The organism is Streptomyces sp. NPDC051561 (genome assembly GCF_044454195.1).
Classification (GTDB): domain Bacteria; phylum Actinomycetota; class Actinomycetes; order Streptomycetales; family Streptomycetaceae; genus Streptomyces.
Map to the genome: position 1 here is coordinate 130,102 of NZ_JBITDM010000009.1, position 113,830 is coordinate 243,931.

The 113,830-nt window shown below is 70.5% G+C and carries 102 protein-coding genes, 5 tRNA genes and 2 pseudogenes (1 of these 109 cut by a window edge); 80 read left to right on the forward strand and 29 right to left on the reverse strand.

The annotated features are described in order from the left end of the window. Positions 1-207 precede the first annotated feature (207 nt). The 7 genes from ACIA73_RS21455 to ACIA73_RS21485 all read left to right on the forward strand — a co-directional run bounded on the left by ACIA73_RS21455 (position 208) and on the right by ACIA73_RS21485 (position 2,275). The gene (locus ACIA73_RS21455; RefSeq protein WP_399440224.1) at positions 208-882 is read left to right on the forward strand and encodes a DUF4241 domain-containing protein; all 675 of its coding nucleotides are present in this window, start codon (positions 208-210) and stop codon (positions 880-882) included. A gap of 32 nt (positions 883-914) precedes the next feature. Next, on the forward strand, positions 915-1,634 hold the full coding sequence (locus tag ACIA73_RS21460; RefSeq protein WP_399440225.1) for an HAD family hydrolase: 720 nt from the start codon (positions 915-917) through the stop codon (positions 1,632-1,634). Positions 1,635-1,724: 90 nt separating this feature from the next. Further along, positions 1,725-1,796: transfer RNA gene (locus ACIA73_RS21465), tRNA-Gln, on the forward strand. A gap of 60 nt (positions 1,797-1,856) precedes the next feature. Beyond that, positions 1,857-1,929, forward strand: a tRNA-Glu gene (locus tag ACIA73_RS21470). 63 nt (positions 1,930-1,992) lie between these two features. Then, a tRNA-Glu gene (locus ACIA73_RS21475) sits at positions 1,993-2,065 on the forward strand. A 36-nt stretch (positions 2,066-2,101) separates the two neighbouring features. After that, a tRNA-Gln gene (locus ACIA73_RS21480) sits at positions 2,102-2,173 on the forward strand. Between the two features lie 29 nt (positions 2,174-2,202). Beyond that, positions 2,203-2,275: transfer RNA gene (locus tag ACIA73_RS21485), tRNA-Glu, on the forward strand. Positions 2,276-2,503: 228 nt separating this feature from the next. Here the strand turns inward: ACIA73_RS21485 and ndgR are convergent. Continuing rightward, positions 2,504-3,223: an IclR family transcriptional regulator NdgR gene (gene ndgR, locus ACIA73_RS21490; RefSeq protein WP_399440226.1), complete on the reverse strand. Its 720-nt coding sequence runs from the start codon at positions 3,221-3,223 to the stop codon at positions 2,504-2,506. A gap of 174 nt (positions 3,224-3,397) precedes the next feature. Between ndgR and leuC the strand changes: the two genes are divergently transcribed. The 4 genes from leuC to ACIA73_RS21510 all read left to right on the forward strand — a co-directional run bounded on the left by leuC (position 3,398) and on the right by ACIA73_RS21510 (position 6,739). Next, positions 3,398-4,828 (forward strand): 3-isopropylmalate dehydratase large subunit, encoded by a 1,431-nt coding sequence (gene leuC, locus ACIA73_RS21495; protein WP_399440227.1) that lies wholly within the window; start codon positions 3,398-3,400, stop codon positions 4,826-4,828. 5 nt (positions 4,829-4,833) lie between these two features. Next, on the forward strand, positions 4,834-5,427 hold the full coding sequence (gene leuD, locus ACIA73_RS21500; RefSeq protein ID WP_399440228.1) for a 3-isopropylmalate dehydratase small subunit: 594 nt from the start codon (positions 4,834-4,836) through the stop codon (positions 5,425-5,427). A 246-nt stretch (positions 5,428-5,673) separates the two neighbouring features. Beyond that, positions 5,674-5,901, forward strand: a complete 228-nt coding sequence (locus ACIA73_RS21505; RefSeq protein ID WP_399440229.1) for a hypothetical protein — start codon at positions 5,674-5,676, stop codon at positions 5,899-5,901. 154 nt (positions 5,902-6,055) lie between these two features. Beyond that, positions 6,056-6,739 (forward strand): HU family DNA-binding protein, encoded by a 684-nt coding sequence (locus ACIA73_RS21510; protein ID WP_399440230.1) that lies wholly within the window; start codon positions 6,056-6,058, stop codon positions 6,737-6,739. Positions 6,740-6,959: 220 nt separating this feature from the next. On the opposite strand, the gene ACIA73_RS21515 is transcribed toward ACIA73_RS21510, so the two are convergent. Together ACIA73_RS21515 and cofC are read right to left on the reverse strand one after the other, a co-directional pair. Next, entirely contained in the window at positions 6,960-7,163 is a 204-nt protein-coding gene (locus ACIA73_RS21515; protein WP_399440231.1) for a hypothetical protein, read from the reverse strand. Between the two features lie 31 nt (positions 7,164-7,194). After that, positions 7,195-7,803, reverse strand: coding sequence for a 2-phospho-L-lactate guanylyltransferase (gene cofC / locus ACIA73_RS21520; RefSeq protein ID WP_399440232.1), 609 nt, complete (start codon positions 7,801-7,803; stop codon positions 7,195-7,197). Between the two features lie 275 nt (positions 7,804-8,078). Between cofC and ACIA73_RS21525 the strand changes: the two genes are divergently transcribed. From ACIA73_RS21525 to ACIA73_RS21535, 3 genes are read left to right on the forward strand one after another with little or no spacing between them, the layout of a single operon-like run. Beyond that, positions 8,079-8,930 carry a lysophospholipid acyltransferase family protein gene (locus ACIA73_RS21525; protein ID WP_399440233.1) on the forward strand — a complete coding sequence of 284 codons (852 nt, stop codon included), beginning with the start codon at positions 8,079-8,081 and terminating at the stop codon, positions 8,928-8,930. Beyond that, positions 8,927-9,925: an NAD(P)H-dependent glycerol-3-phosphate dehydrogenase gene (locus ACIA73_RS21530; RefSeq protein ID WP_399440234.1), complete on the forward strand. Its 999-nt coding sequence runs from the start codon at positions 8,927-8,929 to the stop codon at positions 9,923-9,925. Before ACIA73_RS21525 ends, ACIA73_RS21530 begins: the two co-directional genes overlap by 4 nt. Positions 9,926-9,959: 34 nt before the next feature. Further along, complete coding sequence (locus tag ACIA73_RS21535; protein ID WP_399440235.1) at positions 9,960-11,135, forward strand: D-alanine--D-alanine ligase family protein; 1,176 nt, start codon at positions 9,960-9,962, stop codon at positions 11,133-11,135. Positions 11,136-11,178: 43 nt separating this feature from the next. On the opposite strand, the gene ACIA73_RS21540 is transcribed toward ACIA73_RS21535, so the two are convergent. Both ACIA73_RS21540 and ACIA73_RS21545 read right to left on the reverse strand, forming a co-directional pair. Next, the gene (locus ACIA73_RS21540) at positions 11,179-11,676 is read right to left on the reverse strand and encodes a DUF3515 domain-containing protein (protein WP_399440236.1); all 498 of its coding nucleotides are present in this window, start codon (positions 11,674-11,676) and stop codon (positions 11,179-11,181) included. 20 nt (positions 11,677-11,696) lie between these two features. Next, entirely contained in the window at positions 11,697-11,930 is a 234-nt protein-coding gene (locus tag ACIA73_RS21545; RefSeq protein ID WP_399440237.1) for an Lrp/AsnC ligand binding domain-containing protein, read from the reverse strand. 220 nt (positions 11,931-12,150) lie between these two features. Here ACIA73_RS21545 and ACIA73_RS21550 point away from each other — a divergent pair, with 220 nt between their 5' ends. Both ACIA73_RS21550 and thiD read left to right on the forward strand, forming a co-directional pair. After that, on the forward strand, positions 12,151-13,116 hold the full coding sequence (locus tag ACIA73_RS21550; protein ID WP_399440238.1) for a thiamine-phosphate kinase: 966 nt from the start codon (positions 12,151-12,153) through the stop codon (positions 13,114-13,116). 87 nt (positions 13,117-13,203) lie between these two features. Next, the gene (gene thiD, locus ACIA73_RS21555; RefSeq protein ID WP_399440239.1) at positions 13,204-14,022 is read left to right on the forward strand and encodes a bifunctional hydroxymethylpyrimidine kinase/phosphomethylpyrimidine kinase; all 819 of its coding nucleotides are present in this window, start codon (positions 13,204-13,206) and stop codon (positions 14,020-14,022) included. Positions 14,023-14,053: 31 nt separating this feature from the next. Here the strand turns inward: thiD and ACIA73_RS21560 are convergent, their stop codons facing one another. Together ACIA73_RS21560 and ACIA73_RS21565 are read right to left on the reverse strand one after the other, a co-directional pair. Next, positions 14,054-15,292 carry an FAD-dependent monooxygenase gene (locus tag ACIA73_RS21560; RefSeq protein WP_399440240.1) on the reverse strand — a complete coding sequence of 413 codons (1,239 nt, stop codon included), beginning with the start codon at positions 15,290-15,292 and terminating at the stop codon, positions 14,054-14,056. Between the two features lie 107 nt (positions 15,293-15,399). After that, positions 15,400-17,073, reverse strand: a complete 1,674-nt coding sequence (locus ACIA73_RS21565) for a DAK2 domain-containing protein (RefSeq protein WP_399440241.1) — start codon at positions 17,071-17,073, stop codon at positions 15,400-15,402. Between the two features lie 245 nt (positions 17,074-17,318). Between ACIA73_RS21565 and rpmB the strand changes: the two genes are divergently transcribed. The 11 genes from rpmB (at position 17,319) to mutM (ending at position 29,232) form a co-directional block, all read left to right on the forward strand. Continuing rightward, positions 17,319-17,504, forward strand: a complete 186-nt coding sequence (rpmB, locus tag ACIA73_RS21570; protein ID WP_015036441.1) for a 50S ribosomal protein L28 — start codon at positions 17,319-17,321, stop codon at positions 17,502-17,504. A 136-nt stretch (positions 17,505-17,640) separates the two neighbouring features. Continuing rightward, a complete protein-coding gene (locus tag ACIA73_RS21575) occupies positions 17,641-20,676 on the forward strand; it encodes a BTAD domain-containing putative transcriptional regulator (protein WP_399440242.1) in 3,036 nt (1,011 codons plus the stop codon). 70 nt (positions 20,677-20,746) lie between these two features. Further along, entirely contained in the window at positions 20,747-22,960 is a 2,214-nt protein-coding gene (gene recG, locus ACIA73_RS21580) for an ATP-dependent DNA helicase RecG (RefSeq protein WP_399440243.1), read from the forward strand. Positions 22,961-23,064: 104 nt separating this feature from the next. After that, on the forward strand, positions 23,065-23,955 hold the full coding sequence (locus tag ACIA73_RS21585) for a hypothetical protein (protein ID WP_399440244.1): 891 nt from the start codon (positions 23,065-23,067) through the stop codon (positions 23,953-23,955). 128 nt (positions 23,956-24,083) lie between these two features. Next, positions 24,084-24,668 carry a 16S rRNA (guanine(966)-N(2))-methyltransferase RsmD gene (rsmD, locus tag ACIA73_RS21590; protein WP_399440245.1) on the forward strand — a complete coding sequence of 195 codons (585 nt, stop codon included), beginning with the start codon at positions 24,084-24,086 and terminating at the stop codon, positions 24,666-24,668. A gap of 26 nt (positions 24,669-24,694) precedes the next feature. Further along, on the forward strand, positions 24,695-25,195 hold the full coding sequence (gene coaD / locus ACIA73_RS21595; RefSeq protein WP_399440246.1) for a pantetheine-phosphate adenylyltransferase: 501 nt from the start codon (positions 24,695-24,697) through the stop codon (positions 25,193-25,195). Positions 25,196-25,285: 90 nt separating this feature from the next. Continuing rightward, on the forward strand, positions 25,286-26,416 hold the full coding sequence (locus ACIA73_RS21600) for a cell division initiation protein (RefSeq protein ID WP_399440247.1): 1,131 nt from the start codon (positions 25,286-25,288) through the stop codon (positions 26,414-26,416). Positions 26,417-26,585: 169 nt separating this feature from the next. Further along, on the forward strand, positions 26,586-27,224 hold the full coding sequence (locus tag ACIA73_RS21605; protein ID WP_399440375.1) for a YceD family protein: 639 nt from the start codon (positions 26,586-26,588) through the stop codon (positions 27,222-27,224). Positions 27,225-27,226: 2 nt separating this feature from the next. Continuing rightward, positions 27,227-27,400, forward strand: a complete 174-nt coding sequence (gene rpmF / locus ACIA73_RS21610; protein WP_003965982.1) for a 50S ribosomal protein L32 — start codon at positions 27,227-27,229, stop codon at positions 27,398-27,400. 19 nt (positions 27,401-27,419) lie between these two features. Then, complete coding sequence (rnc, locus tag ACIA73_RS21615; protein WP_399440248.1) at positions 27,420-28,244, forward strand: ribonuclease III; 825 nt, start codon at positions 27,420-27,422, stop codon at positions 28,242-28,244. 133 nt (positions 28,245-28,377) lie between these two features. Continuing rightward, the gene (mutM, locus tag ACIA73_RS21620; protein ID WP_399440249.1) at positions 28,378-29,232 is read left to right on the forward strand and encodes a bifunctional DNA-formamidopyrimidine glycosylase/DNA-(apurinic or apyrimidinic site) lyase; all 855 of its coding nucleotides are present in this window, start codon (positions 28,378-28,380) and stop codon (positions 29,230-29,232) included. A 103-nt stretch (positions 29,233-29,335) separates the two neighbouring features. Here mutM and ACIA73_RS21625 read toward each other — a convergent pair whose 3' ends face one another. After that, positions 29,336-30,268 (reverse strand): CAP domain-containing protein, encoded by a 933-nt coding sequence (locus ACIA73_RS21625; RefSeq protein ID WP_399440250.1) that lies wholly within the window; start codon positions 30,266-30,268, stop codon positions 29,336-29,338. A 132-nt stretch (positions 30,269-30,400) separates the two neighbouring features. Here ACIA73_RS21625 and ACIA73_RS21630 point away from each other — a divergent pair, with 132 nt between their 5' ends. The 4 genes from ACIA73_RS21630 (at position 30,401) to ACIA73_RS21645 (ending at position 36,864) form a co-directional block, all read left to right on the forward strand. Then, positions 30,401-30,694 (forward strand): acylphosphatase, encoded by a 294-nt coding sequence (locus ACIA73_RS21630; RefSeq protein WP_399440251.1) that lies wholly within the window; start codon positions 30,401-30,403, stop codon positions 30,692-30,694. A 390-nt stretch (positions 30,695-31,084) separates the two neighbouring features. Continuing rightward, on the forward strand, positions 31,085-31,306 hold the full coding sequence (locus ACIA73_RS21635) for a hypothetical protein (RefSeq protein ID WP_399440253.1): 222 nt from the start codon (positions 31,085-31,087) through the stop codon (positions 31,304-31,306). Between the two features lie 311 nt (positions 31,307-31,617). Continuing rightward, a complete protein-coding gene (gene smc, locus ACIA73_RS21640; RefSeq protein WP_399440254.1) occupies positions 31,618-35,199 on the forward strand; it encodes a chromosome segregation protein SMC in 3,582 nt (1,193 codons plus the stop codon). A 243-nt stretch (positions 35,200-35,442) separates the two neighbouring features. Beyond that, positions 35,443-36,864, forward strand: a complete 1,422-nt coding sequence (locus ACIA73_RS21645; RefSeq protein ID WP_399440255.1) for a sugar porter family MFS transporter — start codon at positions 35,443-35,445, stop codon at positions 36,862-36,864. A 61-nt stretch (positions 36,865-36,925) separates the two neighbouring features. On the opposite strand, the gene ACIA73_RS21650 is transcribed toward ACIA73_RS21645, so the two are convergent. After that, complete coding sequence (locus tag ACIA73_RS21650; RefSeq protein WP_399440256.1) at positions 36,926-37,894, reverse strand: LLM class flavin-dependent oxidoreductase; 969 nt, start codon at positions 37,892-37,894, stop codon at positions 36,926-36,928. A 60-nt stretch (positions 37,895-37,954) separates the two neighbouring features. Then, the gene (locus ACIA73_RS21655) at positions 37,955-39,400 is read right to left on the reverse strand and encodes a purine-cytosine permease family protein (RefSeq protein WP_399440257.1); all 1,446 of its coding nucleotides are present in this window, start codon (positions 39,398-39,400) and stop codon (positions 37,955-37,957) included. A 197-nt stretch (positions 39,401-39,597) separates the two neighbouring features. On the opposite strand from ACIA73_RS21655, the gene ftsY reads away from it, so the two are divergent. Continuing rightward, positions 39,598-40,803 (forward strand): signal recognition particle-docking protein FtsY, encoded by a 1,206-nt coding sequence (gene ftsY, locus ACIA73_RS21660; RefSeq protein ID WP_399440258.1) that lies wholly within the window; start codon positions 39,598-39,600, stop codon positions 40,801-40,803. Between the two features lie 98 nt (positions 40,804-40,901). Here the strand turns inward: ftsY and ACIA73_RS21665 are convergent, their stop codons facing one another. Then, positions 40,902-41,555 (reverse strand): bifunctional DNA primase/polymerase, encoded by a 654-nt coding sequence (locus ACIA73_RS21665; protein WP_399440259.1) that lies wholly within the window; start codon positions 41,553-41,555, stop codon positions 40,902-40,904. 586 nt (positions 41,556-42,141) lie between these two features. Here ACIA73_RS21665 and ACIA73_RS21670 point away from each other — a divergent pair. From ACIA73_RS21670 to ftsH, 6 genes are all read left to right on the forward strand, one after another. Beyond that, a complete protein-coding gene (locus ACIA73_RS21670; protein ID WP_399440260.1) occupies positions 42,142-43,617 on the forward strand; it encodes a hypothetical protein in 1,476 nt (491 codons plus the stop codon). Between the two features lie 299 nt (positions 43,618-43,916). Further along, complete coding sequence (locus ACIA73_RS21675; protein WP_399440261.1) at positions 43,917-45,290, forward strand: ammonium transporter; 1,374 nt, start codon at positions 43,917-43,919, stop codon at positions 45,288-45,290. Continuing rightward, entirely contained in the window at positions 45,287-45,625 is a 339-nt protein-coding gene (locus tag ACIA73_RS21680) for a P-II family nitrogen regulator (RefSeq protein ID WP_384344490.1), read from the forward strand. The genes ACIA73_RS21675 and ACIA73_RS21680 overlap by 4 nt, the downstream gene beginning before the upstream one ends. A 185-nt stretch (positions 45,626-45,810) precedes the next feature. Next, entirely contained in the window at positions 45,811-48,273 is a 2,463-nt protein-coding gene (locus ACIA73_RS21685; protein WP_399440262.1) for a [protein-PII] uridylyltransferase, read from the forward strand. A 145-nt stretch (positions 48,274-48,418) separates the two neighbouring features. After that, positions 48,419-49,969, forward strand: coding sequence for a signal recognition particle protein (gene ffh / locus ACIA73_RS21690; protein WP_399440263.1), 1,551 nt, complete (start codon positions 48,419-48,421; stop codon positions 49,967-49,969). Between the two features lie 93 nt (positions 49,970-50,062). After that, a complete protein-coding gene (gene ftsH / locus ACIA73_RS21695) occupies positions 50,063-51,991 on the forward strand; it encodes an ATP-dependent zinc metalloprotease FtsH (protein ID WP_399440264.1) in 1,929 nt (642 codons plus the stop codon). Positions 51,992-52,061: 70 nt separating this feature from the next. Here ftsH and ACIA73_RS21700 read toward each other — a convergent pair whose 3' ends face one another. Further along, positions 52,062-52,916, reverse strand: a complete 855-nt coding sequence (locus ACIA73_RS21700) for a class I SAM-dependent methyltransferase (protein WP_399440265.1) — start codon at positions 52,914-52,916, stop codon at positions 52,062-52,064. A gap of 539 nt (positions 52,917-53,455) precedes the next feature. Here ACIA73_RS21700 and ACIA73_RS21705 point away from each other — a divergent pair. The 17 genes and pseudogenes from ACIA73_RS21705 to ACIA73_RS21785 all read left to right on the forward strand — a co-directional run bounded on the left by ACIA73_RS21705 (position 53,456) and on the right by ACIA73_RS21785 (position 66,817). Continuing rightward, complete coding sequence (locus tag ACIA73_RS21705) at positions 53,456-54,049, forward strand: hypothetical protein (RefSeq protein WP_399440266.1); 594 nt, start codon at positions 53,456-53,458, stop codon at positions 54,047-54,049. A 206-nt stretch (positions 54,050-54,255) separates the two neighbouring features. Next, entirely contained in the window at positions 54,256-54,696 is a 441-nt protein-coding gene (gene rpsP / locus ACIA73_RS21710) for a 30S ribosomal protein S16 (RefSeq protein ID WP_399440267.1), read from the forward strand. Positions 54,697-54,698: 2 nt separating this feature from the next. Further along, positions 54,699-54,938, forward strand: a complete 240-nt coding sequence (locus ACIA73_RS21715; protein ID WP_384344508.1) for an RNA-binding protein — start codon at positions 54,699-54,701, stop codon at positions 54,936-54,938. A 95-nt stretch (positions 54,939-55,033) separates the two neighbouring features. Further along, the gene (rimM, locus tag ACIA73_RS21720) at positions 55,034-55,690 is read left to right on the forward strand and encodes a ribosome maturation factor RimM (RefSeq protein WP_399440268.1); all 657 of its coding nucleotides are present in this window, start codon (positions 55,034-55,036) and stop codon (positions 55,688-55,690) included. Beyond that, positions 55,690-56,511 carry a tRNA (guanosine(37)-N1)-methyltransferase TrmD gene (gene trmD, locus ACIA73_RS21725; RefSeq protein ID WP_399440269.1) on the forward strand — a complete coding sequence of 274 codons (822 nt, stop codon included), beginning with the start codon at positions 55,690-55,692 and terminating at the stop codon, positions 56,509-56,511. The genes rimM and trmD overlap by 1 nt, the downstream gene beginning before the upstream one ends. A gap of 130 nt (positions 56,512-56,641) precedes the next feature. After that, positions 56,642-56,992, forward strand: a complete 351-nt coding sequence (gene rplS, locus ACIA73_RS21730) for a 50S ribosomal protein L19 (RefSeq protein ID WP_389245118.1) — start codon at positions 56,642-56,644, stop codon at positions 56,990-56,992. A 44-nt stretch (positions 56,993-57,036) separates the two neighbouring features. Then, the gene (gene lepB / locus ACIA73_RS21735; protein WP_399440270.1) at positions 57,037-57,870 is read left to right on the forward strand and encodes a signal peptidase I; all 834 of its coding nucleotides are present in this window, start codon (positions 57,037-57,039) and stop codon (positions 57,868-57,870) included. After that, a pseudogene (gene lepB / locus ACIA73_RS21740) lies at positions 57,863-58,925 on the forward strand (signal peptidase I); the annotation flags it as partial. The gene lepB (ACIA73_RS21735) and the pseudogene lepB (ACIA73_RS21740), both read left to right, overlap by 8 nt. Continuing rightward, positions 58,846-59,955: a signal peptidase I gene (gene lepB, locus ACIA73_RS21745; RefSeq protein WP_399440271.1), complete on the forward strand. Its 1,110-nt coding sequence runs from the start codon at positions 58,846-58,848 to the stop codon at positions 59,953-59,955. The pseudogene lepB (ACIA73_RS21740) and the gene lepB (ACIA73_RS21745), both read left to right, overlap by 80 nt. 47 nt (positions 59,956-60,002) lie before the next feature. Next, positions 60,003-60,728: a signal peptidase I gene (gene lepB, locus ACIA73_RS21750; RefSeq protein ID WP_399440272.1), complete on the forward strand. Its 726-nt coding sequence runs from the start codon at positions 60,003-60,005 to the stop codon at positions 60,726-60,728. Positions 60,729-60,817: 89 nt separating this feature from the next. Continuing rightward, positions 60,818-61,294, forward strand: coding sequence for an NUDIX hydrolase (locus ACIA73_RS21755; RefSeq protein WP_399440376.1), 477 nt, complete (start codon positions 60,818-60,820; stop codon positions 61,292-61,294). Positions 61,295-61,349: 55 nt separating this feature from the next. After that, positions 61,350-61,658: a DUF2469 domain-containing protein gene (locus ACIA73_RS21760; protein WP_266658744.1), complete on the forward strand. Its 309-nt coding sequence runs from the start codon at positions 61,350-61,352 to the stop codon at positions 61,656-61,658. Between the two features lie 176 nt (positions 61,659-61,834). Next, on the forward strand, positions 61,835-62,227 hold the full coding sequence (locus tag ACIA73_RS21765) for a YraN family protein (protein WP_399440273.1): 393 nt from the start codon (positions 61,835-61,837) through the stop codon (positions 62,225-62,227). Continuing rightward, positions 62,227-63,870: a YifB family Mg chelatase-like AAA ATPase gene (locus ACIA73_RS21770; RefSeq protein WP_399440274.1), complete on the forward strand. Its 1,644-nt coding sequence runs from the start codon at positions 62,227-62,229 to the stop codon at positions 63,868-63,870. The genes ACIA73_RS21765 and ACIA73_RS21770 overlap by 1 nt, the downstream gene beginning before the upstream one ends. After that, complete coding sequence (dprA, locus tag ACIA73_RS21775; RefSeq protein WP_399440275.1) at positions 63,867-65,039, forward strand: DNA-processing protein DprA; 1,173 nt, start codon at positions 63,867-63,869, stop codon at positions 65,037-65,039. Before ACIA73_RS21770 ends, dprA begins: the two co-directional genes overlap by 4 nt. Positions 65,040-65,308: 269 nt before the next feature. Continuing rightward, the gene (gene whiG / locus ACIA73_RS21780) at positions 65,309-66,145 is read left to right on the forward strand and encodes an RNA polymerase sigma factor WhiG (protein ID WP_399440276.1); all 837 of its coding nucleotides are present in this window, start codon (positions 65,309-65,311) and stop codon (positions 66,143-66,145) included. Between the two features lie 111 nt (positions 66,146-66,256). After that, positions 66,257-66,817 (forward strand): TetR/AcrR family transcriptional regulator, encoded by a 561-nt coding sequence (locus ACIA73_RS21785; RefSeq protein ID WP_399440377.1) that lies wholly within the window; start codon positions 66,257-66,259, stop codon positions 66,815-66,817. On the opposite strand, the gene ACIA73_RS21790 is transcribed toward ACIA73_RS21785, so the two are convergent. Further along, a complete protein-coding gene (locus tag ACIA73_RS21790; RefSeq protein ID WP_399440277.1) occupies positions 66,768-67,487 on the reverse strand; it encodes a M23 family metallopeptidase in 720 nt (239 codons plus the stop codon). The two genes, ACIA73_RS21785 and ACIA73_RS21790, sit on opposite strands and share 50 nt — an antisense overlap. 309 nt (positions 67,488-67,796) lie before the next feature. On the opposite strand from ACIA73_RS21790, the gene rpsB reads away from it, so the two are divergent. The 10 genes and pseudogenes from rpsB to ACIA73_RS21840 all read left to right on the forward strand — a co-directional run. Further along, a complete protein-coding gene (rpsB, locus tag ACIA73_RS21795; protein WP_399440278.1) occupies positions 67,797-68,729 on the forward strand; it encodes a 30S ribosomal protein S2 in 933 nt (310 codons plus the stop codon). 178 nt (positions 68,730-68,907) lie between these two features. Beyond that, complete coding sequence (gene tsf, locus ACIA73_RS21800; RefSeq protein WP_399440279.1) at positions 68,908-69,744, forward strand: translation elongation factor Ts; 837 nt, start codon at positions 68,908-68,910, stop codon at positions 69,742-69,744. Between the two features lie 192 nt (positions 69,745-69,936). After that, on the forward strand, positions 69,937-70,704 hold the full coding sequence (gene pyrH, locus ACIA73_RS21805; RefSeq protein ID WP_399440378.1) for a UMP kinase: 768 nt from the start codon (positions 69,937-69,939) through the stop codon (positions 70,702-70,704). A gap of 94 nt (positions 70,705-70,798) precedes the next feature. Beyond that, positions 70,799-71,356 carry a ribosome recycling factor gene (gene frr / locus ACIA73_RS21810; RefSeq protein WP_399440379.1) on the forward strand — a complete coding sequence of 186 codons (558 nt, stop codon included), beginning with the start codon at positions 70,799-70,801 and terminating at the stop codon, positions 71,354-71,356. Next, the gene (locus ACIA73_RS21815) at positions 71,356-72,552 is read left to right on the forward strand and encodes a phosphatidate cytidylyltransferase (protein ID WP_399440280.1); all 1,197 of its coding nucleotides are present in this window, start codon (positions 71,356-71,358) and stop codon (positions 72,550-72,552) included. Before frr ends, ACIA73_RS21815 begins: the two co-directional genes overlap by 1 nt. A gap of 107 nt (positions 72,553-72,659) precedes the next feature. Continuing rightward, positions 72,660-73,766: a 23S rRNA (adenine(2503)-C(2))-methyltransferase RlmN gene (gene rlmN / locus ACIA73_RS21820; RefSeq protein ID WP_399440281.1), complete on the forward strand. Its 1,107-nt coding sequence runs from the start codon at positions 72,660-72,662 to the stop codon at positions 73,764-73,766. A 293-nt stretch (positions 73,767-74,059) separates the two neighbouring features. Beyond that, positions 74,060-75,124: a thiamine ABC transporter substrate binding subunit gene (locus ACIA73_RS21825; protein WP_399440380.1), complete on the forward strand. Its 1,065-nt coding sequence runs from the start codon at positions 74,060-74,062 to the stop codon at positions 75,122-75,124. A gap of 50 nt (positions 75,125-75,174) precedes the next feature. Continuing rightward, positions 75,175-76,794, forward strand: coding sequence for an ABC transporter permease (locus tag ACIA73_RS21830; RefSeq protein WP_399440381.1), 1,620 nt, complete (start codon positions 75,175-75,177; stop codon positions 76,792-76,794). A 1-nt stretch (position 76,795) separates the two neighbouring features. Then, the gene (locus ACIA73_RS21835; protein WP_399440282.1) at positions 76,796-77,830 is read left to right on the forward strand and encodes an ABC transporter ATP-binding protein; all 1,035 of its coding nucleotides are present in this window, start codon (positions 76,796-76,798) and stop codon (positions 77,828-77,830) included. 535 nt (positions 77,831-78,365) lie between these two features. Beyond that, positions 78,366-78,962 (forward strand): annotated as a pseudogene (locus tag ACIA73_RS21840) (glycosyltransferase 87 family protein); the annotation flags it as partial. Positions 78,963-79,085: 123 nt separating this feature from the next. Here the strand turns inward: ACIA73_RS21840 and ACIA73_RS21845 are convergent. The 7 genes from ACIA73_RS21845 to ACIA73_RS21875 all read right to left on the reverse strand — a co-directional run bounded on the left by ACIA73_RS21845 (position 79,086) and on the right by ACIA73_RS21875 (position 85,805). Continuing rightward, positions 79,086-80,000 carry a hypothetical protein gene (locus tag ACIA73_RS21845; RefSeq protein ID WP_399440283.1) on the reverse strand — a complete coding sequence of 305 codons (915 nt, stop codon included), beginning with the start codon at positions 79,998-80,000 and terminating at the stop codon, positions 79,086-79,088. Positions 80,001-80,089: 89 nt separating this feature from the next. Further along, positions 80,090-80,464, reverse strand: a complete 375-nt coding sequence (locus ACIA73_RS21850; RefSeq protein ID WP_399440284.1) for a VOC family protein — start codon at positions 80,462-80,464, stop codon at positions 80,090-80,092. Positions 80,465-80,497: 33 nt separating this feature from the next. Further along, the gene (locus ACIA73_RS21855; RefSeq protein ID WP_399440285.1) at positions 80,498-81,682 is read right to left on the reverse strand and encodes an LOG family protein; all 1,185 of its coding nucleotides are present in this window, start codon (positions 81,680-81,682) and stop codon (positions 80,498-80,500) included. A 90-nt stretch (positions 81,683-81,772) separates the two neighbouring features. Continuing rightward, positions 81,773-82,930: a hypothetical protein gene (locus ACIA73_RS21860; RefSeq protein WP_399440286.1), complete on the reverse strand. Its 1,158-nt coding sequence runs from the start codon at positions 82,928-82,930 to the stop codon at positions 81,773-81,775. Next, positions 82,912-83,673 carry an ABC transporter ATP-binding protein gene (locus tag ACIA73_RS21865; RefSeq protein WP_399440287.1) on the reverse strand — a complete coding sequence of 254 codons (762 nt, stop codon included), beginning with the start codon at positions 83,671-83,673 and terminating at the stop codon, positions 82,912-82,914. Before ACIA73_RS21865 ends, ACIA73_RS21860 begins: the two co-directional genes overlap by 19 nt. Positions 83,674-83,916: 243 nt before the next feature. Next, entirely contained in the window at positions 83,917-85,329 is a 1,413-nt protein-coding gene (locus tag ACIA73_RS21870; RefSeq protein WP_399440288.1) for an aspartate aminotransferase family protein, read from the reverse strand. After that, positions 85,314-85,805, reverse strand: coding sequence for an Lrp/AsnC family transcriptional regulator (locus ACIA73_RS21875; RefSeq protein ID WP_399440289.1), 492 nt, complete (start codon positions 85,803-85,805; stop codon positions 85,314-85,316). Before ACIA73_RS21875 ends, ACIA73_RS21870 begins: the two co-directional genes overlap by 16 nt. Before the next feature lie 202 nt (positions 85,806-86,007). Here ACIA73_RS21875 and ACIA73_RS21880 point away from each other — a divergent pair, with 202 nt between their 5' ends. The 3 genes from ACIA73_RS21880 (at position 86,008) to ACIA73_RS21890 (ending at position 89,408) form a co-directional block, all read left to right on the forward strand. Beyond that, positions 86,008-87,447, forward strand: a complete 1,440-nt coding sequence (locus tag ACIA73_RS21880; RefSeq protein ID WP_399440290.1) for a gamma-aminobutyraldehyde dehydrogenase — start codon at positions 86,008-86,010, stop codon at positions 87,445-87,447. A 106-nt stretch (positions 87,448-87,553) separates the two neighbouring features. Further along, positions 87,554-88,771: a spermidine/putrescine ABC transporter substrate-binding protein gene (locus tag ACIA73_RS21885; RefSeq protein WP_399440291.1), complete on the forward strand. Its 1,218-nt coding sequence runs from the start codon at positions 87,554-87,556 to the stop codon at positions 88,769-88,771. Between the two features lie 100 nt (positions 88,772-88,871). Next, a complete protein-coding gene (locus tag ACIA73_RS21890) occupies positions 88,872-89,408 on the forward strand; it encodes a hypothetical protein (RefSeq protein ID WP_399440292.1) in 537 nt (178 codons plus the stop codon). Between the two features lie 33 nt (positions 89,409-89,441). On the opposite strand, the gene ACIA73_RS21895 is transcribed toward ACIA73_RS21890, so the two are convergent. The 6 genes from ACIA73_RS21895 to ACIA73_RS21920 all read right to left on the reverse strand — a co-directional run bounded on the left by ACIA73_RS21895 (position 89,442) and on the right by ACIA73_RS21920 (position 95,518). Further along, the gene (locus ACIA73_RS21895) at positions 89,442-90,653 is read right to left on the reverse strand and encodes a serine hydrolase domain-containing protein (protein ID WP_399440293.1); all 1,212 of its coding nucleotides are present in this window, start codon (positions 90,651-90,653) and stop codon (positions 89,442-89,444) included. A 182-nt stretch (positions 90,654-90,835) separates the two neighbouring features. Further along, positions 90,836-91,495: a response regulator gene (locus tag ACIA73_RS21900; RefSeq protein WP_399440294.1), complete on the reverse strand. Its 660-nt coding sequence runs from the start codon at positions 91,493-91,495 to the stop codon at positions 90,836-90,838. Next, the gene (locus ACIA73_RS21905) at positions 91,492-92,706 is read right to left on the reverse strand and encodes a sensor histidine kinase (RefSeq protein WP_399440295.1); all 1,215 of its coding nucleotides are present in this window, start codon (positions 92,704-92,706) and stop codon (positions 91,492-91,494) included. The genes ACIA73_RS21900 and ACIA73_RS21905 overlap by 4 nt, the downstream gene beginning before the upstream one ends. A gap of 8 nt (positions 92,707-92,714) precedes the next feature. After that, positions 92,715-93,488: an SAM-dependent methyltransferase gene (locus tag ACIA73_RS21910; RefSeq protein ID WP_399440296.1), complete on the reverse strand. Its 774-nt coding sequence runs from the start codon at positions 93,486-93,488 to the stop codon at positions 92,715-92,717. A 127-nt stretch (positions 93,489-93,615) separates the two neighbouring features. After that, positions 93,616-94,392, reverse strand: a complete 777-nt coding sequence (locus ACIA73_RS21915; RefSeq protein ID WP_399440297.1) for a glycerophosphodiester phosphodiesterase — start codon at positions 94,390-94,392, stop codon at positions 93,616-93,618. Positions 94,393-94,489: 97 nt separating this feature from the next. Beyond that, complete coding sequence (locus tag ACIA73_RS21920; protein ID WP_399440298.1) at positions 94,490-95,518, reverse strand: adenosine deaminase; 1,029 nt, start codon at positions 95,516-95,518, stop codon at positions 94,490-94,492. 196 nt (positions 95,519-95,714) lie between these two features. Between ACIA73_RS21920 and ACIA73_RS21925 the strand changes: the two genes are divergently transcribed. Beyond that, positions 95,715-96,425, forward strand: coding sequence for a DUF4190 domain-containing protein (locus tag ACIA73_RS21925; protein ID WP_399440299.1), 711 nt, complete (start codon positions 95,715-95,717; stop codon positions 96,423-96,425). A gap of 20 nt (positions 96,426-96,445) precedes the next feature. Here ACIA73_RS21925 and ACIA73_RS21930 read toward each other — a convergent pair whose 3' ends face one another. Next, positions 96,446-96,997 carry an NADAR family protein gene (locus ACIA73_RS21930; RefSeq protein WP_399440300.1) on the reverse strand — a complete coding sequence of 184 codons (552 nt, stop codon included), beginning with the start codon at positions 96,995-96,997 and terminating at the stop codon, positions 96,446-96,448. A gap of 206 nt (positions 96,998-97,203) precedes the next feature. Between ACIA73_RS21930 and ACIA73_RS21935 the strand changes: the two genes are divergently transcribed. The 7 genes from ACIA73_RS21935 (at position 97,204) to ACIA73_RS21965 (ending at position 105,151) form a co-directional block, all read left to right on the forward strand. Continuing rightward, positions 97,204-98,718, forward strand: a complete 1,515-nt coding sequence (locus ACIA73_RS21935; RefSeq protein ID WP_399440301.1) for a gamma-aminobutyraldehyde dehydrogenase — start codon at positions 97,204-97,206, stop codon at positions 98,716-98,718. Positions 98,719-98,845: 127 nt separating this feature from the next. Then, positions 98,846-100,045 (forward strand): PotD/PotF family extracellular solute-binding protein, encoded by a 1,200-nt coding sequence (locus tag ACIA73_RS21940; RefSeq protein WP_399440382.1) that lies wholly within the window; start codon positions 98,846-98,848, stop codon positions 100,043-100,045. A 112-nt stretch (positions 100,046-100,157) separates the two neighbouring features. After that, positions 100,158-101,309, forward strand: a complete 1,152-nt coding sequence (locus ACIA73_RS21945; protein ID WP_399440302.1) for an ABC transporter ATP-binding protein — start codon at positions 100,158-100,160, stop codon at positions 101,307-101,309. Next, positions 101,306-102,229, forward strand: a complete 924-nt coding sequence (locus ACIA73_RS21950; RefSeq protein ID WP_399440303.1) for an ABC transporter permease — start codon at positions 101,306-101,308, stop codon at positions 102,227-102,229. The genes ACIA73_RS21945 and ACIA73_RS21950 overlap by 4 nt, the downstream gene beginning before the upstream one ends. Continuing rightward, positions 102,229-103,035 (forward strand): ABC transporter permease, encoded by an 807-nt coding sequence (locus ACIA73_RS21955; RefSeq protein ID WP_399440304.1) that lies wholly within the window; start codon positions 102,229-102,231, stop codon positions 103,033-103,035. The genes ACIA73_RS21950 and ACIA73_RS21955 overlap by 1 nt, the downstream gene beginning before the upstream one ends. A gap of 34 nt (positions 103,036-103,069) precedes the next feature. Further along, the gene (locus tag ACIA73_RS21960; RefSeq protein ID WP_399440305.1) at positions 103,070-104,488 is read left to right on the forward strand and encodes an NAD(P)/FAD-dependent oxidoreductase; all 1,419 of its coding nucleotides are present in this window, start codon (positions 103,070-103,072) and stop codon (positions 104,486-104,488) included. A gap of 207 nt (positions 104,489-104,695) precedes the next feature. After that, positions 104,696-105,151 carry a hypothetical protein gene (locus tag ACIA73_RS21965; RefSeq protein ID WP_399440306.1) on the forward strand — a complete coding sequence of 152 codons (456 nt, stop codon included), beginning with the start codon at positions 104,696-104,698 and terminating at the stop codon, positions 105,149-105,151. Here ACIA73_RS21965 and ACIA73_RS21970 read toward each other — a convergent pair. Continuing rightward, positions 105,084-105,917, reverse strand: a complete 834-nt coding sequence (locus tag ACIA73_RS21970) for a phosphatase PAP2 family protein (protein ID WP_399440383.1) — start codon at positions 105,915-105,917, stop codon at positions 105,084-105,086. The genes ACIA73_RS21965 and ACIA73_RS21970 overlap by 68 nt on opposite strands. A gap of 116 nt (positions 105,918-106,033) precedes the next feature. Further along, on the reverse strand, positions 106,034-107,365 hold the full coding sequence (gabT, locus tag ACIA73_RS21975) for a 4-aminobutyrate--2-oxoglutarate transaminase (protein ID WP_399440307.1): 1,332 nt from the start codon (positions 107,363-107,365) through the stop codon (positions 106,034-106,036). A 305-nt stretch (positions 107,366-107,670) separates the two neighbouring features. Between gabT and ACIA73_RS21980 the strand changes: the two genes are divergently transcribed. The 4 genes from ACIA73_RS21980 to ACIA73_RS21995 all read left to right on the forward strand — a co-directional run. Continuing rightward, positions 107,671-110,079, forward strand: coding sequence for an ATP/GTP-binding protein (locus ACIA73_RS21980; RefSeq protein WP_399440308.1), 2,409 nt, complete (start codon positions 107,671-107,673; stop codon positions 110,077-110,079). 250 nt (positions 110,080-110,329) lie between these two features. Then, positions 110,330-111,916, forward strand: coding sequence for a PucR family transcriptional regulator (locus tag ACIA73_RS21985; RefSeq protein WP_399440309.1), 1,587 nt, complete (start codon positions 110,330-110,332; stop codon positions 111,914-111,916). 55 nt (positions 111,917-111,971) lie between these two features. Continuing rightward, positions 111,972-112,625 carry a GntR family transcriptional regulator gene (locus ACIA73_RS21990; RefSeq protein WP_399440310.1) on the forward strand — a complete coding sequence of 218 codons (654 nt, stop codon included), beginning with the start codon at positions 111,972-111,974 and terminating at the stop codon, positions 112,623-112,625. A gap of 324 nt (positions 112,626-112,949) precedes the next feature. Next, a protein-coding gene (locus ACIA73_RS21995; protein ID WP_399440384.1) for an NCS1 family nucleobase:cation symporter-1 crosses the window boundary here: on the forward strand, positions 112,950-113,830 show its 5' portion. The gene runs 619 nt beyond the window's last position; the window shows 881 of its 1,500 coding nt (coding positions 1-881); its start codon is at positions 112,950-112,952; the stop codon falls past the right edge of the window.

Genomic DNA, 113,830 nt, shown 5'->3' on the forward strand with positions numbered 1-113,830 from the left:
CCCCCCCCCCCCCCCCCCCCCCCCCCCCCCCCCCCCCCCCCCCCCCCCCCCGCGGGGGGCCCCCCCCCCCCCCCGCGGGGGGGGGGGCCCCCCCCCCCCCCCCCCCCCCCCCCACTTCCGTACCCCCGGCCCCCGGCGGTGTCAGCGGTACGTGTGACACTGCCCGGCAGCCCACCGTCCGACGCCCACCCGGGGGACCGCACCGCCATGACCACCGCCGCACCCGACCTCGCCCAGTACTTCGTGCCCGGCCACACCTTCGACGACGACGCCCCCGGCACCAAGGGCACCCTCGCGGTGGTCCCCGGCGGCGAACTGTGGCTGCCCACCGGCCGGGTGGTCGCCTGCGACCCCTTCACCTGCCTGGGCACCGGCGAGGCCGAACCCTTCACCGCCGAGGTCGCCCCGGGCCGCTACCGCGTCGACGCCGCCGTGGCCACCCTCACCGGGGAGGGCGAGGACCCCGAGGGCCCGCCCCACCTGCGCCTGGCCGCCGCCCGCCTGATCATCTCGGACGCCCCCACCGCCACCTGGGAACCCGCCCTGACCGCCGGCCAGGACCCCGCCGACCTCGATGACGACGAGATGTTCTGCTACGGCGTCGACGCGGGCACCGGCTGCTTCTACGACGCCGCCGCCGACGAGTCCTTCCCCGACTGCCAGGGCGACGAGGGCCCCCTCTGGGACGCCTTCGACGCCGACCCGTACAACCCCGGCCCCTACACCGTCACCGCCCCCGCCACCGGCCACAACCTCATCGCCTTCACCTCCGGCTGGGGCGACGGCGCCTACCCCACCTGGCTGGGACGCGACGCGGACGGCAACATCACCTGCTTCATCACCGACTTCGGCGTCGTCCCGGACGACGAGGACGACGCCTAGAGTGCCCGCACCCCCGGCGCTAGCCTGACCCCATGCCGATCCGTGCCGTCCTCTGGGACATCGACGACACCCTCTTCGACTACACCGGCGCCGACACCACCGGCATGAGCCGCCACTTCGAGGCCGAGGGCCTGCCCGACGGGTACGACACCGCGGAGGAGGCCCTGCGCCGGTGGCGGGAGCTGACCACACTGCACTGGGGCCGGTTCGCGGCGGGGGAGTCCACCTTCGAGGAGCAGCGCAGAGACCGGATCCGCGACTTCCTGGGGGCGGAGATGGCGGACGCCGCCGCCGACGAGTGGTTCGCGCGGCACGTGACCCACTTCGAGGCCGCCTGGGCGCTCTTCCCGGACGCCGTGCCCGTGCTGGACGCGCTGGCCGGGGAGTACCGGCACGCGATCCTCTCCAACTCCAGCATCCGCAACCAGGAGCGCAAGCTCCGGACGCTCGGCGTCCGCGACCGCTTCGAGGCCGTGCTGTGCGCCGCCGAACTGGGGGTCTCCAAGCCCGCCCCCGAGGCCTTCCACGCTGCCTGCGAGGCGCTGGAACTGCTGCCGGGCGAGGTCGCGTACATCGGTGACCAACCGGACATCGACGCACGTGGGGCGGTGGAGGCCGGGCTCACCGGGATCTGGCTGGACCGGGCGGGGGCGGGCGGCCGGCCCGAGCTGGTCAGCGTCTCGGGACTCGATCAGCTGCCTGAGCTGCTGCGCGGCAATACCCGTTTTGGAGCCCCGGGAACCTTCGGGTAATGTTTCTTCTGCGCCGCCCGAGAGGGCCGAAAGGTCCGGCCGGGAAGCGCAAGCCGAACAAATACCCCCGCTCAGGGGGTTGCGTTTTGGTGGGCTATGGTGTAATTGGCAACACTACGGTTTCTGGTACCGTCATTCTAGGTTCGAGTCCTGGTAGCCCAGCTTCGCAAGAGCTGTTGAAGTACACAGATCGTTCATAGATCAAGATGCAGCTCTGCTAGGGCCCCCGTTGTGTAGCGGCCTAGCACGCCGCCCTCTCAAGGCGGTAGCGCCGGTTCGAATCCGGTCGGGGGTACAGATCCTTTCTTTCCGACACCTTCAGGTCGCTCCTGGATGTATTGATGCAAGGATCGCTAGGGCCCCCGTTGTGTAGCGGCCTAGCACGCCGCCCTCTCAAGGCGGTAGCGCCGGTTCGAATCCGGTCGGGGGTACTGGTAGGAACCAATTCAAAATGGTCTCAACCACCATGGGCTATGGTGTAATTGGCAACACTACGGTTTCTGGTACCGTCATTCTAGGTTCGAGTCCTGGTAGCCCAGCGCAGTTCACCTGCACGAATAAAGAGCTGGCCCCCGTTGTGTAGCGGCCTAGCACGCCGCCCTCTCAAGGCGGTAGCGCCGGTTCGAATCCGGTCGGGGGTACGTAAGGAAAAGCCCTCCGCATCACTGATGCGGAGGGCTTTTCCGTGTTTGCGGTACGGGGAGGAAGGCGCGGCCCGCAGGGTAGTTGGCGGGGCCGACTTCCGTACCGGGAAAAGGGGTTGGCGTACCCGGAAATGCCGGACGGCCGAACGTGCGCAGGGTGTGCGGGAGTTCGGCCGTCGAGTTGGCGGGGCGGGGCCCAAGCGACGTAATGGGGAAGTCGGTTGGTCAGCCGCCCGAGCGGCGCAGGGACTCCGAGAGGCGGGCGGCGGAGTCGATGACCGCCTGGGCGTGCATCCGGCCCGGGTGGCGGGTCAGGCGCTCGATGGGTCCGGAGACCGAGACGGCGGCGACCACCCGGTTGGAAGGTCCGCGCACGGGGGCGGAGACCGAGGCGACTCCCGGCTCGCGCTCGCCGATCGACTGGGCCCAGCCCCGGCGGCGTACCCCGGAAAGGGCCGTGGCGGTGAAGCGGGCGCCCTGGAGTCCGCGGTGCAGGCGCTCCGGCTCCTCCCAGGCCATCAGGATCTGGGCGGAGGAGCCGGCCTTCATGGTGAGGGTGGAGCCGACCGGGACGGTGTCCCGCAGTCCGGACAGCCGTTCCGCGGCGGCGACGCAGATGCGCATGTCGCCCTGGCGGCGGTAGAGCTGGGCGCTCTCGCCGGTCACATCGCGGAGATGGGTCAGTACCGGTCCCGCCGTGGCGAGCAGGCGGTCCTCGCCGGCCGCCGCGGAGAGTTCGGAGAGGCGGGGGCCGAGAATGAAACGGCCCTGCATGTCCCGCGCCACCAGCCGGTGGTGTTCCAGTGCCACGGCCAGCCGGTGGGCCGTGGGTCGTGCCAGTCCCGTCGCCGCGACCAACCCCGCGAGGGTGGCCGGGCCGGACTCCAGGGCGCTCAGCACGAGCGCCGCCTTGTCGAGAACGCCGACGCCGCTAGAGTTGTCCATGCGTCGATACTCGCGTCTCACTCTGTGAAACGCAAGTTCAATTTTCCAACGAACTTGTCACGCTGTACCGGCGGCCGTACAACGGCCCGCGGTCACCGCCCCGTACGGGGGTCCGGGCGGGGTGAACCGACATCTCTAGTTGAGCCGGCAAAGCCGCCGGCCGGAGGGAAAGCGATGGGTAGGACACTCGCGGAGAAGGTCTGGGACGACCATGTCGTCCGGCGTGCTGAAGGGGAGCCCGACCTCCTCTTCATCGACCTTCACCTGCTGCACGAGGTCACCAGCCCGCAGGCCTTCGACGGCCTCCGCAAGAACGGCCGCGCGGTACGGCGCCTCGATCTCACCATCGCCACCGAGGACCACAACACCCCGACCCTCGACATCGACAAGCCCATCGCGGACCCGGTGTCCCGCATCCAGCTGGAGACGCTGCGCAAGAACTGCGCCGACTTCGGGGTGCGCCTGCACCCGCTGGGCGACGTGGAGCAGGGCGTCGTCCACGTGGTGGGACCGCAGCTGGGCCTGACCCAGCCCGGCACCACGGTGGTCTGCGGCGACTCGCACACCTCCACCCACGGCGCCTTCGGCGCGCTGGCGTTCGGCATCGGCACCTCCCAGGTGGAGCACGTGCTGGCCACCCAGACGCTCCCGATGGCCCGCCCCAGGACCATGGCCATCACGGTCGAGGGTGAACTGCCCGACACGGTCACCGCCAAGGACCTGATCCTCGCCATCATCGCGAAGATCGGCACCGGTGGCGGACAGGGCTACGTCCTCGAATACCGCGGTCCCGCCATCGAGAAGCTCTCGATGGAAGCCCGCATGACCATCTGCAACATGTCCATCGAGGCGGGCGCCCGCGCGGGCATGATCGCCCCGGACGCCATCACCTTCGACTACCTCAAGGGCCGCGACCACGCGCCCGAGGGTGCCGACTGGGACGCGGCGGTCGAGTACTGGCAGACGCTGAAGTCGGACGACGACGCGGTCTTCGACGCGGAGGTCCTCATCGACGCCGCCTCGCTGGCCCCGTTCGTCACCTGGGGCACCAACCCGGGCCAGGGCGCACCGCTTTCCGGATACGTCCCCGATCCTGCTTCGTACGAAGACGCCTCGGAGCGGTACGCCGCCGAAAAGGCCCTGGAGTACATGGGGTTGACCGCCGGGCAGGCGCTGCGGGACATCAAGGTGGACACCGTCTTCGTGGGTTCGTGCACCAATGGCCGTATCGAGGACCTGCGTGCCGCCGCCGCGATCGTCGGGGGCCGTTCGGTGGCCGACGGCGTGCGGATGCTGGTCGTTCCCGGTTCGGTGCGCGTCGCCCTCCAGGCCATCGAGGAGGGTCTGGACAAGGTGTTCACCGCCGCCGGCGCCGAATGGCGGCACGCGGGCTGCTCGATGTGCCTGGGCATGAACCCCGACCAGCTCGCCCCCGGTGAGCGCTCCGCCTCCACCTCCAACCGCAACTTCGAGGGCAGGCAGGGCAAGGGCGGCCGTACCCACCTGGTGTCGCCGCAGGTCGCCGCAGCGACCGCGGTACTGGGCCACCTGGCCTCGCCCGCCGACCTGTCCGACGCAGACGCAACCGCCCTCGTGGAGGCCTGAGAACCATGGAAGCTTTCACCGCGCACACCGGCCGGGCCGTCCCGCTGCGCCGCAGCAACGTCGACACCGACCAGATCATCCCCGCGCACTGGCTGAAGAAGGTCACCCGCGACGGCTTCGAGGACGGACTCTTCGAGGCCTGGCGCAAGGACCCCGAGTTCGTGCTCAACAAGCCCGAGCGCGAGGGTGCCTCGGTGCTGGTCGCCGGACCCGACTTCGGCACCGGTTCGTCCCGTGAGCACGCCGTCTGGGCCCTGCAGAACTACGGTTTCAAGACAGTTGTGTCCTCCCGTTTCGCGGACATCTTCCGGGGCAACTCGCTCAAGAACGGTCTGCTCACGGTCGTCCTGCCGCAGGAGACCGTGGACCGGCTGTGGGAGCTGGTGGAGAACGACCCGAAGGCCGAAATCACCGTTGATCTCCAGGACCGCCAGGTGCGGGCCGAGGGCATCGCCGCTGACTTCGAGTTGGACGAGAACGCCCGCTGGCGTCTGCTCAACGGCCTCGACGACATCAGCATCACGCTCCAGAACGAGGACGCGATCACTACGTACGAATCAAGCCGCCCGGCACACAAGCCGAGTACCCTCCGGGCCTGATCGTCGCCGAGGAGCCCGTTCACCGTCGCTCCGTAGCCCGTTCGGCCTGAGATTCACGCCTCACTTTCGGCGCCCCCCGCCATTCGTGGCAGGGGGCGCCGAACTGTGTTCCGGGTCTCAACTGCGCTTGTGAGTGCGGGAGTTGGGAAGTGGGGTTGGTGTGACTGAGGGGGCTGATGGAGCCTGGAATTCCGCTAGTTGCCCCCGGCGGAGGCGACAACTCGCCCCAGATGGCACAATCGGTGCATGGAACGTGACAGCCAACTCCAGCTCCACGAGGCAGTCGCGGCCCAACTGAAAGAAGCACACACAAGGGTGCGTGCACTGCAAGTCCCGGAGGGCGTACGGATGGCGCTGTCCCGGAAGCTGCTGGTCATCACGGCTGCGGCAAAACACGATCTCGCCGGTGCGGCCAGACGTCTCAACAGGTTGATGAAGGACCTCGACGAGGGCCGATTCCCTGAAGACGTCTAGGGCTTCGGAACTCCATCAAGGACTCCCACAAGGCCTACTTCGTTGCGGCACTAGGGTGATTAGCCCGTTTCGTGTTTGATTTGCGGTATATATCTGCCTAACGTGCGAAAAAGCCTGGACATTTCGTCCGGGCAATGTCTCCGAAGGGGAAGACGTGAACAAGGCGCAGCTCGTAGAAACGATTGCCGACAAGGTCGGCGGCCGTCAGCAGGCCGCAGAGGCTGTCGACGCGGTACTGGACGCGATCGTCCGCGCAGTCGTCGCCGGCGACCGCGTCTCGGTCACCGGTTTCGGCTCGTTCGAGAAGGTCGACCGTCCGGCCCGCTACGCCCGCAACCCGCAGACGGGTGAGCGCGTTCGGGTCAAGAAGACCTCGGTGCCGCGCTTCCGTGCGGGTCAGGGCTTCAAGGACCTGGTCGCGGGCTCGAAGAAGCTCCCGAAGAACGACGTCGCCGTGAAGAAGGCGCCGAAGGGCAGCCTCTCGGGCGGTTCTTCCACCCGTACGACCGCCAAGGCCGCGGCCAAGAAGGCCACCGCCAAGAAGGCGACCGCCACCAAGAAGGCCACGGCGGCGAAGAAGACCACGACGGCCGCCAAGAAGACCACGGCGACGGCGAAGAAGACCACGGCGACGGCCACGGCGAAGAAGACCACCGCCAAGAAGGCCACCGCCACCGCGAAGAAGGCGACTCCGGCCAAGAAGACCGCCACCACGGTCAAGAAGGCCGTGGCCAAGAAGACCGCGCCGGCGAAGAAGGCCACCGCCAAGAAGGCGCCCGCCAAGAAGACCACGGCGCGCAAGACCACCGCGAAGAAGACCACCGCCAAGAAGAAGTAACGCTCCCACTGGCAGTGGAGTAGTCACACGCCGGGCCGGGCTCCCTCCGGGGAGCCCGGCCCGCGGTGTGTGCGGCGCGCGGCCGCACGCCGAGCGCCCCTTGGGGGTTCTCCCACCCGGCACGGGCGGGAGAACCCCCAAGGGGCGCTCAGTGGCGTTCCCGGAGGTCGGAGGCGTTTCCCCGGAAGGCTCAGCGGTCTCCGGAAGCCCGGTGGGGCGCTCAGAAGGTCTGGAGGGTCACCAGGGTGATCGTCCGGCCCTCGCCCTCGCCGGAGGTCTCGATGCGCACCCGCTGGCCGGGGCGGAGCAGCCGCAGCGCGCCCGCGTCGAAGGCCGCCGCGTCGAAGGGCACCGGGGTGCCGTCGTCGAGCAGCACACTGCCGCTGCGGGTCTCGGAGTCGTATGTGTACGCGGTCGCCTGCATGGCCGCAGCGTACCCAGTGCCGGCCGCCGCCCTAGGACTGCGTCTGCCGTACGAAGGCCGGGCACAGCGCCTCGGTGTGGGGGCCCACTCCCAGTGCGAACGCGGCGTGCAGATCGTCACCCGTATCCACGTCCTGGCGCACGGAATCCACCAATTCGAGCAGGAGTTCCTCGGCGCCCGAAATGATGTGCCGGATACGGGAGGGTCCCCCGAACGAGGGCCGGAATTCCACTTCTGGCGCAGCGGAAAGGAATGTAGTTCCGATTCCTGCCGCATCGGGGAGAAATGCGCGCGGAAATTCGGATGCGTGGATCAGTACCCGCTCCAATTCCTCGGTGCGCAGTGCGGGCAGGTCCGCGTTCAGAGCGGCGACGGCGGCGCCCGGCCGCAGTGCGCGCACCGAGCGCGCCCCGTGTGCCAGCGCCGCGTTGAGGCCGGCCGCGGGGGAGTCGGGAACGATCCGCGCCCCCAACTCGGCCAGGGCGGCGCCCGCCGCGGCGTCGTCCGTGACGACCACCACATCCCGGACCTCCCGGGCGGCCAGCGCGGCGGCCACCGTGTCCTGCGCGAACGCCAGGGCGAGGCCCGGCCGGAGCGCGTCCCCGGCCGCGGGCGCGAGCCTGCTTTTCGCCCGTGCCAAGGGCTTCAGGGGGACGACCAGGGACCAGCGAGGGGTCCGGGGCGGGTTCGTGGCGGGCCTCCGTCCGGGCGGGATGAGTGAGCTCCGTACCGTGATCGGCAACGGAACGGGGCCCATTGTCGCCCGGAGCAGCGGAATCCAGGAGGCCCCCTCCCCAGGCCGGGGCGTACGGTGTTCTCGACAGACGAGGGACCCGGGGCGACACTTGTCCGCCTGACCGGGCGCACAGGTGCACACGGGGTGCAGTGGCCAGGGTCCTAGAGGAAGGTGTCCGAGTGTCCCGCCGCAGAATCGGCTTCTGGTACCGCCTGGCCGCGGTCATCGCCAAACCCCCGCTGCTGCTTCTGTTCAAGCGGGACTGGCGCGGAATGGAGCACATTCCGGCGGACGGCGGATTCATCACCGCCGTGAACCACAACTCGTACCTGGACCCGCTGTCCTACTCGCACTTCCAGTACAACACCGGCCGGGTGCCGCGACTGCTCGCCAAGGCGGGTCTGTTCAAGACCCCGTTCGTCGGCATGATGCTGCGCGGTACGGGCCAGATCCCGGTCTACCGCGAGACGACGGACGCGATGACCGCCTTCCGCGCCGCCATCAACGCCGTCGAGCGCGGTGAGTGCGTCGCGTTCTACCCGGAGGGCACCCTCACCCGGGACCCCGCCATGTGGCCGATGGCCGGCAAGACCGGTGCCGCACGGGTCGCGCTGCACACCAGGGCTCCGGTCATCCCGGTGGCCCAGTGGGGCGCCAACCTGGCCATGCCGCCGTACGCCAAGGGCAGGAAGACGCACTTCTTCCCGCGCAAGACGCTCATCGTGCAGGCGGGCCCGCCGGTCGACCTGGAGCGGTTCTACGACAAGGAACCGACCCCGGACGTGCTGCGCGAGGCGACCGAGACGATCATGGCGGCGATCACCGAACTCCTCGCGGAGGTACGGCAGGAGCCGGCCCCCGCCGAGGTCTACGACCACCGCAAGGCGCGGGCCGAGCAGCGGCGCAGGGCCGCCGCTGCCAAGGCGCGTGCCGAGGAACTGACCAGTACGCGGCCCGAGCCGACCGGGGCGAACGACCCGGCGCGCAACGGCAGCTCGGAGAACGGCACAGCGGGGGAGAGCGCAAAGTGACGAAGGTAGCCGTCTTCGGCAATGGCTCCTGGGGCACCGCCTTCGGCATGGTGCTCGCCGACGCGGGCTGCGAGGTCGCCCTGTGGGGCCGCAACGCCTCCCGCGCGGACGTCATCAATGCCACCCGTACCAACCCCGAATACCTCCCGGGAGTCGAACTCCCCGCGGGAATCACCGCCACCGCGGACGCCGGGCAGGCAGCCGCGGGCGCGGACTTCGCGGTGCTGTGCATCCCCTCGCAGACCCTGCGCGAGAACCTCACCGGCTGGAAGGACCTGCTGCCCGCCGACTCGGTCATCGTCTCCCTGATGAAGGGCGTCGAACTCGGCACCGCCAAGCGGATGAGCGAGGTCATCGCCGAGGTCGCCAAGGTCTCCGAGGAGCGGGTCGCGGTACTCAGCGGGCCCAACCTCTCCAAGGAGATCGCCGCCAGGCACCCCGCCGCCGCGGTCGTCGCCTGCCCCGACGAGGACGCCGCCGTACGGTTCCAGGCGGCCTGCCACACCCCGTACTTCCGCCCCTACACCACCACCGACGTGGTCGGCGTGGAGCTGGGCGGCGCGGTCAAGAACGTCATCGCGCTGGCCGTCGGCATCACCAACGGCATGGGCATGGGCGACAACACCAAGGCCTCGCTGATCACCCGCGGCCTCGCCGAGACCACCAGGCTCGGTCTGGCGATGGGCGCCGACGCGCACACCTTCGCGGGCCTGGCGGGCATGGGCGACCTGGTCGCCACCTGCTCGTCCCCGCTGTCGCGCAACAACACCTTCGGCACCAACCTGGGCCGCGGCATGACCCTCCAGGAGGCCGTCGCCGCCACCAAGCAGACCGCCGAGGGAGTCAAGTCCTGCGAGTCCGTACTGGATCTGGCGACCCGGCACGGCGTCGAGATGCCGATCACCGAGACGGTGGTGAGCATCGTCCACGAGGGCAAGCCGCCGCTGGTCGCGGTGAAGGAGCTCATGTCGCGCAGCGCCAAGCCCGAGCGCTGATTCCGGCCGGTACAGCGGGTACCCTCAAGCCGATATGAGCAGCGACAACCTCCCCCAGAGCCATGACCAGGACCCGCGCCCTGACCAGGAGCCCCGCAAGCCGCGCGTGGCTGTCGTCTTCGGCGGACGTAGCTCCGAGCACGGCATTTCGATCGTCACGGCCGGCGCCATCATGCAGGCGATCGACCGTGAGAAGTACGACGTGCTGCCGATCGGCATCACCACGGACGGGCGTTGGGTGCTGACCGCCGACGCGCCGGACCGCATGGCGATCTCCGGCCGCGAGATGCCGGACATGGACAAGCTCACGGAGTCCGCGGCGGGCAGCGTCGTGCTGTCGGCCGACCCCGCCAGCCGCGAGGTCGTCTACAGCGAGCCCGGCTCGGTGCCCAAGGCGCTCGGCGAGGTCGACGTCGTCTTCCCGATGCTGCACGGTCCGTACGGCGAGGACGGCACCCTACAGGGCCTGCTGGAACTCTCCGGTGTCCCGTACGTCGGCTCGGGCGTCCTCGCCTCGGCCGTCGGCCAGGACAAGGAGTACATGAAGCGGGTCTTCACCTCCTTCGGCCTGCCGGTCGGTCCCTACGAGGTGATCCGCCCGCGCGAATGGGCCGCCGACCCCTCCGCCGCCCGAGGGCGCATCGTGGACTTCGCCGGCGAGCACGGCTGGCCGCTCTTCGTGAAGCCCGCCCGCGGGGGCTCGTCCATGGGCATCACCAAGGTGAACGACCTCTCCGGGCTCGACGAGGCGATCGAGGAGGCCCAGCGCCACGACCCCAAGGTGCTGGTCGAGTCCCTGCTCACCGGGCGCGAGATCGAGTGCGGAGTGCTGGAGTTCGAGGACGGTCCGCGCGCCAGCGTGCCCGCCGAGATCCCGCCGGTCTCCGCCCACGACTTCTACGACTTCGAGGCCAAGTACATCGACTCGGCGGCCGGGATCGTGCCCGCGCCGCTGACCGACGCGCAGACGGCGGAGCTCCAGCGCCTCGCGGTCGAGGCCTTCGACGCGGCGTCCTGCGAGGGCCTGGTCCGGGCGGACTTCTTCCTCCAGGACAACGGCGAGTTCGTGATCAACGAGATCAACACGATGCCGGGCTTCACACCGATCTCGATGTACCCGCGGATGTGGCAGGAGAGCGGCGTGCCGTACGCGGAGCTGGTGGACCGGCTGATCCAGGCGGCGCTGCGGCGGCCGACCGGGCTGCGCTAGGCGCCGGGGTTACGGGGGCGGGGGCGGCCCTGCCCCCGGCCGCTCAGAACTTCGGATCGTCCAGGGACTTGGGGACCGTCCTGGCGATGGGCTTCGCGAAGTCGACCAGGATGCCCGCGTCCGCCTTGTACGAGGCGGGGACCAGGAGTTCCACGTAGGCCTCGCGGTACGCCGAGATGAAGCGCATGCCGTCCTCGCCCCGGTCGTCCACCACCCACCAAACCCCGTTGACCTCCACACCGTTGGCCTTCGGGTCGCCCACCTTCTCGGGCCGGTCGATCCCGCAGCGCAGTACGATCGCCGGGTCGCCCCAGCCCGCGGTGAACGGGGACCTGGCCGGCAGGTCGCGTCGTGCGACGTCGTCCATGACCTTCTCCGGGAGCTCCTTGTGGAGCGCCTTGCAGTACCCCGCGATCGCCGCCGGCGGCGTGGGAACCGCTGATGCGGCAGTGACGTCGGTGGATGAACAGGCGACGGCCGCCGACAGCAGAAGCGCTGCGGCGGCCGGTATCCGCAAGGGCCGGTGGTTCAAAGAAGTCACCGGATCAGGGTAGACGGGGGTTACAGGTGGACGACCGGGCAGGTCAGCGTGCGGGTGATGCCGTCCACCTGCTGGATCTTGGCGACCACCATGCGACCGAGTTCGTCCACGGTGTCCGACTGGGCGCGAACGATGACGTCGTAAGGTCCGGTGACGTCCTCGGCCTGGATGACTCCCGCTATTTTGCCGATCAGGTCGGCGACGGTCGAAGCCTTGCCGACCTCGGTCTGGATGAGGATGTATGCCTGTACCACGGAACCTCCAAGGCGGCCACGAGGATCATGTGGGGTGGGGGAAAGAGACGCCACCGTACCGCGTCGTCGCGGGCGGTGGGGAGACTTGCGCGGCCGGTGACGCAGGGGCCCGGGCACGTCGGAAGTCCTACGGCAAAGAGAAGTTGACGTACGTGTTGACGGTACCTACAGCAGGGTCGGCTCGCGACCGCAAGCGCACTGGGGCAGAAGGGGCACACATATGAAGGGCACCGTGGGAGAGCTGGGGGAGTTCGGCCTCATCGAGAAGCTGACCTCCCGGCTCACCTCCACCCCGGCCGTACGGCTCGGGCCCGGCGACGACGCCGCGGTCGTGGCCGCACCCGACCGGAGGGTCGTCGCCAGTACGGACATCCTCCTGGAGGGGCGGCACTTCCGGCGCGACTGGTCGACGGCGTACGACGTGGGCCGCAAGGCCGCCGCGCAGAACCTCGCCGACATCGCCGCCATGGGCGCCGTACCGACGGCCCTGCTGCTCGGCCTGGTGGTGCCCGCCGAGCTCCCGGCGACCTGGCCGATCGAGCTGATGGACGGGCTGCGGGACGAGTGCCAGGTCGCGGGGGCCGCGGTGGTGGGCGGGGACGTCGTACGGGGCGACACCATCACCGTCGCGATCACCGCGCTCGGTGACCTGCGCAACCACGACCCGGTGGTGCGCTCCGGCGCACAGCCCGGCGACGTGGTCGCGGTCACCGGATGGCTGGGCTGGTCGGCGGCCGGGCACGCGGTGCTCTCCCGCGGCTTCCGCTCGCCGCGCGCCTTCGTGGAGGCGCACCGCAGGCCGGAGCCGCCGTACCACGCGGGCCCCGCGGCGGCCGGGCTCGGCGCCACCGCCATGACCGATGTGAGCGACGGTCTTGTCGCCGACCTCGGGCACATCGCCGAGGCCAGCAAGGTCCGCATCGACCTGCGCTCGGGGCTCATCGACATCCCGACCCAGATGTCGGACATCGGGCAGGCCGTCGGTGTGGACCCCTTGCAGTGGGTGCTCACCGGGGGAGAGGACCACGCGATCGTGGCGACCTTCCCGCCGGACGTGAAGCTGCCCGCCCGCTGGAAGGTGATCGGCGAGGTGCTCAACCCCTCCGCGCTGCCGCAGGTGACGGTCGACGGGGCGCCGTGGACCAGCAAGGGCGGCTGGGACCACTTCGGCGACATCGAGGGCTGAGAGCCCGCGTGCGGACACCGGCTCCGGAGCCGGCTGCCTCCGGACGTCTCCCCGGGACGTCTCCCCGGGCGCGTTACATTCGCTGGTATGCGTATACCTCCTGGCGTGCTCCCCTGTGTCCTCACCGTCGCCGGATCCGATTCCGGCGGCGGTGCGGGCATTCAGGCCGACCTGAAGACGATGCTGGCGCTCGGTGTGCACGGGATGAGCGTGGTCACCGCCGTCACCGCGCAGAACTCCCTCGGCGTGCAGGGGGTTTGGGACCTTCCGGTGGAGGCGGTGCGGGCGCAGTACCGCAGCGTCGTCGACGACATCGGCGTACAGGCCGTGAAGACCGGGATGCTGTCGTCGGCCGAACTGGTCGAGGAGGTCGCCGAGTTGCTGCTCGCGACGGACGCCCCGGTGGTCGTCGACCCGGTGGGCGTCTCCAAGCACGGTGACTCGCTGCTCGCCACCTCCGCGCTGGACTCGGTACGCAAGTGCCTGCTGCCCGCCGCCACCGTGGCCACCCCCAACCTGGACGAGGTGGCCCAACTCACCGGCGTACGCGTCGAGTCGGAGACCGATATGCGCCGCGCGGCGGACGCACTCCTGGCCTGCGGCCCGCGCTGGGTGCTCGTCAAGGGCGGCCACCTGCCCGGCGACGCCGTCGACCTGCTCACCGACGGAACCGACGACCACTGGCTGCGCGCCCCCCGCCACGACAACCGGCACACCCACGGCACCGGCTGCACGCTCGCCTCCGCCATCGCGTCCGGACTGGCCAAGGGACTCGACGTACCGCAGGCCGTGCACGCGGCGAAGGAGTACGTCACCGAGGCGATCGCGGCCGGATTCTCGCTCGGCGCGGGCATCGGCCCGGTGGACCACGGGTGGCGGCTGCGGGGGCCGCAGGGGGAGGAGTGAGGGTCCCGCTGAGCCCGGCCGCGGCGGGTGCTCAACGCGGATAGTCCTTCAGCTCGATGGCGGTGGCCGCCTTCTCGGTCAGCCGCTTGAAGAAGCCGCCCAGCAGCCGCGAGCTGAGCATCCGGTACGCGCGGTCCCGCCGGCGGATCTTCCCTTCGGTGGCCGGGGCGAAGAACGGGCCCGCGTTGCCGGCGATCTTCTGGCAGCCCTTCACGAAGTCCCCGACCTCCGCCTCGTACGCCGCGAACGCCGTGCGGTGGTCGCCGCGCGCCACGGCCAGCTCACCGGCCAGGACGTACGCGGCGACGATCGCCGCACTCGTGCCCATGCCGCCCATGGTCGCGCCGTACCCGGCGTCACCGAGCAGCACCACCCGGCCCTGCGAGAGCCGGTCGACGTGGATCTGCGCGATGGCGTCGAAGTACAGGTCGTCGGTGTCCTCCAGGGCGTCGAGCAGCGCGGGGGTGTCCCAGCCCAGACCGGCGTACCGCTCGCGCAGGATCTTCTTCTGGTCCTGCTGCCGGGGGTCGTGCCGGTCGTAGCCGAGCTGTTCCCCGGAGGCGAAGACCAGCAGTGCGCCCGCCCTGTCCGGGTCGCCGTCGTAGTTGCTGACGCACGCCGCGCGGTTCGGCTCGCAGTAGAGGCGGCCGGTGCGGTCGAGCGCGAGATGGTTGGGCACGTCGAACCCGGCGACGTAGAAACCGAGGTATCGCAGGAACCGCGACTCGTCGCCGAAGACCAGCCGACGGGTGTGCGAGTGCAGGCCGTCGGCGCCGACGATCAGGTCGAAGCGGGCGGGCGGGGCGTGGTCGAAGGTGACGTCCACCTGGTGCGGGGAGTCGGTGAGGGTGGCGATCGAGTCGCCGAAGAGGTACGTGACGTTCGGGAGGCCCCGGGTGCGTTCGTACATGATCGCGGACAGCTCGCCGCGGAGGATCTCCACATCGCCGCTCATCAGCGAAGCCGGGAGGGTGACGCGGGCGCTGCCGTCGGCGTTGACCACGGTCTGGACACCCATGTGGGTCTGACGTGCGTGGACCTCGTCCCAGATGCCCATGTCCCGCAGGACCCGGCGGTGCACGGGCCCCCGGAAGTCGACGGCGAAGCCGCCTGCGCGCAGGGCCGGCGCCTTCTCGACGACGGTGACCTGGGCGCCGTAGCGGGCGAGCTGGAGGGCCAGGGCGGGCCCGGCGATACTCGCTCCGGAGATGAGGACGCGCAGGTGGGAGAGGGTGTGGGCGGTCTCGGTGCGGTGCGTCGGGTGAGTCATGCGAGGAGCTTGGCGGCGGAGGCTTACCGTGCGCTGACAGTGGACTGACCGGGGATGCCGCCTGCCGCCTGCCGCCTGTCGCCCGCCGCCGGTCGGCGGCGATGGTGTTACTCGATGCCGATCAGCAGGGGGGCCGACTGGCGGCCGCCGCCGTAGACCACCGTGTCGACCGCCAGATGCTTGTTGCGGACGTGGGACTCCAGGGCGTCGGCAAGGCCCTCGGGGGAGTCCTCGCCGAGGACCAGGGTGACCAGTTCGCCGCCCGCCGAGAGCATCCGGTCGAGGACCGTGCGGGCGGTGGCGGCCACATCCGTGCCGATGACGGCGACATCGCCGTCGATCAGGCCGAGTACGTCACCGGCCTGACAGATGCCCGCCATGGTCCACGACTGCCGTTCCGCGACGGCCAGTTCGGCGTAGCGGGTGGCACCGGCCGCCGAGGTCATGGCGACCACGTCCTCGTCGAAGCGCCGGTCGGGCTCGTGCACGGCGAGGGCGGCGATGCCCTGGACGGCGGCCCGGGTGGGGATCAGGGCGACCCGGACGCCCTCCGTGCGGACCTGCTGGGCGGCGGCCGCGGCCGTGTGCCGCAGGTCGGCGTCGTTGGGGAGCAGGACCACCTCGCGGGCGTGCGCCCGGCGGATCGCGTCGACCAGCTCGCCGCTCGCGGGCGGCTCCCCGGGCCGGGCCAGCACGGTCGTCGCCCCCGCCTCCGTACACAGGTTCATCAGGCCCTCGCCCGGGACCACCGCGACCACGGCCCGCTGCGCACGCTCACGCGGCGGGGCGACGCGGTCGGCGCCGAAGTGGGTGATGCGGATGCGGTACGGGCGGCCGGCCTCGACCCCCGCCTCCACGGCTGCGCCCGCGTCGTCGACATGGACGTGGACGTTCCACAGTCCGTCGCCGCCCACCACCACGAGGGAGTCACCGAGCCCGTCGAGCCGCGTCCGCAGCCGGTCCACCGCCGCGTCGTCCGCCTCCAGGAGGTAGATCACCTCGAAGGCCGGGCCGCCCTCGTCCGCGTGGTCGGCCGAGCAGTCGTCCACGAGGATGCCGTGCGGCGCGTGGGAACGTACCGCCACCGCCTCCCCCGTCAGGGCCTCCACCAGCGCACCGAGCACCGTCACCAGGCCACGCCCGCCCGCGTCGACCACCCCGGCCCTGCCCAGCGCGTCAAGCTGCCCGGTGGTCTCGGTGAGGGCCTTGCGGGCGCCGTCGTACGCGGCCTGCGCGACGGCAGCGGCCGTCGTACCGGCAGTCGCGGCATCGGCAGCCGTCGTCGTACCGGCAGCCGCAGTAGCGGAGGCGGCGTCGGCGGCCGCCGTCGCCACCGTCAGGACCGTGCCCTCCACGGGGTGCGCGACCGCGCGGTAGGCGGAGGTCGCGGCCGTGCGCAGGGCCCGCCGCAGATCCTCGCCGTCCGCGCTCTCGCGCTGGGACAGCTCTTCGGACATACCGCGCAGGAGCTGGGAGAGGATCGTGCCGGAGTTGCCCCTGGCCCCTATCAGCGCCCCGTGGGCCATCGCCCGTACCGCGTCCGAGAGCAGCGGAGCGGAGGCTGTGGGCCCGGTCACCGTCTCGTGGGCCGCGAAGACGGCTTCCAGGGCCTGGGCCGCGGACTCCACGGTCAGGAAGAGATTGGTGCCGGTGTCCCCGTCCGCGACCGGATACACATTGATCGCGTCGATCTCCTCGCGTTCCGCGCCCAGTGCCTCCAGGGCCAGCGAGCACCAGGTGCGGACCGCGACGGCATCGAGATCGCCGGGGGACTGCGGCACCGGGGCCTCCTCCTTGAGCAGCGGGAACGCTTCGCAGACTAGCTCTTGGGGGGAAGCCACCGGGAGAAGGGGCCGGGGCGAGGGTCCCCCGACCCGTGGTAGTTTCGTTGTACGAGAGCAGTCGTTGTATGCTGCTCCGGTTGCCCGATGAAAATCGGGACATTCCCCCGGCTACGCCACAAGATCTTCGGATCCTCGGCACGCCGGAATTCACTGTAAGTGCATCTGAAGTCTTTGGAGTGACCGTGGCTGCCAACTGCGACGTCTGCGGCAAGGGGCCGGGCTTCGGCAACAACATTTCGCACTCGCACCGCCGTACCCCGCGTCGTTGGAACCCCAACATCCAGCGCGTGCGTGCAGTGGTCGGGCGGACGCCGAAGCGGCTGAATGTCTGCACCTCGTGCATCAAGGCCGGCAAGGTCTCGCGCTGACGTCTAGATAGCGCGGCCACCTAGCTGGTTGCTTGAAGAACCGGTCCACCCTCGGGTGGGCCGGTTTTTTCTTGTCCTTCTGCGAAGGTTGGCCAAGGTGTCGTCGCGGGCGGGCAACGGGCCGCAGAATCGGCGGGTGCGCTTCGGACTGCTGGGCCCCATGGAGATACGTACCGACGACGGCACGGCACTCGACCCCGGCGGGGAACGCCCGCGCGCGCTGCTCGCGCTGCTGGCCCTGAGCGCCGGCCGGCCGGTTTCCGCCGGGCGGCTGAAGGAGGAGCTGTACGGCGACGGGATGCCGGCCGGGGCGGCGAACGCCCTCCAGTCCCAGGTGTCCCGGCTGCGCAGGCGGCTGGGCCCCGGCGGGGTGCGGATCGACGCGCTGCCCGCCGGATACCGGCTGGACGTCGAGCCGGGTTCGGTGGACGCGCACCGGTTCGCGGAGCTGGCCGGGGAGGGGCGGCGGGCGCTGCGGGCGGGCCACTGGGCGCGGGCCCGGGAGCTGCTGCGGGAGGGGCTCGGGCTGTGGCGGGGGGAGGCGCTCGCCGATCTGGGCCGGCTGCCGTTCGCACGGGTCGAGGCGGAGCGGCTGGCGGGGGTGCGGCTGGACGCGCGGGAGGATCTGGCGCAGGCACGGCTGGGGCTCGGGGAGGGAGCGGCCCTGGTCGGGGAGCTGCGCGAACTGCTCCGCGCGCATCCGGTCAGGGAGCGGCTGTACGGGCTGCTGATGCGGGCTCTGCGGGCGGCCGGGCGGCCCGCGGAGGCGCTGGCGGTGTACGGGGACGCCCGCCGGGTGCTCGCGGCGGAACTGGGCGCCGACCCTTCGCCGGAGCTGGCCGCCCTTCATCTCGAACTGCTGAGTCCGGAACGCGCGGTGGCTCCGCGTCCGGTTCCCGCCGCCCTCACCGGTCTGATCGGGCGGACGCGGGAGCTCGCGGACCTTGGGGAACTGCTCGGCGGCGCCCGGCTGGTGACCCTCACCGGACCGGGCGGCGCGGGCAAGACCCGGCTCGGGGAGGCGGCGGCGTCCCGGTGGGCGGGCGAGGTCTGCTACGTCGAGCTGGCGCCTGTGACGGACGCGGCGGACCTGTCCTACGCGGTACTGGCGGCGCTCGGGGTACGGGAGAGCGGGTTCCAGGAACGGACGGGGGCCACCGAGCGGCTGCTGTCCGCGCTGGCCGCGTACCGGGGGCGCCGGCTGCTGCTCCTGCTGGACAACTGCGAACACCTGGTGGACGCCGCCGCCCGGCTGGCCGGACAGCTCCTCGCCGGGTGCGCGGACCTGCGGATCCTGGCGACCAGCAGGGAGGGGCTCGGCATCACCGGGGAACGGCTGGTCGCGGTGGAGCCGCTCGATGCCGCGGCGGCGGTCCGCCTCTTCCTGGACCGGGCGGCGGCGGTACGACCCGGCCTCGTGCTGGATCCGGCGCGCGTGGAGCACATCTGTGCCGCCCTGGACGGGCTGCCGCTCGCCCTCGAACTGGCGGCGGCCCGGCTGCGTACCCTCACCGCCGAGGAGATCGCGGACCGGCTGGACGACCGGCTGCTGCCCACGGGCTCCGACGACCGTTTCCGGCTGCTGTCGCGCGGCGACCGTACGAAGGCGGCCAGACACCGCACCCTGCGCGCGGTGGTGGAGTGGAGCTGGGAACTGCTGGACGAGGCGGAACGGGAACTGGCGCGGAGGCTGACCGTGTTCGCCGGGGGTGCGACGCCGGAGGCGGTGGAGCGGGTGTGCGGGGTCCTGGACGCGCAGGACGTGCTCGCCTCGCTGGTGGAGAAGTCCCTCGTACGGGTGGTGGACGGGCGGTACCGGATGCTGGAGACGATCCGGGCCTTCTGCGCGGAGCAACTGGGCAACGAGGAGGCGGAGTTCAGGGCGGCGTTCGCGGCGTACTTCCTGGAGCTGGCCGAGAGCGCCGAGCCGCTGCTGCGGGGCCCCGGCCAGCTCCGGTGGCTGGACCGGCTCGACACCGAGCACGCCAATCTGCTGGCGGCGGTACGGGGCGGTGGGGCGTCCGTCTCGCTGCGGCTGCTGGCCTGTCTGACCTGGTACGGGCTGGTGCGGGGGAGGGCCGGGGAACTGGCGGTGGTGGCAAGGCAGTTGCTGGCCGTGCTGGGGGAGGAACCGCCGGCGGGGCTCGTCGAGGAGTACACGCTGTGTCTGCTGGCGGCGGCCGGGAACCGGGACGGGGACGGTGCCTGGGAGCACCTGGCCGCCCGCGCCGACGCCCTCATGCACGACCTGGCAGCGCGGCTGCGCAAGCCGCACGCCCTGGTGCTCTGGTCGCTGGTGTGCGGGCCCCGCACGGACCCCGGGACCACCGCGCTGACCGAGGCCGCATACCTGGGCAGGGACCCGTGGGCGGTCGCACTGCTGCGGATGGGCCGGGGCTTCCAGGAGCTCTTCGCGGGGCGGCCCGGCCCCGCGGAGGAGGCGTTCGAGGCGGCGCTCACCTCCTTCCGGGAGGCCGGGGACCGGTGGGGCACCGCCACCGCCCTCGACTCCCTGGCCACCTTCGCGCACTGGCGCGGGGACAGTGCGCGGGCGCTCGCCCTGCTCGACGAGGCACTCGCCGCGGTGCGGGAACTCGGGGCGCCGGAGGAGACCGCGGACATGCTGCTGCGGCGGGGCACGGTCCTGCTGCACTCGGGCCAACAGGCCGAGGCGGTCGCCCTGTTCACCAGGTCGGCGGAGCTGGCCAGGGACATCGGCGTACCGGACAGGACCACGGGTCCGCTGCGTGCCCTCGGTGACGCGGCCCGTCTCGCCGGGGACACCTCGCGCGCCCGCGCGCACTACGAGGCGGCCCTCGAAGGGTGCACCGCGACCTGGTTCAGCAACGGCGAGGCACTGCGGGTCCTCCTCGGACTCGGGCGCACGGCGGGGGGCGAGGGAGACCCGGTGGCGGCGGCGGAGTGGTTCGACCGGGCGGCGGCGCTGGCCGAGGACCAGCCCGGCCGTCCGGTGCGCGCGGAGATCGCGGAGGCCCGCGCACAGGTGGCGGCGCCGGAGCGGGCGGCGGAACTGCTGGGGGAGGCGGAGCGGCTGCGGGGGACGGCGGTGCGCGGTGACCTGGATGTCGTACGGGCGCGGCGGGCGGCCCGGGCGGGCCTCTCCGAGGAGGCGTACGAGGCGGCGTACGCACGCGGAGCGCAGCCGCGCTGACCCTGGGAGGCACTCCCGAAAAGGCCGGGAACGCGACGTAACGGCCGGACTGTCAGACCCATGGTGTCCAATGGATCTCGTGCCCTCGCTCGACGAACCACTCAAGAAGACACTCGGCGGCACCACCGCGAAGGTGATGGCCGAGCACCTCGACCTGCACACGGTCGGAGACCTGCTGCACCACTACCCCCGCCGCTACGCCGAGCGCGGTGAGCTCACCCAGCTCGCCGACCTCCCGCTCGACGAGCACGCCACCGTGGTCGCCCAGGTCGCCGACGCCCGCGTCCTGCGGTTCAACAACGGCAAGGGCCAACGCCTCGAAGTCACTCTCACCGACGGCAGCGGACGCCTTCAGCTGGTCTTCTTCGGCAAGTCCCTCTACCACCACCAGAAGGAACTGCTGCCCGGCCGCAAGGGCATGTTCTCCGGCAAGGTCGGCGTCTTCCGCAACATCCGCCAGCTCTCCCACCCGGCCTACGAAATGCTCGGCAAGGACGCGGGCGAGGACGCCGTCGCGGCCTGGGCCAACCAGCTCATCCCGCTCTACCCGGCCTGCGCCCAGATGGAGAGCTGGAAGATCGCCAAGACGGTCGACCTGGTGCTGGCCTCGATGGACGCCACCCAGTGGTCGGAGATCGTCGACCCGCTCCCCGACGCCCTGCGCGAGGGCCGCGGCCTGGTTCCGCTCCCCGAAGCCTTCCGGAAGATCCACCGCCCGCGCACCAAGGCGGAGATCGCCGACGCCCGCGACCGCCTCAAGTGGGACGAGGCCTTCGTCCTCCAAGTCGCCCTGGCCCGCCGTCGCTTCGCCGAGACACAGCTCCCGGCGGTCGCCCGCAGACCGTCCCCCGACGGCCTCCTCGACGCCTTCGACGCCACACTCCCCTTCACCCTCACCGACGGCCAGCAGAAGGTCTCCAAGGAGATCTTCGACGACCTCGCCACGGAGCACCCGATGCACCGGCTGCTCCAGGGCGAGGTCGGCAGCGGGAAGACCATGGTGGCCCTGCGTGCCATGCTCGCCGTCGTCGACGCGGGCGGGCAGGGGGCCATGCTGGCGCCCACCGAGGTGCTCGCCCAGCAGCACCACCGGTCGATCACCGAGATGATGGGCGAGCTGGCCGAGGGGGGCATGCTCGGCGGGTCCTCGCTCGGGACCAAGGTGGTGCTGCTCACCGGGTCGATGGGGATGCCCGCACGGCGGCAGGCGCTGCTCGACCTGGTCACCGGCGAGGCCGGACTCGTCATCGGCACGCACGCGCTGATCGAGGACAAGGTGCAGTTCCACGATCTGGGGCTGGTCGTGGTCGACGAGCAGCACCGGTTCGGCGTGGAGCAGCGCGATGCCCTGCGCTCCAAGGGCAAGCAGCCCCCGCACCTCCTCGTCATGACGGCGACGCCCATTCCCCGTACCGTCGCCATGACCGTCTTCGGTGACCTGGAGACCTCCGTACTGGACCAACTCCCGGCCGGACGCTCGCCGATCGCCACCCATGTCGTCCCCGCCAAGGACAAGCCCCACTTCCTGGCCCGCGCCTGGGAACGCGTACGGGAGGAAGTCGAGAACGGGCATCAGGCGTACGTCGTCTGCCCCCGCATCGGCGACGGCGAGGACGAACCGAAGAAGAAGTCCAAGAAGGCCGCCGAGGAGGCGGAGGATCCGGAGAAGCGGCCGCCGCTCGCCGTCCTGGAGATCGCCGACCAGCTCCGCACCGGACCACTGTCCGGGCTGCGCGTCGAGGTGCTGCACGGGCGGATGCAGCCCGATGACAAGGACGACGTGATGCGCCGCTTCTCCGCCGGGGAGGTGGACGTCCTGGTCGCCACCACCGTGATCGAGGTCGGCGTCAACGTCCCCAACGCCACCGCCATGGTGATCATGGACGCCGACCGCTTCGGCGTCTCCCAGCTCCACCAGCTGCGCGGCCGGGTCGGCCGCGGCTCAGCCCCCGGCCTGTGCCTGCTGGTCAGCGAGATGCACGAGGCGAGCCCCGCGCGGGCCCGGCTCGCCGCGGTCGCGGCGACGCTGGACGGCTTCGAGCTCTCCCGTATCGACCTCGAACAGCGCCGTGAGGGCGATGTCCTCGGCCAGGCCCAGTCCGGCGTCCGCTCCTCGCTCCGCGTCCTCGCCGTCATCGAGGACGAGGAGGTCATCGCGGCCGCCAGGGAGGAGGCGGTGAAGATCGTCGCCGCCGACCCCGAACTGGAGCGGCTCCCGGAGCTGCGGACGGCGCTGGACGCGCTGCTGGACAAGGACCGGGAGGAGTACCTGGACAAGGGCTGATTGCGTCTCGCTTGCCCCAACTGCCCTGTATCGGAAAGGAGTTGACGTGGCTTCTGGGGGTGTTCAGGATCGCCGCGACATCTCCGGATTCTTTGAGGGGCACGATGGACAACGACATCAATCGACGCAGCGGCAGACGCACCTTCGGTCGTGTCGCAGCCGCCCTCGGCGCGGCTCTGGCGCTCATCGTCGGCCCGGTGGTCACGGCCGGTACGGCACAGGCCCAGCCGGTCGCATCCGGCACGTTCAGCCTGGCGGGGGAGGAGGGCGAATACATCACCCAGGGCAAGTCGTACGCCTACTCGACCGGCGGCAAGGACGACTTCAGGGTGTCCAGCGACGAGGGGCGGCGTTCCGTCAACCTCTGGGTGCGACTGGCCGACGGCAGTGACTGGAGCGTCCTGCTGGAAGGGGCCGAGGAGCTGAAGGCGGGCAAGTACGTCGCCGGCCTGGAGGGCAAGCCGCACCTGGATCTGTACGGGACGGGGCGTGCGTGCGACACCGCAGGCTCCTTCGAGATTGCCGAGATCTCCTTCGGTCCCCACGGCTACGTGGAGAAGCTCGACGCCACCTTCGAGCAGCGCTGCAACGGCAACGGTCCCGCCGCCCGGGGTGAGATCCACCTGACCAATCCGCCGCCGCCCGCAGAACTCGCCGTCGGCCTCGCCGTGTCCCGGCAGGGCACCGCGAGCCCTCTCTCCGGCCGCGCCACCGTGCACGGCGAGGTCACCTGCAACGCCCCGGTCGAGGTGGGCGTCGGAGGCGATCTGACACAGGTCAAGGACAAGATCATCATCAGGGGCTCGTACGCGGCGACCGTGCGCTGCGTCCCCGGATCCCCGGTTCCCTGGACGGCCACCGCGACGCCGACCGGGACCACGCCGTTCCAGAGGGGCCGAGTCGAAGCCGTCACCCGGGCCTGGGCCGACGACCCGGTCTACGGCGTGACGGTATCGGTGGAAGGCACCGACGTGGTCCGCCTCGTCAAGGGCTGACCCCCACCCGCCTCACCGGCCCCGGCCGCGCCCGCCCGCGCGGCCGGGGCCGACGCCTGCCGGTGGGGCGGTGAGCTGAGAGACTGGTCCCACCAGCCACTCAGTGCACCGACCAAGGACCTCACCAGATGACCCGCGTGATCGCAGGCACCGCCGGCGGACGACGCCTGGCCGTGCCGCCGGGCAACGGCACCCGCCCCACCTCCGACCGGGCGCGGGAGGGACTGTTCTCCACCTGGGAGGCGCTGCTCGGCACCCTGGAGGGGGTCAGGATCGCCGACCTGTACGCGGGTTCCGGGGCCGTCGGCCTCGAAGCGCTGTCGCGGGGCGGGGCGCACGCGCTGCTCGTCGAGGCGGACGCGAAGGCGGTGCGGACCATCCGGGACAACGTACGCACCCTGGGCCTGCCCGGTGCCGACGTACGGGCAGGCAAAGCGGAGCAGGTCGTGACAACTCCGGCGCCCGCGGAACCGTACGACATCGTCTTCCTGGACCCCCCGTACGCCGTCACCGACGACGATCTTCGGGAGATTCTCCTCACACTCCACGCCCAGGGCTGGCTCGCACAGGACGCACTGGCCACCGTGGAACGCAGCACCAGGGGCGGAGAATTCAACTGGCCCAAGGGATTCGAGCCGCTGCGGGCCCGTCGCTACGGCGAGGGAACGCTTTGGTACGGTCGCGCCGCCTCGTCGTGCGAAGACGCACGATGACCGGACCGGAGAGCGAGGGAGCGCAGATGCGCCGAGCAGTCTGTCCCGGGTCGTTCGACCCCATCACCAACGGGCATCTCGACATCATCGGCCGGGCGTCCAGGCTGTACGACGTGGTGCACGTCGCGGTGATGATCAACCAGTCGAAGCAGGGGCTGTTCACGGTCGAGGAGCGGATGGAACTGATCCGCACCGCCACCGCCGACTACGGGAACATCGTGGTGGAGTCCCACCACGGCCTGCTCGTGGACTTCTGCAAGGACCGCGACATCCCCGCGATCGTCAAGGGCCTGCGCGCGGTCAGCGACTTCGACTACGAGTTGCAGATGGCCCAGATGAACAACGGTCTCTCGGGCATCGAGACCCTTTTCATACCGACCAACCCCACCTACAGCTTCCTCTCCTCCAGCCTGGTCAAGGAGGTCGCGGCCTGGGGCGGCGACGTCGCGCACCTGCTGCCGGGGCATGTGCACGAGGCACTGACCGCCCGCCTCGCGGAGAAGAAGTCCGGGACCCAGGCCAACTGACGTTCCCTCACCCGGTGTCGGGCGGGAGCCGACTGCCCGTACAGTCGTCCCGTCCGTCTCCAACCCGGCCGAGAGAGTGGCGAGCACACGGTGGACGTGCAGAAGAAGCTCGATGAGATCGTCGAGGCGATCGGCAGCGCCCGGTCCATGCCCATGTCGGCCTCGTGCGTGGTCAACCGCGCCGACCTGCTGGACATGCTGGAAGAGGTGCGCCAGGCCCTGCCCGGTTCCCTCGCCCAGGCGCAGGAGCTGATCGGCGGCCGCGAGCAGATGGTCGAGCAGGCCCGTCAGGAGGCGACGCGGATCATCGAGTCCGCCCAGGCCCACCGCGGCGACCTGATCTCCGACACCGAGGTCGCCCGCCGCTCCCAGGCGGAGGCCGACCGCATCCTCGGCGAGGCCCGCGCGGAGGCCGACGAGGTCCGGGCCGAGGCCGACGAGTACGTCGACTCCAAGCTCGCCAACTTCGAGGTCGTCCTCACCAAGACCATCGGCTCGGTGGGCCGCGGACGCGAGAAGCTGCTCGGCCGGGGCCCCGGTCTCGACGAGCAGGGTTACGCGGACGAGGACGCTCCGGAGTACAGCGCGGACCCCTCCACCCTGCTGCACCGCGCCGACGAGTACGTCGACACCAAGCTGGGCGCCTTCGAGGCGGTCCTCGCCAAGACCCTGGAAGCGGTCGGCAAGGGGAGGCTGAAGCTGCACGGCCGGATCGCCTCCGACGACCTCGGCGCACACATGGCCGAGCAGGACGGCCTGGACCATTCCCAGCTGCGCGGCAGCGACGCCGACTTCCTCTCCGGGCTCGCGGAACCGCAGCCCGCGCCCCCCGAGGCGGCCCCCGACCGGCCCTCCATCCCGGCCCAGCAGCCGTACGACCCGTACAGCGGGACGTACAACCAGCCTCAGCAGCCCCAAGCGCCCCAGGGTCAGCCGCAGGACGCCGCCTACGCGGCCACGTACCAGCAGGACCCGTACGGCTACCAGCAGCAGGACCCCTACGCGGTCTCCTACCCGCAGCAGGGCCAGCACGGTCATGGTCAGCAACATGACCAGCAGTACGACCAGCAGTACGACCAGTACGGCCAACCCGTGCAGCAGCACCAGCAGCCGCAGGCCCACCAGCCGCAGCAGGCGCAGGGTGCCCTCGACGAGACCAGCATGTTCGACACGAGCATGATCAATCTCGACCAGCTGCGGGAGTACGAACAGGGTCGTTAGCCCGGATTGGGCTGTGAGCGAAGCGTCAAGTATCCTGGCTGTTCGTCGCGGACCACGTCTGCGATTTCGGCTGCCCGATCGCCCTGGGAACCCGGGGAACCCCTTCGGGACCTCTTCGTGCGACGCCACGGCAGCCCTTCTCCACAGCAATCCGAAAGCAGGAAATCCCCTGAGTACGCACCTCGACCACCGCAACCCCCTCGTGTTCGACACACACGAGCTGGGCCGGCGTCCCGGTGCGCTCCAGCGGCTGACCCGCTCTGCGGATGCCCCCAAGGACTTCGGTGTCGAAGGGGTCATCGGAGTACCGGAAGGTGCACCGCTGGAGATCAGGCTCCGCCTCGAATCCGTCATGGAAGGGGTGCTTGTCACAGGCACCGTCCGTGCAACGGGCGTGGGGGAGTGCGTAAGGTGTCTGGAGCCGGTGCGACTTGACGTCAAGGCGGACTTCCAGGAGATGTTCTCGTACCCTGACGCCGACGACCGGGGCCGTGCAAAAGCGGAACCGGGCGACGACGCCGAGGACGACGAGGACACGCTTTTTCTTGAGGACGGCTTGTTCGACCTCGAACCGGTGCTGCGTGACGCGGTAGTGCTCGCACTGCCGATGCAGCCGGTGTGCCGGGAAGACTGTGCAGGACTGTGCTCGCAGTGCGGGATCAGCCTGAACGAGGACCCGGACCACCACCATGACGCCGTCGACATTCGTTGGGCGGCACTGCAGGGACTCGTCGAGACCGGCCAGGTCGACGAGAAGGACAACGTGAACGACGCTGAATCTGGCGTCGACGAGAAGCAGGAGAAGTAGCCGTGGCTGTTCCGAAGCGGAAGATGTCGCGCAGCAACACGCGCCACCGCCGGTCGCAGTGGAAGGCTGCGGTCCCCACCCTGGTGTCGTGCGAGCGCTGCCAGGAGCCGAAGCTCCAGCACATTGCGTGCCCGAGCTGCGGCACGTACAACAAGCGCCAGGTCCTCGAGGTCTGAGCGGCTGGTGAGAGGCACCATGTCTGAGTCACACAAGACGGACAATGCCTCGTCCCACACGCTTCTGGAAGGGCGGCTCGGGTATCACCTCGAGTCCGCCCTTCTGGTGCGTGCACTGACCCATCGTTCGTTCGCGTACGAGAACGGCGGTCTGCCCACCAACGAGCGTCTCGAATTCCTCGGGGATTCGGTGCTCGGCCTGGTGGTCACGGACACGCTGTACCGGACCCACCCCGACCTCCCGGAAGGCCAGTTGGCCAAGCTCCGGGCCGCGGTGGTCAACTCTCGTGCACTGGCGGAGGTGGGCCGCGGCCTCGAACTCGGCTCCTTCATCCGGCTCGGCCGGGGCGAAGAGGGCACGGGAGGCCGGGACAAGGCATCCATCCTCGCCGACACCCTTGAAGCGGTGATCGGTGCGGTCTATCTCGACCAAGGTCTTGAGGCCGCGTCCGAGCTGGTGCACAGGCTCTTCGATCCACTGATCGAGAAGTCGTCCAGCCTCGGCGCCGGTCTGGACTGGAAGACCAGTCTCCAGGAGCTCACCGCGGCCGAGGGGCTCGGTGTTCCCGAGTACCTGGTCACGGAGACGGGCCCGGACCACGAGAAGACCTTCACTGCTGCCGCCCGCGTCGGTGGTGTCTCGTACGGCACCGGCACCGGCCGCAGCAAGAAGGAAGCGGAACAGCAGGCGGCGGAGTCCGCGTGGCGCGCGATCAGCGCGGCCGCGGAGGAGCGGGAAGGGGCGGCGAAGGCCGGCGTGGAAGCTCCGCTCGCTCCGGATGCCGAACCCACGGACGCTCCGGCGTCCGAGACCGGCGACAGCACGTCGTCGCCGGTCGCCTGACCCGCTTGCACAAGGCGTAGCCGTCCGGCCCCGCCACCACCCGTGAGGGCGGTGGCGGGGCCGGACGTATATCCGAACGCTCTGTATGCCCGAACACTCTGTATGCCCGAACGCTTTGGGGAGGACCGTTAAGTTGCCCGAGCTGCCTGAAGTGGAAGTGGTACGCCGCGGACTGGAGCGGTGGGTGACGGGGCGGACCGTCGCCGAGGTCGAGGTGCTGCACCCGCGTGCGGTGCGCCGGCACCTCGCGGGCGGCCCGGACTTCGCCGCCCGGCTGAAGGGGCATCGCGTCGGGGCGGCGATGCGGCGCGGCAAGTACCTGTGGCTGCCGCTGGAGGACGCCCCGCTGGCGGTGCTCGGCCACCTCGGCATGAGCGGACAACTCCTCGTCCAGCCCGAGAAAGCCTCCGACGAGAAGCACCTGCGCGTCCGGCTGCGCTTCGCCGACGTCCTGGGTACGGAGCTGCGCTTCGTCGACCAGCGCACCTTCGGCGGCCTCTCGCTGCACGAGACCACCGCCGACGGGCTGCCGGACGTCATCGGGCACATCGCCCGCGACCCCCTCGACGCAGCCTTCGACGACACGGCCTTCCACACGGCGCTGCGGCTCCGTCGCACGACCATCAAGCGGGCCCTGCTCGACCAGTCGCTGATCAGCGGCGTCGGCAACATCTACGCGGACGAGGCGCTGTGGCGTGCGCGGCTGCACTACGAGCGGCCCACGGCGACGATGACCAGGCCGCGCTCGGCGGAACTCCTGGGCCATGTCCGGGACGTGATGAACGCGGCGCTCGCGGTCGGCGGCACCAGTTTCGACAGCCTCTACGTCAATGTGAACGGCGAGTCCGGATACTTCGACCGGTCACTGGACGCGTACGGACGCGAGGGGGAGCCCTGCGGGCGGTGCGGGACAGCGATGCGGCGGCGGGCGTGGATGAACAGGTCGAGCTACTTCTGCCCGAAGTGCCAGAGGGCGCCCAGGGTGTAGGGGCACGGGGCGGAGCCACGGTGAGCACGGGGCGGTGCCACGGTGCGGAGAGTGCGGGCGGGGGAGTGCGGGAGGCACGCCCCCGCACCGCCCACCGCGTAGGTCAGAAGCCGAAGTCCTGGGTCCACCAGGGGCCGCCCTCGGCCATGTGCACACCCACGCCCAGGGTGGTGTAGTCGCAGTTCAGGATGTTGGCGCGGTGCCCTTCGCTCTTCATCCAGGCTTCCATGACGGCCGCCGCGTCGGCCTGGCCGCGGGCGATGTTCTCGCCGCCCAGGTCCTTGATGCCGACCTTGGCCGCGCGGTCCCACGGGGTGGCGCCGTCCGGGTCCGTGTGGTCGAAGAAGCCACGGGCGGCCATGTCGCTGCTGAAGTTGGCGGCGAGGGTGGCCAGGCCGGTGTCCGGGCGGACCGGGCTGCAGCCGGCCTTCGCGCGTTCCTGGTTGACCAGGGTGAGCACCTGGGCGGCCGCGTCGTTCGCCGAGGCGGGTGCCCGGCGTTCCGTCTGACGGGGGGCCGGGGCAGCCGCGGGCGCTTCCGTGGTGCGCTTCGGGGCGGGTGCCTTCGGGGCTGCCGAGGGCGCCTTCTTCGCGTGGTCGACCGTTGGCTTCTGCGAATCGTCCGCGGACTTCTTCGGCGTATCGGCCGGGGCCGACTTCTCGGCGGAACTCTGCGAGGGGGTCTTGGCGGGGCCCTGGGCGCGCTCGCCCCCGCGAGCGGAGGCGGAGGCGGAAGCACGGTCGGAGGGGGAGGCCGACGTACCGCCCTGTGCCTTCAGGTCCACCGCGCCGCCGGCGGTCACCCGGTCCCCGGTGCTGTTGCCGTTGGTGCCGAAGCCGAGGCTCTCACCGCCGGGGAGGATTCCGGAAGCAACGGCCACGGCGCCGAAGGCCACGGCCGCGGAGACTCCGAGCAGGCCCGTGCGCACGGGCGCGGACCGCTTCTTCCGGCGGCCACCGCCCTGGTTCCCGCCTGCCGGAGCGTCCGCGAAATCTTCCGCGGCGGACCCGGCGGCAGTGCGTCGATGGCGTCCCATCTGCTGTGCCTTCCTCAAACTCGACGGTCAATGTGTTCACCCATAAGGATGAGGCTCATTGGGTCGGGACTGTACGGCATGACGGGTGGGGGCGAAGTGTCTCGTGAGCAATTGGCCGGTTAGCGTGCAGTCATGAACGAAGATGTACGGCCGGACGCCCGGCTCACCGCTTGGGTACGCGGCCGGGTACAAGGAGTGGGCTTTCGCTGGTTCACCAGGGCAAACGCTTTGCAGATCGGCGACCTCACCGGCTTTGCCCTCAATCTCGACGACGGCCGGGTACAGATCGTCGCCGAGGGCCCGCGTGAGAATTGCCACCGCCTTCTTGAATGGCTGCACTCCGACGACACTCCCGGCCGGGTCGACGGCGTCACTGAGATATGGGGCACACCCCGCGGCGGCTACACCGGCTTCGCGATCCGCTGAGCCGGCCGGCCCGCTCACCGGCGGCGGGCCTGCCGGAGGTTGCCGCAGGCACCTGCGTACGGCAGAAATGCCCTGGTGGTTGCCAGAAACGGGTTGTCGTGGAAGGCTGCCGGTACGAGGATGATCTCCACGCCTCCACGCCTCCAGGGCCCCGCAGGTTGAGCGAAGCCGGTGTTTGCACGGCTGTACGCCCCCGGGATGCCCGTGGATACGGGCTGTGATCGTGTTGACCGTCAAACATTTTGGTGAGACTCTGGAATCCCCGCGCACCTTAGCTGTTTGGCAGCGAGAACCGCAGTGAATCAACAACACTGCCAAGCACCGCGGGTGCGATTCCCTCACGACCCACACCGCTCTCGGTCGGTCACTCAGTGTGGAGGACCACTCATCATGGCAAAGGCGCTTCTCGGTTACGTCGGCGGCTCCGACCCGCGACTCCTCGCCGAGATGCGACGGCTTCAGCAGCGCGTTCAGGATCTGGAATCCGAGCTCAACCGGGTCCAGAACGAGAACGACTCGCTCACCGCCGTCGCTCAGCACCGCGGAGACTCTTCGACCTTCGACGAGGACTTCGATATCGACGTCCCGCAGGCGGAGCCCGCACTCACCTGATCCCGCAACCGCTCTCCGTACTGCTTACCCGCGTACCGCGCAGGTCGTCATCTGCGCAGGCAGCGGCAGTGGACCGGTTTAGTATCCGGCAGGGAATCCACAGCGGCTCTTCCCTGCCGTGCACCAAAGTGCAGCTGGATCTGCAAGGGACGCTTCGGCGTCCCTTCTTTCTTTTCTCACCCCCGCTATTTCCTAAGTTCTGATGTGCCCTGCACATTCATGGGTGAAACCGCGCGGGGAAAAGCCGTGAAAGGCAGTACGGCCGTGGCTGGGCCGTGGTCCGCGGCGCCGGGCCGGTAAAGTCCGGCTGCGTGCATCTCAAGGCCATGACCCTTCGCGGTTTCAAATCCTTCGCCTCCGCCACGACGCTCCGCTTCGAGCCGGGCATCACCTGTGTCGTGGGGCCCAACGGGTCGGGCAAGTCCAATGTGGTGGACGCGCTCTCCTGGGTCATGGGCGAGCAGGGCGCCAAGTCGCTGCGCGGCGGCAAGATGGAGGACGTCATCTTCGCCGGCACCACCGGGCGGCCCCCGCTGGGCCGCGCCGAGGTCTCGCTGACGATCGACAACTCCGACGGGGCGCTGCCCATCGAGTACGCCGAGGTAACCCTCACGCGGATCATGTTCCGCAACGGCGGCAGCGAGTACCAGATCAACGGTGACACCTGCCGGCTGCTCGACATCCAGGAGCTGCTCTCCGACTCCGGCATCGGCCGCGAGATGCATGTCATCGTCGGGCAGGGCCAGCTCGACTCCGTACTGCACGCGGACCCGATGGGCCGCCGTGCCTTCATCGAGGAGGCGGCGGGCGTCCTCAAGCACCGCAAGCGCAAGGAGAAGGCGCTGCGGAAGCTGGAGTCGATGAAGGCGAACCTGGCGCGGGTGGAGGACCTCACAGGTGAGCTCCGCCGCCAGCTCAAGCCGTTGGGGCGGCAGGCGGCGGTGGCCAGGCGGGCCGCCGTCATCCAGGCCGATCTGCGCGACGTGAAGCTGCGGCTGCTCGCGGACGATCTGGTCACCATGCAGCGGGCGCTCGGCGCGGAGATCGCCGACGAGGCCGCGCTGAAGACGCGCAAGGAGTCCGCGGAGAGTGCGCTCGGGGCGGCCCAGCAGCGTGAGGCGGAGCTGGAGGAGGAAGTGCGGCGGCTGGCGCCGAGGCTTCAGCGGGCGCAGCAGAGCTGGTACGAGCTGTCGCAGTTCGCCGAGCGGGTACGGGGGACGATCTCGCTCGCGGACGCCCGGGTGACCAGCGCCAACGCGGCGCCCGAGGAGGAGCGGCGGGGGCGCGATCCCGAGGACATGGAGCGCGAGGCCGCTCGTGTCCGGGAGCAGGAGGCCGAGCTGGAGGCGGCGCTGGAGGCCGCGCGGCACGCGCTGGAGGACACCGTCGGGCACCGGGGCGAGCTGGAGCGGGAACTGGCCGCCGAGGAGCGCCGGCTGAAGGACCTCGCCCGTGCCATCGCCGACCGCAGGGAGGGGCTCGCCCGGCTGAACGGGCAGGTCAACGCGGCTCGCAGCAGGGCCGGTTCGGCCAGGGCGGAGATCGACCGGCTGGCCGAGGCGCGCGACGGTGCGCAGGAACGTGCCGCCACCGCCCAGGCCGAGTACGAGCAGCTCAGGGCCGAGGTGGACGGGCTGGACGCGGGCGACGAGGAGCTCTCCGTACGGCACGAGGACGCGAAGCGTGAACTGGTCGATGCGGACAGGGAGTTGTCCGCCGTACGAGAGGAGCTGACCGCGGCCGAGCGCAAGCGGGCCGCCACCTCCGCGCGTCGGGAGGCCCTGGCCCTGGGACTCCGGCGCAAGGACGGCACCGGCGCACTGCTCGGGGCGGGCGACCGGCTGACCGGACTGCTCGGGCCCGCGGCGGAACTGCTGACGGTGACGGCGGGGTACGAGGTCCAGGTCGCGGCGGCGCTGGGGGCGGCGGCGGACGCGGTCGCGGTCGGCGCCCCGGCCGCGGCGGCCGAGGCGATCCGGCTGCTGCGCAAGCAGGACGCGGGACGGGCGGCGTTGCTCGTGGCGGGGGAGGACGCCGGGGCTCCCGCACTGCCGCCCGCCCTCGCTCCGGCCGTCCCCGTCAGGCCCGCCCCCGCCCCGTACGCCGTCGACTTCGTACGCGGCCCGGATGAACTCATGCCCGCCGTGCGGCAGTTGCTGCGGGGCGTCGTGGTCGTGGGGACGCTGGAGGATGCCGAGGACCTGGTCCACGCGCATCCCGGGCTGACCGCGGTCACCGCCGAGGGGGATCTGCTGGGGGCGTACTTCGCGCAGGGGGGTTCGGCGGGGGCGCCGAGCCTGCTGGAGGTGCAGGCGTCGGTGGACGAGGCGGATGTGCAGCTGGCCGAGCTGGAGGTGCGGTGCGAGGAGCTGGCAGGGGCGCAGCGCGGGGCGGGGGAGCGGAAGCGTCAATGTGCCCTGACCGTCGAGGAGTTGGGGGAGCGGCGGCGGGCCGTGGACCGGGAGCGGTCGGGGGTGGCGCAGCAGTTGGGGCGGCTGGCCGGGCAGGCGCGCGGGGCGGCCGGGGAGGCCGAGCGGTCGGCAGCCGCCGCGGCCAAGGCGCAGGAGGCGCTGGAGCGGGCGACGGAGGAGGCCGAGGAGCTGGCGGAGCGGCTGGTGGTCGCCGAGGAGGCTCCCGTGGAGGAGGAACCGGACACCTCGGTGCGGGACCGGCTCGCGGCGGACGGGGCGAATGCCCGGCAGACCGAGATGGAGGCCAGGCTGCAGGCCCGTACCCACGAGGAGCGTGTCAAGGCGCTTGCGGGCAGGGCGGATTCCCTCGACCGGGGCGCCAGGGCGGAGCGCGAAGCACGCGCGCGGGCCGACCAGCGACGTCAGCGGATGCGGTACGAGGCCCAGGTCGCCGCGGCCGTCGCGGCCGGCGCCAGGCAGTTGCTCGCGCACGCCGAGATCTCGCTCGGCCGGGCCGACGAGGAGCGGACGGTGGCCGAGGCCGCCAAGGCCGGGCGGGAGCGCGAACTGGTCACCGAGCGGGGCCGGGGCAGGGAACTCAAGCAAGAACTCGACAAGCTGACCGATTCGGTTCACCGGGGCGAGGTACTAGGAGCAGAGAAGCGGCTGCGGATCGAGCAGCTGGAGACCAGGGCCCTGGAGGAGTTGGGTGTGGAACCGGCCTCGCTGGTGACCGAGTACGGGCCCGAGCAGCCCGTGCCGCCGTCGCCCGCCGCGGAGGGGGAGACCCTGCCCGAGGACCCGGAGCACGCCCGCAATCTGCCCCGGCCTTTCGTCCGCGCCGAGCAGGAGAAGCGGCTCAGGGCGGCCGAACGGGCGTATCAGCAGCTCGGAAAGGTGAACCCGCTGGCGCTGGAGGAATTCGCGGCGCTGGAGGAGCGGCACCAGTTCCTCTCGGAGCAGCTGGAGGACCTCAAGCGGACCAGGGCCGACCTGATGCAGGTGATCAAGGAGGTGGATGAGCGTGTGGAGCAGGTGTTCACCGAGGCGTACCGGGACACGGCGCGGGAGTTCGAGGGGGTGTTCTCCCGGCTGTTCCCCGGGGGCGAGGGGCGGCTGATCCTCACCGACCCGGACAACATGCTGACGACCGGGGTCGATGTCGAGGCGCGCCCGCCGGGCAAGAAGGTCAAGCGGCTCTCGCTGCTCTCGGGTGGTGAGCGCTCTCTCACCGCGGTGGCGCTGCTGGTGTCGATCTTCAAGGCGCGGCCGAGCCCGTTCTACGTGATGGACGAGGTCGAGGCGGCGCTCGACGACACCAACCTCCAGCGGCTGATTCGGATCATGAAGGAACTCCAGGAGAGTTCCCAGCTGATCGTGATCACCCACCAGAAGCGCACGATGGAGGTGGCGGACGCCCTCTACGGCGTCTCGATGCAGGGTGACGGCGTCTCCAAGGTCATCAGCCAGCGGCTTCGTTAACTCCTTCAACTCTTCAAGATGTGAAGGAGTCGTCACGGTTATTTGCGTCCGAACCCTGCAATGGCCTCACAAGGACCCCGGGTCAACCTTCAAAAGTTGAAGGCATACGATCGCCCCCGTTCCAGTTGACTTCGGAGCGGCCTCAAGTGGTGGGTGACGTGGAGTTGTGCCCCACTTGAAGTCACCTGAAGGCCTGCCCCCCCACGGACATGCCCGGCAACGCGGCCGGGTCCAGGAGTTCACGTGACCAGCACAGCGCAGACGCCATCGGCGTCCGGACGGGATGCCGCCCCGGAGCATCTCGGCCATGTCATCTTCATTACGGCCGCGGCCGCGATGGGCGGCTTCCTCTTCGGCTACGACAGCTCGGTGATCAACGGGGCCACCAAGGCCATCGGTGACAAGTACGACATCGGCTCCGGCGCCCTCGGCCAGGTCATCGCCGTCGCCCTGATCGGCTGCGCCATCGGCGCGGCCACCGCCGGACGGCTCGCCGACCGCATCGGCCGCATCCGCGTGATGCAGATCGCCGCCGTGCTGTTCACCATCAGCGCCGTCGGGTCCGCGCTGCCGTTCGCGCTGTGGGACCTCACGATGTGGCGCTTCCTGGGCGGCATCGCGATCGGCATGGCCTCGGTGATCGGCCCGGCCTACATCGCGGAGGTCGCCCCGCCGGCGTACCGAGGCAGGCTCGGTTCCTTCCAGCAGGGCGCCATCGTCCTCGGTATCGCGATCTCCCAGCTCGTCAACTGGGGCATCCTCAACTGGGCCGACGGCGACGACCGCCACAAGATCGTCGGCGGCATGGAGGCCTGGCAGGTCATGCTCGGCGTAATGGTCATTCCCGCCGTGATCTACGGCCTGCTGTCGTTCGTCATCCCCGAGTCGCCGCGCTTCCTGATTTCGGTCGGCAAGACCGAGAAGGCCAAGAAGATCCTGGAAGAGGTCGAGGGCGACAAGATCGACCTGGACGCCAGGGTCGAAGAGATCAAGCACGGCATGCGCAGCGAGCACAAGTCCACCTTCAAGGACCTGCTCGGCAGCAGGTTCGGCTTCCTGCCGATCGTCTGGATCGGCATCGGCCTCTCGGTCTTCCAGCAGCTGGTCGGCATCAACGTCGCCTTCTACTACTCGGCGACGCTGTGGCAGTCGGTGGGCATCGACCCGAGCCAGTCGTTCTTCTACTCGTTCACCACGTCGATCATCAACATCATCGGCACCGTGATCGCGATGATCTTCGTCGACCGGATCGGCCGCAAGCCGCTCGCCCTGATCGGCTCCGTCGGTATGACCATCGCGCTGGCCTTCGAGGCCTGGGCCTTCTCCGCCGACATGGTGAACGGCAAGCTCCCCGACACCCAGGGCATGGTCGCCCTGATCGCCGCCCATGTCTTCGTGCTCTTCTTCGCACTGTCGTGGGGTGTCGTCGTCTGGGTCTTCCTCGGCGAGATGTTCCCGAACCGGATCCGCGCCGCCGCCCTCGGTGTGGCCGCCGCCGCCCAGTGGATCGCCAACTGGGCCATCACGGCCAGCTTCCCGAGCCTGTCGAGCTGGAACCTCTCCGGGACGTACGTCATCTACACGGTCTTTGCCGCGCTCTCGATCCCCTTCGTGCTCAAGTTCGTGAAGGAGACCAAGGGCAAGAAGCTGGAGGAGATGGGCTGAGAGCCCGTGCCGCGACACCGGCGCTGACTCCCGTCGCCACATCCGAAGGTGCTGCCCCGGCTCATGTGAGCCGGGGCAGCACCTCTTCCGCGTACAGACGCAGACTCTCGCGCCCCTCCTCCACCGGCATCCCGCCGCACAGCGGATGCAGTACGAGGCTGTCGGTGTCCAGTGCCGCGCACTGCTCCGGCGTCAGGATCCGGTAGACCCCCTCGGCGCGCAGCTCCTCGACCGTGCCCGCCGCCGAGCGGACCGCCGAGCGGATGTCCTTCGACTGCCAGGAGGCGTAGGTGCGGGCCTCGTGCAGGAAGTGCTTTCCGTACGTCGCCCAGGCCCGGTCCGGGTCCTCGCTGAGGTGCAGCAGCGGGGTCACGGCGCCCGGCATCATGCAGAAGCCCGACGTACCGTGCCGCGCGCACTCCTCCTCGTAATAGCGCTGGAGTTCCGGCAGATGGGCGCTCGGGAAGAACGGCAGGCCGAGCCGTGCCGCACGCCGGGCCGCCGCCTTCGAGCTGCCGCCGACCAGCAGCATCGGATGGGGCTGGGTGTACGGGCGCGGGGTGACCCGGACGGTGCGGCCCCGGAAGGTGAAGGGCTCACCGGACCAGGCCTTCAGCAGGGTCTCCAGCAGCTCGTCCTGGAGTTTGCCGCGCCTGCCCCACTCGGCGCCCAACTGCTCGTACTCCTCCGGCCGGTACCCGATTCCCGCCACCGTGACCAGCCGTCCGCCGCTCAGCAGGTCCAGGACGGCGATGTCCTCGGCGAGGCGCAGCGGGTCGTACAACGGGCCGATGATCGCGGAGACGGTGACCGCGATGCGCTTCGTCGCGCCGAAGACGGCGCCCGCGAAGGCGAACGGGGAGGGCAGCCAGCCGTTGTCGGCGCCGTGGTGTTCCTCGGTCTGGACGGTGTCGACGCCGTGTTCGTCGGCGTACGCGGCCATCTCCAGGGCGGCGCGGTAGCGGGCGCTCAGTGAGGTGGGGGTCGCGTCGGGATCGACCAGATTGAAGCGGACAACCGAGTAGGCCATGACGAGAAATCCCCCTCCGCCGATGTGGGTTGGCGAAGGGGGACCGTAGCTGACGAAGCGTCAGATTGACAGGCTTCCGGCCTCGGTGGCGTCGCTCTTCGGGGCCTTGGCCCGCGGCAGCACCGCATACAGCACACCGGCGACCACGATCGTGACGACCCAGCCGAGGCCGTTGGCGCCGAGCCAGGTGGTGGCCAGCGGGCCGGTGAACCACTCGACCTTGGTGAAGAGCAGGCCGACGACCAGGGCGACGCCCCAGGCCACCATGGCGGACCAGGCGAATCCGCCGCTGTACCAGTAGGCGCTGGTGCGGGTGGTGTCCATCAGCGCCTCACCGTCGTAACTCTTCCGCTTGAGCATGTCGACGCCGAAGACGCCGATCCAGGCCGAGAAGGCCACCGCGAGCAGCGTCAGGAAGGAGATGAACGAGCCGATGAAGCTGGTCGCGACCACCATCAGCAGGAAGCCGAAGATCAGGCTGATGACCGCGTTCACACTGACGGCCCAGGCGCGCGGAACCTTGATGCCGAGGGTCTGCGCGGTGAAGCCGGCCGAGTACATCGACATCGAGTTGATCAGCAGCATGCCGATCAGGGCGATCACCAGGTACGGAACCGAGATCCACATCGGCAGCAGCTCACCGATGAAGGAGACCGGGTCCTGGGCGCTCGCCAGGTTCGGGGTGGAGACCGCCATCACGGCGCCCATCAGCACCATCGGGAGGACGACGATGCCCGCGCCGCCGATGGAGGCGCCGACCATGCCCTTGTTCGAGGCGTTGCGGGGCAGGTAGCGGGTGAAGTCCGGGCCCGAGGGGACCCAGCTGATGCCACCGGCGGCGATGGTGCCGACGCCCGCGATCAGCATCGCGGTGGACCCCGCGGGCTTGGCGAAGACGGCCGACCAGTCGGTGTTGGCGATCAGATAGACCAGGACGAGCACGGAGAAGACGCCGAACAGGTACGTCGACCACTTCTGGCAGACCTTCAGCGCGTTGATGCCCATTCCCGAGACGGCGAAGGTGCACGCCACGAAGAGCAGCAGGGTCACGATCACCAGCGTGGTGTTGCTCTTCACGCCGAAGAGCAGATCCAGCACGGTCAGCACGGCGTACGCGCCGGTGACCGCGTTGATCGTCTCCCAGCCCCAGCGGGCCACCCAGATCAGCGCGCCGGGGAAGAGGTTGCCGCGCTGGCCGAAGACCGCGCGGGAGAGCGCCATGCCGGGCGAGCCGCCGCGCTTTCCGGCGATCGAGATCAGCCCGACCATGCCGTAGCTGACGATCGGGGCCAGGAAGGCGACCAGCAGCACCTGCCAGAAGTTCAGCCCGTTGAAGACGACCAGGCCGGCGCCCATGGTGAGCAGCAGCACACTGATGTTGGCGGCCACCCAGGTGGGGAACAGCTCGCGGACGTGGCCGCCGCGCTCGCTGTCCGGGACGGGTTCGAGGCCTCGGGTCTCGACCGTGCTCTCGGGGACGGCGGGGGTTTCTGCGGTGGTGCTCATGGGTGGGGGTTCCATGCCTCTCGCTCGGTACGCGGCACTGCGGACCGGTGGGGGAGTGATCGTGAGGACTCTACGCGCGTTGATACAGGCTCGGCCATCGTACTTTGACCCGACTGCGCACCTTGATACCGGTACGTCACTTGGAGGAACACCCAATTGAGGCCGGAGGAACGTCCGTGGCCGATACTGGTCGGGTTATGGACATCCTCATCCTTGCTGTACTCATCGCCCTGGTCGCGGTCGGCGCGATCAGCGGGCTCGTGGTCAGCAGCCGCAAGAAGAAGCAGCTGCCGCCCTCGGCACCGCCGAGCACACCGACCATCACTGCCCCGCCCGCCGAACCTCAGGTCGGCGAGGACGCCGCTCCGCCGAAGGACGAAGCGCGCCGCACGATTGAAGAGGTGGACCTGCCGGGGGCGACCGAAGCCCCGGTCGTCGTCGAACCGCCCGTCGAGGAGCCTCCCGCCCTCGACGTACCCGAGCCCACCGCAGGCCGTCTGGTACGGCTGCGCGCCCGGCTCGCCCGCTCCCAGAACTCGCTCGGCAAGGGTCTGCTCACGCTGCTCTCGCGCGACAACCTCGACGAGGACACCTGGGAGGAGATCGAGGACACCCTCCTCACCGCCGACGTCGGCGTCGCCCCCACCCAGGAACTCGTCGAGCGTCTGCGCGAGCGCGTCCGCGTGCTCGGCACCCGTACCCCCGACGATTTGCGCACCCTGCTCCGCGAGGAGCTGCTCAACCTGCTCGGCACGGACTTCGACCGCGCCGTGAAGACCGAGTCCGGCGTCGACACCCCCGCCGTCGTGATGGTCGTCGGCGTCAACGGCACCGGCAAGACCACCACCACCGGCAAGCTCGCCCGGGTCCTGGTGGCCGACGGCCGCTCGGTGGTGCTCGGCGCGGCCGACACCTTCCGTGCCGCCGCCGCCGACCAGCTCCAGACCTGGGGCGAGAGGGTGGGCGCCCGTACCGTACGGGGCCCGGAGGGCGGCGACCCCGCCTCCATCGCCTTCGACGCGGTCAAGGAGGGCATCGCCGAGGGCGCGGACGTCGTACTCATCGACACCGCCGGCCGGCTGCACACCAAGACCGGGCTGATGGACGAGCTCGGCAAGGTCAAGCGCGTCGTGGAGAAGCACGGCCCGCTCGACGAGGTGCTGCTGGTGCTCGACGCCACCACCGGTCAGAACGGTCTGGTCCAGGCCCGGGTGTTCGCCGAGGTGGTGGACATCACCGGCATCGTCCTGACCAAGCTCGACGGCACCGCCAAGGGCGGCATCGTGATCGCCGTACAGCGCGAACTGGGTGTACCGGTCAAGCTGGTGGGCCTCGGGGAAGGCGCGGACGACCTCGCTCCGTTCGAGCCCGAGGCGTTCGTGGACGCGCTGATCGGAGACTGAACCTCCGATTCCGGGAGCGTCGACACTCCCGTACGAAGAAGGGCCCCCACCGCATGGTGCACATGCGGTGGGGGCCCTCGGCTTTGTGCGGGCGGCCTTCAGGCCAGATGACGGTGACAGATGTACGCCAGTGTGCCCAGCAGCAGCCGGGCCTGCGGGGGCCTGCTCGCGGTGTCCAGGGACGGCGGACGCAGCCAGCGGACCTGGCCCTGGCCCGCGTGGTCGGAGGGCGGGGCGGGGACGTACGACCCCGGCCCCAGACAGCGCAGATCCAGTTCCGCGTCGTCCCAGCCCATCCGGTACAGCAGCTCGGGCAGCGCGGCGGCGGCGCCCGGAGCGACGAAGAACAGTGCCCGGCCGTCCGGCGTCGCCACCACCGGTCCCAGCGGGATGCCCATCCGCTCCAGCCGCACCAGGGCGCGGCGCCCGGCCGCCTCCGCCACGTCCAGCACGTCGAAGGACCCGCCCACCGGCAGCATCACCGACGCACCCGGGAACTGCCCCCAGGCCGCCGTGACCTCGTCCAGCGTCGCCCCCGCCGCCACCACCGGAGCGAAGTCGAAGGGGTGGGCGCCGGGGGAGGGGCACGTGGCGTCGCCGCAGGAGCAGACGCCCGCGACCGCCCTCGCTCCCGGGACCACGTCCCAGCCCCACAGCCCGGTGTACTCCGCCACCGCTGTGCCCTCCGACGTGCGGCCGCGCCGCCGCGTGCCGGACCGCATGTCCCGGATGCCGCCGATCGTGAAGCCCATGCCCCCTCCAACGGGTCGAACTCTCCGGTGGTTACGACACGGAGTGGTGTGGTGACCCTCTGTCGCACTCCGCCCTTGGGTGTCGCCACCGAATCCGGCTCCGGCGGCGTATCGGGACACCGGGGGTGGTGCGGGGTGCTGCGCGCGCTCCGGCGTGCGTCGCTCCGCCTGCTCCTGATCGTCCTGTGTCAAGTGAATCGCGCCTGGCCTTAAGGGAGTTCACTCGGAGGGGTGGCGAATGGTGGCGTTTCTGTAAGTGCCCTCGCCGGAGGGGTGATCGTAGGATTACTTTCGGTGCATGAGCTCAGGAGTGCGCACGTTCATGGGTATGCCGGAGGCAAGCCGGATTCCCGTTCGAGGGGGCGCATCCGGCGGACAGAAGGCCTCAACTCACGGCATTCTGTAAGGGGTTCACGCGGAGAGTTTCCCGGGTGGATCCGGATCGGCCGACCCTTCGGTCGATCCTGTAGGAGAGTTCCCGGAGCGTGGTGTGCGGCCCGCTCCCGGGGGCAGTGGTGCGGACGCCAGGCAAAGACGCCGAAGCGGACGGTGCGGACGGCGGCGACGACGGAATGGGGGCGTTCCTGTGGGCGGCAGCAGCGGCAGTGAAGGACACGCTGGAAAGCGCCCGAACGAACAGCTCGGTTCGTGGTTCGCGCGCAGCGGCTGGTCGAAGGGCGAACTGGCGCGCCAGGTCAACCGCCGGGCCCGGCAGATGGGCGCCCACCACATCAGCACCGACACCTCGCGGGTACGCCGCTGGCTGGACGGCGAGAATCCGCGCGAGCCCATTCCGCGCATCCTCTCCGAGCTGTTCTCCGAGCGGTTCGGCGCGGTGGTCGCCATCGAGGACCTCGGACTGCGCGCCGCCCACCGCTCGCCCTCGGTCTCCGGCGTCGACCTCCCGTGGGCAGGACCGCAGACGGTCTCGCTGCTGAGCGAGTTCTCCCGCAGCGACCTGATGCTGGCCCGCCGCGGCTTCCTCGGCTCCGCACTCGCGCTGTCCGCCGGGCCCACCCTCATCGAGCCGATGCAGCGCTGGCTGGTCCCCTCCCCGGCGAACGACCCGGCCCCCCAGGAGTCCGCCGCCGCCTCCCGCCGCCCCTCCCGGCTGTCCGAGCCGGAGCTGCAACTCCTCGAATCCACCACCATGATGTTCCGCCAGTGGGACGCCCAGTGCGGTGGCGGACTGCGCCGCAAGGCGGTCGTCGGCCAGCTCCACGAGGTCACCGACCTCCTCCAGGAACCGCAGCCCGGCCCGACCTCCAAGCGCCTCTTCCGCTGCGCCGCCGAACTCGCCGAGCTGGCGGGCTGGATGAGTTACGACATCGGGCTCCAGCCCACCGCCCAGAAGTACTTCGTGCTCGCTCTGCACGCCGCCAAGGAGGCGGGCGACAAGCCGCTGGGCTCGTACATCCTCTCCAGCATGAGCCGCCAGATGATCCACCTCGGCCGGCCCGACGACGCCCTCGAACTGGTCCATCTCGCGCAGTACGGCAGCCGCGACTGCGCCACCTCCCGCACCCAGTCCATGCTGTATGCGATGGAGGCCCGCGCCTACGCCAACATGGGCCAGCCCAGCAAGTGCAAGCGGGCCGTCCGGATGGCCGAGGACACCTTCACCGACGCCGGACTCGACGACGAGATGGACCCGGACTGGATCCGCTTCTTCTCCGAGGCCGAACTCAACGGCGAGAACTCGCACTCCTACCGCGACCTCGCCTACGTGGCCGGCCGCAGCCCGACGTACGCCTCGCTCGCCGAGCCGGTCATGGACCGCGCCGTACAGCTCTTCGAGAAGGACTCCGAGCACCAGCGGTCGTACGCGCTGAACCTGATCGGCATGGCCACCGTGCACCTGCTCAAGCGGGAGCCCGAGCGGGCCGTCGACTTCTCCCAGCAGGCCCTCTCCATCGCTGGGAAGGTCCGCTCCGAGCGGGTCAACAACCGGATCCGCAAGACGGTCGAGGGCGCGGTCCGCGAGTTCGGCGACGTGGCCGAAGTCATCGACCTCACCGACCAGTTGGGTTCCCAACTGCCCGAGGCGGCGGAAGCCGTGTAGGGCCTTTCATCCCCGGCCGCGACAGCAACCCCGAGAAGCCCGATTCGGCTCCCCCGCCGCCAGGTCATCCGGGAAGCTGTCGCGGTCGGTTCCTTTCCCGCCCGTACCCCTGTCCGTATGTTCGCGGTGCCGCCCGTTCGGGTGCTCCCGTTGATCCGGCAGTTCATGTCCGTGTAACACGTGCGCCGTCATCGTCACTGCGGCGAAACATCGAGCGGCATCTTCGGAAACCGTGCTCCGCCAATCTCAGGGCCCATAACCAGCCACCCCGCACTGGCCCCCGAGACGAGGAGACGCCGATGCCTCCAGGCATCCCGACAGACGCCGTGACAAGCGGCCTGACACTGGCGGCGGAAGCCCCCACGCTGTCCGCCGCGAACACCGGCTTCATGCTCATCTGTTCCGCCCTGGTGATGCTGATGACTCCGGGTCTGGCCTTCTTCTACGGAGGCATGGTCAGGGTCAAGTCCACCCTCAACATGCTGATGATGAGCTTCATCAGCCTCGGGATCGTCACGATCCTCTGGGTGCTCTTCGGCTTCAGTCTCGCCTTCGGTGACGACATCGGCTCGGTCATCGGCTGGAGCTCGGACTTCGTGGGGCTGAGCGGCATCGGCATCACCGAGCTGTGGGACGGCTACACGATCCCGGTGTACGTCTTCGCGGTCTTCCAGCTGATGTTCGCGGTGCTCACGCCGGCGCTGATCAGCGGGGCGCTCGCGGACCGGGTGAAGTTCACCGCCTGGGCGCTGTTCATCACGCTGTGGGTGGTCGTCGTCTACTTCCCGGTCGCGCACTGGGTGTGGGGCGCGGGCGGCTGGCTCTTCGAGCTGGGCGTCATCGACTTCGCGGGCGGTACGGCGGTGCACATCAACGCGGGCGCCGCCGCCCTCGGTGTGATTCTGGTGATCGGCAAGCGGGTCGGCTTCAAGAAGGACCCGATGCGTCCGCACAGCCTGCCGCTGGTGATGCTCGGCGCCGGACTGCTGTGGTTCGGGTGGTTCGGGTTCAACGCCGGATCCTGGCTGGGCAATGACGACGGGGTCGGGGCCGTCATGTTCGTCAACACGCAGGTGGCTACCGCCGCGGCGATGCTGGCCTGGCTGGCGTACGAGAAGATCCGGCACGGCGCCTTCACGACGCTGGGTGCGGCTTCGGGCGCGGTGGCGGGGCTGGTCGCGATCACCCCGTCGGGTGGGTCGAGCTCGCCGCTCGGTGCCATCGCGATCGGTGCCATCGCAGGTGTGGTGTGCGCGATGGCGGTGGGGCTCAAGTTCAAGCTGGGGTACGACGACTCGCTGGACGTGATCGGTGTTCACCTGGTGGGTGGTGTGATCGGGTCGCTGCTGGTCGGGTTCTTCGCCACCGGTGGGGTGCAGTCCGAGGCGAAGGGGCTGTTCTACGGGGGAGGGTTCGAGCAGTTGGGGAAGCAGGCCATCGGGGTCTTCTCGGTGCTCCTCTACTCCTTGCTGGTTTCCGCCCTGCTGGCCTTCGTCATCGACAAGGTGATGGGGATGCGGGTCGAGGAGGATGTCGAGGTCTCCGGCATCGACCAGACCGAACACGCCGAAACGGCATACGACTTCACGGGTGCGGGGGGTGGGGCCGCGGCCCGCACCCAGGTGCCCGCCCCTGCTGCCACGGCAGCCGCGAGCAAGAAGGTGGACGCATGAAGCTGATCACGGCGGTAGTCAAGCCGCACCGGCTGGACGAGATCAAGGAAGCACTGCAGGCCTTCGGGGTGCAGGGACTGACGGTGACCGAGGCGAGCGGGTACGGGCGCCAGCGCGGACACACGGAGGTGTACCGCGGGGCGGAGTACACGGTCGACCTCGTACCGAAGATCCGGATCGAGGTGCTGGTCGAGGACGGCGACGCGGAGCAGCTGATCGAGGTCGTGGTGAAGGCGGCCCGCACCGGGAAGATCGGCGACGGAAAGGTGTGGAGCGTGCCGGTGGAGACGGCGGTGAGGGTGAGGACCGGGGAGAGGGGACCGGACGCGCTGTAGCGGGGGCGGGGGTGCTCGGGTGGTTGGGGCTACGTCCCTCCGCCCGGGGCGGCCTGGGGTGCTCCGGGCATCGGGGCCGCGTCCCTCCACCCCTGGCAGCCCCCGCCCCCGGGGGGGGCGGGTAAGGGTGCGGGCCCCGGGTGCATCGGACATCAGCTCTGTCGGGACAGCAAGGGAGTTACTGGGTGACGAGCAAGGATCAGACGGACGAGCCCCCGGCCCGCCCGGGGCCCAGTACCTACGCCGCCGCCCGGCTGCACCTTCTGCACCAGGAGTCGCAGTCCGGGTCGCCCCGCCGTTCCGCCCTCGCGAAACTCACCGATGAGTGGGTGGGCGGGCTCTTCGGAACGGCCGCCAGGGAGACGGGGGTCAGGGGCGCCGCCCTGGTCGCCGTGGGCGGGTACGGGCGGGCGGAGCTGTCCCCGCGGAGCGACCTTGACCTGCTGCTGGTGCACGACGGGACGGCTTCCGACAAGGCGGTCGCCGCCCTGGCGGACCGCATCTGGTACCCCGTGTGGGACCTCGGTCTCGACCTCGATCACTCCGTCCGCACCCCCGCCGAAGCCCGCAAGGTCGCGGGCGAGGACCTGAAGGTGCAGCTCGGTCTGCTCGATGCCCGCCACCTCGTCGGCGACCTCGGCCTCACCACCGCCCTGCGCGCCACCGTCCTCGCCGACTGGCGCAACCAGGCCCCCAAGCGCCTGCCCGAACTGCGCGAGCTGTGCCTCGACCGGGCCGAGCGGTCAGGGGAGTTGCAGTACCTCCTGGAGCCGGACCTGAAGGAGGCGCGGGGCGGGCTCAGGGACGCCACCGCACTGCGTGCCGTCGCCGCCTCCTGGATCGCCGACGCGCCCCGGGAGGGCCTCGCCGAAGCCCGTCGCACCCTGCTCGACGTACGCGACGCACTGCACCTGGCGACCGGGCGGGCCACCGACCGCCTCGCGCTCCAGGAGCAGGACCAGGTGGCGGCGGCGCTCGGCGTGCTGGACGCGGACGTGCTGCTGCGGCAGGTGTACGAGGCCGCACGGACCATCTCGTACGCGAGTGAGGTGACCTGGCGGGAGGTCGGCCGGGTGGTGAAGGCCCGTTCGGTACGGCCACGGCTGAAGGCGCTGCTCGGCGGGCGGCCCGCACCCGAGCGGACCCCGCTCGCCGACGGTGTGGTCGAGCAGGACGGTGAGGCGGTGCTGGCGCGCAGCGCACGGCCGGAACGGGATGCGGTGCTTCCGTTGCGGGCCGCGGCCGCCGCCGCGCAGGCCGGGCTGCCGGTCAATCTGCATGTTGTACGTCAACTGGCGAGGAACACACCGCAGTTGACGGTGCCGTGGCCCGCCGAGGCGCGTGAGGAGCTGGTCACGCTGCTCGGAGCCGGGGAGTCGGCGATCGCGGTGTGGGAGGCGCTGGAGGCGGAGGGTCTGGTCACCCGGCTGCTGCCGGACTGGGAGCGGGTGCGGTGCCGGCCGCAGCGCAACCCCGTGCACACCTGGACCGTCGACCGGCACCTGCTGGAGACGGCGGTACGGGCGGCCGGGATGACCCGCCGGGTGAGCCGCCCGGACCTGCTGCTGGTGGCCGCGTTGCTGCACGACATCGGGAAGGGCTGGCCGGGGGACCACTCGGTCGCGGGGGAGACCATCGCGCGCGACATGGCGGCCCGGATCGGCTTCGGGGCGGCCGATGTGGCGGTCGTCGCCACCCTCGTACGACAGCATCTGCTGCTCGTGGAGACGGCGACCCGGCGGGACCTGGACGACCCGGCGACGGTCGGGGCGGTGGCGGAGGCGGTCGGTTCGGTGGCGACGCTGGAGCTGCTGCACGCGCTGACCGAGGCGGACGCGCTGGCGACCGGACCCGCCGCCTGGTCGGCATGGCGGGCGTCGCTGGTGGCGGAGCTGGTGCAGCGGGTGGCGGCGGTACTGGCCGGGGACCCGCTGCCGGACCCGGAACCGGCGGCGCTGACGGCGGAGCAGGAACGGCTGGTGGTGGAGGCACACCGGACGGGCGGCCCGGTGCTGGCGCTGCGGGCGCGCGAGGAGGGGGAGGAGGAGGTCACCGGTGGTGAGGGGCCGCTCGGGGCGGAGCTGCGGATCTCGGTGCCGGACCAGCCGGGGGTGCTGCCCGCGGTGGCCGGGGTGCTGGCGATGCACCGGCTGACGGTGCGGACGGCGGAGCTGCGGGAAGTGGATGTCCCCGTTCCGCAGGACGGGCCCGGCTCCGTACTCCTGCTGACCTGGCGGGTGGCGGCCGCGTACGGCTCACTGCCCGGGGCGAGCAGGCTGCGGGCGGATCTCGTACGTGCGCTGGAGGGCAGCCTGGACATCCCGGCCCGGCTGGCCGAGCGCGAGAAGGCGTACGCCACCGGACCTGCCCGCCGCAGGTCCCCCGCCCCGCCGCCCCGGGTGACGGTGGCCCCGGCGGCGTCCCGGCTGGCAACGGTGCTGGAGGTGCGCGCCCAGGACGCCCCGGGGCTGCTGCACCGGATCGGGCGGGCGCTGGACGAGGCGGGGGTACGGGTGCGCAGCGCGCATGTGTCGACGCTCGGGGCCAGCGCGGTGGACGCCTTCTATGTGACGGGAGTGGACGGGGTGCCGCTCCCGGCGACGGATGCGGCGGGGGTGGCGAAAGCGGTGGAGGGTGCGCTGGGGTAGCCGGCTGAGGGGTGCGGTCGTTCCCGACGCTCCCCGCCTGCGCGGGGACTGACGGTAATCCGGCGGGCGGGGACTGACGTTTTGCCGGGCCGGATACTCTTGGGGGCCAAGGACTCCGCCCCCAACCCGAGGATCTGCGACCACAGTGTTCGATACCCTCTCCGATCGCCTTTCCGCGACTTTCAAGAATCTCCGGGGCAAGGGCCGCTTGTCCGAGGCGGACATCGACGCCACCGCCCGCGAGATCCGTATTGCGCTGCTGGAAGCCGACGTCGCGCTGCCCGTCGTCCGCGCCTTCATCAAGAACGTCAAGGAGCGTGCCGCAGGGGCCGAGGTCTCCAAGGCCCTCAACCCTGCCCAGCAGGTTCTCAAGATTGTCAACGAGGAACTCGTCACGATCCTCGGCGGCGAGACCCGGCGTCTGCGCTTCGCCAAGTCCGGCCCGACCGTGATCATGCTCGCGGGTCTCCAGGGTGCCGGTAAGACGACCCTCGCCGGCAAGCTCGGTCTCTGGCTGAAGGGGCAGGGCCACTCCCCGCTCCTGGTGGCCTGTGACCTCCAGCGCCCCAACGCCGTCAACCAGCTGAGCGTCGTCGCCGAGCGCGCCGGCGTCGCGGTCTACGCGCCCGAGCCGGGCAACGGCGTCGGCGACCCGGTCCAGGTCGCCAAGGACTCCATCGAGTACGCGAAGACCAAGCAGTTCGACGTGGTCGTGGTCGACACCGCCGGACGCCTCGGCATCGACCAGGAGCTGATGCAGCAGGCCGCGGACATCCGCGACGCCGTCAGCCCGGACGAGATCCTCTTCGTCGTCGACGCGATGATCGGTCAGGACGCGGTCAACACGGCCGAGGCCTTCCGGGACGGCGTGGGCTTCGACGGTGTGGTGCTCTCGAAGCTGGACGGTGACGCCCGTGGTGGTGCGGCGCTGTCGATCGCGCACGTCACCGGCCGTCAGGTCATGTTCGCGTCCAACGGTGAGAAGCTCGACGAGTTCGACACCTTCCACCCGGACCGGATGGCCTCGCGCATCCTCGACATGGGTGACCTGCTCACCCTGATCGAGCAGGCGGAGAAGACCTTCAGCCAGGAAGAGGCCGCCAAAATGGCCTCCAAGCTGGCGTCCTCCAAGGGCAAGGACTTCACCCTGGACGACTTCCTGGCCCAGATGGAGCAGGTCAGGAAGATGGGTTCGATCTCCAAGCTGCTCGGCATGCTGCCGGGCATGGGGCAGATCAAGGACCAGATCAACAACATCGACGAGAAGGAAGTCGACCGCGTCGGCGCCATCATCAAGTCGATGACCCCCGCCGAGCGCGCCGAGCCGACCCTCATCAACGGCTCGCGTCGTGCCCGTATCGCCAAGGGCTCCGGTGTCGAGGTCAGCGCCGTGAAGGGCCTGGTCGAGCGGTTCTTCGAGGCCCGCAAGATGATGTCGAAGATGGCCCAGGGCGGCGGAATGCCCGGCATGCCGGGGATGCCCGGGATGGGCGGCGGCCCCGGCAAGCAGAAGAAGCAGATCAAGCAGGCCAAGGGCAAGCGCAAGAGCGGCAACCCGATGAAGCGCAAGGCCGAGGAGCAGGCGGCTGCCGAGCGCCGCGAGCAGGCCGCGCAGGGCGGCGGCGCGTTCGGTCTTCCCGCAGGTCAGGACGGCAAGGACTTCGAGCTGCCGGACGAGTTCAAGAAGCTGCTGTAGTCGTCGGCGGGGGCTTCCCCGCCGGATTTACGTCGCCGTGGGCACCCTCCCTCCGAGGGTGCCCACGGTGTTTTTGTGTCGTAACGTCCGAATATGAGCAACCCCGTGCCGCCGCGCCAGACCCCTGACCAGCCGTGGCGTTCGGAAGGTGCGCCGCCACCGCCGCCCGAGAAGAAGAAGATGCCCGGAGGGTGGGGCCGGCTGGCGCTGACCGCCCTGCTGGTTTACCTGCTGACCAATATCGTGCTCGGCTTCTTCAACGAGGGCGGCGAGCCGACGGTCGCGTACACCGAGTTCAGCAAGCAGGTCACCTCGGGGAATGTCTCCAAGATCTATTCCAAGGGCGACGCGATCCAGGGCGAGCTGAAGAAGGAACAGCCCGTTCCGGACGGCAAGAAGGACGCGAAGTACACCAAATTCATCACCCAGCGTCCGGCCTTCGCCGACGACAAGCTGTGGGACGAGCTCACCAAGGACGGTGTCACCGTCACCGCGACGCCGGTCGTCGAGGAGCGCAGCTTCCTCTCCAACCTGCTGATCTCGCTGGCCCCGATGCTGCTGCTGGTCGCGCTCTGGGTGGTCATCGCGCGGCGGATGAGCGGTGGCATGGGCGGCGGTGGCATGGGCGGGCTCGGCCGCAAGGCGCCGCCGAAGCCGGTCGAGCTGGTCGAGGGCAAGCGGACCACGTTCGAGGACGTGGCGGGCATCGACGAGGTGGAGGGCGAGCTGTCGGAGGTCGTCGACTTCCTCAAGAACCCGGACGCCTACCGGAAGCTGGGTGCCCGGATGCCCGGCGGGGTGCTCCTCGCGGGCCCGCCCGGCACCGGTAAGACCCTGCTCGCACGGGCGGTTGCCGGGGAGGCGGGGGTTCCGTTCTTCTCCGCGTCCGCCTCGGAGTTCATCGAGATGATCGTGGGCGTGGGTGCCGGACGGGTCCGCGAGCTGTTCGCGGAGGCCCGCAAGGTCGCCCCGGCGATCATCTTCATCGACGAGATCGACACCATCGGCCGGGCCCGCGGCGGCGGCTCGGGCATGGGCGGCCACGACGAGCGCGAGCAGACGCTCAACCAGATCCTCACCGAGATGGACGGCTTCTCCGGCTCCGAGGGCGTGGTCGTCATCGCCGCCACCAACCGCGTCGACGTCCTGGACCCGGCGCTCACCCGGCCCGGCCGCTTCGACCGGGTGGTGACGGTGAGCCCGCCGGACCGGGGCGGCCGCGAAGCCATCCTGAAGATCCACACCCGGTCCATCCCGCTCGCCGAGGGGGTCGACCTCGCCCAGGTCGCCCGCACGACCCCGGGCATGACCGGCGCGGACCTCGCCAACCTGGCCAACGAGGCGGCCCTGCTGGCGGTCAAGCGCAAGCAGGACGCGGTGACCCAGTCGGATCTGTCCGACGCCCTGGAGAAGGTCCAGCTCGGCGCGGAGCGACCGCTGATCATGCCGGAGGAGGAGCGCCGCAGGACGGCGTACCACGAAAGCGGTCACGCCCTGCTCGGCATGCTCCAGCCGGGCGCCGACCCGGTCCGCAAGATCACCATCGTGCCGCGCGGCCGTGCGCTCGGCGTCACCCTGTCGACGCCGGACGCCGACAAGTACGCGTACACCGAGGAGTACCTCCGCGGCAGGATCATCGGCGCACTCGGCGGGATGGCCGCCGAGCAGGTCGTCTTCCAGGTGATTACGACGGGTGCCGAGAACGACCTGGAGCAGGTCACCAACCTGGCCAGGGGAATGGTCGGCCGCTGGGGGATGAGCGAGCGGGTCGGCCGTCTCACCGCCATCCCGTCCGATGCGCAGCAGGCGTACGGTCTGTCCGCCGCGCCCGCCACCCTGGACGCGGTCGACAGCGAGATGCGCCGGATCGTCGACGAGTGCTACGCCGACGCCCTCCGCCTCCTGGAGGAGAACCGCCCCAAGCTGGACGCCCTGTCCGAGGCGCTGCTGGCCAACGAGACGCTGGAGGAGGCGGCGGCGTACGAGGCGGCGGGGATCACCCGGCTCCGCAAGGAGGGGTGATCCCGCCGTTCCCGTCTCCCCGCCGACGCGGCCGGCGGGCAGGCCTACGGCTCGCGGGCAGGCCTACGGCTCAAGGCTTACGGGCGATCAGATACCGGAACACATTCGGCATCCACACCGTCCCGTCCTGGCGCAGATACGGATGCAACGCCTCCACCAGCTCCTTCTCCACCTGCGCCAGGTCCGTGGCCCGTACCGCCGCGTCGAAGAGCCCGGTCGAGAGCAGGCCCCGTACCGCACTGTCCATGTCGCCGTACCCGAACGGGCAGGCCACCCGCCCCGAGCCGTCCGGCTTGAGACCGGCCCTGGCGGCCACGTCCTCCAGGTCGTCCCGCAGCGCGGGCCGCCAGCCGCCGGAGGTGCGCAGGGTGTCGGTCAGCCGGGCCGCCACCCGCAGCACCGCCGACGTGGCGCAGCGCTCGGGCGGGCCCCAGCCGGTCAGGACGACCGGGCTGCCGCGCCGTACCAGCGGAACGGCCTCCTCCAGGGCGGGGGTCAGACCGTCGGTGTCCCCGGCCGCGCAGCCGATCGGCGCGAAGGCGGTCACCAGGTTGTACGGAGTGCCCGGCGCCTCGGCGCTCTCGGCCGGGCCGCCGCAGACCACGGCCGCCGCGCTGTCGTCGGACTCCGGAGCCCCGTCGCCCCCGAGCCGGGTCCTGGCAAGTGCGATCCGCGCGGGATCGGTGTCGACTCCGGCGACCCTCGCGCCCCGGGAAGCCGCGACGAACAGTGCGAGCCCCGCACCGCAGTCGAGGCCGAGCAGCCGGGTGGCAGGGCCTACCTCAAGCCGCTCGTACACCGCTTCGTAGAGCGGAACCAGCATCCGTTCCTGGATCTCGGCCCAGTCACGCGCGCGTGCGAGCGCGCGCGTGCCCGGAGGTGCCGAGGCCGCGCTCGGGTGGTGCTGGACGAGCGTTGGTGTCATCGAAAGCGCCCCAATCCGCCAAGAGGTCGGTCGTGCCCTTGAATTGGCAACCCCCGTGATGTGCGCGTCGCCGCTCCCCCCATATGTCAGGGAACTGCGCATCCGTGCCCAAGTCCAGGGGGCAACAGGGCAATTGCGGGTGTACTCCGCGAGTGCGCCCCCTCATCGCGCCCGGGGTGCGCCGCACCGGGGTGAACCGCCGTACGGCGTCTGCTCCACGCGCCCCGCACGCCGCCGGGCCGCCCCGGGCGCCCGTCACAGGTGGGGGACCCACGCCCCCGTAACGGCACGGCGGACAGAGGTGCCGGGTGCGGCACAGGGGCCCCGGGTGCCGGCTGCCGCCACGGCGGGGCCGGTCCGGGTACGGGTGGGGACGTATGCGGGAGTACGCCCACGGTCGGTGCGGGCGGCGCCCGGAGTGGACGAATCGGGGCAGCGGCCCTCGTCGGGACGCATCAGCGGGAACTGACTGGTACGTGCAAATTATTTGGGATGCCCCGGAATAGGAACACGGGGGCCCTCCGGCTCGTTGTCACGTCGTGAGCACGACACCACCTGTCCTCGCCGCAGAACTGGCGCAGGCGTGGGCCGACATCCAGCGGTACCACCCCGAGCTGCCCGATCTAGCCGCGCCAGAGTCCCTGATCGGAGAGTCCTCGTCCGCCTGCGGCGTGGCTCTCTCCTTCGAACGACTGCTGCATGAGGCAGTCCACGGCATCGCCGCAGCCCGCGGCGTCCGTGACACCTCGCGCGCGGGTCGCTACCACAACCGCAGATTCCTCGCGATCGCCGAGGAGCTGGGTCTCGACCACCCCGAAGAACCGCACCCCAGCAGCGGATTCTCGCTGGTCGCCCTCAATCCCGAGGCGAAACGGCGCTACCGCCCCACCATCGAGCGGCTGACCCGTGCCCTCAAGGCGCACACGGTCGCCACCGCCGCCGATACCAAGCGGTCCTTCCGCGGCCCCGCCGCCCGGCACGGGTCGTCCGGGGGAGGAGTGCGGGTCAAGGCCGTCTGCGACTGCGGGCGCAATGTGCGCGTGGTCCCCTCGGTGCTGGCCCAGGCCCCGATCGTGTGCGGCGGCTGCGGCAAGCCGTTCCGCATCCCCGAAGTGGTGGCAGCGGCGGGCTGAGCCGGCAGGGCCGCGGCCCCGTCCGGTCGCCGCCGGACGGGGGACATCGCGTCGCAGGTGTGTGGCACAATGGGCAGCTGTACTCGACAGCCGCACAGGACCCCTCTCTCCTCCGGCTGACGCGTCCATCGGGCACTCCGAGTACCGCAACCCCACGTGGCATCCCGTTGTGCCCAACCACGTCAATTCCAGGAGAGAACACTCCAGTGCTCAAGATCAAGCTGAAGCGCCTCGGTAAGATCCGTTCGCCTCACTACCGCATCGTCGTCGCCGATGCCCGTGTGCGCCGTGACGGTCGTGCCCTCGAAGAGATCGGCCTGTACCACCCGGTGCAGAACCCGTCGCGCATCGAGGTCAACGCCGAGCGTGCGCAGTACTGGCTGTCCGTCGGCGCCCAGCCGACCGACGCCGTCCTCGCCATCCTGAAGCTCACCGGTGACTGGCAGGCCCACAAGGGTCTCCCGGCCCCCGCGCCGCTGCTCCAGCCGGCGACCAAGGAAGACAAGCGCGCTTCCTTCGACGCTTTCGCCAAGGCCCTTGAGGGTGGCGACGCCAAGGGCGAGGCCATCACCCCGAAGGCGAAGAAGGCCGACAAGAAGACGGAAGAGGCTCCGGCCGAAGCCGCCGCTGAGTCGACCGAGGCCTGAGCATGCTCGAGGAGGCTCTTGAGCACCTCGTGAAGGGCATCGTGGACAACCCCGACGACGTGCAGGTCGCCTCGCGCACCCTGCGTCGCGGACGTGTCCTTGAGGTCCGGGTGCACCCCGACGACCTCGGCAAGGTGATCGGCCGCAACGGCCGTACCGCCCGCGCCCTGCGTACCGTCGTGGGGGCCATCGGTGGCCGTGGAATCCGCGTCGACCTCGTCGACGTGGACGCCGCCCACTGAGCCTTAGGCAGTAGAGCATTACCGGCAGGGGCCGGGGAGGGCTTCGGCCCGCCCCGGCCCCTTGTCATTTTCGTTCCCGAACAGGAGAAACCAGAGTGCAGCTGGTAGTCGCGCGGATCGGCCGCGCCCACGGAATCAAGGGCGAGGTCACCGTCGAGGTGCGCACGGACGAGCCCGAGCTGCGGCTCGGTCCCGGCGCCGTACTGACCACGGACCCCGCGGGGGTGGGCCCGCTGACCGTCGAGACCGGCCGGGTGCACAGCGGCCGGCTGCTGCTGCGCTTCGTCGGCTACAAGGACCGCACGGCGGCCGAGTCCCTGCGCAACACCCTGCTGATCTCCGACGTGGACCCCGAGGAGCGTCCGGAAGACCCCGAGGAGTTCTACGACCACCAGCTGATCGACCTGGACGTGGTCCTCGCCGACGGCACCGAGATCGGCCGGATCACCGAGATCACCCACCTGCCCTCGCAGGACCTGTTCATCGTGGAGCGCCCCGACGGCAGCGAGGTGATGATCCCCTTCGTGGAGGAGATCGTCCTCTCGATCGACCTGACCGAGCAGCGCGCGGTCATCGACCCGCCGCCCGGCCTGATCGACGAGAGCGAGGCCGTCGTCGCCTCCACCAGGGACGACGACGCGGACGCCGGCGAGGCATCCGGCTCCGGCGACGCGGGCTCCGAAGCGGCCTCGGACTCCGAAGCGGCCTCCGGCTCCAAAGCGGCCTCCGGCTCCGAAGAGGACGCGAAGTAATGCGGCTCGACGTCGTCACGATCTTCCCCGAGTACCTGGAGCCGCTGAACGTCTCCCTGGTCGGCAAGGCCCGCCACCGCGGCGTCCTCGACGTCCAGGTGCACGACCTCCGCGACTGGACGTACGACCGCCACAACACCGTCGACGACACCCCCTACGGCGGCGGCCCCGGCATGGTCATGAAGACCGACCCCTGGGGAGAGTGCCTCGACCAGGCGCTCGCCGACGGTTACGAGGCAGGGGCCCGCGGCCCCGCCATGGTCGTCCCCACCCCCAGCGGCCGCCCCTTCACCCAGGAACTCGCGGTCGAGCTCTCCGAGCGGCCCTGGCTGGTCTTCACGCCCGCCCGCTACGAGGGCATCGACCGCCGGGTGATGGACGAGTACGCGACCCGGATGCCGGTCTACGAGGTCTCCATCGGGGACTACGTGCTGGCCGGCGGCGAGGCGGCCGTCCTGGTCATCACCGAGGCCGTCGCCCGCCTGCTGCCCGGTGTGCTCGGCAACGCCGAGTCCCACCAGGACGACTCCTTCGCCCCCGGCGCCATGGCCAACCTCCTCGAAGGCCCCGTCTACACCAAGCCCCCCGAGTGGCGCGGGCGCACCATCCCCGACGTACTCCTCAGCGGGCACCACGGGAAGATCGCCCGCTGGCGGCGGGACGAGGCGCTGCGCCGCACGACCGCCAACCGGCCCGACCTGATCGAGCGCACCGACCCCGCCGCCTTCGACAAGAAGGACCGGGAAATGCTCTCCATCCTGGGCTGGCGGCCGGGCCCCGACGGCCGATTTGGGCCGAGCCCCGAGGCCGTGGAAGAATAGGTCGCTGTTGTCCGTCCACGTGCGCCCCTGCCACAGGGGGAACGACGCACCCCCGGACGTGATCAGCAAAATCATCTCTCTCCGATATGCCGCTGATGACCTGTGGCATCAGCGAAGAAAGCAGACACACATGTCTCACCTGCTCGACGCCGTCGACGCTGCCTCCATCCGCAGCGACGTCCCGGCCTTCCGCCCCGGTGACACCGTCAACGTGCACGTGCGCGTCATCGAAGGCAACCGCTCCCGTGTGCAGCAGTTCAAGGGTGTAGTCATCCGTCGCCAGGGTGCGGGCGTCCGCGAGACCTTCACGGTCCGCAAGGTCTCCTTCTCCGTCGGCGTCGAGCGCACCTTCCCGGTGAACTCCCCGATCTTCGAGAAGATCGAGGTCGTGACCCGCGGTGACGTCCGTCGCGCGAAGCTGTACTACCTCCGTGAGCTGCGCGGCAAGGCCGCCAAGATCAAGGAGAAGCGCGACAACTGATCGCGCCTCTGGTGCCCGGTACCGGCCGGATAGGCTCGGCTCCGATGGACACCGAAGCAGCACCACACCCGGAGCGCGACCGCTCGCCCGCCCCCTCGCAGGGGCCGGCGCGGCGGTCGCGCTCCGCGCGTTTTCCGGGGCGTCCCGCAGGTGCGCTGCCGGGGTCCCGCAGCCCTTCGGGACCGGGCCCCGTGCGGTCCTCGGACCTGGTACGCCGGCGTGGTCACCGCCCCCTGCTGCTCGCCGTCGCCTGCGTCGCCTTCCTGCTGGTGCTCAGCAGCTTCGTGATGCAGCCCTTCCTGATCCCCAGCACCTCGATGCAGCCCACCCTCCAGGTCGGCGACCGGATCCTGGTGAACAAGCTGGCGTACCGTTTCGGCGCCGAGCCCGCACGCGGTGATGTGGTGGTCTTCGACGGCCGGGGTTCTTTCGTACGGGAGGAACCCGAGGTCAACCCCCTGGCGGGCGCGCTGCGTTGGGGCGGTGCGGCGCTCGGCCTCACCGAACCCGCCGAGACGGACTTCGTGAAGCGGGTGGTGGGCGTGGGCGGCGACCGGGTGGTCTGCTGCGACAAGCGGGGGAGGCTCCGGGTGAACGGGACGAGCGTCGAGGAGCCCTATCTGTACCCGGGCAACCCCCCGTCCCGGGTGCCCTTCGACATCGTCGTACCCGCCGGGACGCTGTGGATGATGGGCGACCACCGCTCCCGCTCCAGCGACTCCCGTGACCATCTGGGCAGCCCCGGCGGGGGCATGGTGCCGTTGGACCGGGTGATCGGCAGGGCCGACCGGATCGGCTGGCCGTTCGGGCGGTGGGGTGCCGTGGAGCCCTCGGACGCCTTCGCGGACGTGCGACAGCCGGCCGCGTCCCATGGGTAGCCGCGGTCGCGACCGTGCGCGGACGACGCCGGAGGAGACCCCGCTGCCGACCGGCAGCAGGCCCACCGTGCCCGCCGGGCCGAGGCCGGGCCCCGGGCGGGCCGAGCGGCGCAAGCTGGCCCGCCGGGTCAAGCGGCGGCGGCGCAGATCGGCGATCAAGGAGATACCCGTCCTCATAGTCGTGGCGCTGCTGATCGCGCTCGTACTGAAGACGTTCCTGGTGCAGGCCTTCGTGATCCCGTCGGGCTCGATGGAGCAGACGATCCGGATCGGCGACCGGGTGCTGGTCGACAAGCTGACCCCGTGGTTCGGGTCGCGGCCGGAGCGCGGCGAGGTCGTCGTCTTCAAGGACCCGGGCGGCTGGCTGGAGCAGGAGAAGAAGCCCGCGGAGCCGGACCCGGTGGGGGTCAAGCAGGTCAAGGAGGGGCTGACCTGGATCGGACTGCTGCCGTCCGCGGACGAGCAGGACCTGATCAAGCGGGTGATCGCGGTCGGCGGGGACACCGTGAAGTGCTGCGACAAAAATGGTCAGGTAACCGTCAACGGCGTACCCCTCAGTGAACCCTTTGTGTTTCCGAACGACCGGCCCTCCAAGATTCCCTTCGAGGTGAAGGTGCCCGACGGGCGGCTCTTCGTGATGGGGGACCACCGGTCGAATTCTGCCGATTCCCGGTACCACCTGGACGGGAAGTATCAGGGAACGGTCGCGGAGGACGGTGTGGTCGGCCGGGCCGTCGTCATCGGCTGGCCGATCGGGCACTGGCGCAAGCTGGAGGTCCCCGAGACCTTCGCCCGGATTCCCGAGCCGCGTGCCAAGGCGGCCGCTGCGGGACAACCGCCGGATAGGGTGGCGTCCCAGGATCGATGAGGTCCTACTCCCGAGCCCAGGGGAACTCCCGCTCGTTATGGGAGTGGTGGGCCTGTGCCTTGTCGGGCGCGGGCGGCGGCACGGAGTGAGGAGTGGACGTGGGGGATGTGGCGGTCGGAGCCCGGTCCGGGCACGACGGATCCGAGGACGAACCCGAGCGCCGGCGGCGGACGGAGGCGTCCCCGGCCGGTGCCACGGACGCGGCTCCCGCGGACTCGGCCACCGGGAGCACCGCTCCCCGGGGCGCGGCTCCCACGGGCGCGGCCCCTGCGGGCCCGGCTCCCGGGGGCCCGGCTCCCGCAGGTACGGCGACGGGGCAGACGAACGGTGAATCGGTGAGTGACACGCACAACGGCCCGCCGGACGGCTCGGGGCACAGCGGCGGCAACGGTCGCGGAGGCGACGGCGACGGCGCCCACGACGACGAGGCCCCCCGGGCGGAGCGCAAGCAGCGGTCCTTCTGGAAGGAACTGCCGCTGCTGATCGGTATCGCGCTGCTCCTCGCGCTGCTGATCAAGACCTTCCTGGTACAGGCGTTCTCGATTCCCTCGGAATCGATGCAGGAGACCCTCCAGCGGGGTGACCGGGTGCTGGTCGACAAACTGACCCCTTGGTTCGGCGCCGAGCCGGAGCGCGGCGAGGTCGTCGTCTTCCACGACCCGGGCGGCTGGCTGAACGACACGGCGGTGGCCGAGCCCAACGCCGTGCAGAAGGTGCTCAGCTTCATCGGCCTGATGCCGTCCGCCGAGGACAAGGACCTGATCAAGCGGGTCATCGCGGTCGGCGGCGACACCGTGGAGTGCAAGGCCGGCGGTTCGGTCCACGTCAACGGCCATGCGCTGGACGACAAGTCGTACATCTCGCCGCAGGGTTCCCCGTGCGACGACAAGCCCTTCGGCCCGCTCAAGGTCCCGGCCAACAAGCTCTGGGTCATGGGCGACAACCGGAAGAACTCCCTCGACTCCCGCTACCACCAGGAGATCGCGGGCGGCGGCATGGTCGACACCGAGGAGGTCGTCGGGCGGGCCGTCGTGGTGGCCTGGCCGATCAGCCGCTGGTCGACGCTGCCGGTACCGGACACCTTCGACCAGCCGGGTCTGGCGAGCGCCACCGCGGCCGCGGCATCCGTCGCTCCCGGTGCGCTCGGTGTGGCCGGTGCGATTCCGCTGGTGCTTTGGCGCCGCAGGAGGCTGACCAGCGGGCGTACCGACGGGTAGGGTGCCGTCCCAGATCGTTGATCTCCGAAAGCAGGGGGAGCGCTGGGATGGGCCAAGCAGGACGCAGGGAAACGGACGGCCGCGGCCGCCTCGGCAGTGTGCTGTCGGGGCTGGCCGTGGCCGTCGGCTGTGTGCTCTTCCTCGGCGGATTCGCCTGGGGAGCGGTGGTGTACAAGCCGTACACGGTGCCCTCGGACTCGATGACCCCGTCGATCAACACCGGGGACCGGGTGCTCGCCGAGCGAATATCGGGCGACGAGGTGCGCCGCGGGGACGTGGTGGTCTTCACCGACAGGACCTGGGCCGCGATGCCGATGGTCAAGCGGGTGGTGGGCGTCGGCGGCGACAAGGTCGTCTGCTGCGACAAGCAGAGCCGGCTGGCGGTCAACGGGCAGCCCCTGGACGAGCCCTATGTGAGCTCCAAGGAGGGCACCGCCTCCCAGCCCTTCAGCGCCACCGTGCCCGAGGGTGAACTCTTCCTGCTCGGTGACGAGCGCCGTACGTCGGTGGACTCGCGGGGGCATCTGATGGACTCCACCAAGGGCACGGTCCCGGTGACCGAGGTCGCGGCCAGGGTGGACGCCGTCGCCTGGCCCGTGGGAGGCGTGCTGGAACGGCCGCGGGCCTTTGCCTCGCTGCCCGGCGGAGTGTCGGAGCCGGGGCCGGTGAAATTGCTGGTGACGGCGGTCGTGGCGGGTGTGGTGCTGATCTTCGGCGGGGCCGCCTACGGGCCGCTGTCGAAGCTGGGCGGGCGACGGAAGGTACGGGTGTGACGGCGGTGGAGAACGCGACGGGGAACACCACGGGTGGCGCGCCGGGTAGCGCGACGGGTGACGCATCGGACAGCGCGTCCGAGAAGCAGCTGCGGAAGGTCGCGCGGGTCATCCTGCTCGACCCGCAGGACCGGGTACTGCTGATGCACGGCTTCGAGCCCGCGGACCCGGACCGCAGGTGGTGGTTCACGCCCGGCGGCGGCCTGGAGGGCGACGAGACCTGGGCCGAGGCGGCACTGCGCGAACTCGCCGAGGAGACCGGGATCACCGACGTGACTCTCGGGCCGGTTCTCTGGCAGCGGATTTGCTCCTTCGAGTTCGACGGGCGGCGCTGGGACCAGGACGAATGGTTTTATTTGGCGCGTACGAAGCAGACCGAGACGGTGCTGACCGGGCTCACCGAGCTGGAGCAGCGCAGCGTCGCAGGACTGCGGTGGTGGTCTTCCCCCGCACTTTCGCGGACGCGTGAGACGGTGTACCCGACCAGGCTCGCCGAGTTGCTGCGCACGCTGCTCGACGAGGGTCCCCCGAGTACGCCGATCGTCCTGGCCCCGGAAACCGAATAGGGGCGTACGGGGCTGGCGCACAATAGGGGGACGCACGGCTGAAGGGGAACATGCCATGAGCGCCGAGGACCTCGAAAAGTACGAGACCGAGATGGAGCTGAAGCTCTACCGGGAGTACCGCGATGTCGTCGGTCTGTTCAAATATGTGATCGAGACCGAACGGCGCTTCTACCTCACCAACGACTACGAGATGCAGGTGCACTCGGTCCAGGGCGAGGTGTTTTTCGAAGTATCGATGGCGGACGCGTGGGTCTGGGACATGTACCGGCCCGCCAGGTTCGTCAAGCAGGTACGGGTGCTCACGTTCAAGGACGTGAACGTGGAGGAGCTCAACAAGAGCGACCTGGAGCTGCCGGGGAGCTGAGCCCTCGTGGGAAACGAAAGCTCTTGGGGAGAAGGCAGCCCTCGTGGGAGACGAGAGTCCTTGTGGGGGCCGAGTGCTTCCTGAGGGTGGCCAGGTTTTCCACAATGGCGAGGTTTTCCCCATGATCCAATAGCTTGCGGAGATTGCGTCACATTCGGTTCCGGAGGTGGAACCGAATGAACGCGATCAAGGACGCAACGAAGAGGGCCCGCAATACCCCTGGCGCTCTCGGCCGGTACGGCGAGGATCTGGCCGCCCGCTGGCTGACCGAAGTGGGGATGTCCGTTCTGGAGCGCAACTGGCGCTGCCGGGCGGGCGAGATCGACATCGTGGCCCGCGACGGCGACGCGCTCGTCGTCTGCGAGGTCAAGACCAGACGCACCAGCCCCTTCCAGCACCCGATGGCAGCCGTCCCGCCGCGCAAGGCCGAGCGGCTGCGTGCCCTGGCCGAGATCTGGCTGCACGAGCACGGCGGGCCCCCTCCGGGCGGCGCCCGGATCGACCTGGTGGGCGTCACCCTTCCCCGCCGGGGCTCCCCGGCCGTGGAGCACGCGCGGGGGGTGGCCTGATGGGATTCGCGCGTACGTGCTCGGTGGCGCTGGTCGGCGTCGAGGGTGTGGTCGTCGAGGTGCAGGCCGACCTGGAACCGGGTCTGGCGGCATTCGCCCTGGTGGGGCTGCCCGACAAGAGCCTGTTCGAGAGCAAGGACCGGGTGCGGGCGGCGGTGGTCAACTCCGGTGTCGCCTGGCCGCAGAAGAAGCTGACGGTGGGGCTGAGTCCGGCCTCGGTGCCCAAGAGCGGCAGTGGGTTCGATCTGGCGATCGCGGTGGCCGTGCTGGCGGCGGCCGAGCGGATCAATCCGCAGGAGATCGCCGATCTGGTGATGGTGGGAGAGCTGGGGCTGGACGGGCGGGTCAGACCGGTGCGGGGCATCCTGCCCGCCGTGCTGGCCGCGTCCGAGGCCGGGTACCGGCAGGTGGTGGTGCCCGAACAGTGCGCGGCGGAGGCCTCGTTGGTGCCGGGCATCTCGGTACTGGGGGTACGCAGCCTGCGTCAGCTGGTCGCCGTGCTGGCCGGCGAGGAGGTGCCCGAGGAGGAACCGGCGGAGGAGGGGCGGCCCGACGCGATGCTCGCGGGGCTCACCGTGCCCGGCGCGGGGGTGGGCACCGGGTTGGCGCCCGGCTTCGGGGAGGCGGGGCCGGACCTGGCTGATGTGGGCGGGCAGGAGGTGGCCAGGTTCGCCCTGGAGGTGGCGGCCGCGGGCTGCCATCATCTGCTGCTGCACGGTCCGCCGGGTGCGGGCAAGACGATGCTTGCCGAGCGGCTGCCGGGACTGCTGCCGCCGCTCACCCGGCGGGAGTCCCTGGAAGTGTCGGCGGTGCACTCGGTGGCCGGAATCCTGCCGCCGGGGCAGCCGCTGGTCACCAGTGCGCCGTACTGCGCACCGCACCACTCCGCGACGATGCAATCCCTCATCGGGGGCGGCAACGGGCTGCCGAGGCCGGGGGCGGTCTCGCTGGCGCACCGGGGGATTCTCTTTCTCGACGAGGCGCCCGAATTCGCCGGGAAGGCGCTCGACTCGCTGCGGCAGCCACTGGAGTCCGGACATGTAGTGGTGGCGCGCAGCGCCGGGGTGGTGCGGCTGCCGGCCCGCTTTCTGATGGTGCTGGCTGCCAACCCCTGCCCGTGCGGCAGGTACGGCGGGGCCGAGGTGGCGTGCGAGTGCGGTGCGGCGACGGTCCGGCGCTATCAGGCACGGTTGTCGGGGCCGCTGATCGACCGGGTCGACCTGAAGGTCGGGGTGGAGGCGGTGCAGCGCTCGGACCTGGCCGGGCTGCAAGGACCGCCGGAGACCACCGCGGAGGTCGCCGTCCGGGTGCGGGCCGCCAGGGAGCGGGCCGCCGCGCGGCTGGCGGGAACGCCGTGGAGCCACAACAGCGAGGTGCCGGGACACGAACTGCGAACCCGCTGGCAGGCGGCGCCCGGGGCGTTGCACGCCGCCGAGCGGGACATGGACCGGGGAATGCTGACCGCCCGCGGTTTCGACCGGGTGCTCCGGGTCGCCTGGACCGTGGCCGACCTCGCAGGACACGGACAGCCCGACGAACGGGACCTGGAGGTCGCTCTCCAGCTGCGGACGGGGGTCGACCGGGGTGCGATCAGGGCGCGGGTGAAGGGGGAGGACGTTCTGGTGGGCGGGGGTACGGGATGAGCGCGGCGGCGGTGGGCGCGGAGGAGCGGTGGGCCAGGGCCGCGCTCACGGGGATCGTCGAGCCCGGTGACGAGACGACTGGCCGCTGGTTGCGGGAGCACGGCCCCGTGGAGCTGTTGCGGCGGCTGACCGCGACCGCACCGGGGGCGGGGGAGGCCCTGTCCGGGGCCGGCGAGAAGCGGCTCGCGGGGTGCCGGAACCGGGCGGACGGCGTCGACGTGGGGCGGTATCTGGAGGCGGCGGCAGCCGTGGGAGGCCGGCTGGTCTGCCCGGGGGACGAGGAGTGGCCCAGTCAGTTGGACGACCTCGGGGACGCGCGGCCGGTCGGGCTCTGGGTGCGGGGGCGGCCGAATCTGCGGATGTGGGCGCTGCGGTCCGTCGCCGTGGTCGGGGCCCGCGCCTGCACGCCGTACGGGGCGCACATGGCGGCGGCCCTCGGTGCGGGCCTCGCGGAGCGGGGCTGGGTGGTGGCGTCGGGGGCCGCCTACGGGGTCGACGGGGCGGCGCACCGGGGGGTGCTGGCCGCGGGCGGGGCGACCGTCGCCGTACTGGCCTGCGGGATCGACGTCGTCTACCCGCGCGGACATGCGGAGTTGATCGGCCGGATCGCCGAACAGGGTCTGCTGGTGGCGGAGTTGCCGCCCGGAAGCCATCCGACGCCCAGCCGGTTCGTGCTGCGCAACCGCGTCATCGCCGCCCTCACCCGGGGCACCGTCGTGGTGGAGGCCGAGTACCGCAGCGGCTCGCTCGTCACCGCACGCAGTGCCCAACGGCTCGGACGGTTCACCATGGGGGTGCCGGGACCGGTCACCAGCGGACTCTCCGCCGGGGTCCACGAACTGCTGCGCGGTGAGGGCGTACTGGTCACCGACGCCGCCGAAGTCGTCGAACTGGTGGGGGAGATCGGCGACCTGGCACCGGCCAGACGAGGACCCGTACTCCCCAAGGACCTGCTCGACCCCGTCACCGTCCGCGTACTGGAGGCGCTGCCCGCCCGTGCGGCGGCCGACACGCGGAGCGTCGCGCGCGAGGCCGGGACCACGGGTGACGAGGCGCTCGCCAGGCTGTACGAACTGCACTCCCTGGGGTTCGTCGAACGGCGCGGCGACAACTGGCAGTTGGCGTCAAGCGCGGTACGCGCCGCGCACACCCGGCGAGGCGGTGCTTGACCAGCGGCTCCCGAGTGAAAAGGTAAAGAAGATGACCCTTGAATCGTGCAGCGAATCCCGTCCGGAGCAGCCGTGCGCGACGGCGGCGCCGGCGCGGGGGCGCGGCCCGGAGCCGTCAACCGGACGGTCCGGTCCCATATCCTTCGCGCATTGCGACGCTCCAGTCACGCTACGCTCGCTAGGCTTTCGCCCCGCTCAGGCATCAAGCACGGCACCCAGCACGGCATCAAGTCCCCCTCACATCACAGCAGAACGGCTCAAGGCAACGCATGCCCCAGCACACCTCCGGGTCTGACCGCGCGGCAGCTCCCCCCGCCGCCCGCGGTCCCGTACGGCCCCCGGCGCCCTCGTCCGTGGACGAGCTGTGGCGGTCGTACAAGACCACGGGCGACGAGCGGCTGCGGGAGCAGCTGATCCTGCACTACTCGCCGCTGGTGAAGTACGTCGCGGGCCGGGTCAGCGTGGGGCTGCCCTCCAACGTCGAGCAGGCCGACTTCGTGTCCTCCGGGGTGTTCGGGCTGATCGACGCCATCGAGAAGTTCGACATCGAGCGCTCCATCAAGTTCGAGACGTACGCCATCACCCGCATCCGCGGCGCGATGATCGACGAACTGCGGGCCCTGGACTGGATTCCGAGGTCGGTGCGGACCAAGGCCAAGGCCGTCGAGCGGGCCTACGCCACGCTTGAGGCGCAGCTGCGCCGCACCCCCTCGGAGGGCGAGGTCGCCGCCGAGATGGGTATCGCGGTGGAGGAACTCCACGCCGTCTTCAGCCAGTTGTCGCTCGCCAACGTGGTCGCACTGGAGGAGCTGCTGCACGCGGGGGGCGAGGGCGGCGACCGGCTGAGCCTGATGGAGACGCTGGAGGACACCAGCGCCGACAACCCGGTCGAGGTCGCCGAGGACCGCGAGCTGCGCCGGCTGCTCGCCCGGTCGATCAATACACTGCCCGACCGGGAGAAGACCGTGATCACTCTCTACTACTACGAGGGTCTGACCCTGGCCGAGATCGGCAATGTGCTCGGCGTCACGGAAAGCCGGGTCAGCCAGATCCACACCAAGTCGGTACTGCAGCTCAGGGCCAAGCTCGCCGACGTCGGACGCTGAGGTGCCGGGCGCTCCGGGGAGGCGCTGAATCGTCCCTTCCGGGTGTACCCGTCGTCATCGTCGACCGGCATCCGTAGAGTGGAACCCGTGCCAAGGATTCGAGCGGCCTCCGTGGCCGAGCACCGGACGATGCAACGCAGCGCACTGCTGGACGCTGCCCGCTCCCTGCTGTCCGAAGGCGGTACGGAGGCATTGACCTTCCCCGCCCTCGCCGAGCGCACGGGCCTGGCCCGTTCCTCGGTCTACGAGTACTTCCGCTCCCGGGGGGCGGTCGTCGAGGAGCTGTGCGCCGTCGACTTCCCGGTCTGGGCCGGGGAGGTCGAGGCGGCGATGGCCGCGGCGGACACCGCCGAGGGCAAGGTCGAGGCGTACGTACGACAGCAGCTGACGCTGGTCGGGGACCGGCGCCACCGCGCCGTGGTCGCGATCTCCGCCAGTGAGCTGGACGCCGGGGCGCGCGAGAAGATCCGTGCGGCGCACGGGGGGCTGGTCACGATGATCGGCGACGCGCTGCGGGACCTGGGGCACGAGCAGCCGCGGCTGGTGGCGATGATGCTGCAGGGCGTGGTGGACGCGGCGGTGCGGCGTACCGAACTGGGCGGGGCCGCTGAGGAGCCGGAGGTCATCGTCGAGACCGCGGTGTCGATGGCTCTGCACGGGGTGCGGGGCTGAGAGGTCGCCCCGGCGGGTGCCCGGGTGCGGGTTGTGTGCACCTGCGGCGCAGCAGGTGTGCCACGGCGGCGAAGCCCGTCAGGGGTCCGTGAGGTGTGAGTGCGGCCGCCCCCGTTACTCGTGGCGCACCCTGTTTCGGGGCGGACGCGGGTGGTGGGACCCCGAACACCGGAAGGAGCCTGGGCGGGCTCCGGTGCAGCAGGCCGGGGGGCAGGAGGGACAGCGGGTTCAGGTAGGTCTCGTGCCGGAGCAGTCCCCAGTGCAGACAGCCGGAGGCCGGGCAGTGGTACGTCCCCGGCTCCAGTACCGCCACCACCTGACCCGCCACGACATCGGCGTCCTTCGCGACCAGTGCTCGTACCGGCTCGTAGGTCGTGCGCAGCGGCGGATCCCCGGTGCCGGACAACGTGATGGAGAGCACTCCCCGTCCGGCCACCCGGCCGGCGAACGAGACCCGGCCCGCAGCCGCGGCGCGGACCTCCTGGCCGGCCACGGCAGCGAGGTCCACGCCCCGGTGTCCGGCCGTGTACGGGGACGGTGGCGGCTCCCAACCCCGTACGACAGCGGGACGTTGGCCCACCGGCCAGAAACGGTCCGCAGGTCCGTCGGCCGCGGCGGCGGAGCCTGCCGGGAACATCCACAACACCATCGCGCTCACCAGTCGGTACATGGCGAAAACGGTCCCGCAACGGACCGGATCGTGGGGATCATGGACCGTTTCTGTGGACGGCCAAACGGTTGTGGACAACGCCGTCACCCGGCACTGTGCCGGTCCCGTACACTTCTTGTGGCGATCCGGGTCACCGGGTCGACTTCGCACGTCCCGCCACCACCCACTCTTCAGCGGTCAGTGGCAGCGCTGCTCGGTCCTCGGAGTTTCTGACCTCACGGTCCAGACCTCATGGGCACAGCGCGTGGGACGTCAGGCGCCACCGCCGTCCGGCGGAAGCGATAACCGAGTATCTCAAGGAGTACGGCCATGGCCGTCGTCACGATGCGGGAGCTGCTGGAAAGCGGCGTCCACTTCGGTCACCAGACCCGTCGTTGGAACCCGAAGATGAAGCGCTTCATCTTCACGGAGCGCAACGGCATCTACATCATCGACCTCCTGCAGTCGCTGTCGTACATCGACCGCGCCTACGAGTTCGTGAAGGAGACCGTCGCCCACGGCGGTTCCATCATGTTCGTCGGTACGAAGAAGCAGGCCCAGGAGGCCATTGCCGAGCAGGCGACCCGCGTGGGCATGCCCTACGTGAACCAGCGCTGGCTCGGCGGCATGCTGACCAACTTCTCCACCGTCTACAAGCGCCTCCAGCGCCTGAAGGAGCTGGAGCTCATCGACTTCGAGGACGTGGCCGCGTCGGGCCTCACCAAGAAGGAGCTCCTGGTTCTCTCGCGCGAGAAGGCCAAGCTGGAGAAGACCCTCGGCGGTATCCGCGAGATGTCGAAGGTTCCTTCCGCGGTGTGGATCGTCGACACCAAGAAGGAGCACATCGCCGTCGGTGAGGCGCGCAAGCTGCGCATCCCGGTCGTCGCGATCCTCGACACCAACTGCGACCCCGACGAGGTCGACTACAAGATCCCCGGCAACGACGACGCGATCCGCTCCGTCACGCTGCTCACCCGTGTGATCGCCGACGCCGTCGCCGAGGGCCTCATCGCCCGTTCCGGTGCCGCCAAGGGCGACTCCAAGCCGGGCGACAAGGCCGCCGGCGAGCCCCTCGCCGAGTGGGAGCGCGACCTGCTTGAGGGCGACAAGAAGGCTGACGAGGCTCCGGCCGCCGACGCCGACGCCCCCGCCGCCGAGGCTGCTCCGGCCGCCGAGGCCGAGGTTGCCGCTCCGGCCGCCGACGCCGAGGCTGCTCCGGCCGAGGCCGCTGCCGAGGCTCCGGCCGAGGACGAGAAGGCCTGAACCAGCCTTCACGGCTGACTGACGGCGGGGGAGGGGCGCCCAGCGCGCCCCGCCCCCGCCGTTCACCCGTAGATCGCGTCGATCCGGACCGCCCGTGAACCGGGCAGCCCGTTGATCACGTCGATCGGACGGATCACGACTCGTAGATCACGACTTCCGAGAAGAGATTCACAGACTCATGGCGAACTACACCGCCGCTGACGTCAAGAAGCTCCGCGAGCTCACCGGCGCCGGCATGATGGACTGCAAGAAGGCGCTCGACGAGGCCGACGGCAGCGTCGACAAGGCCGTCGAAGCCCTCCGTATCAAGGGCCAGAAGGGCGTCGCCAAGCGCGAGGGCCGTTCGGCCGAGAACGGCGCCGTCGTCTCCCTGATCGCCGACGACAACACCTCCGGTGTCATCGTCGAGCTCAAGTGCGAGACGGACTTCGTCGCCAAGGGCGACAAGTTCCAGGCTGCCGCCAACGAGCTGGCCGCGCACGTCGCCGCCACCAAGCCGGCCGACATCGCCACCCTGCTCGCCTCCGAGATCAAGCCCGGCCAGACCGTGCAGGCGTTCGTCGACGAGGCCAACGCCAACCTCGGCGAGAAGATCGTCCTGGAGCGCTTCGCCCAGTACGAGGGTGCCTACGTCTCCGCGTACATGCACCGCACCATGCCCGACCTGCCCCCGCAGATCGGTGTTCTGGTCGAGCTGGACAAGGCCGACGCCGATCTGGCGCGTGGCATCGCCCAGCACATCGCCGCCTTCGCGCCGAAGTACCTCACCAAGGAGGACGTTCCGGCCGAGGTCGTCGAGACCGAGCGCCGCGTCGCCGAGGAGACCACGCGCGCCGAGGGCAAGCCCGAGGCCGCCCTCCCGAAGATCGTCGAGGGTCGCGTCAACGGCTTCTTCAAGGAGGCCACCCTTCTTGGCCAGCCGTACGCGCTGGACAACAAGAAGTCCGTCCAGAAGGTCCTGGACGAGGCCGGTGTCACCCTGAAGCGCTTCTCGCGCATCAAGGTCGGCATCTGAGTCCGTACGCCGACTTCGTCGACGTAACGCGAACATCGCCAGACCCGGCTAGGGTCTGATGCAGTCGCACCGCGCCCGCGCGGTGCGGCCGCAGATCTGACGAGGAGGCCATTGCCGCAGAGGGAACCGCAAAGTTCCACCGGCAATGGCCTTCTTCGTATGTGCACGAGGAGAACCCCCATGGATCAGGGCATGAATCAGGGCGCGGACGCCAAGCAGTCCAACGACAACGGCAAGAAGACCGGCCGCTTCATGCTGAAGCTGTCCGGCGAGGCATTCGCCGGCGGCGGTGCGCTGGGCGTCGACCCCGACGTCGTGCACGCCATCGCGCGGGAGATCGCGGCGGTCGTACGCGACGGCGCGGAGATCGCTGTCGTCATCGGCGGCGGCAACTTCTTCCGCGGCGCGGAGCTCCAGCAGCGCGGCATGGACCGGGCCCGCTCCGACTACATGGGCATGCTCGGCACCGTCATGAACTGCCTCGCCCTCCAGGACTTCCTGGAGAAGGAGGGCATCGACTCCCGCGTCCAGACCGCCATCACCATGGGCCAGGTCGCGGAGCCGTACATCCCGCTGCGCGCCGTACGGCACCTGGAGAAGGGCCGCGTCGTCATCTTCGGCGCGGGCATGGGCATGCCGTACTTCTCGACCGACACCACGGCCGCCCAGCGTGCCCTGGAGATCGACGCGGAAGCCCTGCTCATGGGCAAGAACGGGGTCGACGGGGTGTACGACTCCGACCCCAAGAAGAACCCCGCGGCGGTGAAGTTCGACGCGCTGGAGTACAGCGAGGTGATCTCCCGCGACCTCAAGGTCGCGGACGCCACCGCCGTCACGCTCTGCCGCGACAACGACCTGCCGATTCTGGTCTTCGAGCTGCTGGCCGAGGGCAATATCGCCCGTGCGGTCAAGGGTGAGAAGATCGGCACGCTCGTCAACGCGCAGGGCACCCGCGCCTGACCCCTTGCCCCGGGGATGGACAATGTCCTGCCGGTCGGACACCGTGCAGGAGAAGACGCACGCAGCAGCAGTTCAAGACATGCAGGAGTACGTGGTGATTGAAGAGATCCTCCTCGAGGCCGAGGAGAAAATGGAGAAGGCCGTCGTGGTCGCCAAAGAGGACTTCGCCGCGATCCGCACCGGCCGTGCGCACCCGGCGATGTTCAACAAGATCGTGGCGGACTACTACGGCGCCCTGACGCCGATCAACCAGCTGGCCTCGTTCTCGGTGCCCGAGCCGCGGATGGCCGTGGTGACCCCCTTCGATGCGAGCGCGCTGCGCAACATCGAGCAGGCGATCCGCGACTCCGACCTCGGCGTCAACCCGAGCAACGACGGCCGCATCATCCGAGTGACGTTCCCCCAGCTGACGGAGGAGCGCCGCAAGGACTACATCAAGGTCGCGCGCAACAAGGCCGAAGACTCCCGGATCTCCATCCGCGCCGTGCGCCGCAAGGCCAAGGACACCCTTGACAAGCTGGTCAAGGACAAGGAGGCCGGCGAGGACGAGGTCCGCCGTGCGGAGAAGGAGCTCGACGACACCACCACGAAGTACGTGGCGCAGGTGGACGAGCTGCTGAAGCACAAGGAAGCCGAGCTGCTCGAGGTCTGATGAACGACTCTTCCTGGGGGGCCCAGCCGAGGGCGGCCTACGCCGGCGGCTGGCCGGCCCCCGACCAGGGGCCTCCTCCGGCGGGTCCTGCGTACGATGCGCATGACGCCCAGCAGACTCGGCCCATGCCCATCGTGCCCCCGGAGCCAGGTCCGCCGTCAGGCCCGCCGTCAGGTCCCGCCCCAGGTTCGCCGTCAGGTCTCGAGGCGGGCTCCCTGTCGGGCCCCTTGCCAGGCAGAGACGCCGACGACCGAGACGACCGGACGCGGGGGACTGCCGCCGCTGGTTTCACAGCGGCGAGTGGTCCCCTGTTCCGCGACGAGATGCCGCAGGAGCCCATGTCCACCCCGTCGTCCCCGGCACCCAAGCCCCCGGAGAAGAAGCGCGCGGGCCGCGACCTGCGCGCCGCCATAGGGGTTGGTCTCGGGCTCGGTGCGGTCATCGTGGCCTCCCTGTTCATCTGGCCGCCCGCGTTCATCGGCGTGATAGCGGTCGCCGTGGTCGTCGGGCTCTGGGAACTGACCTCCCGCCTGGAGGAACGCAAGGGCATCAAGGCTCCGCTGGTACCGCTCGCGGTCGGCGGCGCGGCGATGGTCGTCGCCGGTTACGTACGCGGGCCCGAGGGCGCCTGGGTCGCCATGGCGCTCACCGCGCTGGCGGTGCTGGTCTGGCGGATGACCGAACCCCCGGAGGGCTATCTCAAGGACGTCACCGCGGGTGTCTTCGCCGCGTTCTACGTCCCCTTCCTGGCCACCTTCGTCGCGATGATGCTCACCGCCGACGACGGACCGCAGCGGGTACTCACCTTCCTGTTGCTCACCGTGGTCAGCGACACCGGGGCGTACGCCGTCGGGTGGCGCTTCGGCAAGCACAAGCTCGCCCCCCGCATCAGCCCCGGCAAGACCCGCGAGGGCCTGCTCGGCGCGATCGCCTTCGCGATGGTGGCGGGCGTGCTGTGCATGACGCTGCTGGTCGACGGCGGTACGTGGTGGCAGGGCGTCCTCCTCGGCCTCGCGGTCGCTGCCAGCGCGACCCTCGGTGACCTCGGCGAATCCATGATCAAGCGCGACCTCGGCATCAAGGACATGGGCACCCTGCTGCCGGGCCACGGCGGCATCATGGACCGTCTGGACTCACTGCTGCCGACGGCGCCGGTGGTCTGGCTGATGCTGGTGATCTTCGTGGGAACCGCGTGAGAACGAGTCTGCCGCAGGGCATCTGACCTGCTGAGTTGTTGCACAAGGGGCCTGCTGTCCACCGGACGGCAGGCCCCTTGTCGTACATCTGAGACACTGGTATGACCATGCCTGTACCCGGAGAACTCACTTTCGTCGCGCCCCGCGGAGCCAAGAAGCCGCCGCGGCACCTTGCCGACCTCACGCCCGCCGAGCGCAAGGACGCCGTGGCCGAGATCGGTGAGAAGCCGTTCCGTGCCAAGCAGCTGTCGCAGCACTACTTCGCGCGCTATGCCCATGACCCCGCGGAGTGGACGGACATCCCGGCCGGTTCGCGGGAGAAGCTGCGGGATGCGCTGCTGCCCGAGCTGATGACGGTCGTACGTCACCTGTCGACCGACCAGGAGACCACACGCAAGACGCTGTGGAAGATGCACGACGGGACGCTCGTCGAGTCGGTGCTGATGCGCTACCCGGACCGGGTGACGATGTGTATCTCGTCGCAGGCCGGATGCGGGATGAACTGCCCGTTCTGCGCGACCGGGCAGGCCGGGCTCGACCGGAATCTGTCGACCGCGGAGATCGTGCACCAGATCGTCGACGGCATGCGCGCACTGCGCGACGGTGAGGTGCCGGGCGGTCCGGCGCGGCTGTCCAACATCGTCTTCATGGGTATGGGCGAGCCGCTCGCCAACTACAACCGGGTGGTCGGCGCGATCCGCCGGCTGACCGACCCGGAGCCGGACGGGCTGGGGCTTTCGCAGCGGGGCATCACGGTCTCCACCGTGGGGCTGGTCCCGGCGATGCTGCGGTTCGCGGACGAGGGCTTCAAGTGCCGGCTCGCGGTGTCGCTGCACGCGCCGGACGACGAGCTGCGCGACACCCTGGTGCCGGTGAACACGCGGTGGAACGTCCGCGAGGTGCTGGACGCGGCGTGGGAGTACGCCGAGAAATCCGGCCGCCGGATCTCCATCGAGTACGCGCTGATCAGGGACATCAACGACCAGGCGTGGCGCGGTGACCGGCTCGGCCGGCTGCTGAAGAACAAGCGGGTGCACGTCAACCTGATCCCGCTGAACCCGACGCCGGGTTCGAAGTGGACCGCCTCGCGGCCCGAGGACGAGAAGGCGTTCGTCCAGGCGATCGCGGCGCACGGGGTGCCGGTGACCGTCCGGGACACCCGTGGTCAGGAGATCGACGGGGCCTGCGGCCAGCTGGCGGCCTCCGAGAAGTAGCACACCGAGGCCTGGTTGTACGCTGGGCCGCACATTTGCATATTCCGACAGGGGAGCGCCACAGCGCTGAGAGTGCGGTCCTGACCGCAGACCCTCTGAACCTGCCCACGGAGTCTGGGGTTTCCCCAGGAGGAACACAGAATTCTGGGTAGGAAGTTCGGTCGTAACTCAAGCTGTTGCGCCCTGCCCGCACGCCGGTCCGCCGGTGTGCGGGCAGGGCCGCGTCTCTTCCTGGTCATGCCCAGGAGGAATTCGTAGTGAGCACCACCATCAAGAGGTACGCCGCCATATCCATGGCCGCGGCCCTCGGCGTCACCACCCTCGCCGCCTGTGGCGGCAAGTCGCCCGGGGACAAGAAGGCGGACGGTCCCGCGTCCAAGACCGTCACCCTGGTCAGCCACGACTCGTTCGCCGTGTCGGACTCCGTGCTGAAGGAGTTCACCAAGCAGACCGGCTACACCGTCAAGGTGCTGAACAGCGGAGACGCCGGTTCCGCGCTCAACCAGGAGATCCTGACCAAGGGATCCCCGCGCGGGGATGTCTTCTTCGGGGTCGACAACACCCTGCTGTCGCGGGCGCTCGACAACGGGATCTTCACGTCGTACGAGGCCAAGGGGCTCGACAACGTCCCGGCCGACCTTCAGCTGGACAAGGGTGAGCACCGGGTGACGCCCGTCGACACCGGCGACATCTGCGTCAACTACGACAAGAAGTACTTCGCCGACAAGAAGCTCGCACCGCCGAAGACCCTGGACGACCTGACCAAGCCGGCGTACAAGAACCTGCTGGTCACCGAGAACGCGGCGACCTCGTCCCCGGGTCTCGGTTTCCTGCTCGCGACCGCCGGAAAGTACGGCGACGACGGCTGGCAGGGCTACTGGCAGAAGCTGAAGGACAACGGCGCCAAGGTCGTCGACGGCTGGGAGCAGGCCTACAACGACGAGTTCTCCGGTTCGGCGGGCGGGAAGAAGGCCAACGCGGACCGGCCGCTGGTCGTCTCGTACGCCTCCAGCCCGCCGGTGGAGGTGCAGTTCGCCGAGCCGAGGCCGGCCGAGGCGCCCACCGGTGTCCTGACCGACACCTGCTTCCGGCAGATCGAGTTCGCCGGGCTGCTCGACGGGGCGAAGAACGAGGCCGGCGCCAAGGCGCTGCTCGACTTCCTGATCGGGAAGCAGTTCCAGGAGGACCTGCCGCTGAAGATGTTCGTCAACCCGGCGGTCAAGGGCACCAAGCTGCCCGAGGTGTACGAGAAGTTCGGTGCCAAGGTGGCGGCGCCGGTGACCGTGGACCCGAAGAAGATCTCCGAGAACCGCGAGAAGTGGGTCAAGGAGTGGTCTTCGCTGGTGGTGAAGAAGTAGCGGTGTCACAGATGCCGAGGGTGCGACAGGGGGCGGTACGGCTCGGTCTGATGACCGTGCCGGTCGTCTTCTTCGCGCTCTTCTTCGCCTGGCCGGTGGTCGCGATCGTCGGCCGCGGGCTGAAGACCGCCGACGGCTGGCAGTGGGGGCGGGTCGGGGAGGTCCTCGGGGAACCGGACATCCTCGACGTCCTGTGGTTCACCACCTGGCAGGCGCTCGCCTCCACCGCGCTGACCCTGCTGCTGGCGCTCCCGGCGGCCTATGTCTTCGCCCGGCTGGACTTTCCGGGGAAGCAGTTGCTACGGGCGGTGGTGACCGTTCCGTTCGTGCTGCCGACGGTGGTCGTGGGCACGGCGTTCCTGGCGATGCTGGGGCGCGGCGGTCTGCTCGACGAGCTGTGGGGCGTACGGCTGGACACCACGGTCTGGGCGATTCTGCTCGCGCACGTCTTCTTCAACTACGCGGTGGTGGTACGGACCGTGGGCGGGCTGTGGTCGCAGCTGGACCCCCGGCAGGAGGAGGCCGCCCGGGTCCTGGGCGCCGGACGGTTCGGGGCCTGGCGGCGGGTGACGCTGCCCGCGCTGGCCCCGGCGGTGGCGGCGGCCGCGCTGATGGTCTTCCTGTTCACCTTCACCTCCTTCGGGGTGGTGCAGATCCTCGGCGGGCCCGGCTACTCCACCCTGGAGGTGGAGATCTACCGGCAGACCGCCCAGTTCCTGGACCTGCCGACGGCGGCGGTGCTGACGCTGGTGCAGTTCGCGGCGGTCGGCGCGATCCTCGCCGTCCACGCCTGGACCGTACGGCGCAGGGAGAGCGCACTGAAGCTGGTCGACCCGGCGCAGACGGCACGCCGTCCCGGGGGGCCGGGGCAGTGGGCGCTGCTCGGCGGTGTGCTGCTGACCGTCGTGGTGCTGATCCTGGTGCCGCTCGGGGTGCTGATCGAGCGGTCGCTGGACGGTCCGGACGGGTACGGGTTCGGGTACTACCGGGCGCTCCAGTCGGCCGGGGAGAGCGGCGGCACCTTCCTGGTACCGCCGCTGGAAGCGGTCTGGAACTCCTTGCAGTACGCCGTGGTGGCGACCGCCATCGCGCTGCTGGTCGGCGCTCTGGCGGCGGCCGCGCTCACCCGGCGGGCCGGACGCCTGGTGCGGGGCTTCGACGCCCTGCTGATGCTGCCGCTCGGAGTGTCGGCGGTGACGGTCGGCTTCGGTTTCCTGATCACGCTCAACCAGCCGCCGCTGGACCTGCGGACCTCCTGGATCCTCGTACCACTGGCGCAGGCGCTGGTGGGGGTGCCCTTCGTGGTACGGACGATGCTGCCGGTGCTGCGGGCGGTGGACGGGCGGCTGCGGGAGGCGGCGGCCGTGCTCGGGGCGTCGCCGCTGCGGGCCTGGCGGGAGGTCGATCTGCCGTTGGTGCGGCGGGCGTTGCTGGTCGCGGCCGGGTTCGCCTTCGCCGTGTCGCTCGGCGAGTTCGGGGCGACCGTCTTCATCGCGCGGCCCGACAACCCGACGCTGCCGGTGGCGGTGGCCAGGCTGCTCGGGCGGGCCGGGGACCTCAACTACGGGCAGGCGATGGCCCTGAGCACGATTCTGATGGTGGTGTGCGCGGTGTCGCTGCTGGTGCTTGAGCGCGTGCGCCCCGACCGATCCGTATCCGGGGAGTTCTGAGATGACCGGCCAGCTGTTGCGGGTGGAAGGCGCGACCGTACGGTTCGGGGCGCGGGCGGCGCTCGACGCGGTGGACCTGGCGGTCGCCGCACACGAGATCGTCTGCGTACTCGGGCCGAGCGGGAGCGGAAAGTCGACGCTGCTCAGGGTGGTCGCCGGGCTCCAGGGCCTGGACGGCGGACGGGTCCTGCTCGACGGCGGGGACCAGGCGGGGGTGCCGGTGCACCGGCGGGGGGTGGGCCTGATGTTCCAGGACCACCAGCTCTTCCCGCAGCACGACGTCGGCGGCAATGTCGCCTTCGGGCTGCGGATGCACGGCCGGAGCAGGACCGAACAGGCGTACCGGGTTGAGGAGTTGCTGGACCTCGTCGGGCTGCCCGGCGCCCGCCGCCGCGCCGTCGCCCACCTCTCCGGCGGTGAACAGCAGCGCGTCGCACTCGCCCGGGCGCTGGCCCCCAGCCCCAGGATCCTCATGCTGGACGAGCCCCTCGGCCAGCTCGACCGGGGTCTGCGGGAGCGCCTCGTGGTGGAACTGCGTCAGCTCTTCGGCCGGTTGGGCACCACCGTCCTGGCCGTCACCCACGACCAGGGCGAAGCCTTCGCGCTCGCCGACCGCGTCGTCGTCATGAACGAGGGCCGGATCGCCCAGGCCGGGAGCCCCCTCGACGTCTGGCAGCGCCCCGCCTCCGAGTTCGTCGCCCGCTTCCTCGGCTTCGACAACGTGGTCCCGGCCACCGTGAGCGGCGAGGCCGCCGAGACCGTCTGGGGCAGGATCCCGGTGCCGGCCGGCTCGCCCCAGGGGCAATCCGGGCTGCTGGTACGCCCGGCGGGCGTGCGCCTGGTGCCGGTCGTGAACGGCCTGCCCTGCACGGTGTTCGCCCGCACCTTCCGTGGCCACCACGTCGCCGTGCAGCTGCGGCCGAAGGGCGGCGGCCCGCAGCTGGAGGCGGAGGTCGCGCTGCGGGACGCACCGCCGGAGGGCGCCGAGGTGGGGGTGGCCTTCGCGGCGGACGAGGTCGTGCTGCTGCCCGGGTAGGGTCACCTGCCCCCTTGGCCAGTGGTATTCGTGCCCGAGTAGTGCTACCTGTCGCCCCACGGGGTGACACGGGAGTTGGCTCTCCGGTGTGACGCCCCGGGGGTGAGCCCTCGCCCAACGTGGCGGCATGACCAGGACAACGGGAGTTCGAGACAGTCAGCATGCGCTGCGGATGCGGGAGTTGGCGGCGCATGCCGGCCGTGGAGGGCGCGGCTGGGCGGCCTGTGCCGTCGCCTCGCTCGTCTTCGGCCTGGTCTCCTCGCTCGGCCCGCACCGGATGTGGGGCCTCACGGCGGCGCTCGGATACGGGGCCGCCGCATGGGTCGCGGCACGGCCGGCCGCGCCGCGGGTACGGCCGCTGACGGTCGCGGTCGTGGGATCCGTGCTGGTTCCGCTCGTCTCCCTGGTGCTGCTGGGACAGGGGCAGTTGGAGGTACGGGTGGTGGAGCGCTCGGCGGAGCTGCTGACCGCCGTCGGCAGCCCGTACGTCGCCGACCCGGCCGTGGTGGCCGACTTCAACCCGTATCTGCCGGGCATGGCGCTCTTCGGGCTGCCGCATGTGCTGTTCGGGGACGGGCTGCCCGGGGACGCCCGGTGGTGGATGGCCGCCGGGTTCACCGGGGCACTGGTGGCGGCACTGGGGCGGCGGGCTGCCGGGTGGGTCGTGGCGTGCCCGCTGGTGGCGATGCCGCTGGTGGTGGGCGGGATCGATCTGCCGGTGGTGGGGCTGATGTGCCTCGGTCTGGTGCTCGCCGGGCGGGGGCGGGCCGGGGCGGCGGGGCTGGTCCTTGGACTCGCCGCCGCGCTCAAGTGGACCGCGTGGCCCGCGCTGCCGGTGGCGGTGGCGCTGCTCGCGGTGTGTGCGGGGCGGTGGGCGGCCGTGCGGTGCGGGGGAGTGGCGCTGGCGGCCGGGGTGGCGGTGGTGGTGCCGGTCGCGGTGCTGGATCCGGCCGGGTTCCTCCGTAACGCGGTCGCCTTCCCGCTCGGACTCACCGAGGTGGAGTCCCCGGCCGCCAGCCCCCTGCCGGGGTGGCTGCTCGCCCAGTACGTCCCGGGGGGAGCGGTGATCGCGACCGTGCTGCTGGCCGTGAGTGCGCTGCTGGTCGCCGGATCGCTGCTGGTACGGCCGCCACGCACGCTGCGCGCGGCGGCCGTACGGCTGGCGTACGCGCTGGCTCTCGCCATGGCCCTCATGCCGGCCAGCAGGTTCGGGTACGTCGTCTACCCGCTCGTCCTCCTGGCGGTCGGGTCGCCGCTAGCGCGACGTACCCACCAGATCCCCGGTGACCGCGGCCTCTTCCTCCCCGTGCTTGCCGAACCAGGCGACCGCGACCGCGCCCGCCACCGCCAGCACGAACCCGATGATCGCCACCCAGGCGAAGCCGGGCCGCGAGGCGTCGCCCAGCCAGACCACGCCGATCATGCCCGGCAGCACGGTCTCGCCCACCACCAGCGCGGCGGTGGCCCCGTTGACCGAGCCGATCTGCAACGCCACCGTGTGCAGGTACATGCCCCCGATACCGGCGACCAGGATCGCGTACAGCGCGGGGTCGGTGAGCAGGGTGACCAGGTCGAACGGGTCGACCCCGTCAAGGATGCGGACACCCACGCCCAGCGCGCCGAAGCCGAGACCGGACAGCAGACCCGCCAGGATCGCAGCGCCCGCGCCCATCAGCCGGACCGCCACCGTGCCACCGACCATCAGCAGCACGGAGATCGCGAGCAGCCACCAGTGGGTCGCCATCTCGGTGTGGCCGGTGCCCTCGTGGCCCGCCGCCGTCGCGAGCAGCACCAGTGAGCCGCAGACGACCGCGATCGACGTCCACTCCTTGCGGGACAGCCTGATGCCGAGCATCTTCACGCTGAGCACGGCCGTGATCACCAGGTTGGCGCTGATCACGGTCTGCGACAGGAACAGCGGAAGCATCCGCGCGGCCAGTGCGCCGAGGCCGAAGCCGATGAAGTCCAGGATGGTTCCGACGATGAACTCCCAGGTCATCGCCGCTTTGGCGGTGGACTGGAGGCTGGGGCCACCGTGCTGGGTGACCTCGCCGGTGGACGCCTTGGCCGCCTCCCGGCGGGCGGACTTCCGCGATCCGACGGCTTGCAGGACCGAGCCTGTGCCGTAGCAGATCGAGGCCGCGATGGCGGTGATGAGGCCGATGAGCACCAAAAGCTCCGTTCACGGTTTGTCTGTCATTCTCCGACTACCAGACGTCGGATCGGCCGTGAGCGTTGCTTCGGTACGTCCGTAAGTGTTCAGTTTTCGAGTTCGGCCGCGCTGCGCTCCACGCAGAACTCGTTGCCCTCCGGGTCGGCGAGGGTCACCCAGCCCCGGCCGTCCGGTTTGCGGTGGTCCTCGACCAGGGTGGCGCCGAGGGCCAGCACCCGGTCGACCTCCTCGTCCCGGGTGCGGTCCTGGGGCTGGAGGTCGAAGTGCAGCCGGTTCTTGACCGCCTTGGTCTCCGGGACCTGGACGAAGAGGACCCCGAGGCCGGCGGTGGGTACCAGGGCCTCGGGGTCGCCCGGAGCGTCGTCGTCGGTCACCGCGGAGCCGAGTACCTCCGCCCAGAAGGTCGCGAGCTTGTAGGCGTCGGCGCAGTCGATGGTCATATGGCGTACGAGAGAAGACATGCGCGCCAGTGTGCGGGTCCGGGGAGCCGGGGGCTAGTGGATTTCGGGGCCCGCGCCGGGAGTTGAGGTCCTCCCCGTCCCCGTGGCCCTGGCGGAGGCGCGCAGGCGCTCCAGTGCGGCCGGTGCTTCCTCGACCGTGTCGACGAGGGCGATACGGCTCTCCATGGCGCGGCCCTTGGCGAGGGACCGCAACAGCGGCCAGGCCGGGAGGCGTTCGGTCCAGTGGGTACGGTCCACCAGCACCATCGGGGTCGGTTCGCCGCGCGACTCGTAGTAGTTCGGGGTCGCGTTGTCGAAGATCTCCTGGACGGTGCCCGCCGCGCCGGGAAGGAAGACCACACCGGCGGTGCAGCGGGCCAGCAGTCCGTCCTCGCGGGTGGCGTTGGCGAAGTACTTGGCGATGTGCGAGGCGAAGGCGTTCGGCGGCTCGTGGCCGTAGAACCAGGTGGGGATGCCGACCGAGTCGCCGCCGGCGGGCCAGCGCTCGCGCACGGAGAAGGCGGCGTTCGCCCAGTCCGTGATGGACGGGGTGAAGGAGGGGGCCTTGGCGAGTACGTCGAGGGCCTCGGCCAGCACGGTGTCCTGGTGCGGGGCGCTGTACGCGCCGAGGTTCGCGGCCTCCATGGCGCCCGGGCCGCCGCCGGTGGCGACGGTGAGACCGGAGCGGGCGAGGGTGCGGCCGAGGTGAGCGGCGCCGGCGTAGGCGTCGGTGCCGCGGGCCATCGCGTGGCCCCCCATGACGCCCACCACGGGGGCGTCCAGGAGGTGTTCGTCGAGGGCGTCGGAGATGGCGTCGTCGTGCACCGAGCGGAGCATGGAGGCGAATATGTCGCCGTCGTTCTTGGTGCGTTGGAACCAGGTGTAGGCGAGGGCGTCGGGGGTGGCCTCGTAGCCGTCGGCGCGGAGGTGCTCGAAGAGGTGGTCCGGGGAGTAGAGGAGTCCTCGGTACGGGTCGAAGGGGAGGTTGGGGACCGGGGGGAAGACGAGGGCGCCGTCGGTGCGGACCTTGGTGGTGGCTTCTTCGGTCATGGGGCAGCCGAGGAAGACGGTTTCGCGGGTGTCGGTGGTGAGGAGGGCGTGGGTGCGGGTGGTCAGGTCGAGGGATTGGACGCGGTAGCCGGAGAGGGCGCCCTGGGTGGTGACTTGGTCGAATTGGGCGAGGGTTTCGATTTCGCGGGGCGGGGTTTGGGTGGGGGTGGGGTCTGGGTGTTGGGGCACGGGGTCATGGTAGGGGGATGGGGGTACGTCGCCGGGGTGGGCCGGGGGCGGGTGGGTGTCACTCCGTCGGGAGCGAGGGGGGACGTCGTGTCAGGGGGACAGGGGTGTGGCGGCCAGCGTGGCTACTGTCCAGGTCAGGGGGGTGAAGAGGGCGGCCAGGGCCAGGGCGCGGGTGGCGGCGGCGGTGCGGAGGGTTTGTGCGGGGGCGCCCTGGTGGCGGAGGGCCTGGGTGAGGGGGGCGCGGGACTGGCGGGATTCCAGGGCGGCGGTGAGGAGGGTGGCGCTGGTGCAGGCGAGCACGAGGGCGGCACCGAGGCCGGTGAGGGGGCCGAAGGAAGGGGCGGCGGGGGTGGCCGGCGAGTAGGGCGAGTAGAGGGTGGTGGCGGCGAGGAGGCCGGAGGCGGTGGCGCAGAGGATGCCCAGGGGGCGGCCGATGCGGCCGGCCTCGGCCTGGAGGGTGCGGCCCGCCAGCAGACGTACCGCACCGGGACGTACCGCCTGGAGCAGGAACCCGCACAGATGCACCAGGCCGGGACCGGCCAGCGCCAGCCCCGCCGCGGTGAGCAGCCAGCCTGCCAGTACCCCGGCCGGAGCGATCTCCGGGTGGCCCGGCAGCGGCAGGCCGCGCCCGGCGCCCCGGCTCGCGTAGGTCTCGACGGCGAGGCCGACGGCGGTCAGCGCGACCCCCCAGGGGAGCCCGGCGGGAGGCGCGGGGGCGGTGGTGCCGGGAGCCTTGGGGGTACGGGGGCGCAGGGCGAACGCGCTCGCGGCGGCCCCCGTGACCGGGACCAGGGCGAGCAGCATCGTGACGGCGGCCAGCGGCAACGGCCGGTCGGCGGCGAGGAGTTCGGCCGCCCGGCCGTCGAAGGGGAGGCCGGTGAGATCGCCGCGGAGGTGGAGGAAGACCAGGAGGGCGACCATGCTGCCGAGGGTGCAGGACAGGGTGGTCGACGCGGCGGCCGTGGCGGCCAGCCGGGCCGGGCCGAGGCCCACCGCCGACAGCCCGGGACGGGGCCGGGTGCTGGGATCGGTCCTGGCCACCGCCACCGCGAACTGCACGGTCGCGGCGAGCGGCACCAGGCACCACAGAAGGCGCAGCAGCGCGGGGACGGGGTGGGCGGGGTGCCCGATGGCGTACCCGAGGGTGCACAGCAGCAGGAAACCCACCCCGGCCGCGGCCGCCGCGACCAGCAGTCGGCGCAGCAGGACCAGGGGGTGGGCGCCCCGGGCTAGACGGAGAGCGAGCACGCGGCCCGGCCTTCCGCACCCGAGGTGTCCGAAGTCCCCTTGACCTGGACCGAGTTGACGCGGCGGCCGTCGACCAGCGTCACCGCACGGTCGGCCAGTGTCGCGATCTCGGGGTCGTGGGTGGCGAGGACGACCGTGATGCCGTGCGAGCGGGCCGCCGTGGTGAGGGTGCGCAGGACCTGGGCGCCGTCGCTCCGGTGCAGTACGGCGGTGGGCTCGTCGGCGAACAGGACCGTGGGGTGGGTGGCCAGCGCGCGGGCGATGGCGATGCGCTGGCGCTGCGACTGGAGAAGTGCGGCCGGGCGCTTGCGGGCGACGGCGCCGATGTCGAGACGCTCCAGCCACTCCATGGCGGTGCTCTTCGCCTCGCGGTGGCCGTGGCCGCGCAGGAGGAGGGGGAGCGCGGTGTTCTCCCAGGCGGTCAGCTCGGGGACGAGTGCGGGCTCCGGGTCGATCCAGGCGAACCGGTCCCGGCGCAGCCGCTCACGGGCGAGCGCGCCCATCGCGTGCACGGGGACGCTGTTGAACCACACCTCACCCTGTTCCGGGACGAGTTGACCGTTCAGGCAGGCGAGCAGGGTCGTCTTTCCGCTGCCTCGCGGGCCGGTCACGGCCAGGATCTCGCTCTCGCGGATACCGAGCGAGACGCCGGTGAGGGCGGGGGAGCCGCTGTGGGAGTGGTGCAGGGAACGGGCCCAGAGGACGTCGTTGTCCGGCGGGGCAGTGTCCGGCGGGACCGCCATGGCGTACACCTCTGTTCAGATCAGATTTCCCGTCCCCCTTGCGGGGGAACGAAAGACGGAGCCGATCGGTCACTGCGCACGGTAGGGATTCTCGGCGCGGTGAGAGGTGTGGCGCGGCAAACGAACGGCCCGGAGGCCTCCCGTTCTCACTGGAACGGGCGCATCCGGGCCGTACGAGCAGATCAACCCACAGGGGATCGAGCCGTTGGCGGACCGTCCTGCGCAGAGGCCGGCCCACCGAGGTCAGAGCTTGGTCCAGGCCTCCGTGAGGACCGCCCGCAGGATGCCCTCGATCTCGTCGAAGGTCTCCTGGGTGGAGATCAGCGGCGGGGCCAGCTGGACGACCGGGTCGCCACGGTCGTCGGCGCGGCAGTACAGGCCGTTCTCGTAGAGCGCCTTGGAGAGGAAGCCGTAGAGCACGCGCTCCGTCTCCTCGTCGGTGAAGGTCTCCTTGGTGGCCTTGTCCTTCACCAGCTCGATGCCGTAGAAGAAGCCGTTGCCGCGGACGTCGCCGACGATCGGCAGGTCGTGCAGCTTGCGGAGGGTCTGGTAGAACGCGTCCTCGTTGTCGAGCACGTGCTGGTTGAGGCCCTCACGCTCGAAGATGTCGAGGTTGGCGAGGCCGACCGCCGCGGAGACCGGGTGGCCACCGAAGGTGTAGCCGTGCAGGAAGGTGTTGTCGCCCTCGTAGAACGGCTCGGCGATCTTGTCGGAGATGATGCAGGCGCCGATCGGGGAGTAGCCCGAGGTCATGCCCTTGGCGCAGGTGATCATGTCCGGGACGTAACCGAACTTGTCGCAGGCGAACATCGTGCCGAGGCGGCCGAAGGCGCAGATGACCTCGTCGGAGACCAGCAGCACGTCGTACTTGTCGCAGATCTCGCGGACCCGCTGGAAGTAGCCGGGCGGCGGCGGGAAGCAGCCGCCGGCGTTCTGTACCGGCTCCAGGAAGACGGCGGCGACGGTCTCCGGGCCCTCGAACTGGATCTCCTGCTCGATCTGGTCGGCGGCCCAGCGGCCGAAGGCCTCCGGGTCGTCGCCGTGGATCGGGGCGCGGTAGATGTTGGTGTTCGGGACCTTGTGCGCGCCGGGGACGAGCGGCTCGAACGGGGCCTTGAGGGCCGGGAGTCCGGTGATCGACAGGGCGCCCTGCGGGGTGCCGTGGTAGGCGACCGCACGTGAGATGACCTTGTACTTGGTGTGCTGGCCGCGCAGCTTCCAGTACTGCTTGGCCAGCTTCCACGCGGTCTCGACGGCCTCGCCGCCACCCGTCGTGAAGAAGACCTTGTTGAGGTCGCCCGGCGCGTAGTGCGCGAGCCGCTCGGCCAGTTCGACGGCCTTGGGGTGGGCGTAGGACCAGACCGGGAAGAAGGCCAGTTCCTGGGCCTGCTTGTACGCGGTCTCGGCGAGCTCGTGACGGCCGTGGCCGGCGTTCACCACGAACAGGCCGGAGAGACCGTCGAGGTAGCGCTTGCCCTTGTCGTCGAAGATGTACGTTCCCTCGCCGCGCACGATGGTCGGCACGGGGGCGTTCTCGTACGACGACATGCGGGTGAAGTGCATCCACAGGTGGTCGTACGCGCTCTTCGAGAGGTCCTTGCCCGCAGGGCTGCTGGTGGCGTTGCTGGTGGCACTCACGGCTATCGGGTTCCCCACATATAGGTCTGCTTCTTGAGCTTGAGGTAAACGAAGCTCTCGGTGGAGCGCACTCCGGGAAGGGTCCGGATGCGTTTGTTGATCATCTCCAGGAGGTGGTCGTCGTCCTCGCAGACGATCTCCGCGAGCAGGTCGAAGGAGCCCGCCGTGACGACGACGTACTCCACTTCGTCCATGGCGGTGAGCGCGTCCGCGACCGGATCGAGGTCGCCCTCCACATTGATGCCGACCATCGCCTGACGCCGGAAGCCCACGGTGAGCGGGTCCGTGACGGCGACGATCTGCATGACGCCCTGATCGAGCAGCTTCTGTACCCGCTGGCGCACGGCGGCTTCGGAGAGGCCGACCGCCTTGCCTATGGCGGCGTACGGACGGCGTCCGTCCTCCTGGAGCTGCTGAATGATCGCCAGGGAGACGGAGTCGATCGCCGGGGAGCTTCCGCTGCCGGGCCTGGGTTCTGCGCTACGACTGACCACGAAGCCACTGTGCATGAGGTCTCGCCCGTCCCGCAAGTGGAAACCGATGAATTTCGTCGTCGGGAGGTCCAGATTTGACTGAATCCGAAGTTGTCGACGGGGAGGTATGTCGAATGCGTGGCCCGTCTGGCTAGGGTGGTGTCTCACCTGCCGGACATCGAAGCTGCCGGACATCCGAAGACATCGAAGAGGGAGAGTCGCCGTGACCACCGAGCTGCGCCGTCTGCGCAACTACATCGCCGGGGAGTTCCGGGACGCCGCCGACGGCCGGACCACCGAAGTGATCAACCCGGTGACGGGCGAGGCGTACGCGACCGCGCCGCTCTCCGGCCAGGAGGACGTGGACGCCGCGATGAAGGCTGCCGCCAAGGCGTTCCCCGCCTGGCGCGACCTCGTCCCCGCCGAGCGGCAGAAGGCGCTGCTGAAGATCGCGGACGCCTTCGAGGAGCGCGCCGAGGAGCTGATCGCCGCCGAGTCGGAGAACTGCGGCAAGCCGCTCGGCATCACCCGCACCGAGGAAATCCCGCCCATGGTCGACCAGATCCGCTTCTTCGCGGGTGCGGCCCGGATGCTGGAGGGCCGCAGCGCGGGCGAGTACATGGAGGGCCTGACCTCCCTCGTCCGCCGCGAGCCGGTCGGCGTCTGCGCGCAGGTCGCACCGTGGAACTACCCGATGATGATGGCCGTGTGGAAGTTCGCCCCGGCGCTCGCCGCGGGCAACACCGTCGTGCTGAAGCCGTCGGACACCACCCCCGCCTCGACGGTCCTGATGGCCGAGATCATCGGCGGGATCGTGCCCGAGGGCGTCTTCAACGTCGTCTGCGGCGACCGGGACACCGGCCGCGCGATGGTCGAGCACAAGATCCCCACGATGGCGTCCATCACCGGTTCCGTACGGGCCGGCATGCAGGTCGCCGAGTCGGCGGCCAAGGACCTCAAGCGGGTCCACCTGGAGCTGGGCGGCAAGGCACCGGTCGTGGTCTTCGAGGACACCGACATCGCCAAGGCCGTCGAGGACATCTCGGTGGCGGGCTTCTTCAACGCCGGCCAGGACTGCACGGCGGCCACCCGGGTCCTCGTGCAGGAGTCGATCCACGACGAGTTCGTGACCGCGCTCGCCAAGGCCGCGGCGGACACCAAGACCGGTCTGCCGGACGACGAGGACGTGCTCTACGGCCCGCTGAACAACGCCAACCAGCTGAAGCAGGTCTCCGGCTTCATCGACCGGCTCCCGGCCCACGCCAAGGTCGAGGCCGGTGGCCAACGGGTCGGCGACAAGGGTTACTTCTACGCCCCGACCGTCGTCTCCGGCCTCAAGCAGGACGACGAGATCATCCAGAACGAGGTCTTCGGGCCGGTCATCACCGTCCAGTCCTTCACGGACGAGGCGCAGGCTCTGGAGTGGGCCAACGGCGTCGAGTACGCGCTGGCCTCCAGCGTCTGGACCAAGGACCACGCGCGCGCCATGCGCATGTCCAAGAACCTCGACTTCGGCTGCGTGTGGATCAACACCCACATTCCGCTGGTCGCCGAGATGCCGCACGGCGGCTTCAAGCAGTCCGGCTACGGCAAGGACCTGTCGGGCTACGGCTTCGAGGACTACACCCGCATCAAGCACGTGATGACGTCCATCGAGGGCTGATCCGCGGCTGAGCGCCGGCCGCTCGACGGCTGGGACGGCTTGTGGGGCGGGCGGTAGACGAACTGTCTATTGCCCGCCCCTCGCACCTCGGGGAATGGTGAGCAACATGGGTGATCTTGGTCGCGTTCCGCGCCGTCTTTCGCGTTCTGTCTCGCGTCGTACGCTCCTTCGCGGAGCCGGATACGGAGTCGCTTCGACGGGTGCGCTCGCCGCGCTCACCGGCTGCGGTGTCCCGCCGGCCTACGTCAAGCCGGCCGACCGTACCGGCGAGGACTCCTCCGACCGGGAGAAGAACCTGACGTTCGCCAACTGGCCGCTCTACATCGACACCGATGAAGAGGACAAGTCCAAGCGGCCGACCCTGGTGGAGTTCCAGAAGCGCACCGGGATCTCCGTCCGGTACACCGAGGAGATCAACGACAACGACGAGTTCTTCGGCAAGGTCAGCCCGGCGCTGATGAACCACCAGGAGACCGGTCGCGACCTGATCGTCATCAGCGACTGGATGGCCGCCCGTTTCGTACGGCTCGGCTGGGTGCAGGAGATGGACCGGGCCAAGCAGCCCAACGTCGCCAAGTACCTGGACCCGCAGCTGCGCACTCCCGCCTTCGACAACGGCCGTCTGCACACCGTGCCCTGGCAGTCCGGGATCACCGGCATCGCGTACAACCGCAAGAAGCTCGGCCGCGAGATCAAGCACACCGCGGATCTGTGGCGCCCCGAACTCAAGGGCAAGGTCACCCTCTTCTCCGGTCTCGACGAGAGCTTCTCGCTGCTGATGCAGGGGCTCGGCGCGGACGTCACCCAGTGGACCGCCGACGACTTCCACGCGATGTGCGACCAGGTCGAGAAGCTGGTCAGGGCCAAGCACATCCGTCGCTTCACCGGCAACGACTACGTCAAGGACCTGGCCTCGGGCGATGTGCTGGCCTGCCAGGCGTACTCCGGTGACGTGATCCAGCTCCAGGCGGACAACCCGGACATCGAGTTCGTGGTGCCCCAGGAGGGTGCGGAACTCTGGGCCGAGTCGCTGATGATCCCCAACCTCGCCCAGCACAAGCGCAACGCCGAGAAGCTGATCGACTACTACTACGACCCCGAGGTCGCCGCCGAGCTGGCCACCTGGGTCAACTACGTCTGCCCGGTCCCGGCCGCCCGCGACATCATCGCCTCCTCCAAGGACGAGGAGGTCGCCGAACTGGCCGAGGACCCGCTGATCTTCCCCGACGGCGACGTCCGCAAGCGGCTCGCCATCGCGCGGGACATCACGGCGGAGGAGCGGCTGGAGTTCGCGAAGACGTGGAACGGGATCGTGGGGCTCTAAGGTTCCGGCGCGCAGGCACCCCGATCCTCTCGCACGCCCCCGCTGTGAAGGTCGGCGGGGGCATGTGAAGGCCGCGTAAAGGCAGTCGTACGCTGCGGACATGAACGAGCCCGCCGCCCATCTGAGGCGCATCCGCGTGTGGTTGATCTTCTTCATCGTGTGCCTGGTGCTCAGCGGACTGACCGCCTTCCCCCTGGTCACCGAGCTCAACTGGCTTACGGATGCCATGAGGTCGTCGCCGCTCCCCGAGCTGATGCCGGGCCTGATGGAGTGGATCGAACGCTGCCGCGACGGGCTGGCCGCCACCGAGGCCAAGTACCCCTTCATCCTGTACGGGACGGACTGGCTGGCCTTCGCGCATCTGGTGATCGCGGTCGCGTTCTACGGCCCCTACCGCGACCCGGTCCGCAACATCTGGGTGATCGAGTTCGGCATGATCGCCTGCGCCGGGATCATCCCGCTCGCGCTGATCTGCGGGCCGATCCGGGGCATTCCCTTCGGGTGGTCGCTGATCGACATGGCCTTCGGGGTGTTCGGCGTGATTCCGCTGGCGATCGTCCGGCGGAAGATCAAGCGGCTGGAGGCGCTGACGGCACCGGTCACGGTGGCGGGGTCGGCGCTCGCCTCTCTCCAGTAGGCGGGGGGGGCGGGTGGCCCGCCGGGGTGGCCGTCAGCGGCTGAAGGCGGCGCGGAGGATGCGCTCGGCGGTCGGGTTCATGCCCTTGCCCTTGGCATCCGTCGAGTTGACCGAGTGCACGAGGGTGCGTGAGAGGTCGCGGGTGCCGGCGATGACCGCGTTGTAGCCCCAGCGGCCGCCCGTCTTCAGCCAGAGGATCCGGCCGTTCCCCGCGTCGAAGCGCTGGAGGCCGACGCTCATGTTGGCGCCCGCGATGTCGGGGACCGTGAACATCTCCTCCAGCAGCGGGCCGCGCACCACCTGCCCGCGGAACAGTGCCTTGAGGAACTTCTCCAGGTCGGCGGTGGTGGAGACGAGGTCGCCCGCCGCCCAGCCGTCCGTGGTGCCCCACACGCTCACGTCGCGCAGTTCCGTCGAGCCGTCGGGCGTGGGGAAGACCTGGTAGCCGTGGTTGTGCGGACCCTTGATGCGGGGGCTGGTGCCCGGGAAGTACGTATCGTGCAGAGCGAGCGGGCGCAGGATGCGGCGGGCGACGGCTTCTTCGTACGAAGTGCCCGACACCTTCTCGACGAGGAGACCGGCGATCGTGTAGCCGATGTTGGTGTAGCGCTGCACCGTGCCGGGCTCCGTGCTGTCCTTCTCCTTCGCCGGAGAGGTCGCGGAAGCGATCATTCCGCGCGCGGTGTGGAGGTCGAAGCGGTGCTCGTACCACTCGGTCACGTTCTTGCCCGGGAAGTCGGGGGAGGGGATTCCGTGCGTGTGGTTGAGGAGCTGGCGGACCGTCACCTTGTCGTACGAGGCGGGGATCTCGGCCGGGAGGTAGGAGCGGGCGGGGCGGTCCAGGTCGACCTTGCCCTCGGCGGCCAGGCGCAGGACGGTCGCCGCGGTGAAGACCTTGGTGACCGAGCCGGCCCGGAAGCGGGCGTTCGGGTCGGCGGGACGGTGGGTGGTGAGGTCGTGGACGCCGGAACTGCCTCGCCAGTCCGCGCCGTTGCCGCCCACCCGTACGAGAGCGGCTGTGGTGTCCGCGTTCGGGAGTCCGGCGAGCGCGTCGCGGAGGGCCTTGGTGTCGGGGCCGGGACGCAGGGCCGTGGTGCCGGGGCCGGGAGTGTGCTGCGAGGCTGTTGCCGGGGTCTTGGCGAGGGCCGGTCCTGCGGCGATCGGGCCCGCCGCGATGCCGAGGACCAGAGCTGCGGCGAGGGCGGTGCGGGTGCGGGTGCCGTGGGGGTTGCTGAGGCGGTTCATGGCGGGGCCTTCCGGGTGGGGATTCCCCGTGGGGAGTCCGTAACTGCTGTGTGACTCCATCCTGTTGATCCCGCGGGGGATACGGATCGCCGGTGAGGGGGGTCCTGAGGTGCGGGTTCGCTCCCCCGGGCGGGGGAGGCGGCCAGTCCTGGATCCCCTGCCCGGGGGAGGCCGCCGACGGGTCAGCCCCCGCCCGTGGGGGCGATCAGCCCCGTCTCGTACGCGCGGATCACCGCCTGGATACGGTCGCGCAGCCCCAGCTTCGACAGCACATTGCCGACGTGCGTCTTCACGGTGTGCTCGCTGACGGTCAGCGCTTTCGCGATCTCCGCGTTGGAGAGGCCGCGCGCCAGATGGAGGAGGGTCTCGCGTTCGCGGGCCGTCAGGACGTCGAGCCCGTCGGAGGGCGGGGCGGCCGCGGGCCGGGAAGTGAACTCGGCGATCAGGCGGCGCGCCACCGACGGCGCGACCAGCGATTCCCCGGCCGCCACCACCCGTACCGCGTGCACCAGATCGTCCCGGCGTACGTCCTTGAGCAGGAAGCCACTGGCCCCCGCGTGCAGCGCGTCGTAGACGTAACTGTCGGAGTCGAAGGTCGTCAGCATCACGGTGCGGGTGGGGCCGGAGGCGGTGATGGTGCGGCAGGCCTCGATGCCGTCCATCAGCGGCATCCGGATGTCGAGCAGTGCGACCTCCGGTGCCAGCCGCCGTACCGCGTCGACGGCCGCCGCGCCGTCGCCCGCCTCCGCGACCACCTCGATGTCCGGCTGTGCGTCCAGGATCATCGCGAAGCCGCTGCGGACCAGCTCCTGGTCGTCCGCCACCACCACCCGGATGCTCAACCCGCCACCTCCGCGCGGAGGGTCGCGCTGACGGTGAAGCCGGTGCCGTCCGGGCCGGGGCCCGCCGTCGCGGAGCCGCCGTGGGCCGCCGCGCGTTCCTGGATGCCGAGCAGGCCGTGGCCTGCCGTGCGGGCCGCCGGATCGGGGCGGCCGCGACCGTCGTCGGTGACACTGAGGGTCAACTGGCACTCCTGGTAGTCGAGTTGAACACGGGCGTGCTGGGCGTCGGCGTGCTTGACGACGTTCGTCAGCGCTTCCTGCACGATGCGGTACGCCGTCGCGCCGAGCGCGGGGGAGAGGACGCGCGTGCGGCCGGTGATCTCGTACGTCACACAGAGGCCGCTGCGCTCCACCCGCTCCACCAGCAAGGGGAGTTCGCCCACACCGGGCTGGGGTGCGCGCGGCGCGAGCGGGTCGCCGGGGACGTCCCGCAGGACGCCCAGCATCTGCCGCAGCTGAGTCATCGCGTCCCGTCCCGCCGACGAGATCGCGTCGAACGCCGCTTCCGCCCGCTCGGGAGCGACCCTGACCGCCACAGGACCGGCCTCCGCCTGTACGACCATGATGCTCACCGCGTGCGAGAGGATGTCGTGCATCTCCCGCGCGATCCTGGCCCGTTCGCGGGCCGCCGCCTGCTCGGCCTCGATCCGGTTCGCCCGCTCCAGCTCGGCGGCGCGCTCCTCCACGGCCCGGGTGTACGCCTGCCGGGTGTGGGTCAGGCGGCCGAAGGCGTACGACGCACTGAAGACGACCAGTGTGAACGTCAGCTCCCGCAGCCAGTCGTCCCGCCCGCGCAGCACCACCGAGACGGTGGCGATCACCAGTGTCATCGACCCCGCGAGCTGCCTGGTGCGGGCGGGCGAGAGTGCCGCGACCGAGTACAGGGCGACCATGCTGGTGTACGGCAGCGACTGCCCGGGGCCGTCGACGGCGGCCCCGTACAGGCCCTGCGTGCACATCACCGCCACCAGCACCGCAAGCGGTGCGCGGCGCCGCCACACCAGCGGCACCACGGTCAGCGTGGTCAGGGCGTACGCGGCGAGCGTCGCCGGTTCCTGGCCCGGCGGCCTGGGGATCAACCACGGGATACTGCACGCCAGTTGGACCAGCAGGGCGACGCCTGTGTCGGCGGCCCAGGGGTGCGCGAGCAGGGCGCGCAGCCGGAGTGCGAGCACGGTGCGCAGCCGGTGTGCGAGCGGGCTGCTCGGCATCGGTCCGCTCATCCGCGCTTGACGGCCACCGCGCCGAACTGCGCCACCGAGGGGCCCTCGCCGCGCCACCGCGCGCAGGACACGATGCCCGGCTCCAGGATCTCCAGGCCGTCGAGGAACGAGGCGAACTCGGCGCCGGTACGGGCGGTGATCGGCGGGGTCGCGTTCTCGTTCCAGAACGCCATCGCGGCCTCGTTGCCCTCGCCGCCCAGCTCCAGGGTGGGGTGGGTGATCGCGAGGTGGCTGCCCGCCGGGAGGGCGTCCATGAGGGTGCGTACGATCGACCGGGCCTCGGCCGTGTCGGCGACGAAGTTGAGGATGCCCAGCAGCATCAACGCCACCGGCCGGTCCAGGTCCAGGGTCCGCCCCGCCTCCTTGAGGATGGCGTCGGGGTCGTGGGCGTCCGCGTCTATGTAGGCGGTAAGGCCCTCGGGGGTGCCGGTCAGCAGGGCGCGGGCGTGGGCCAGCACGACCGGGTCGTTGTCGACGTACACGATCCGGGCGTCGGGGGCGATGCGCTGGGCGACCTGGTGCGTGTTCTCGGCGGTGGGCAGCCCGGTGCCGACGTCCAGGAACTGGCGCAGGCCCGCCTCGCCCGCCAGGTAGGACACCGAGCGGCCGAGGAACTGCCGGTCGGCACGCGCCACTTCACCGATGCTCGGATAGAAGGACGTGACCGTGTCGCCCACCGCCGTGTCCACGGGGTAGTGGTCCTTGCCGCCGAGCCAGTAGTTCCAGACGCGGGCGTTGTGGGCGACGTCGGTGCGGATGGCTTCAGGCATGGGGATTCTCTCTCCTCCAGGACGGGGGCGCGCGGGGTGCGGAGTGCGCCGGGCCATCATGCCGGACGGGCAACTGGTGGGAGAGGGGAGGGGGTTGGGGCGAGCGGGCTCTCAGCGCCCGCATCCCCTATGCCGCCCGGTACCTGGCCACCTCCGCCGCCAGTGCGTCGAGGCGGTTGGTGGTGACGGCGTCGACGCCCGCGGCCAGCACCCGGCGGATGCTCCGGCGGGTGTCGGGGGTCCAGGCGGCGACGAGCAGGCCGTCGCGGTGCACGCGGTCCACCAGCTCCCCGTCGACGAGACCGAAACGGTAGTTGAGCCAGCGCGGGGTGATCGACTCCAGCAGCACCGGCCGGGGCGGTGCCACCGACTGCCAGCTCAGCGCGATCTCGGCGTGCGGGTCGGCCGCCCGTACCCGCAGCATCGCGGTCGGATTGCCGCAGTAGTACGTCCGCTCGCTCGCCCCGGCCTCGTGCACCACCCCGACCACCTTGCGCACCATCGCGTCCCGGGCGCCGTCCGGCAGGTCGATCAGCAGCCGGCGGCCGCCCACCGCGAGGAGCGCCTCCCGCAGCGACGGCACCCCGCTCCCGGGCGCGGAGCTCCCGGCCGTCCCGGTCAGCCCGTCCAGCTCGGCCTTCGTGAGGTCGGCCAGCCAGCGGTCGTGGCCCCAGAGCCGCTCCAGCGTCTCGTCGTGGAGGAGGACGGGGACGCCGTCGCGGGTCAGCCGCACGTCGACCTCGACCGCGTCGGCGCCGTGCTCCAGCGCCGAGCGGATCGAGTCGAGCGTGTTCTCCCGGAAGCGGTAGAGGTCTCCGCGGTGGGCCACGGCGAGGACGGCGGCAGCGGTACGGGGGCGGGTGCCGGTACCGGCGTGGGTACGGATGCTGCTGTCGGTGCTCATGGGGTCATTGTTGGGGAGTGGCGGGCGCCCCGCTCGGGTTCCCGGAGCCTGTGTCCGGTCGGGCCCGGGGTGGGGACACGGGTGGGGACACCGGCCCTCAGTGCTCGGAGAGCCACTTCTCCGTGTAGGCGTCGATCTCGGAGGCCAGTGCGGCCTTGCCCGCCGGGTCGAGGAAGGAGGCCTCCACGGCGTTCTTCGCGAGGGCCGCCAGGCCCCGCTCGTCCAGGTCGAGGAGGCGGGCCGCGACCACGTACTCGTTGTTGAGGTCGGTGCCGAACATCGGCGGGTCGTCGCTGTTGATGGTGACGACGCAGCCCGCGGCGACCATCTCCTTGATCGGGTGCTCGTCGAGGTGCGCGACCGCGCGGGTGGCGATGTTGGAGGTCGGGCAGACCTCCAGCGGGATGCGGTGCTCGGCCAGGTGTGCCAGCAGCTTCGGGTCCTGGGTGGCGCTGGTGCCGTGGCCGATGCGCTCGGCGCGCAGGTCGGTCAGGGCGGACCAGATGGTCTCCGGGCCGGTGGTCTCGCCCGCGTGCGGGACGGAGTGCAGGCCGACCGCGATGGCCCGGTCGAAGTACGGCTTGAACTGCGGGCGCGGTACGCCGATCTCGGGGCCGCCGAGGCCGAAGGAGACCAGGCCCTCGGGGCGGTGCTCGACGGCCAGCCGTACCGTCTCCTCCGCCGACTCCAGCCCTGCCTCGCCGGGGATGTCGAAGCACCAGCGCAGTACGACGCCCAGCTCGGCCTCGGCGGCCTTGCGGGCGTCCTCGATGGCGTCCATGAACGCCTGCGGGTCGATGCCGCGGCGGGTCGAGCTGTACGGAGTGATGGTCAGCTCCGCGTACCGGATGTTCTGCCGGGCCATGTCGCGGGCCACCTCGAAGGTCAGCAGGCGGACGTCCTCGGGGGTGCGGATGAGGTCGACCACCGACAGGTACACGTCGATGAAGTGCGCGAAGTCGGTGAAGGTGAAGAAGTCGACGAGCTTGTGCGAGTCGGCGGGCACCTTGGAGTCGGGGTGCCTGGCGGCGAGTTCGGCGACGATGCGCGGGGAGGCGGATCCGACGTGGTGCACATGCAGTTCTGCCTTGGGCAGGCCCGCGACGAAGGGGCGCAGGTCGGTCATCGGATCCTCCTGGTGCGGCCGGTACGGGGGTGTACCGGGGGTTGTTCTGCGGTGGAGCACGCATGGGGCCCCGGTGCGGGTACGCACGCGCGGGTGCGCGTGGGTCTCCGGGGCGGCCCGGGATCATCGTAGGCGGCGCGCTGGGCCATGTGGGGGACGCCGTAGCATGACGGGGAATCGCAATGGGGGAGGGTCCATGTCGGACAACACACCAGAGACTTCCGGGCCACAGCCCTCGGAGCCGCAGCCGCAGCCGCAGCCTTACGGGCCGTCGTCCCCGGCACCGCAGTCCCCGGGCGGGCAGCCCGCCGGGGCGCCGGACCCCTGGGCGCCGCCGGCGGACTCCGGGAACCGGGTGCCGCTGAGCAAGCCCGCGCCCGCGCCGCAGGACGCGCCGCCGACCGCGAGCCCGGTGCACGACCAGCCGACGGTGACGTCGATGCCGGGGGCACCGGCCGCCCCTGGCACGTACGGGTATCCGACCGCGGGGACGCCGGGGGAGTACGGGTATCCGCCGGCCTATCCGGGTGGGGCCACGGTGCCCGGGGTGCCGGGAGCGCCGGGTCCTTCGCCGTACGACGCCGGATACGCGGGCTACCCCGGCTACCCGGGTTACGCCGGGGCGAACGGCTGGACCGGCCAGATGGCGCCGCAGAACGGCATGGGCATCGCGGCGATGGTGCTGGGCATCCTCTCCATCTGCCTGTTCTGCCTGTACGGAGTGCTGAGCATCATCCTCGGCGCGCTGGGCCTGATCTTCGGCATCATCGGCCGCAAGAAGGCGGAGCGGGGCGAGGCCAACAACGGCGGTATGGCGCTGGCCGGCATCATCACCGGATCGATCGGTCTGGCCATCGGGTTCGTCATCATCGGATTCATCGTCTGGGCGGTGGCCACCAACCGCTAGGCCGGGGCGGGGCGGACTCCTCAGCCCCCCGCCGCCAGCCTCCCCCTCGCCTCCATCAGCGCGAACCCCAGCAGATTCAGCCCCCGCCACTGCGCCGGGTCCTCGGCGCGGGGGTCGTCCGCCGTCAGGCCGATGCCCCATATGCGGTCCATGGGGCTCGCCTCGACGAGCACCCGGGAGCCGGTGCCCAGCAGATACGCGCCCAGGTCCGCGTGCCGGCCGAACTTGTGGACGTTGCCCTCCACCACGATCCCGTACCGCTCCCGCTCCCAGACGGCACCGTCGAAGCCCCGGACCAGTCGGCCCGCCTTCTTCGCCTCGGCGGGCGAGGACGCGTCGAGGGCCGCCCGCTCCGCCTGCGGGTCGCCGAACAGCACCGCCTTGCGCGCCATCATCCAGTGCTCCGCCGTCGCGTAACGCACCCCGTCCACGGTGAACGGGGACTCCCACCACTGGCTGAAAATGCTCGGACCGAGCGATCCGTCCGGTCGCGGTCGGTGACCCCAGAAGTGCAGGAACTTGACCCGCTCCCCCTGCTTGACCTGCGCTGCAAGCTCTTCGATCTTCCCCATGCATGCGAGTCTGGCATCCGCCACTGACACTCCGTACGGTATTTCGACGCCGACTCGACACACGGTCGACCGAATCCGTCGCGTAACCAAAAGGCAACAACGGAATCACTTGTTGGTGGCTTCCTGCTCTGTCAGGATCGGCAATCAAATCAAGCTGGAGCTACGCCGACCCCCGTATGACGGGGTGAGCGGCGGAGGAGAGCGTCATGGGCAACCGCTTCCAGGTGCAGGACCGTTTCGAAGGCGGCGCACAGTACATCGGCGGGCAGTTGCGGCCCGGTACCTCGGGTCGCAGTCACACGGTCGTCAACCCCGCCACGGGCGAGGGGATCTACACCTACGAGCTGGCCGGAAGAGACGACGTCGACGCCGCGGTCGCCGCGGCCAAGGCGGCGTTCCCCGGCTGGTCGGGGGCCACCCCCGGCGAGCGGTCCGACGTCATGCACCGCTTCGCCGCGGTCCTCGCCGAGCAGGCGGACGACTTCGCGTACGCCGAGTCGCTCCAGTGCGGCAAGCCGATCAAGCTCTCCAAGGAGTTCGACGTACCGGGAACGGTCGACAACGTCGCCTTCTTCGCGGGCGCCGCCCGTCATCTGGAGGGCAAGTCGGCGGGGGAGTACGACGGTGACCACACCTCGTACATCCGCCGCGAGGCGATCGGTGTCGTCGGCTCGATCGCACCCTGGAACTACCCGCTCCAGATGGCCGCCTGGAAGGTTCTTCCGGCCATCGCGGCGGGCAACACCATCGTGCTGAAGCCTGCCGAGCTGACCCCGCTGACCTCGATCATGTTCGCCCAGGCGGCCAAGGAGGCCGGTCTGCCGGACGGCGTCGTCAATGTCGTCACCGGCGCGGGCAAGGATGCGGGCGAGCACCTCGTCGGCCACCCCGATGTCGCCATGACCTCCTTCACCGGCTCCACCCCGGTCGGCAAGCGGGTCGCCGAGATCGCCACCTCGACGGTCAAGCGGCTCCACCTCGAACTGGGCGGCAAGGCCCCGTTCCTGGTCTTCGACGACGCCGACCTGGAGGCCGCCGTCCACGGCGCGGTAGCCGGCTCTCTCATCAACACCGGTCAGGACTGCACCGCCGCCACCCGCGCCTACGTCCAGCGTCCGCTGTACGACGCCTTCGTGAGCGGCGTCGCCGCCCTCATGGAGTCCGTCCGGCTCGGCGACCCGTTCGCGGAGTCGACCGACCTCGGCCCGCTCATCAGCTTCGCCCAGCGCGACCGCGTCGCCGCCCTCGTCGACCGCGCCCGTGCCTACGCGCGCATCGTCACCGGCGGCGAAGCCCCGCAGGGCGACCTCAAGGACGGCGCCTACTACCGTCCGACCCTGATCGCCGACGCTCCCCAGGACAGCGAGATCGTCCAGGACGAGATCTTCGGTCCGGTGCTCGTGGTGCTCCCCTTCGACAGCGACGAAGAGGGCATCGCGCTCGCCAACGACACCCCGTACGGTCTGGCCGCCTCGGCCTGGACCCGGGACGTGTTCCGCGCCAACCGCGCCACCCGCGAGATCAAGGCGGGCTGTGTGTGGGTCAACGACCACATCCCGATCCTCAGCGAAATGCCGCACGGCGGATACAAGGCCAGCGGCTTCGGCAAGGACATGTCGGCGTACTCCTTCGAGGAGTACACGCAGGTCAAGCACGTCATGTTCGACAACACCGCGGTGGCCCGCAAGGACTGGCACCGCACGATCTTCGGGGACCGATAAAGAGTCCGCTCGACCAGCGGCAACCCACCCGAAAGGGCACTTGCGCATGGAGCAGTTCCAGTACGGGAGTCTCTCCGCCGACTCCGCCACGAACCGTGTGGCGGCCACCGGCGCGGTGGAGAGTGCCATGCGGCGCAGCATCACGAGCGGCCGGGGTGCTCTCACCCGCCGTTCGCTGATGCGCGCCGCCGGCGGCGGCGCCCTCGCCCTCGGTGGCATCGGCGCACTGAGCGCCTGCGGCATTCCGGCCGCCGGCAAGGACAAGCAGGCAGCGGTCTCGGACGACTTCTCGGCCAAGGAGAAGCAGGTCGTCTTCTCCAACTGGACCGAATACATGGACGTCGGGGAGAACGACAAGGGCTATCCGACCCTGGAGGCCTTCACCCAACGCACCGGGATATCCGTCAAGTACACGGCGGACATCAACGACAACAACGAGTTCTTCGGCAAGATCCAGCAGCAGCTGCACAACGGCCAGCCCATCGGCCGCGACCTCATCTGCGTCACCGACTGGATGGCCGCCCGGCTGATCCGGCTCGGCTGGGTGCAGAAGCTCGACCCCACGCGGCTGCCGCACGCGTACGCCAATCTCAGTGCCCAGTTCCGCAGCCCCGTCTGGGACCCGGGCCACGCCTACTCGTACCCCTGGACCGGTATTTCCACGGTCATCGCGTACAACGAGAAGGCCACCGGTGGCCGCAAGGTCGACTCGATCTCGCAACTGCTCGACGACCCCGCGCTCAAGGGCAAGGTCGGCTTCCTCTCCGAGATGCGCGACACCATCGGGATGACGCTGCTCGACATGGGCAAGGACCCGGCCAAGTTCAGCGACGACGACTACGACGCGGCGATCGCCCGGCTGCAGAAGGGCGTCGACACCAAACAGATCCGCCGCTTCACCGGCAACGACTACACCGCCGACCTCGAAAAGGGTGACCTGGCGGCCTGTGTCGCCTGGGCCGGCGACGTCGTACAGCTCTCGGCGGACAACCCGTCCGTCAAGTTCGCGATTCCCAAGGCCGGTTACGTCTCGTCCACGGACAACCTGCTGGTCCCGGCGAAGGCCCGGCACAAGACCAACGCCGAGAAGCTGATCGACTACTACTACGAGCCCGGTCCTGCCGCCCAGCTCGCCGCGTACATCAACTACGTCTGCCCGGTCGACGGTGTCCGCGAGGAGCTCACCAGGATCGACCCGGAGTTGGCCTCTTCCAAGCTGATCCTCCCGGACCGGGCGATGGCCGCCCAGGCACATCCCTTCCGGCCGCTCAGCGAGGCCGAGGAGAAGGCGTACGAAGAGAAGTTCGCCAAGCTCATCGGCGCGTGACGCGTGCCGTAATACGTGCCTTGGCACGGGTGGCCGGGCCACCCCCGCACCCTCTGCCGAGCCACCCCCCGCACCCTTGACGCACCCCGACTCCCCCCTGGGACCGCAACCCATGACTCAGAAGACCGAAGGCGGCGACGTCCGCCTCGCCGGGATCAGCAAGACCTACGGCTCGTTCACGGCCGTGCACCCGCTCGACCTGACCGTCCCGCAGGGCTCCTTCTTCGCCCTGCTCGGCGCGTCCGGCTGCGGCAAGACGACGACCCTGCGGATGATCGCCGGTCTGGAGGACCCCTCCACCGGCACCGTCTCGCTCGGCGACAGGGACGTCACGCACCTGCCGCCGTACAAGCGCCCGGTGAACACCGTCTTCCAGAGCTACGCGCTCTTCCCGCACCTGGACATCACCGAGAACGTCGCCTTCGGGCTGCGCCGACGCGGCATCAAGTCGGTGCACAAGCAGGTCGACGACATGCTGGAACTGGTCCAGCTCGGCCAGTTCGCCAAGCGCAAGCCGCACCAGCTCTCCGGTGGCCAGCAGCAGCGCGTCGCCGTCGCCCGCGCCCTGATCAACCACCCGCAGGTGCTGCTCCTCGACGAGCCGCTGGGTGCCCTGGACCTCAAGCTGCGCCGCCAGATGCAGCTGGAGCTCAAGCGCATCCAGACCGAGGTCGGCATCACCTTCGTGCACGTCACCCACGACCAGGAGGAGGCCATGACCATGGCCGACCAGGTCGCGGTGATGAACGGCGGCCGGGTCGAACAGCTCGGCGCCCCCGCCGACCTCTACGAGAACCCGAAGACCACCTTCGTCGCCAACTTCCTCGGCACCTCGAACCTGATCCAGGCCCAGATCGCCGCATCGGCCTCCGGCATCGTCACGGTGACCTGCGGAGACTCCAAGCTGAAGCTCCCCGCGAGCCGATGCCGGGCCCAGGCCGCGGCCGGCGACAAGCTCCTGGTCGGCGTACGCCCGGAGAAGGTGTCGATCGCGCACGCGGACGACGCCGCTTCGGTCCCGGAGAGCCGCAACCGGATCACCGGCCGCATCCTCGCCTCCAGCTTCATCGGCGTCTCCACCCAGTTCGTCGTCAACAGCCCGTCCTGCGCGGACTTCGAGGTGTACGTCCAGAACATCGAGCGGGACGCCCGGCTCACCCCCGGCACCGAGGTCGTCCTGCACTGGAACCCGGAGCACACCTTCGGCCTCGACGCCGACCAGGCCATCGACGCGGGCGTGCAGTCGGTGGAGGACGCCTCGTGACCGTCTCCGAAGCACCCGTCACAGCGGCCGTGGACCCCCCGGTCCACAAGCCGTCCACCCGCAAGCGGCTGATCCCGTACTGGCTGCTGCTGCCCGGCATCCTGTGGCTGCTCGTCTTCTTCGCGCTGCCGCTGGTCTACCAGGCCTCCACCTCGGTCCAGCAGGGTTCGCTGGAGGCCGGTTTCAAGGTCACCTGGCACTTCCAGACGTACTGGGACGCCCTGTCGGAGTACTGGCCGCAGTTCGTCCGCTCGCTGCTGTACGCAGGTACCGCGACCGTGCTCTGTCTGCTGCTGGGCTACCCGCTGGCGTACCTCATCGCCTTCAAGGCGGGGCGCTGGCGCAACCTGATCCTGGTGCTGGTGATCGCCCCCTTCTTCACCAGCTTCCTGATCCGCACGCTGGCCTGGAAGACGATCCTGGCGGACGGCGGCCCGGTCGTCGACGTCCTCAACACCCTGCACATCCTGGATGTGACCAGCTGGCTCGGCTGGACCGAGGGCGGCCGGCTGCTGGCCACCCCGCTCGCGGTGGTCTGCGGTCTGACGTACAACTTCCTGCCCTTCATGATCCTGCCGCTCTACACCTCGCTGGAGCGGATCGACGGGCGGCTGCACGAAGCGGCCAAGGACCTCTACGCCTCTCCGGCGACGACGTTCCGGAAGGTGACGTTCCCGCTGTCCATGCCGGGTGTCGTCTCCGGCACGCTGCTGACCTTCATCCCGGCGGCCGGTGACTACGTCAACGCCGAACTGCTGGGCTCGACCGACACCAAGATGGTCGGCTCGGTCATCCAGTCGCAGTTCCTGCGGGTGCTCGACTATCCGACGGCCGCCGCGCTGTCCTTCATCCTGATGGCGATCGTGCTGGTCATGGTCACCGTCTACATGCGCAAGTCCGGGACGGAGGACCTCGTCTGATGGCCGCCCTCAAGTGGATCCGGCGCAACCTGGTCGTCATCGCGGGCCTGCTGACGCTCGCGTACATGATCCTGCCGAACATCGTCGTGATGGTGTTCTCGTTCAACAAGCCCAACGGGCGCTTCAACTACGCCTGGCAGCAGTTCTCGCTGGACGCCTGGAAGGACCCGTGCGGCGTCGCCGACCTGTGCGGTTCGCTCTCCCTCTCGCTCCAGCTGGCCGCCTGGGCGACCCTCGGTGCGACCGTGCTCGGCACGATGATCGCCTTCGCGCTGGTCCGCTACCGCTTCCGGGCGCGTGGTGCGATCAACTCGCTGATCTTCCTGCCGATGGCGATGCCCGAGGTCGTCATGGCCGCCTCGCTGCTGACGCTCTTCCTCAACATGGGCGCCCCGCTCGGTTTCTGGACCGTGCTGATCGCGCACATCATGTTCTGCCTCAGCTTCGTCGTCACCGCCGTCAAGGCACGAGTGATGTCGATGGACCCGAGGCTGGAGGAAGCGGCCCGCGATCTCTACGCCGGTCCGGTCCAAACTTTCGTACGGGTGACCCTGCCGATCGCCGCTCCCGGCATCGCGGCCGGCGCACTGCTCGCCTTCTCGCTGTCGTTCGACGACTTCATCATCACGAACTTCAACGCGGGCTCGACGGTCACCTTCCCGATGTTCGTATGGGGCTCCGCGCAGCGCGGCACACCCGTACAAATCAACGTCATTGGTACAGCTATGTTCGTCATCGCCGTGCTGATGGTCCTCGGCGGCCAGCTCATCGCGAGCCGCCGCAAGAACAGCGCATCACCCAAGTAGTTCCCCCTGGCGGGAACTGAAGGAGTTGGAAACCATGGCCCCGGTAGCCATGCGTAGTGCCGCACAATCCCTTTCCGGCGCGAAGCCGCTGTCGTTCTGGCTGGACGACCCGGACCGCCCCGCCCCCGAGCCGTCCCTCACCGGGGACGAGCGCTGCGACCTGCTGGTGATCGGCGGCGGTTACAGCGGTCTGTGGACCGCGCTGATCGCCAAGGAACGCGACCCGCAGCGCGACGTCGTGCTCATCGAGGCGAGCGAGGTGGGCTGGGCCGCCTCCGGGCGCAACGGCGGCTTCTGCGCCGCGTCCCTCACCCACGGCCTGGGCAACGGCATCGCCCGCTGGCCCGGCGAGATCGACAAGCTGGAGGAGCTGGGCGAGCGCAACCTCGACGCCATCGAGGAAGCGGTCGCGAAGTACGGCATCGACTGTGCCTTCGAGCGCACCGGTGAGATCGACGTCGCCACCGAGCCGCACCAGCTCGAAGAGCTTCAGGAGATGTACGAGGAGGCCAGGAAGCTGGGCCTCACCGAACACGTGGAGATGCTCGACGCGGACGCCATGCGCGCCGAGGTCGACTCGCCGACCTTCCTGGGCGGCATGTGGGACAAGCGCGGCGTGGCCATGCTGAATCCGGCGCGTCTCGCGTGGGGCCTCAAGCGGGCGTGCCTGGACCTCGGTGTCCGTATCTACGAGAACACCAAGGGCACCGAGCTCGCCTCGGACGCCAACGGGACCGCCGTACGCACCTCGTACGGCCGGATCTTCGCCCGTCGGGTCGCCCTGGGCACAAACGTTTTTCCGTCGCTGGTGAAGCGGCTCCGCCCCTTCACGGTGCCGGTCTACGACTACGCCCTGATGACCGAGCCGCTCAACGAGGAGCAGCTCGCCGCGATCGGCTGGAAGAACCGGGCCGGTCTCGGCGACAGCGCCAACCAGTTCCACTACTTCCGCATCTCCGCGGACAACCGCATCCTCTGGGGCGGCTACGACGCGGTCTACCACTACGGCGGCAAGCTGAGCGCCGAACTGGACCACCGCCCGGAGACGTACCTCAAGCTGGCCGAGCACTTCTTCACCTGCTTCCCGCAGCTGGAGGGCCTGCGCTTCACGCACGCCTGGGGCGGTGCGATCGACACCTGCACCCGCTTCTCCGCCTTCTTCGGCACGGCCCATGCGGGCAAGGTCGCCTACGCGGCCGGCTACACCGGTCTCGGCGTCGGCGCGACCCGCTTCGGCGCGGAGGTCATGCTCGATCTCCTCGACGGGAAGAAGACCGAGCGGACCGAGCTGGAGATGGTGCGCAGCAAGCCGCTCCCGTTCCCGCCGGAGCCGGTCGCCTGGGCGGGCATCGAGATCACCAAGCGCTCGATGGCCCGCGCCGACGACAACGGTGGCAGGCGCAACATCTGGCTGAAGGCGATGGACAAGCTGGGCCTGGGCTTCGACAGCTGATCCCCCGGTACGCGCGGAGCCGATTCCCGGTACGTGTGGTGAGTGCGCCCCTGGTGAAGCCGGGGGCGCACAACCGCGATCACCGTGTGACGCACCTCACTACCAATAAGTAGCCAAACCCGCGTCATGATCGCGCCCGGCCTCCCTCTCTCCTGTGTACGCATTGTCCGTGCACAGGGAAACAGGGAACGAAGGAGGCCGAGCGCGATGGTTGGCTCGGAAGCGAAGACCGCGGTGGAGTGGCTGGTCTCGGTGGCCCCGGACCCCGACGCGTGCCGTTGGGAGTGGGAGCGCAACCCACTGGGCGTCGCCCTGCTCCCGGCCGGCCGCCGGTGGGACGTACTGATCCTGCCGGGTGAACTCGGTTATCCCACCCTTGACGTCCTGGCCCGACTGGTCGACCGTCCCGGGCCGGTCCTCACCGACTTCGGCGACTCCCGGATGGGCTTCTTCGTCCCCGCGGGCACGGCCGCCCGATGGCTGGGCACGGGAGTACGGGGTGCGGGACACGGCACCTGGATCGTCGTCCCCTACCCGGGGCGGGCCACCACCGGCGGCGTCCGCTGGCTGGTCGCCCCGGACGGCCGCGGCACCCTCACGGACCCGACTCTCCTGGAGCTCGCGATGCACGAGGCGGCGAGCCGGATGGCGTACGGCGACTGAGCCACCACGCGGGCGCGAGCAGCAGCACCGCGAGACACCAGCTGCCGACCACGTCCAACGGCCAGTGATAGCCCCGCAGCACGAGCCCGATGCCGGTCGCCACGCCGAGCCCCAGCGCGACGGGCACCGGCCATCGGCGGCGTACCCACACCGAGAGCAGCAGCGCGGCCCCGCAGTAGGCGACGGCAGCCGTCGCCCCGTGCCCGGACGGGAAGTACCCACTGTCCGAGGGATCGAGCGGCGCGGGCCGTCCGGTCCAGGTCTTCAGGGGTACGACGACGGCCGGGACCAGCGCCATGGCGAGCGCGACGGCGAGCGCGAGCAGCCGGTGGCCACGCCACAGGGCGCAGCCGACCGCCACCGCGAGCACCGGCAGCGCGACCTGCATGTTGCCCAGGTCGGCCAGGAACTCGGTGAGCCGGCGCGGCCCGTGGCCGACGACGGCACGGCTCAGCCGTTCATCGGCGTACGCCAGCGGGCCCTCTGTCACCACCTGCCAGGTGATCAGCGCGAACAGCAGGGCGCTGAGGGTGACGGTGAGCAGGAATGCCGACTGCCCCGGAGCAGGGGGGGTGGCTCCGGGGCAGTCGGTCGGACCGGAGGGACGGACGCCCCGGGGGGTGTGGGGCGTCTCGCCGTCCGATCGGTGAGGAGAACCGGAGCCAGAAGCTCCGGAGGTGTGCGCGAAGGCACGACCAGGTCGAAGCCGGGAAAGCGTCGTCCTGGTCTCGCTCGCAGTCACCTGCGGGCGGGGTGTTTCTCTCATCTGCCAGGAACCGTACGGCAGGAAGAAGGGGACCGACAGCGGGAGTGCGATCCCGCCATTGGCCCCCCACACGTTCTTCACAGAGGCAGTTTGCCCCAGGTGTCCGGCTGTCGCGCTCAGACGCCCGCGAACGCCGTCTCGATGATGTCCAGGCCCTCGTTGAGGAGGTCCTCACCGATCACCAGCGGCGGCAGGAAGCGCAGCACATTGCCGTAGGTGCCGCAGGTCAGGACCAGCAGGCCCTCCTGGTGGCAGGCCTTGGCGAGCGCGGAGGTGGTCTCCGGGTCGGGGTCCTTGGTGCCCGGCTTGACCAGCTCGACGGCGATCATGGCGCCACGGCCGCGGATGTCGCCCACGATCTCGTACTTGGCGGCGATCTCCGCGAGGCGGCCCTTCATGACCTCCTCGATGCGCTTGGCCTTCCCGTTGAGGTCCAGCTCCTTCATCGTCTCGATGGCGCCCAGGGCGGCGGCGCAGGCGACCGGGTTTCCGCCGTAGGTGCCGCCGAGGCCGCCGGAGTGCGGGGCGTCCATGATCTCGGCGCGGCCCGTGACGGCGGCGAGCGGCAGACCGCCCGCGATGCCCTTGGCGGTGGTGATCAGGTCGGGGACGACGTTCTCGTCCTCGCAGGCGAACCACTGGCCGGTGCGGCAGAAGCCGGACTGGATCTCGTCCGCGACGAAGACGATCCCGTTGTCCTTGGCGAACTGGCTGATCGCGGGCAGGAAGCCCTTGGCCGGCTCGATGAAGCCGCCCTCGCCGAGGATCGGCTCGATGATGATCGCGGCGACGTTCTCCGCGCCGACCTGCTTGTTGATCATGTCGATGGCCTGGGCGGACGCCTCGGCGCCGGCGTTGTCCTCACCGGTCGGCCAGCGGTAGCCGTAGGCGACCGGGACGCGGTAGATCTCCGGGGCGAACGGACCGAAACCGTGCTTGTACGGCATGTTCTTGGCGGTCATGCCCATGGTGAGGTTGGTACGGCCGTGGTAGCCGTGGTCAAAGACGACGACGGCCTGGCGCTTGGTGTACGCACGGGCGATCTTCACGGCGTTCTCGACTGCCTCGGCGCCCGAGTTGAACAGCGCGGACTTCTTGGCGTGGTCGCCCGGGGTCAGCTCGGCGAGCTGCTCGCAGACCTCGACGTAACCCTCGTACGGCGTGACCATGAAACAGGTGTGGGTGAAGTCCTGGAGCTGGGCGGTCGCCCGGCGGACCACGGCTTCGGCGGAGGAGCCGACCGAGGTCACCGCGATGCCCGAGCCGAAGTCGATCAGACGGTTGCCGTCGACGTCCTCGACGATGCCGCCACCGGCGCGGGTGGTGAACACGGGAAGGACGGAACCCACCCCACCGGCCACCGTGGCCGTGCGGCGGGCCTGAAGCTCCTGCGACTTCGGGCCGGGGATGGCGGTGACGACGCGGCGCTCCTGCGGAACTGCGCTCATGAGGGGCTCCTCGGGGTGGGGTGCTGGCTCGCGCCAGTGGGGGTTCTGCCTTGGGGGGTTCTGCCTCGCACCAAGGGTGCAAAAGGTTGCTTCGGCTACTTCGCAGGCTAGGGGCGCGGCGGTCGCGCGGGCATGTTCCGTCTCGGAGAAGTACGGGGGGTGTGTTGTCCGGTACGGACATAGCGGGCCCGGAGTGCGGGGTACGCCGAACGAGCGGGCGGGGCGACTAGGTTGGGCCTTGGCAGCGGTCCTTCGGGCCCCGCCAGGGATGTGTACGGCTGGTTCGTGGGGACGAGGGGCAGCAGATGAACACCGGTGACAGGCACGACGGCGCGCACACCACCCGTGCGGGTGCGGTGCCGAGGCCTGCCGGGCCGCCGCCCGGCCGGCTTCCGCCGGTGCCCGCCGCGCCCCCCTCGGCCGCCCCGTCCGTCCCGGCCTCCTCGTCCCGGCCGCTGTCCCCGCTGGAGGACTGGCTGACCACCGCGCGGCCGGACGCGGGCCCCGGGATCTGGCGGCTGGGCCACGTGCCGCGTCCCGACCGGCCGGTGGAGGAGGAGGTCAGCGACCGGTCGCTGATCTCGGGGGCGGTGATCACGGTGCTGTCCTGGATGCTGCTGTGGTCGCTGTGGCGCAATGGGTACGTCCCTTACCAGTACGTTCCGCTGAAGCTCTTCACCCCGGAGGCGTGGTGGACCTACGGGGTGTACGGCGGGCCCCGGACGACCGAGGCCGTCAGTGCGGCGTGGGTCTACAACGGGATCGTCTGCGCCGCTCTGCTGTACTGGTTCGGCCAGATCGGCAACTGGGCCGAGTTCACCCGCCGCTTCGTCCGCCGCCGCGAGCAGCCGCTGCGGGCACTGATCGCCCTCGCCGTCGCCGCCCTGGTCCAGCTCCTGGTCTGGACCCGGGTGCTGCCCTTCGCCGACTCGGTGCTCTCGCTGCTGCCGCTGTCCTGGTTCGAGGTCCGCGACGGCAACGTCACCACGCTCCTCGTCGTCAGTTACGGCACCACCGCGGTGATCGCCCTCGGCCTGCTCTGGCCCTTCGCGAAGATGGGCGGCTGGGGCGCGCTCCTGCACGGCTTCCGCGGCAGGGCCCCCGCCCCCGCACCCACCGCCCCCGCCCACCCCGACTCCGACCCCGCCCGCTGGCCCGAGCTGCGCGCCGCCGGCCTCGGCGAGGTGGCGGACCGGCTCACCGCCGAGGTGCGGGGCGGGCGGATGGGCGACGTGGACCTGGTGCGGATCAGGAACGCCTGGCAGGCCGTCGGCCAGGACCCCGAGCGCCGCACCCTCTTCGCCGCCACCGTCCTGCGCGACGGCGCCGCCTCCTTCACCCACCCTTCCGGCGCCCGCGACCTGCCCCACCGCACCGCCACCCACGACCTGCTCGCCTCCCAGGTGCGGATCGGCAGTTACGTCGACGGCGACCCCAATCCGTACCGGCACGGCGGCGCGGGCACCGCCCTCGAACCGGACGTCCTGGGCACCTCGCTGCTGGCCGTCGGCCCGCCGGGTGCGGGCAAGACCCGGCGGCTGACCGCCCCCGTCGTGGAGTCCCTCGCCCTCCAGGCACTGGCCGGCAAGTGCAGCACGCTCGCCGTCTGCGCCGCCGGAGCGCCCCTGGCCGACGACGCGGCGTACGACGTGGTGGTCAGGATCGGCGACCCCGCCTCGGTCCACGACCTCGACCTCTACGGCGGAACCGGGAGCGCCGGCGACGCCGAGGCAGCCTCCGCGATCCTCGCCGAGGGCCTGGTCGGCGACCTCGACACGGTCGACACCGGGCGGGCCGCGACCGCGCTCGCCCAGCTCATCGGCCCCTACCACGCGGTGCACGGGCACTTCCCCGCCGTACCCGAGCTGTACGAACTGCTGCGCGGCGACCCGGCCACCCTGCAGAGCCTCGCCGACCGGCTCACCGCGGCCGGAGAGACCGCGATGGAACGCGACCTCACCGCCCGGATGCGGCAGATGGGTACCGCCGCCGACCCCTGCCCGCCGCTCGCCGACCGGCTCGCCCTGCTCGACCGGCCCGCCTTCGCCGACTTCTTCGACACCGGCGCCAGTGCCCGTCCCTTCTCGCTGCGCGCCCTCCAGCACCACCCGATGCGGGTCCGCATCGAACTGCCCGAGCGGGGGCACGCGGAGGCGTCCCGGCTGCTGGCCCGGCTGATCCTGGCCCAGTTCCTCGGCGCGGTGACTTCCCGTGCGGACCGGTCCCTCTTCAGCTGCCTGGTGCTCGACGACGCGACGGCGACGCTGACCGCCGAGACGGTACGGGGCATCGGACGGCTGCGTTCCGCCAATGCCGGGGTGGTGCTGAGCCTGCGTACCGTCGACGACGTACCCGAGGCCCTGCACATCCCGCTGCTCGGCGCGGTCGGCTGCCACATGGCGTTCTCCGGGGTCACCACCTGGGACGGCAGGCGCTTCACCGAGGCATGGGGGACGGAGTGGGTGGAGACCAAGGAGGTCGCCCAGCACACCGTCTTCGCCAACCAGCCGCTGACCCGGGCCCTGCACGCGCTGCGCAAGCTGGTCACCGGCAAGTCGGTGGTGACCAGCGCGGTCACCATCAAGAAGGTGGAGCGGGCCCGCTGGTCGGCGTCCGAGCTGGCCCGGGAGGTACCGGCCGGGCACGCGGTGCTGTCGCTGACGACGGTGCGCGGGGAGCACGCGCCGCCGCTGCTGGTGGACCTGCGGGACTGACGGGGCGGACGGGGCCGACGGAGCGGACGGGGCCGGCGGGACTGACGGGACCGACCGGCGGACAGGGCCGGCGGTGCTGAGGCGGCGGCCGGGCGCGGTGCCGTGTGCGGTGCCGTGTGCGGCCCGAGTGACCTTGGTGATACCGGGCATACGTACGTCCTGGCAGAATCGGGGGTGTCGTTCGTACGGGACGGCGCATTTCCATGTCTGCTCCGCCTGATCCGTCCTCTGTCTAAGGTCGCGCCCCCTGATGCCGCCCACGCTCGCCTCCCTCGTCCACCACACCGCGCTCAAGCTCGTCGTGCGCGCCGGTGAGGACCGGCTGGAGACCCCGGTGCGCTGGGCGCACGTCAGTGAGCTCGCCGACCCCGTCCCCTACATGGAGGGCGGCGAACTCCTCCTCATCACCGCGATGAAGCTGGACGCCGAGGACCCCGAGGCGATGCGGCGGTACGTCCGCAGGCTGGTCGGCGCGGGCGTCGTGGGCCTCGGCTTCGCGGTCGGGGTCAGTTACGACGACATCCCCCAAGCCCTCCTCGCCGCCGCCAAGGAGGAGGACCTCCCGCTCCTCGAAGTACCGCGCCGCACCCCCTTCCTGGCCATCTCCAAGGCGGTGTCGGCCGCCATCGCCGCCGATCAGTACCGGGCCGTGACGGCGGGCTTCGAGGCGCAGCGGGAACTCACCAAGGCGGCCCTCAACGGCCCCGCCGACCTGGTCGCCAAGCTGGCCTCGCACGTCGACGGCTGGGCGGCCGTCTACGACGCCTCCGGCGCGGTGGTCGCCGCAGCCCCCGACTGGGCGGGCCGCCGGGCCACCCGCCTCGCCGACGACGTGGAACGGCTCCGGCTGCGCCCCGCCCCCGCCAGTGCGGTGGTCGGCAACAACGACGACCGCGTGGAACTCCAGTCGCTGGGCGCGGGCCGCCGGGCCAGGGGCGCCCTCGCCGTCGGTACCGCCGCCCCGCTGGGCACCGTCGAGCGGTACGCCGTGCACTCCGCCATCGCCCTGCTCACCCTCACCACCGAACGCACCCGCGCCCTCCAGGCCGCCGAGGCCCGCCTCGGCGCGGCGGTGCTCCGGATGCTGCTCGCCGGTGAACCCGACCACGCCCGCGCGGTCGCCGGTGACCTGTACGGAGACCTCCTCGACGCCCCCTTCCGGGTCCTCATCGCCGAAGCCGCGAGCGAGGGCACCGACGGCACCGAACCCCTCCAGGCCCTGGTCGACGCCCTCGAATCGGCGGCCGCCCGGGCGGGCGAGGCCCTGCTCGTCGTACCCGACGGGTCCCGGGTGGTGATACTGGCGGCCGACGGCGGCGAGACGGTCGCCGCCTGCACGGTGCACACCGCGGCGGCGGTACGGGGCGGGGGCAAGGCCCGCCCGATGGAGCCGGTGGAGGAGGACGACCTGGTGGTGGGGCTGTCCGCACCGGCCGGTCCGATCGCCGCGGCCACCGCCTTCAAGCAGGCCGAGCAGGCCCTCTCGGTGGCCCGCCGCAGGGGCCGCACCCTGGTCGAGCACGAGGAGCTGGCGACGGGCTCGGTGCTTCCGCTGCTCGCGGACGACGCGGTACGGGCCTTCGCCGACGGGATGCTTCGGGCACTGCACGAACATGACGCGACGGGCCGCGGAGACCTGGTGGCCTCGCTGCGCGCATGGCTCTCGCGGCACGGGCAGTGGGATGCGGCGGCGGCCCAACTGGGCGTGCACCGGCACACGTTGCGGTACCGGATGCGGCGGGTCGAGGAGATCCTCGGGCGGTCGCTGGACGACCCGGATGTGCGCATGGAGCTGTGGCTGGCGCTGAAGGCGACCTCTACGGGGGCGGGGGAGTAGCGCACCGGGGAGCAGGGCGGGGGCCCACCCTCGGCCTGATGGGAGAATCGGACACATGGCAGACGCAGCAGAGGGCTTCGAACCCGAGTCCGATCGGATCACCCGCCACCTGCGCGACGAGATCGTGGACGGCGTGCGCGCCCCCGGCAGCAAGCTCGTCGAGCGTGAACTCGCCGCCGAGCTGGGCGTCAGCCGTCTGCCCATCCGCGACGCCCTCAAGGCCCTGGTCACCGAGGGCCTGGTCACCCCCAGGCCGCGCACCTGGGCCGTGGTGCGGGAGTTCAGCCCCACCGACATCGCCGACCTCGACGAGGTCCGCTCGGCACTGGACACCCTGACCTTCCGGCTCGCGGCCCAGCGACGTACCCGCGCGGGGCTCGAAGAGCTGCGGGCCGCCCTGGACGCCGAACTCGAAGCGGCCCGCCGGGGCGACGCGGTCATGGCGCGCCGGGCCGCCGCCGATTTCCACGAGACGGTCACCACGCTCGCCGCCAACGAACTGCTCTGCGAGCTGGAGCGCGGTCTGCGCAGCCGGCTGCGCTGGCTGCTGGTGCGGCACGACGACCTGATGGACGTCGCCAAGGAGCACGAGGGGCTGTACGACGCGATCGCGGCACGCGACGTCCCGCGCGTCGAGGCGCTGGTGCTGAAGCATCTGGAGACGGGGCGCAGCGCGACTGCGGCGCATCTTCGGAGTGCCGGGCAGTAGGGGCTTCCGCTCCCTCCCACGTCCTCCCTCCTTCTCCTCCCGCTCCCTCTTGCGTGTTCCTCCGTAGAACTCCAGCTCTGGGCCGCTCTCTCGCAGTTGATTTGGTATCCCATTTCTACGCGCGCTGACCTCCGCATTCCATCCCCGGTCGCCCGCTTGTGGTGCATCCCATCTGCATCTTTGCGCTCTGAACCTATTGACGGCCGTGTCGCGACGGCCGTAGCGTCCCGGTCAATTGCTTCAGAGACCAGTTTTCGTATACCGAATTTACTGGGAAGGGCGGCGGACGTGACCACAGCTCAGGACGCATCGCACGGGCACGGGGTGGGGGTCGCGGAACCGGCTGCCGGGAGCAGCGCGGCGGGAGCGCGGCCGGACCTCAGCCCGCGCCTCTACAACCCCGACCTCGCGCCGACCAAGAAGGCCGGACGCAGCTGGGGCGGCTACAGCGTCTTCACGCTGTGGGCCAACGACGTGCACAGCCTGGGCAATTACGCCTTCGCGCTCGGCCTGTTCGCGCTGGGGATGAGCGTCTGGGACATCCTGGTGGCCTTCCTGCTCGCCTCGGTCTTCCTCTTCGTGCTGCTGAGCCTGTCGGGGTACATGGGGTCGAAGACGGGTGTGCCGTTCCCGGTGATGAGCCGGATCGCCTTCGGCGTCCGCGGGGCCCAACTCCCCGCCGTCATCAGGGGTGGTGTGGCCATCGCGTGGTTCGGCATCCAGACGTATCTCGCCTCGTCGGTGCTGTCCGCGCTGCTGGTGACGCTGATGCCGGGGCTGAAGTCCTGGGAGCAGCACGCGGTGCTGGGGCTCTCGGCGCTCGGCTGGGTGTCGTTCCTGGCGCTGTGGCTGGTGCAGGTGCTGATCGTCAGTTACGGCATGGACGTCATCCGGAAGTACATCGAAGTGGCCGCGCCCGCCGTGCTGGTGACCCTGTTCGCACTGGCCGTGTGGATGTTCGCCAAGGCGGACTGGTCGATCGCGACGGACGCCGGATCCCCCTTCACGGGAGCAGACCGCTGGCTGCACATCGGTGAGGCGGCGGCGCTCTGGGTGGTCGTCTACGGCACCTTCGTCCTCAACTTCTGCGACTTCACCCGCTCCGCCAAGTCCAACCGCTCGGTGCTGATCGGCAACCTCATCGGCATCCCGGTCAACATGCTCTTCTTCGCGGGTATCGCGGTCGTCCTCAGCGGCGCCCAGTT

Excerpts from the sequence above, each read along its gene's own strand:
- dprA (WP_399440275.1), top strand. The coding sequence starts at position 63,867 with ATGAGCGCGGCGGCGGTGGGCGCGGAGGAGCGGTGGGCCAGGGCCGCG.
- ACIA73_RS21930 (WP_399440300.1), bottom strand. The coding sequence starts at position 96,997 with ATGGGGAAGATCGAAGAGCTTGCAGCGCAGGTCAAGCAGGGGGAGCGG.
- ACIA73_RS21460 (WP_399440225.1), top strand. The coding sequence starts at position 915 with ATGCCGATCCGTGCCGTCCTCTGGGACATCGACGACACCCTCTTCGAC.
- rlmN (WP_399440281.1), top strand. The coding sequence starts at position 72,660 with ATGCCTGTACCCGGAGAACTCACTTTCGTCGCGCCCCGCGGAGCCAAG.
- ACIA73_RS21535 (WP_399440235.1), top strand. The coding sequence starts at position 9,960 with ATGAGCAGCGACAACCTCCCCCAGAGCCATGACCAGGACCCGCGCCCT.
- ACIA73_RS21850 (WP_399440284.1), bottom strand. The coding sequence starts at position 80,464 with ATGTCTTCTCTCGTACGCCATATGACCATCGACTGCGCCGACGCCTAC.
- ACIA73_RS21965 (WP_399440306.1), top strand. The coding sequence starts at position 104,696 with ATGGTTGGCTCGGAAGCGAAGACCGCGGTGGAGTGGCTGGTCTCGGTG.
- pyrH (WP_399440378.1), top strand. The coding sequence starts at position 69,937 with ATGAATCAGGGCGCGGACGCCAAGCAGTCCAACGACAACGGCAAGAAG.
- ACIA73_RS21865 (WP_399440287.1), bottom strand. The coding sequence starts at position 83,673 with ATGGCGGTCCCGCCGGACACTGCCCCGCCGGACAACGACGTCCTCTGG.
- lepB (WP_399440270.1), top strand. The coding sequence starts at position 57,037 with ATGGACACCGAAGCAGCACCACACCCGGAGCGCGACCGCTCGCCCGCC.
- ACIA73_RS21895 (WP_399440293.1), bottom strand. The coding sequence starts at position 90,653 with ATGAACCGCCTCAGCAACCCCCACGGCACCCGCACCCGCACCGCCCTC.
- ACIA73_RS21835 (WP_399440282.1), top strand. The coding sequence starts at position 76,796 with ATGACCGGCCAGCTGTTGCGGGTGGAAGGCGCGACCGTACGGTTCGGG.
- leuC (WP_399440227.1), top strand. The coding sequence starts at position 3,398 with ATGGGTAGGACACTCGCGGAGAAGGTCTGGGACGACCATGTCGTCCGG.
- ACIA73_RS21940 (WP_399440382.1), top strand. The coding sequence starts at position 98,846 with ATGCGGCGCAGCATCACGAGCGGCCGGGGTGCTCTCACCCGCCGTTCG.
- ACIA73_RS21765 (WP_399440273.1), top strand. The coding sequence starts at position 61,835 with ATGAACGCGATCAAGGACGCAACGAAGAGGGCCCGCAATACCCCTGGC.
- ACIA73_RS21760 (WP_266658744.1), top strand. The coding sequence starts at position 61,350 with ATGAGCGCCGAGGACCTCGAAAAGTACGAGACCGAGATGGAGCTGAAG.
- tsf (WP_399440279.1), top strand. The coding sequence starts at position 68,908 with ATGGCGAACTACACCGCCGCTGACGTCAAGAAGCTCCGCGAGCTCACC.
- ACIA73_RS21955 (WP_399440304.1), top strand. The coding sequence starts at position 102,229 with ATGGCCGCCCTCAAGTGGATCCGGCGCAACCTGGTCGTCATCGCGGGC.
- ACIA73_RS21790 (WP_399440277.1), bottom strand. The coding sequence starts at position 67,487 with ATGTACCGACTGGTGAGCGCGATGGTGTTGTGGATGTTCCCGGCAGGC.
- ACIA73_RS21985 (WP_399440309.1), top strand. The coding sequence starts at position 110,330 with ATGCCGCCCACGCTCGCCTCCCTCGTCCACCACACCGCGCTCAAGCTC.
- ACIA73_RS21630 (WP_399440251.1), top strand. The coding sequence starts at position 30,401 with ATGAACGAAGATGTACGGCCGGACGCCCGGCTCACCGCTTGGGTACGC.
- ACIA73_RS21505 (WP_399440229.1), top strand. The coding sequence starts at position 5,674 with ATGGAACGTGACAGCCAACTCCAGCTCCACGAGGCAGTCGCGGCCCAA.
- ACIA73_RS21970 (WP_399440383.1), bottom strand. The coding sequence starts at position 105,917 with ATGAGAGAAACACCCCGCCCGCAGGTGACTGCGAGCGAGACCAGGACG.
- ACIA73_RS21910 (WP_399440296.1), bottom strand. The coding sequence starts at position 93,488 with ATGCCTGAAGCCATCCGCACCGACGTCGCCCACAACGCCCGCGTCTGG.
- ACIA73_RS21700 (WP_399440265.1), bottom strand. The coding sequence starts at position 52,916 with ATGACACCAACGCTCGTCCAGCACCACCCGAGCGCGGCCTCGGCACCT.
- ACIA73_RS21885 (WP_399440291.1), top strand. The coding sequence starts at position 87,554 with ATGGGTGATCTTGGTCGCGTTCCGCGCCGTCTTTCGCGTTCTGTCTCG.
- leuD (WP_399440228.1), top strand. The coding sequence starts at position 4,834 with ATGGAAGCTTTCACCGCGCACACCGGCCGGGCCGTCCCGCTGCGCCGC.
- lepB (WP_399440272.1), top strand. The coding sequence starts at position 60,003 with ATGGGCCAAGCAGGACGCAGGGAAACGGACGGCCGCGGCCGCCTCGGC.
- ACIA73_RS21550 (WP_399440238.1), top strand. The coding sequence starts at position 12,151 with ATGAAGGGCACCGTGGGAGAGCTGGGGGAGTTCGGCCTCATCGAGAAG.
- ACIA73_RS21770 (WP_399440274.1), top strand. The coding sequence starts at position 62,227 with ATGGGATTCGCGCGTACGTGCTCGGTGGCGCTGGTCGGCGTCGAGGGT.
- ACIA73_RS21980 (WP_399440308.1), top strand. The coding sequence starts at position 107,671 with ATGAACACCGGTGACAGGCACGACGGCGCGCACACCACCCGTGCGGGT.
- ACIA73_RS21675 (WP_399440261.1), top strand. The coding sequence starts at position 43,917 with ATGCCTCCAGGCATCCCGACAGACGCCGTGACAAGCGGCCTGACACTG.
- ACIA73_RS21915 (WP_399440297.1), bottom strand. The coding sequence starts at position 94,392 with ATGAGCACCGACAGCAGCATCCGTACCCACGCCGGTACCGGCACCCGC.
- ACIA73_RS21920 (WP_399440298.1), bottom strand. The coding sequence starts at position 95,518 with ATGACCGACCTGCGCCCCTTCGTCGCGGGCCTGCCCAAGGCAGAACTG.
- ACIA73_RS21925 (WP_399440299.1), top strand. The coding sequence starts at position 95,715 with ATGTCGGACAACACACCAGAGACTTCCGGGCCACAGCCCTCGGAGCCG.
- thiD (WP_399440239.1), top strand. The coding sequence starts at position 13,204 with ATGCGTATACCTCCTGGCGTGCTCCCCTGTGTCCTCACCGTCGCCGGA.
- ACIA73_RS21650 (WP_399440256.1), bottom strand. The coding sequence starts at position 37,894 with ATGGCCTACTCGGTTGTCCGCTTCAATCTGGTCGATCCCGACGCGACC.
- ACIA73_RS21715 (WP_384344508.1), top strand. The coding sequence starts at position 54,699 with ATGCTCGAGGAGGCTCTTGAGCACCTCGTGAAGGGCATCGTGGACAAC.
- recG (WP_399440243.1), top strand. The coding sequence starts at position 20,747 with ATGGATCTCGTGCCCTCGCTCGACGAACCACTCAAGAAGACACTCGGC.
- whiG (WP_399440276.1), top strand. The coding sequence starts at position 65,309 with ATGCCCCAGCACACCTCCGGGTCTGACCGCGCGGCAGCTCCCCCCGCC.
- ACIA73_RS21625 (WP_399440250.1), bottom strand. The coding sequence starts at position 30,268 with ATGGGACGCCATCGACGCACTGCCGCCGGGTCCGCCGCGGAAGATTTC.
- trmD (WP_399440269.1), top strand. The coding sequence starts at position 55,690 with ATGCGGCTCGACGTCGTCACGATCTTCCCCGAGTACCTGGAGCCGCTG.
- ACIA73_RS21585 (WP_399440244.1), top strand. The coding sequence starts at position 23,065 with ATGGACAACGACATCAATCGACGCAGCGGCAGACGCACCTTCGGTCGT.
- ACIA73_RS21905 (WP_399440295.1), bottom strand. The coding sequence starts at position 92,706 with ATGCCGAGCAGCCCGCTCGCACACCGGCTGCGCACCGTGCTCGCACTC.
- ACIA73_RS21935 (WP_399440301.1), top strand. The coding sequence starts at position 97,204 with ATGGGCAACCGCTTCCAGGTGCAGGACCGTTTCGAAGGCGGCGCACAG.
- ACIA73_RS21990 (WP_399440310.1), top strand. The coding sequence starts at position 111,972 with ATGGCAGACGCAGCAGAGGGCTTCGAACCCGAGTCCGATCGGATCACC.
- ACIA73_RS21515 (WP_399440231.1), bottom strand. The coding sequence starts at position 7,163 with ATGCAGGCGACCGCGTACACATACGACTCCGAGACCCGCAGCGGCAGT.
- coaD (WP_399440246.1), top strand. The coding sequence starts at position 24,695 with ATGCGCCGAGCAGTCTGTCCCGGGTCGTTCGACCCCATCACCAACGGG.
- ftsY (WP_399440258.1), top strand. The coding sequence starts at position 39,598 with ATGGACATCCTCATCCTTGCTGTACTCATCGCCCTGGTCGCGGTCGGC.
- ACIA73_RS21890 (WP_399440292.1), top strand. The coding sequence starts at position 88,872 with ATGAACGAGCCCGCCGCCCATCTGAGGCGCATCCGCGTGTGGTTGATC.
- ACIA73_RS21830 (WP_399440381.1), top strand. The coding sequence starts at position 75,175 with ATGACCGTGCCGGTCGTCTTCTTCGCGCTCTTCTTCGCCTGGCCGGTG.
- ndgR (WP_399440226.1), bottom strand. The coding sequence starts at position 3,223 with ATGGACAACTCTAGCGGCGTCGGCGTTCTCGACAAGGCGGCGCTCGTG.
- ftsH (WP_399440264.1), top strand. The coding sequence starts at position 50,063 with ATGAGCAACCCCGTGCCGCCGCGCCAGACCCCTGACCAGCCGTGGCGT.
- ACIA73_RS21825 (WP_399440380.1), top strand. The coding sequence starts at position 74,060 with ATGGCCGCGGCCCTCGGCGTCACCACCCTCGCCGCCTGTGGCGGCAAG.
- ACIA73_RS21655 (WP_399440257.1), bottom strand. The coding sequence starts at position 39,400 with ATGAGCACCACCGCAGAAACCCCCGCCGTCCCCGAGAGCACGGTCGAG.
- rplS (WP_389245118.1), top strand. The coding sequence starts at position 56,642 with ATGTCTCACCTGCTCGACGCCGTCGACGCTGCCTCCATCCGCAGCGAC.
- rsmD (WP_399440245.1), top strand. The coding sequence starts at position 24,084 with ATGACCCGCGTGATCGCAGGCACCGCCGGCGGACGACGCCTGGCCGTG.
- ACIA73_RS21680 (WP_384344490.1), top strand. The coding sequence starts at position 45,287 with ATGAAGCTGATCACGGCGGTAGTCAAGCCGCACCGGCTGGACGAGATC.
- ACIA73_RS21560 (WP_399440240.1), bottom strand. The coding sequence starts at position 15,292 with ATGACTCACCCGACGCACCGCACCGAGACCGCCCACACCCTCTCCCAC.
- gabT (WP_399440307.1), bottom strand. The coding sequence starts at position 107,365 with ATGAGCGCAGTTCCGCAGGAGCGCCGCGTCGTCACCGCCATCCCCGGC.
- ACIA73_RS21635 (WP_399440253.1), top strand. The coding sequence starts at position 31,085 with ATGGCAAAGGCGCTTCTCGGTTACGTCGGCGGCTCCGACCCGCGACTC.
- rpsB (WP_399440278.1), top strand. The coding sequence starts at position 67,797 with ATGGCCGTCGTCACGATGCGGGAGCTGCTGGAAAGCGGCGTCCACTTC.
- ACIA73_RS21665 (WP_399440259.1), bottom strand. The coding sequence starts at position 41,555 with ATGGGCTTCACGATCGGCGGCATCCGGGACATGCGGTCCGGCACGCGG.
- rnc (WP_399440248.1), top strand. The coding sequence starts at position 27,420 with ATGTCTGAGTCACACAAGACGGACAATGCCTCGTCCCACACGCTTCTG.
- ACIA73_RS21945 (WP_399440302.1), top strand. The coding sequence starts at position 100,158 with ATGACTCAGAAGACCGAAGGCGGCGACGTCCGCCTCGCCGGGATCAGC.
- ACIA73_RS21960 (WP_399440305.1), top strand. The coding sequence starts at position 103,070 with ATGGCCCCGGTAGCCATGCGTAGTGCCGCACAATCCCTTTCCGGCGCG.
- ACIA73_RS21815 (WP_399440280.1), top strand. The coding sequence starts at position 71,356 with ATGAACGACTCTTCCTGGGGGGCCCAGCCGAGGGCGGCCTACGCCGGC.
- ACIA73_RS21455 (WP_399440224.1), top strand. The coding sequence starts at position 208 with ATGACCACCGCCGCACCCGACCTCGCCCAGTACTTCGTGCCCGGCCAC.